The 115,343-nt window shown below is 39.4% G+C and carries 111 protein-coding genes, 1 tRNA gene and 1 pseudogene (1 of these 113 cut by a window edge); 74 read left to right on the top strand and 39 right to left on the bottom strand.

The genetic code is table 11. The annotated features are described in order from the left end of the window. Positions 1 to 708, top strand: partial view of a 4-hydroxythreonine-4-phosphate dehydrogenase PdxA gene (gene pdxA, locus B8983_RS04485; RefSeq protein ID WP_143736093.1) — the 3' portion only. 291 nt of this gene lie to the left of the window's left edge; only the last 708 of its 999 coding nucleotides appear in the window; its start codon lies beyond the left edge, outside the window; its stop codon occupies positions 706 to 708. Further along, positions 689 to 1,510 (top strand): 16S rRNA (adenine(1518)-N(6)/adenine(1519)-N(6))-dimethyltransferase RsmA, encoded by an 822-nt coding sequence (gene rsmA, locus B8983_RS04480; RefSeq protein WP_084282924.1) that lies wholly within the window; start codon positions 689 to 691, stop codon positions 1,508 to 1,510. Before pdxA ends, rsmA begins: the two co-directional genes overlap by 20 nt. Here the strand turns inward: rsmA and B8983_RS04475 are convergent. From B8983_RS04475 to B8983_RS04435, 9 genes are all read right to left on the bottom strand, one after another. Then, positions 1,507 to 2,241, bottom strand: coding sequence for a lysophospholipid acyltransferase family protein (locus B8983_RS04475; protein ID WP_084282923.1), 735 nt, complete (start codon positions 2,239 to 2,241; stop codon positions 1,507 to 1,509). The two genes, rsmA and B8983_RS04475, sit on opposite strands and share 4 nt — an antisense overlap. Beyond that, entirely contained in the window at positions 2,238 to 2,801 is a 564-nt protein-coding gene (gmhB, locus tag B8983_RS04470) for a D-glycero-beta-D-manno-heptose 1,7-bisphosphate 7-phosphatase (RefSeq protein ID WP_084282922.1), read from the bottom strand. Before gmhB ends, B8983_RS04475 begins: the two co-directional genes overlap by 4 nt. Next, on the bottom strand, positions 2,798 to 4,924 hold the full coding sequence (gene glyS, locus B8983_RS04465) for a glycine--tRNA ligase subunit beta (RefSeq protein ID WP_084282921.1): 2,127 nt from the start codon (positions 4,922 to 4,924) through the stop codon (positions 2,798 to 2,800). Before glyS ends, gmhB begins: the two co-directional genes overlap by 4 nt. Then, entirely contained in the window at positions 4,924 to 5,820 is an 897-nt protein-coding gene (gene glyQ, locus B8983_RS04460) for a glycine--tRNA ligase subunit alpha (protein WP_084282920.1), read from the bottom strand. Before glyQ ends, glyS begins: the two co-directional genes overlap by 1 nt. 91 nt (positions 5,821 to 5,911) lie before the next feature. After that, on the bottom strand, positions 5,912 to 7,432 hold the full coding sequence (gene lnt / locus B8983_RS04455; RefSeq protein ID WP_084282919.1) for an apolipoprotein N-acyltransferase: 1,521 nt from the start codon (positions 7,430 to 7,432) through the stop codon (positions 5,912 to 5,914). Further along, a complete protein-coding gene (locus B8983_RS04450) occupies positions 7,433 to 8,275 on the bottom strand; it encodes a CorC family transporter (RefSeq protein WP_084282918.1) in 843 nt (280 codons plus the stop codon). A 25-nt stretch (positions 8,276 to 8,300) separates the two neighbouring features. Beyond that, positions 8,301 to 8,771: an rRNA maturation RNase YbeY gene (ybeY, locus tag B8983_RS04445; RefSeq protein WP_084282917.1), complete on the bottom strand. Its 471-nt coding sequence runs from the start codon at positions 8,769 to 8,771 to the stop codon at positions 8,301 to 8,303. A gap of 7 nt (positions 8,772 to 8,778) precedes the next feature. After that, complete coding sequence (gene miaB, locus B8983_RS04440; RefSeq protein WP_084282916.1) at positions 8,779 to 10,125, bottom strand: tRNA (N6-isopentenyl adenosine(37)-C2)-methylthiotransferase MiaB; 1,347 nt, start codon at positions 10,123 to 10,125, stop codon at positions 8,779 to 8,781. 92 nt (positions 10,126 to 10,217) lie between these two features. After that, positions 10,218 to 11,480, bottom strand: coding sequence for a putative Na+/H+ antiporter (locus B8983_RS04435; RefSeq protein ID WP_084282915.1), 1,263 nt, complete (start codon positions 11,478 to 11,480; stop codon positions 10,218 to 10,220). Between the two features lie 125 nt (positions 11,481 to 11,605). Between B8983_RS04435 and B8983_RS04430 the strand changes: the two genes are divergently transcribed. Genes B8983_RS04430 through B8983_RS04420 form a run of 3 tightly spaced genes read left to right on the top strand, consistent with a single transcriptional unit; the run spans position 11,606 to position 14,211 of the window. After that, positions 11,606 to 13,063 (top strand): glycosyltransferase family 39 protein, encoded by a 1,458-nt coding sequence (locus B8983_RS04430; protein ID WP_143736092.1) that lies wholly within the window; start codon positions 11,606 to 11,608, stop codon positions 13,061 to 13,063. 45 nt (positions 13,064 to 13,108) lie between these two features. Further along, positions 13,109 to 13,729: a ParB-like protein gene (locus tag B8983_RS04425; RefSeq protein ID WP_084282913.1), complete on the top strand. Its 621-nt coding sequence runs from the start codon at positions 13,109 to 13,111 to the stop codon at positions 13,727 to 13,729. Then, positions 13,729 to 14,211 carry an MgtC/SapB family protein gene (locus tag B8983_RS04420; protein WP_084282912.1) on the top strand — a complete coding sequence of 161 codons (483 nt, stop codon included), beginning with the start codon at positions 13,729 to 13,731 and terminating at the stop codon, positions 14,209 to 14,211. Before B8983_RS04425 ends, B8983_RS04420 begins: the two co-directional genes overlap by 1 nt. A 1-nt stretch (position 14,212) precedes the next feature. Here the strand turns inward: B8983_RS04420 and B8983_RS04415 are convergent, their stop codons facing one another. Further along, the gene (locus B8983_RS04415) at positions 14,213 to 14,743 is read right to left on the bottom strand and encodes a superoxide dismutase family protein (protein ID WP_234986890.1); all 531 of its coding nucleotides are present in this window, start codon (positions 14,741 to 14,743) and stop codon (positions 14,213 to 14,215) included. Positions 14,744 to 14,824: 81 nt separating this feature from the next. Between B8983_RS04415 and B8983_RS04410 the strand changes: the two genes are divergently transcribed. After that, on the top strand, positions 14,825 to 16,159 hold the full coding sequence (locus B8983_RS04410; protein WP_084282911.1) for a TAXI family TRAP transporter solute-binding subunit: 1,335 nt from the start codon (positions 14,825 to 14,827) through the stop codon (positions 16,157 to 16,159). 3 nt (positions 16,160 to 16,162) lie between these two features. Here B8983_RS04410 and B8983_RS04405 read toward each other — a convergent pair whose 3' ends face one another. Then, positions 16,163 to 17,611, bottom strand: coding sequence for an MmgE/PrpD family protein (locus tag B8983_RS04405; protein ID WP_084282910.1), 1,449 nt, complete (start codon positions 17,609 to 17,611; stop codon positions 16,163 to 16,165). Between the two features lie 136 nt (positions 17,612 to 17,747). Here B8983_RS04405 and B8983_RS04400 point away from each other — a divergent pair, with 136 nt between their 5' ends. Further along, positions 17,748 to 18,788, top strand: a complete 1,041-nt coding sequence (locus tag B8983_RS04400; protein WP_084282909.1) for an alpha/beta fold hydrolase — start codon at positions 17,748 to 17,750, stop codon at positions 18,786 to 18,788. 14 nt (positions 18,789 to 18,802) lie between these two features. Here B8983_RS04400 and B8983_RS04395 read toward each other — a convergent pair whose 3' ends face one another. After that, positions 18,803 to 20,980: a TonB-dependent receptor family protein gene (locus B8983_RS04395; RefSeq protein ID WP_084282908.1), complete on the bottom strand. Its 2,178-nt coding sequence runs from the start codon at positions 20,978 to 20,980 to the stop codon at positions 18,803 to 18,805. A gap of 137 nt (positions 20,981 to 21,117) precedes the next feature. On the opposite strand from B8983_RS04395, the gene B8983_RS04390 reads away from it, so the two are divergent. Genes B8983_RS04390 through B8983_RS04360 form a run of 7 tightly spaced genes read left to right on the top strand, consistent with a single transcriptional unit; the run spans position 21,118 to position 28,123 of the window. Further along, the gene (locus tag B8983_RS04390) at positions 21,118 to 22,332 is read left to right on the top strand and encodes a PQQ-dependent sugar dehydrogenase (protein ID WP_234986888.1); all 1,215 of its coding nucleotides are present in this window, start codon (positions 21,118 to 21,120) and stop codon (positions 22,330 to 22,332) included. A 38-nt stretch (positions 22,333 to 22,370) separates the two neighbouring features. Next, entirely contained in the window at positions 22,371 to 22,946 is a 576-nt protein-coding gene (locus B8983_RS04385) for a c-type cytochrome (RefSeq protein ID WP_159460809.1), read from the top strand. 34 nt (positions 22,947 to 22,980) lie between these two features. After that, complete coding sequence (locus B8983_RS04380; RefSeq protein WP_159460808.1) at positions 22,981 to 23,964, top strand: Bug family tripartite tricarboxylate transporter substrate binding protein; 984 nt, start codon at positions 22,981 to 22,983, stop codon at positions 23,962 to 23,964. Further along, a complete protein-coding gene (locus B8983_RS04375; protein ID WP_159460807.1) occupies positions 23,964 to 25,211 on the top strand; it encodes a CaiB/BaiF CoA transferase family protein in 1,248 nt (415 codons plus the stop codon). The genes B8983_RS04380 and B8983_RS04375 overlap by 1 nt, the downstream gene beginning before the upstream one ends. Positions 25,212 to 25,232: 21 nt before the next feature. Beyond that, positions 25,233 to 26,006: an enoyl-CoA hydratase/isomerase family protein gene (locus B8983_RS04370; protein ID WP_084282905.1), complete on the top strand. Its 774-nt coding sequence runs from the start codon at positions 25,233 to 25,235 to the stop codon at positions 26,004 to 26,006. 12 nt (positions 26,007 to 26,018) lie between these two features. Beyond that, positions 26,019 to 27,098, top strand: a complete 1,080-nt coding sequence (locus B8983_RS04365) for a hydroxymethylglutaryl-CoA lyase-like TIM-barrel protein (protein WP_084282904.1) — start codon at positions 26,019 to 26,021, stop codon at positions 27,096 to 27,098. Positions 27,099 to 27,127: 29 nt separating this feature from the next. After that, a complete protein-coding gene (locus B8983_RS04360) occupies positions 27,128 to 28,123 on the top strand; it encodes a Bug family tripartite tricarboxylate transporter substrate binding protein (RefSeq protein ID WP_084282903.1) in 996 nt (331 codons plus the stop codon). Here the strand turns inward: B8983_RS04360 and B8983_RS04355 are convergent. Then, complete coding sequence (locus B8983_RS04355) at positions 28,120 to 29,148, bottom strand: ketopantoate reductase family protein (protein WP_084282902.1); 1,029 nt, start codon at positions 29,146 to 29,148, stop codon at positions 28,120 to 28,122. The two genes, B8983_RS04360 and B8983_RS04355, sit on opposite strands and share 4 nt — an antisense overlap. Before the next feature lie 98 nt (positions 29,149 to 29,246). On the opposite strand from B8983_RS04355, the gene B8983_RS04350 reads away from it, so the two are divergent. Both B8983_RS04350 and B8983_RS04345 read left to right on the top strand, forming a co-directional pair. Next, positions 29,247 to 30,239, top strand: coding sequence for a Bug family tripartite tricarboxylate transporter substrate binding protein (locus B8983_RS04350; protein ID WP_159460806.1), 993 nt, complete (start codon positions 29,247 to 29,249; stop codon positions 30,237 to 30,239). A 12-nt stretch (positions 30,240 to 30,251) separates the two neighbouring features. Next, positions 30,252 to 30,836 carry a cupin domain-containing protein gene (locus B8983_RS04345; protein WP_084282900.1) on the top strand — a complete coding sequence of 195 codons (585 nt, stop codon included), beginning with the start codon at positions 30,252 to 30,254 and terminating at the stop codon, positions 30,834 to 30,836. Positions 30,837 to 30,890: 54 nt separating this feature from the next. Here the strand turns inward: B8983_RS04345 and B8983_RS04340 are convergent, their stop codons facing one another. Further along, entirely contained in the window at positions 30,891 to 31,391 is a 501-nt protein-coding gene (locus B8983_RS04340; RefSeq protein ID WP_084282899.1) for a RidA family protein, read from the bottom strand. Positions 31,392 to 31,600: 209 nt separating this feature from the next. On the opposite strand from B8983_RS04340, the gene B8983_RS04335 reads away from it, so the two are divergent. From B8983_RS04335 to B8983_RS04300, 8 genes are all read left to right on the top strand, one after another. Further along, on the top strand, positions 31,601 to 32,092 hold the full coding sequence (locus tag B8983_RS04335) for an ankyrin repeat domain-containing protein (protein ID WP_159460805.1): 492 nt from the start codon (positions 31,601 to 31,603) through the stop codon (positions 32,090 to 32,092). A gap of 186 nt (positions 32,093 to 32,278) precedes the next feature. Then, the gene (gene pufB, locus B8983_RS04330; protein WP_084282897.1) at positions 32,279 to 32,431 is read left to right on the top strand and encodes a light-harvesting antenna LH1, beta subunit; all 153 of its coding nucleotides are present in this window, start codon (positions 32,279 to 32,281) and stop codon (positions 32,429 to 32,431) included. Positions 32,432 to 32,443: 12 nt separating this feature from the next. Beyond that, positions 32,444 to 32,647 (top strand): light-harvesting protein, encoded by a 204-nt coding sequence (locus B8983_RS04325; RefSeq protein ID WP_084282896.1) that lies wholly within the window; start codon positions 32,444 to 32,446, stop codon positions 32,645 to 32,647. Between the two features lie 101 nt (positions 32,648 to 32,748). Continuing rightward, on the top strand, positions 32,749 to 34,131 hold the full coding sequence (locus B8983_RS04320) for a PucC family protein (protein ID WP_084282895.1): 1,383 nt from the start codon (positions 32,749 to 32,751) through the stop codon (positions 34,129 to 34,131). 221 nt (positions 34,132 to 34,352) lie between these two features. Further along, a complete protein-coding gene (locus B8983_RS04315) occupies positions 34,353 to 34,541 on the top strand; it encodes a hypothetical protein (protein ID WP_084282894.1) in 189 nt (62 codons plus the stop codon). 563 nt (positions 34,542 to 35,104) lie between these two features. Then, the gene (locus B8983_RS04310) at positions 35,105 to 36,865 is read left to right on the top strand and encodes a sensor domain-containing diguanylate cyclase (RefSeq protein WP_084282893.1); all 1,761 of its coding nucleotides are present in this window, start codon (positions 35,105 to 35,107) and stop codon (positions 36,863 to 36,865) included. A gap of 240 nt (positions 36,866 to 37,105) precedes the next feature. Beyond that, a complete protein-coding gene (locus B8983_RS04305) occupies positions 37,106 to 38,104 on the top strand; it encodes a Bug family tripartite tricarboxylate transporter substrate binding protein (protein WP_084282892.1) in 999 nt (332 codons plus the stop codon). Between the two features lie 2 nt (positions 38,105 to 38,106). Then, positions 38,107 to 38,919: an alpha/beta fold hydrolase gene (locus B8983_RS04300; protein ID WP_084282891.1), complete on the top strand. Its 813-nt coding sequence runs from the start codon at positions 38,107 to 38,109 to the stop codon at positions 38,917 to 38,919. Between the two features lie 76 nt (positions 38,920 to 38,995). Here B8983_RS04300 and B8983_RS04295 read toward each other — a convergent pair. Next, a tRNA-Met gene (locus B8983_RS04295) sits at positions 38,996 to 39,072 on the bottom strand. A 192-nt stretch (positions 39,073 to 39,264) separates the two neighbouring features. Between B8983_RS04295 and B8983_RS04290 the strand changes: the two genes are divergently transcribed. Further along, positions 39,265 to 39,864, top strand: a complete 600-nt coding sequence (locus B8983_RS04290) for an MOSC domain-containing protein (protein WP_084282890.1) — start codon at positions 39,265 to 39,267, stop codon at positions 39,862 to 39,864. A 21-nt stretch (positions 39,865 to 39,885) separates the two neighbouring features. Here the strand turns inward: B8983_RS04290 and B8983_RS04285 are convergent, their stop codons facing one another. After that, complete coding sequence (locus B8983_RS04285) at positions 39,886 to 40,710, bottom strand: alpha/beta fold hydrolase (protein ID WP_084282889.1); 825 nt, start codon at positions 40,708 to 40,710, stop codon at positions 39,886 to 39,888. A gap of 3 nt (positions 40,711 to 40,713) precedes the next feature. Next, on the bottom strand, positions 40,714 to 41,712 hold the full coding sequence (locus B8983_RS04280; protein WP_084282888.1) for a Bug family tripartite tricarboxylate transporter substrate binding protein: 999 nt from the start codon (positions 41,710 to 41,712) through the stop codon (positions 40,714 to 40,716). A gap of 240 nt (positions 41,713 to 41,952) precedes the next feature. Here B8983_RS04280 and B8983_RS04275 point away from each other — a divergent pair, with 240 nt between their 5' ends. The 8 genes from B8983_RS04275 (at position 41,953) to B8983_RS04240 (ending at position 50,332) form a co-directional block, all read left to right on the top strand. After that, positions 41,953 to 42,369: an ExbD/TolR family protein gene (locus tag B8983_RS04275; RefSeq protein ID WP_084282887.1), complete on the top strand. Its 417-nt coding sequence runs from the start codon at positions 41,953 to 41,955 to the stop codon at positions 42,367 to 42,369. Beyond that, entirely contained in the window at positions 42,366 to 43,091 is a 726-nt protein-coding gene (locus B8983_RS04270) for a TonB family protein (protein ID WP_084282886.1), read from the top strand. The genes B8983_RS04275 and B8983_RS04270 overlap by 4 nt, the downstream gene beginning before the upstream one ends. Positions 43,092 to 43,139: 48 nt before the next feature. Next, positions 43,140 to 45,551 carry a TonB-dependent receptor gene (locus B8983_RS04265; RefSeq protein ID WP_084282885.1) on the top strand — a complete coding sequence of 804 codons (2,412 nt, stop codon included), beginning with the start codon at positions 43,140 to 43,142 and terminating at the stop codon, positions 45,549 to 45,551. 2 nt (positions 45,552 to 45,553) lie between these two features. Continuing rightward, positions 45,554 to 46,114, top strand: a complete 561-nt coding sequence (locus B8983_RS04260; protein ID WP_084282884.1) for a MotA/TolQ/ExbB proton channel family protein — start codon at positions 45,554 to 45,556, stop codon at positions 46,112 to 46,114. A gap of 90 nt (positions 46,115 to 46,204) precedes the next feature. Continuing rightward, complete coding sequence (locus tag B8983_RS04255; protein ID WP_084282883.1) at positions 46,205 to 47,605, top strand: alkaline phosphatase D family protein; 1,401 nt, start codon at positions 46,205 to 46,207, stop codon at positions 47,603 to 47,605. 54 nt (positions 47,606 to 47,659) lie between these two features. Next, on the top strand, positions 47,660 to 47,923 hold the full coding sequence (locus B8983_RS04250) for a TIGR03643 family protein (protein WP_084282882.1): 264 nt from the start codon (positions 47,660 to 47,662) through the stop codon (positions 47,921 to 47,923). 95 nt (positions 47,924 to 48,018) lie between these two features. Then, positions 48,019 to 49,116, top strand: a complete 1,098-nt coding sequence (locus B8983_RS04245; protein ID WP_084282881.1) for an alkene reductase — start codon at positions 48,019 to 48,021, stop codon at positions 49,114 to 49,116. 34 nt (positions 49,117 to 49,150) lie between these two features. Further along, on the top strand, positions 49,151 to 50,332 hold the full coding sequence (locus tag B8983_RS04240) for an amidase (RefSeq protein ID WP_084282880.1): 1,182 nt from the start codon (positions 49,151 to 49,153) through the stop codon (positions 50,330 to 50,332). Positions 50,333 to 50,338: 6 nt separating this feature from the next. Here the strand turns inward: B8983_RS04240 and B8983_RS04235 are convergent, their stop codons facing one another. Further along, complete coding sequence (locus B8983_RS04235; protein WP_084282879.1) at positions 50,339 to 51,169, bottom strand: alpha/beta hydrolase; 831 nt, start codon at positions 51,167 to 51,169, stop codon at positions 50,339 to 50,341. 172 nt (positions 51,170 to 51,341) lie between these two features. On the opposite strand from B8983_RS04235, the gene B8983_RS04230 reads away from it, so the two are divergent. The 4 genes from B8983_RS04230 to B8983_RS04215 are packed head-to-tail and all read left to right on the top strand — an operon-like array spanning position 51,342 to position 55,536. Then, a complete protein-coding gene (locus tag B8983_RS04230; protein ID WP_084282878.1) occupies positions 51,342 to 52,337 on the top strand; it encodes an ABC transporter substrate-binding protein in 996 nt (331 codons plus the stop codon). 14 nt (positions 52,338 to 52,351) lie between these two features. Beyond that, entirely contained in the window at positions 52,352 to 53,116 is a 765-nt protein-coding gene (locus B8983_RS04225; RefSeq protein WP_084282877.1) for an ABC transporter permease, read from the top strand. Continuing rightward, on the top strand, positions 53,116 to 53,898 hold the full coding sequence (locus B8983_RS04220) for an ABC transporter ATP-binding protein (protein WP_084282969.1): 783 nt from the start codon (positions 53,116 to 53,118) through the stop codon (positions 53,896 to 53,898). The genes B8983_RS04225 and B8983_RS04220 overlap by 1 nt, the downstream gene beginning before the upstream one ends. Positions 53,899 to 53,940: 42 nt before the next feature. Next, entirely contained in the window at positions 53,941 to 55,536 is a 1,596-nt protein-coding gene (locus B8983_RS04215; RefSeq protein ID WP_084282876.1) for a gamma-glutamyltransferase family protein, read from the top strand. A gap of 1 nt (position 55,537) precedes the next feature. Here the strand turns inward: B8983_RS04215 and B8983_RS04210 are convergent, their stop codons facing one another. Further along, the gene (locus B8983_RS04210; protein WP_084282875.1) at positions 55,538 to 56,521 is read right to left on the bottom strand and encodes a bile acid:sodium symporter family protein; all 984 of its coding nucleotides are present in this window, start codon (positions 56,519 to 56,521) and stop codon (positions 55,538 to 55,540) included. A 142-nt stretch (positions 56,522 to 56,663) separates the two neighbouring features. Here B8983_RS04210 and B8983_RS04205 point away from each other — a divergent pair, with 142 nt between their 5' ends. The 5 genes from B8983_RS04205 to B8983_RS04185 all read left to right on the top strand — a co-directional run bounded on the left by B8983_RS04205 (position 56,664) and on the right by B8983_RS04185 (position 61,699). Next, positions 56,664 to 57,584 carry a DMT family transporter gene (locus B8983_RS04205; protein WP_084282874.1) on the top strand — a complete coding sequence of 307 codons (921 nt, stop codon included), beginning with the start codon at positions 56,664 to 56,666 and terminating at the stop codon, positions 57,582 to 57,584. 89 nt (positions 57,585 to 57,673) lie between these two features. Next, positions 57,674 to 58,498, top strand: coding sequence for a c-type cytochrome (locus B8983_RS04200; RefSeq protein WP_143736090.1), 825 nt, complete (start codon positions 57,674 to 57,676; stop codon positions 58,496 to 58,498). Between the two features lie 47 nt (positions 58,499 to 58,545). Next, positions 58,546 to 60,057: an amidohydrolase family protein gene (locus B8983_RS04195; protein ID WP_084282872.1), complete on the top strand. Its 1,512-nt coding sequence runs from the start codon at positions 58,546 to 58,548 to the stop codon at positions 60,055 to 60,057. Between the two features lie 47 nt (positions 60,058 to 60,104). Further along, complete coding sequence (locus B8983_RS04190; protein WP_084282871.1) at positions 60,105 to 60,713, top strand: 3-keto-disaccharide hydrolase; 609 nt, start codon at positions 60,105 to 60,107, stop codon at positions 60,711 to 60,713. Continuing rightward, positions 60,713 to 61,699, top strand: a complete 987-nt coding sequence (locus B8983_RS04185; RefSeq protein ID WP_084282870.1) for an NADPH:quinone reductase — start codon at positions 60,713 to 60,715, stop codon at positions 61,697 to 61,699. The genes B8983_RS04190 and B8983_RS04185 overlap by 1 nt, the downstream gene beginning before the upstream one ends. Before the next feature lie 10 nt (positions 61,700 to 61,709). On the opposite strand, the gene B8983_RS04180 is transcribed toward B8983_RS04185, so the two are convergent. Further along, positions 61,710 to 63,644 (bottom strand): ABC-F family ATP-binding cassette domain-containing protein, encoded by a 1,935-nt coding sequence (locus B8983_RS04180; protein ID WP_084282869.1) that lies wholly within the window; start codon positions 63,642 to 63,644, stop codon positions 61,710 to 61,712. A gap of 160 nt (positions 63,645 to 63,804) precedes the next feature. Here B8983_RS04180 and B8983_RS04175 point away from each other — a divergent pair, with 160 nt between their 5' ends. The 3 genes from B8983_RS04175 to B8983_RS04165 all read left to right on the top strand — a co-directional run bounded on the left by B8983_RS04175 (position 63,805) and on the right by B8983_RS04165 (position 66,681). Further along, positions 63,805 to 64,041, top strand: a complete 237-nt coding sequence (locus B8983_RS04175; RefSeq protein WP_084282868.1) for a FeoA family protein — start codon at positions 63,805 to 63,807, stop codon at positions 64,039 to 64,041. A gap of 4 nt (positions 64,042 to 64,045) precedes the next feature. Next, on the top strand, positions 64,046 to 65,944 hold the full coding sequence (gene feoB, locus B8983_RS04170) for a ferrous iron transporter B (RefSeq protein ID WP_084282867.1): 1,899 nt from the start codon (positions 64,046 to 64,048) through the stop codon (positions 65,942 to 65,944). Positions 65,945 to 66,114: 170 nt separating this feature from the next. Further along, complete coding sequence (locus B8983_RS04165; RefSeq protein WP_084282866.1) at positions 66,115 to 66,681, top strand: SOUL family heme-binding protein; 567 nt, start codon at positions 66,115 to 66,117, stop codon at positions 66,679 to 66,681. A 511-nt stretch (positions 66,682 to 67,192) separates the two neighbouring features. Here the strand turns inward: B8983_RS04165 and B8983_RS04160 are convergent. Next, positions 67,193 to 68,878 (bottom strand): MFS transporter, encoded by a 1,686-nt coding sequence (locus B8983_RS04160; RefSeq protein ID WP_084282865.1) that lies wholly within the window; start codon positions 68,876 to 68,878, stop codon positions 67,193 to 67,195. A gap of 367 nt (positions 68,879 to 69,245) precedes the next feature. On the opposite strand from B8983_RS04160, the gene recA reads away from it, so the two are divergent. The 8 genes from recA to B8983_RS04120 all read left to right on the top strand — a co-directional run bounded on the left by recA (position 69,246) and on the right by B8983_RS04120 (position 75,814). Beyond that, entirely contained in the window at positions 69,246 to 70,370 is a 1,125-nt protein-coding gene (gene recA / locus B8983_RS04155) for a recombinase RecA (protein WP_084282968.1), read from the top strand. Between the two features lie 10 nt (positions 70,371 to 70,380). Next, on the top strand, positions 70,381 to 70,845 hold the full coding sequence (recX, locus tag B8983_RS04150) for a recombination regulator RecX (protein ID WP_084282864.1): 465 nt from the start codon (positions 70,381 to 70,383) through the stop codon (positions 70,843 to 70,845). A 26-nt stretch (positions 70,846 to 70,871) separates the two neighbouring features. Next, the gene (locus B8983_RS04145) at positions 70,872 to 71,453 is read left to right on the top strand and encodes a DUF2889 domain-containing protein (RefSeq protein WP_084282863.1); all 582 of its coding nucleotides are present in this window, start codon (positions 70,872 to 70,874) and stop codon (positions 71,451 to 71,453) included. 89 nt (positions 71,454 to 71,542) lie between these two features. Continuing rightward, positions 71,543 to 72,703 carry an ADP-forming succinate--CoA ligase subunit beta gene (sucC, locus tag B8983_RS04140; protein WP_084282862.1) on the top strand — a complete coding sequence of 387 codons (1,161 nt, stop codon included), beginning with the start codon at positions 71,543 to 71,545 and terminating at the stop codon, positions 72,701 to 72,703. Positions 72,704 to 72,722: 19 nt separating this feature from the next. After that, positions 72,723 to 73,616 (top strand): succinate--CoA ligase subunit alpha, encoded by an 894-nt coding sequence (sucD, locus tag B8983_RS04135; RefSeq protein ID WP_084282861.1) that lies wholly within the window; start codon positions 72,723 to 72,725, stop codon positions 73,614 to 73,616. A 119-nt stretch (positions 73,617 to 73,735) separates the two neighbouring features. Further along, positions 73,736 to 74,428 carry a TerC family protein gene (locus B8983_RS04130; protein WP_084282860.1) on the top strand — a complete coding sequence of 231 codons (693 nt, stop codon included), beginning with the start codon at positions 73,736 to 73,738 and terminating at the stop codon, positions 74,426 to 74,428. Positions 74,429 to 74,582: 154 nt separating this feature from the next. Next, entirely contained in the window at positions 74,583 to 75,086 is a 504-nt protein-coding gene (locus B8983_RS04125) for a pilin (RefSeq protein WP_304442175.1), read from the top strand. 164 nt (positions 75,087 to 75,250) lie between these two features. Further along, the gene (locus tag B8983_RS04120; RefSeq protein WP_084282859.1) at positions 75,251 to 75,814 is read left to right on the top strand and encodes a heme-binding protein; all 564 of its coding nucleotides are present in this window, start codon (positions 75,251 to 75,253) and stop codon (positions 75,812 to 75,814) included. Between the two features lie 12 nt (positions 75,815 to 75,826). Here the strand turns inward: B8983_RS04120 and B8983_RS04115 are convergent, their stop codons facing one another. The 3 genes from B8983_RS04115 to moaC form a co-directional block, all read right to left on the bottom strand. Beyond that, positions 75,827 to 76,456, bottom strand: a complete 630-nt coding sequence (locus tag B8983_RS04115) for a response regulator transcription factor (protein ID WP_084282858.1) — start codon at positions 76,454 to 76,456, stop codon at positions 75,827 to 75,829. Between the two features lie 28 nt (positions 76,457 to 76,484). After that, complete coding sequence (locus B8983_RS13990; protein ID WP_159460804.1) at positions 76,485 to 77,360, bottom strand: sensor histidine kinase; 876 nt, start codon at positions 77,358 to 77,360, stop codon at positions 76,485 to 76,487. Between the two features lie 713 nt (positions 77,361 to 78,073). Next, positions 78,074 to 78,544 (bottom strand): cyclic pyranopterin monophosphate synthase MoaC, encoded by a 471-nt coding sequence (gene moaC, locus B8983_RS04105; protein ID WP_084282856.1) that lies wholly within the window; start codon positions 78,542 to 78,544, stop codon positions 78,074 to 78,076. Positions 78,545 to 78,623: 79 nt separating this feature from the next. On the opposite strand from moaC, the gene B8983_RS04100 reads away from it, so the two are divergent. Beyond that, positions 78,624 to 80,207, top strand: a complete 1,584-nt coding sequence (locus tag B8983_RS04100; RefSeq protein ID WP_159460803.1) for a M48 family metallopeptidase — start codon at positions 78,624 to 78,626, stop codon at positions 80,205 to 80,207. Here B8983_RS04100 and B8983_RS04095 read toward each other — a convergent pair. Genes B8983_RS04095 through B8983_RS04075 form a run of 5 tightly spaced genes read right to left on the bottom strand, consistent with a single transcriptional unit; the run spans position 80,204 to position 83,442 of the window. Beyond that, positions 80,204 to 80,824: a DUF2946 family protein gene (locus tag B8983_RS04095; protein ID WP_084282854.1), complete on the bottom strand. Its 621-nt coding sequence runs from the start codon at positions 80,822 to 80,824 to the stop codon at positions 80,204 to 80,206. The genes B8983_RS04100 and B8983_RS04095 overlap by 4 nt on opposite strands. Positions 80,825 to 80,826: 2 nt before the next feature. Further along, positions 80,827 to 81,264 carry a YybH family protein gene (locus B8983_RS04090; RefSeq protein ID WP_084282853.1) on the bottom strand — a complete coding sequence of 146 codons (438 nt, stop codon included), beginning with the start codon at positions 81,262 to 81,264 and terminating at the stop codon, positions 80,827 to 80,829. A gap of 2 nt (positions 81,265 to 81,266) precedes the next feature. After that, positions 81,267 to 82,322, bottom strand: a complete 1,056-nt coding sequence (gene waaF, locus B8983_RS04085; RefSeq protein WP_200806865.1) for a lipopolysaccharide heptosyltransferase II — start codon at positions 82,320 to 82,322, stop codon at positions 81,267 to 81,269. A 1-nt stretch (position 82,323) separates the two neighbouring features. Beyond that, on the bottom strand, positions 82,324 to 82,512 hold the full coding sequence (locus tag B8983_RS04080) for a zinc-finger domain-containing protein (RefSeq protein ID WP_084282852.1): 189 nt from the start codon (positions 82,510 to 82,512) through the stop codon (positions 82,324 to 82,326). 9 nt (positions 82,513 to 82,521) lie between these two features. Continuing rightward, a complete protein-coding gene (locus B8983_RS04075; RefSeq protein WP_084282851.1) occupies positions 82,522 to 83,442 on the bottom strand; it encodes a branched-chain amino acid transaminase in 921 nt (306 codons plus the stop codon). Positions 83,443 to 83,607: 165 nt separating this feature from the next. Here B8983_RS04075 and B8983_RS04070 point away from each other — a divergent pair, with 165 nt between their 5' ends. The 7 genes from B8983_RS04070 to B8983_RS04040 all read left to right on the top strand — a co-directional run bounded on the left by B8983_RS04070 (position 83,608) and on the right by B8983_RS04040 (position 91,038). Next, positions 83,608 to 84,822, top strand: a complete 1,215-nt coding sequence (locus tag B8983_RS04070; protein WP_084282965.1) for a phosphoglycerate kinase — start codon at positions 83,608 to 83,610, stop codon at positions 84,820 to 84,822. Continuing rightward, complete coding sequence (gene pyk / locus B8983_RS04065; RefSeq protein WP_084282850.1) at positions 84,819 to 86,258, top strand: pyruvate kinase; 1,440 nt, start codon at positions 84,819 to 84,821, stop codon at positions 86,256 to 86,258. The genes B8983_RS04070 and pyk overlap by 4 nt, the downstream gene beginning before the upstream one ends. 16 nt (positions 86,259 to 86,274) lie before the next feature. Beyond that, positions 86,275 to 87,339, top strand: a complete 1,065-nt coding sequence (fba, locus tag B8983_RS04060; RefSeq protein ID WP_084282849.1) for a class II fructose-bisphosphate aldolase — start codon at positions 86,275 to 86,277, stop codon at positions 87,337 to 87,339. Continuing rightward, positions 87,336 to 88,232: a phosphoribosylaminoimidazolesuccinocarboxamide synthase gene (locus B8983_RS04055; protein WP_143736088.1), complete on the top strand. Its 897-nt coding sequence runs from the start codon at positions 87,336 to 87,338 to the stop codon at positions 88,230 to 88,232. Before fba ends, B8983_RS04055 begins: the two co-directional genes overlap by 4 nt. Positions 88,233 to 88,299: 67 nt before the next feature. Next, on the top strand, positions 88,300 to 88,809 hold the full coding sequence (gene purE / locus B8983_RS04050; protein ID WP_084282847.1) for a 5-(carboxyamino)imidazole ribonucleotide mutase: 510 nt from the start codon (positions 88,300 to 88,302) through the stop codon (positions 88,807 to 88,809). Between the two features lie 19 nt (positions 88,810 to 88,828). Then, positions 88,829 to 90,001, top strand: a complete 1,173-nt coding sequence (locus B8983_RS04045) for a 5-(carboxyamino)imidazole ribonucleotide synthase (protein WP_234986886.1) — start codon at positions 88,829 to 88,831, stop codon at positions 89,999 to 90,001. Then, positions 89,998 to 91,038 carry an L-threonylcarbamoyladenylate synthase gene (locus B8983_RS04040; protein ID WP_084282845.1) on the top strand — a complete coding sequence of 347 codons (1,041 nt, stop codon included), beginning with the start codon at positions 89,998 to 90,000 and terminating at the stop codon, positions 91,036 to 91,038. The genes B8983_RS04045 and B8983_RS04040 overlap by 4 nt, the downstream gene beginning before the upstream one ends. On the opposite strand, the gene dacB is transcribed toward B8983_RS04040, so the two are convergent. Next, a complete protein-coding gene (gene dacB / locus B8983_RS04035) occupies positions 91,016 to 92,656 on the bottom strand; it encodes a D-alanyl-D-alanine carboxypeptidase/D-alanyl-D-alanine endopeptidase (protein ID WP_084282844.1) in 1,641 nt (546 codons plus the stop codon). The two genes, B8983_RS04040 and dacB, sit on opposite strands and share 23 nt — an antisense overlap. 74 nt (positions 92,657 to 92,730) lie before the next feature. On the opposite strand from dacB, the gene B8983_RS04030 reads away from it, so the two are divergent. Beyond that, positions 92,731 to 93,018 carry an HU family DNA-binding protein gene (locus B8983_RS04030; protein WP_084282843.1) on the top strand — a complete coding sequence of 96 codons (288 nt, stop codon included), beginning with the start codon at positions 92,731 to 92,733 and terminating at the stop codon, positions 93,016 to 93,018. Between the two features lie 33 nt (positions 93,019 to 93,051). After that, positions 93,052 to 94,197 carry an alpha-hydroxy acid oxidase gene (locus B8983_RS04025; protein WP_084282842.1) on the top strand — a complete coding sequence of 382 codons (1,146 nt, stop codon included), beginning with the start codon at positions 93,052 to 93,054 and terminating at the stop codon, positions 94,195 to 94,197. Between the two features lie 45 nt (positions 94,198 to 94,242). Here the strand turns inward: B8983_RS04025 and B8983_RS04020 are convergent, their stop codons facing one another. The 4 genes from B8983_RS04020 to B8983_RS04005 form a co-directional block, all read right to left on the bottom strand. After that, on the bottom strand, positions 94,243 to 94,989 hold the full coding sequence (locus tag B8983_RS04020; protein WP_084282841.1) for an SDR family oxidoreductase: 747 nt from the start codon (positions 94,987 to 94,989) through the stop codon (positions 94,243 to 94,245). Positions 94,990 to 95,044: 55 nt separating this feature from the next. Further along, on the bottom strand, positions 95,045 to 96,580 hold the full coding sequence (locus B8983_RS04015; protein WP_159460802.1) for an ATP-binding protein: 1,536 nt from the start codon (positions 96,578 to 96,580) through the stop codon (positions 95,045 to 95,047). Positions 96,581 to 96,824: 244 nt separating this feature from the next. Continuing rightward, complete coding sequence (locus B8983_RS04010) at positions 96,825 to 97,445, bottom strand: response regulator (protein ID WP_084282839.1); 621 nt, start codon at positions 97,443 to 97,445, stop codon at positions 96,825 to 96,827. Beyond that, a complete protein-coding gene (locus B8983_RS04005) occupies positions 97,439 to 98,251 on the bottom strand; it encodes an EAL domain-containing protein (protein ID WP_084282838.1) in 813 nt (270 codons plus the stop codon). Before B8983_RS04005 ends, B8983_RS04010 begins: the two co-directional genes overlap by 7 nt. Before the next feature lie 383 nt (positions 98,252 to 98,634). Here B8983_RS04005 and groES point away from each other — a divergent pair, with 383 nt between their 5' ends. The 8 genes and pseudogenes from groES to B8983_RS14425 all read left to right on the top strand — a co-directional run. Beyond that, positions 98,635 to 98,925, top strand: coding sequence for a co-chaperone GroES (gene groES / locus B8983_RS04000; protein ID WP_084282837.1), 291 nt, complete (start codon positions 98,635 to 98,637; stop codon positions 98,923 to 98,925). A 26-nt stretch (positions 98,926 to 98,951) separates the two neighbouring features. After that, positions 98,952 to 100,601, top strand: a complete 1,650-nt coding sequence (groL, locus tag B8983_RS03995; protein WP_084282836.1) for a chaperonin GroEL — start codon at positions 98,952 to 98,954, stop codon at positions 100,599 to 100,601. 173 nt (positions 100,602 to 100,774) lie between these two features. Beyond that, positions 100,775 to 103,042, top strand: coding sequence for a TonB-dependent receptor (locus tag B8983_RS03990; protein WP_084282835.1), 2,268 nt, complete (start codon positions 100,775 to 100,777; stop codon positions 103,040 to 103,042). A gap of 119 nt (positions 103,043 to 103,161) precedes the next feature. After that, positions 103,162 to 103,800 (top strand): MotA/TolQ/ExbB proton channel family protein, encoded by a 639-nt coding sequence (locus B8983_RS03985; RefSeq protein WP_084282834.1) that lies wholly within the window; start codon positions 103,162 to 103,164, stop codon positions 103,798 to 103,800. Beyond that, on the top strand, positions 103,797 to 104,192 hold the full coding sequence (locus B8983_RS03980) for an ExbD/TolR family protein (protein ID WP_084282833.1): 396 nt from the start codon (positions 103,797 to 103,799) through the stop codon (positions 104,190 to 104,192). The genes B8983_RS03985 and B8983_RS03980 overlap by 4 nt, the downstream gene beginning before the upstream one ends. Before the next feature lie 14 nt (positions 104,193 to 104,206). Then, a complete protein-coding gene (locus B8983_RS03975; protein WP_084282832.1) occupies positions 104,207 to 104,863 on the top strand; it encodes a TonB family protein in 657 nt (218 codons plus the stop codon). Positions 104,864 to 104,881: 18 nt separating this feature from the next. Then, entirely contained in the window at positions 104,882 to 106,255 is a 1,374-nt protein-coding gene (locus tag B8983_RS03970) for a metallophosphoesterase family protein (RefSeq protein ID WP_159460801.1), read from the top strand. 136 nt (positions 106,256 to 106,391) lie between these two features. Then, positions 106,392 to 106,460: pseudogene (locus tag B8983_RS14425) on the top strand (hypothetical protein); the annotation flags it as partial. A gap of 329 nt (positions 106,461 to 106,789) precedes the next feature. Here the strand turns inward: B8983_RS14425 and B8983_RS03960 are convergent. From B8983_RS03960 to B8983_RS03950, 3 genes are read right to left on the bottom strand one after another with little or no spacing between them, the layout of a single operon-like run. Continuing rightward, the gene (locus tag B8983_RS03960; RefSeq protein WP_084282830.1) at positions 106,790 to 108,232 is read right to left on the bottom strand and encodes an NAD(P)(+) transhydrogenase (Re/Si-specific) subunit beta; all 1,443 of its coding nucleotides are present in this window, start codon (positions 108,230 to 108,232) and stop codon (positions 106,790 to 106,792) included. After that, on the bottom strand, positions 108,229 to 108,543 hold the full coding sequence (locus B8983_RS03955; protein WP_084282829.1) for an NAD(P) transhydrogenase subunit alpha part 2: 315 nt from the start codon (positions 108,541 to 108,543) through the stop codon (positions 108,229 to 108,231). The genes B8983_RS03960 and B8983_RS03955 overlap by 4 nt, the downstream gene beginning before the upstream one ends. Positions 108,544 to 108,554: 11 nt before the next feature. After that, positions 108,555 to 109,688 carry a Re/Si-specific NAD(P)(+) transhydrogenase subunit alpha gene (locus B8983_RS03950; protein WP_084282828.1) on the bottom strand — a complete coding sequence of 378 codons (1,134 nt, stop codon included), beginning with the start codon at positions 109,686 to 109,688 and terminating at the stop codon, positions 108,555 to 108,557. 104 nt (positions 109,689 to 109,792) lie between these two features. On the opposite strand from B8983_RS03950, the gene mnmA reads away from it, so the two are divergent. Further along, on the top strand, positions 109,793 to 110,929 hold the full coding sequence (gene mnmA, locus B8983_RS03945) for a tRNA 2-thiouridine(34) synthase MnmA (RefSeq protein ID WP_255372797.1): 1,137 nt from the start codon (positions 109,793 to 109,795) through the stop codon (positions 110,927 to 110,929). Between the two features lie 26 nt (positions 110,930 to 110,955). Here the strand turns inward: mnmA and B8983_RS03940 are convergent, their stop codons facing one another. Then, positions 110,956 to 111,570 carry a glutathione S-transferase family protein gene (locus B8983_RS03940; protein WP_084282827.1) on the bottom strand — a complete coding sequence of 205 codons (615 nt, stop codon included), beginning with the start codon at positions 111,568 to 111,570 and terminating at the stop codon, positions 110,956 to 110,958. 75 nt (positions 111,571 to 111,645) lie between these two features. Between B8983_RS03940 and purB the strand changes: the two genes are divergently transcribed. Next, positions 111,646 to 113,031, top strand: a complete 1,386-nt coding sequence (gene purB, locus B8983_RS03935; RefSeq protein ID WP_084282826.1) for an adenylosuccinate lyase — start codon at positions 111,646 to 111,648, stop codon at positions 113,029 to 113,031. A gap of 5 nt (positions 113,032 to 113,036) precedes the next feature. Then, positions 113,037 to 114,434 carry a 3-deoxy-D-manno-octulosonic acid transferase gene (locus B8983_RS03930; RefSeq protein WP_084282825.1) on the top strand — a complete coding sequence of 466 codons (1,398 nt, stop codon included), beginning with the start codon at positions 113,037 to 113,039 and terminating at the stop codon, positions 114,432 to 114,434. On the opposite strand, the gene B8983_RS03925 is transcribed toward B8983_RS03930, so the two are convergent. After that, the gene (locus tag B8983_RS03925; RefSeq protein WP_084282824.1) at positions 114,427 to 115,320 is read right to left on the bottom strand and encodes an alpha/beta fold hydrolase; all 894 of its coding nucleotides are present in this window, start codon (positions 115,318 to 115,320) and stop codon (positions 114,427 to 114,429) included. The two genes, B8983_RS03930 and B8983_RS03925, sit on opposite strands and share 8 nt — an antisense overlap. Positions 115,321 to 115,343: the final 23 nt, after the last annotated feature.

The following is a 115,343-nucleotide window of genomic DNA, read 5'->3' as shown; positions in this document are numbered from 1 at the left end:
GCTTGTATTGCTGGTGACTTTAATGCAATGGTTACTGCACCATTACAAAAAAGTATCATTAATGATTTTGGGATTGAATTTACAGGACATACGGAATATCTTGCAGAAAAAACGCATACTAAGCGCGTGGTAATGATGTTATGCGGTAAAAATTCTATAGCACCTAACCAAGCAGAAAATTTTCGAGTAGCCTTGGTAACCACCCACTTGCCTTTGCGTGAAGTCCCAGATGCTATGACCTTTGAGGCCGTTGTCGAGACAATACAAATTGTTCATCAAACGCTAAAAGATCAATTTGGGATCCCTCAGCCGACATTGAAAGTAACTGGTCTCAATCCCCATGCTGGAGAAGGCGGTCATTTGGGGATGGAAGAAATTGATATTATTCAACCTGCTATCGAGCACGCAAAGAGTTTGGCAATGGATGTTTCTGGACCTTATCCAGCAGATACATTGTTTGATCTTTCTCAACTCCCCAAGCTTGATGCTTTTATCGCCATGTATCATGACCAAGGACTGGCACCATTTAAATTAGCTTGCTTTGGTCAGGGCGTTAATGTAACACTCGGACTGCCCATTATCAGAACTTCAGTTGATCATGGAACAGCTTTACTGATCGCTGGTAAAAGACAGGCAGAAATTGGTAGTATGATTTCCGCTATTGAACTAGCCTTTGAACTGGCAAAAAATGGTACATCAAACACGTAAACGATTCGGTCAACACTTTCTAACTGACGAGGGCATTATTCGCTCGATAGTTGCTCGTATTGCACCAAAGTCTCATGATCACATTATTGAAATAGGTCCTGGCACAGGAGCAATGACATATCCTTTGTTGGACAACCTTAGTCGGCTTGAGGTTGTAGAAATTGATCGAGATTTAATTGCTTTTTGGGAAGCTAAGAAGATTAGTAAATTAACGATTCATGCTATTGATGCCTTACAGTTTAATTTTTATGAATGGGCTAAAAACGCTAAATCAAATGCCCTTGCACAAGGCAATCAAGGTGGCATCAAGGTGGTTGGTAACTTGCCATATAACATTTCTTCCCCTTTACTATTTCATTTAATTAGCGCACTTGAATTTGTCGATGAACAAGTATTTATGTTGCAAAAAGAAGTCGTGGAACGAATGGTCGCAGCTCCAGGCGATTCGGAATATAGCCGACTTTCAGTCATGTTACAAACGGTTTACCATTTAGAAAATTGTTTTGAGGTGCCGCCTGAGTCATTTGAACCACCGCCTAGGGTAGATTCAGCAATTGTTGCAATGTGGCCAAAAAAGAATGTGAAGATAGACGTGGAGACCTTTCACGTATTGGAAAAATTAGTCGCTTTAGCATTTTCGCAACGCAGAAAAATGTTAGCAAATAATCTTGGTAATTTAAAACATCTCTTAGAGTTAGATGCTGATACCTTAAAGTCTCGTGCGCAAAATATTCCTGTTGAAACCTATCTTGAGTGGGCAACCAAATTAGCTAAATTACCTAAAGAAGAGCGCTTTCCTTAGGCATATGAGGCTGGATCAATTGCGCGCATTTCTGCTTCAATCCAAGTCTCAACTTCACGCAAAACTAATGAAGGATTCTTGTTTTCGGTAGTCATTAGCGGCCCAATCGAAAGGGTCACACGTCCTGGGTACTTGAAGAAGCTATTCTTCGGCCAAACATGACCTGCATTATGGGCAATCGGAATAACATTGGCTTGGGTACTTACAGCGAGTCTAGCCCCACCCTTCTGATAAGGGATATGTTTACCCACGGGAACGCGCGTACCTTCGGGATAAATAATAATCCAGCAACCCTCTGACAAACGTACTTTTCCTTGTTCTGCAACAGCAATCGCAGCCTTATCGCGCTGACTACGATCGATATGAATCATGCGTAACATCGCCATTGCCCAGCCAAAAAAAGGAATCTTTAGCAATTCTTTTTTGAACACGTAGCATAACTGTTTAGGAAATAAAGAAATGTAAGCAATGGTTTCCCACGCAGATTGATGCTTTGAAAGCAAAATCACGGGCTTTTCTTGATTGGCAATCACATTTTGCATGCCACGGATTTCATAAGTAATATTACAAATTACCTTTAATAACCAAAGAATGCCTGCAGACCAGCCACGAACATAGTTGTAACGATTCGTAAGTGATAGAAAAGGGAATACTATAAAACAAGATGTTGAATAAAAAATCGTGAAGATCACGAGGGCTAGAAAAAATATTCCTGATCTTAGTCTTATCATTGTTTAGCCAACAAAAAATGTGCAACAAAGGCTGATAAATCCTCGTGAATGGCTGTGTAAGGCGGTAAACCACCTTTTTCTCTAGTTAACTTCCCTTTACCGGTAAGTACTAAATGAGGTTCAGCACCTAACTGAACTGCGCCAGTAAGATCACGTAGTGAATCTCCAACTACCGGGATACCGTTCAAGTCATTTTGTAAACTAAACCGCTGAATAATATCTTGATACATGCCAATTTTCGGCTTACGACAACTGCAGTTATCCTCATTGACATGGGGACAGAAAAAAATCGCCGAGACCTCACCACCGTGACGAGCTAATTGACGAAACATTTTTTCATGCATTGCATTGAGGGTGTCGACATCATATAGTCGGCGACTAATTCCAGACTGATTGGTACAAATGACCACTTTATAATCAGCTTGGTTTAATTTGGCAATTGCCTCTAAACTACCTGGAATGGCTTCCCATTCGTCGACTGATTTAATGTAATCATCGCTATCAAGATTGATGACGCCATCCCGATCCAATATGATGAGGTTGTTGTTTAAAGTCTTCATTTTGCCAACTGACTTAAATCAGCAATCCGGCTCATTTGCTGATGTAATTGATTTAAGAGTGCCAAACGATTACCTCTAAGCTGCAAATCAGGATCGTTGACCATGACATCTGCAAAAAAACCAGTAACGGCAGTACTTAATTGCGCTAGGAGCTGTAAGGATTTTGTGAAGTCAGCATCCGCCATTGCCTGATCAATTTGCGGAGTAACCGCGTTCATTTGGTCCAATAATTCTTTCTCTGCAGATGCGACGAGTAAAGAAACATCTACCTTATTTGGCAGTGGTAGATCATTTTTCTTCAAAATATTACTAATACGCTTATTGGCATTGGCTAAATCGCCAGACATTTCCATTTGTGAAAAAGCCCTAACAGCACTTAATTTTTCAGGCAGCTTGGTCAAATCACCAGCACAATTCGCCAAGACGGATTCAACCTCTTCAGATGAATAGGTTGTGCCATTATTTTCTTTTAGATAGGATCTGAGGCGGTCCATCACAAAGTTAGTAATCGTACCTAAATCAGCGTTTTTTTGAACTTCTTCAAAGTGGAAGGCTGATTTAACGATGTCTAATAAAGTGATTAGATTGAGCGGTAGATTTTTTTCTACCAACAATCTGCAAACACCTAATGCATGACGTCTTAGTGCGAAAGGATCTTTTTCCCCCGTTGGCGATAAGCCGATTCCCCAAATGCCGACAATCGTCTCTAGTTTGTCTGACAAGGCTAAAACAGTTCCAACCATCGTGCTTGGTAATCCGTCGCCTGCAAAACGCGGCAGATAGTGTTCGGAGCAGGCCAACGCTACTTCGTGATGTTCTTGATCATGGTTTGCATAATAAGTCCCCATGATGCCTTGTAACTCAGGGAACTCACCAACCATATCAGTAAGCAGATCGGTTTTGATAATCAACGCTGCACGACTAGATAGAGCGACTAATTCGTCTTGACTAGAACTAATGTGACTCGCAATCGCTTTTGCAATTACTTCAATCCGTTGAATTCGCTCTAATTGGTTACCTAACTTATTGTGATATACCACTTTAGCTAATTCAGGCACTCGATCAAATAGTGCTCGTTTACGATCTTGTGTGTAAAAAAAGCGAGCATCTGAAAGTCTAGGACGCACGACTCTTTCATTCCCTGAAATAATTTTTTCCGGGGTAGAAGTAACAATGTTCGAGACAATTAAAAATTGATTAACTAATTTGCCATTGGCATCCGTCAGAGCAAAGTACTTCTGATTTGTTTGCATTGTTAAGATCAGGCACTCTTGAGGAACCTCTAAAAACTCTTCCTCAAAAGAACAAGCATAGACGGCTGGCCACTCTACTAAAGAATTTACTTCTTCTAATAAACTTTGCGGCATTAATACATTAAAACCATTCGCAGTACTGATTAAATCTTGCGTGATTTTTTCTAAACGCCCCGTAAAACTAGGTAATACCTTACCTTGGTTAATTAAAGTAGTTTCATATTCATTCGCACTAGGAATTGTAATGGCACCACTCGATAAAAAACGATGACCCAAGGTGGTGTTTCTTGCTTTGAGACCAAAGATTGTTAGCGGAATAATTTCAGAGCCGAATAAGGCAATCAAACCATGTACAGGTCTTACGAATTGGACTGCCACCTCTTCCGGCGTACCAGGATTTAATTGGTAGTGCATTGTCTTGGCGATTGGTAATTGGGCAATTGAAGCGCTGAGAGCTTCTTGAGCACCCTCTACTAAAGTAATACCAGGCTTTGTTAAGGATATATAAAATGCCTCGTTTTTCCCTTCACCCATTTGCTCTAATTCGTCTAGCTTCGGCTCTGAAATACCGAGTGAGGCTAATTTTTTTAGCAGTGGCGGAGTTGGGTTCCCATTTGCATCTATCGCAATTGAAACAGGTAGTAGTTTCTCTTTGACTTGCTTGTCATTCGATTTTTCGTAGACTTGATCAATCAAAATAGCTAGTCTTCTGGGGGAAGCAAAGGATTGAAAGCTAGCTAGTGGTGGTAAAAGATCTTGCCGACCTAGTTGATCAAAAATCTTTTGTGAAAAACTTTCGCCTAATTTTTTTAAAGACTTTGGAGGTAGTTCTTCCGTTAATAACTCGATGAGGAAAGGAGCTGTAGTCATTATTTTTCACTCCTTTTTTGGAGGCTATTCTTCAGCATTGGGAAACCTAATTTTTCACGAGAATCAAAATATGCCTGTGCAATTTGTTTGGATAAGTTACGAATCCTACCTATATATGCTGCCCGTTCCGTCACAGAGATAGCACCTCGCGCATCCAATAGGTTAAAAGTATGGGCGGCTTTTAAGACCATCTCATAAGCTGGCAAAGCCAAAGGAATCGCCATTAAACGCTTTGCTTCAGATTCGTAGTTGGTGAACTGTTCAAAAAGCCAATTTGTGTTGGAATACTCAAAATTGTAAGTAGACTGTTCCACTTCATTTTGATGATATACATCACCATAGCTTACTTCGGGTGTCCATTGCAGTTGGTAGACATTTTCGCAAGACTGCAAGTACATGGCTAATCGTTCAATACCGTAAGTAATTTCACCCAACACAGGTTTGCAATCTAACCCACCAACTTGTTGAAAATAGGTAAATTGGGTAATTTCCATCCCATTGAGCCAAACTTCCCAGCCAAGTCCCCAGGCACCTAAGGTGGGGTTTTCCCAGTCATCTTCAACAAAACGAATATCATTTTGTTGTAAATCAAGCCCTAAAGCTTCCAAAGAACCTAAGTACAGTTCTAAGATGTTTTCTGGGGCAGGTTTTAATACCACTTGATATTGATAATAGTGTTGCAATCGATTTGGGTTCTCGCCATAACGACCGTCTTTTGGTCTTCTAGATGGCTGAACGTAGGCGGCCTTCCAAGGTTCGGGACCAATAGCACGCAAAAATGTAGCAGTGTGGGAAGTGCCAGCGCCGACTTCTAAGTCGACAGGCTGCAATAATGTGCAACCTTGGTTGCTCCAATATTGTTGGAGAGTGAGAATAATTTCTTGAAATGTCAGCATAATGTGTTTATTTTAACAAGAGTTTGTCAGTAAATCCTCGTCGTTCAGGAGAAGGATGGCTCGTCCGTCAAGAAACGCCTTGCTTTTTGCTTCACAGAACTTTTGTCTGAGTACTCATGGTACTCAACAGTTTCTTTTTTCGCCAACCAATCACGAGAGTCATAATGGATAAAAGTAAAATGGGCATATCACCGAATTGAACATAGGGTGTGATGCCATTTCTAGCTTGAACAGAACCGGTTAATACGCCCTCATTAAAAACGGGTAGTTGTGCAACAACTCGACCTTGATCATTAATAATTGCAGTGACCCCAGTGTTCGTTGACCTGATGGTGGGTAAGCCGGTCTCTAGGGAGCGAAGTTGTGCCAACCTTAAGTGTTGCCAAGGCGCGGAGGTATTCCCAAACCAGGCAAGGTTGGTTAAGTTAATGAGTAAATTAGGAGGGTTTGCAGGAAACTTACGGATTCTCTGAGCTATTTCTGCACCAAATACGTCCTCATAACAAATCATCACCACCGCAGAAATATCTGGTTCATCAGATCTTTTGATAGTCAAATGCGCTTGTTCATTTGAACCCATCGTGAATTGAGATAGTGGAGCTTTAATTGCACGTACAAACCATTCGAAACCAGGAGGAATATATTCGCCAAAAGGGACTAAGTGGGATTTGTCATAACTGTAGGACTCCCCATTTGGACCATAAGCTTTAGCTCGATTAGAGTACTGATCCCCTTTGGCCCCAATGACTCCGGTCAAAACATATCCCTTCGTTTCATTGAGATAGTTTTGTAAACGATCTTCCCAATCTTTTGGAATTTGATTTTCGGCTAAAGTGATGGCTGTTTCGGGACCGACTGTTAGATCAGCTGCTTTATTTAAATAACCATTGAAATAATAATTGTTTTGCCGGTTGATTGCGGCTGGATCGTACTGCATCGTTTGAGGAAAGTTACCTTGCAATAATCGTACTTCTAACATTTTCCCAACCGGCTTTGTAAACTCGATGCCCTCGAAGAATGAGCAAATGGCTATAGCGAAGCCTAAAGAAAATAAAGGGAGAAAAATTCGACCTGGAGCACTACCAATTTTATAAGCACCCCAAATCGTTGCAAAGGTAGCACCTAATACGCCAAAGATGGGGATTAAGCCTTGAAAGGGCCCGTTGATTTGAGCATCACCAAAGCCAATCCAAGGAAACCCAGTTAGGATATTTCCTCGTAACCATTCGGCGATGGTCCAAGCACTGGCCCAGGCAATCGCACTATTGGATTGGTTATAAAATCTTGCCCCAAGAGCTACCGCAAGTGTTGGAAATAGTGCTAAAAATGCAGATAACAGCAAGACTCCGCCTGCCGCCATGAGGGAGGGCATACCGCCTATATCGTGCATGCTGACATACAACCACCAAATACCTTGGCAGAAATATCCGAGGCCAAAGAGCCAACCTAAATAAACTTGCGTTTTAAGACCATGGAAATGATGATGATGTATTTGTCGCCAAAATAAAGCGAGTAATAACATTTGCCACCAGGCTGCATGGCTAAAGTTACCGACAGCGGCCGTTGATACACCGATGAGAAAGGAAAAAAGATAGGCTCTGTAAGATAGCATTTACAGACTGGGGGAAGGCTTTTTATGGATGACTAAGATGTGAATCTGACGTGGATCCGCACGTTGGATTTCACAGACCAACTCGCCGATTTCAATGATGTCGCCACGTTTGGGAACCCTGCCCACTTGTTGAATTACTAAACCAGCAATCGTATCAATATCCTCATCGATAAAGTCAGTGCCAAGTACTTCATTGATTTGTTCAAGACTTGTCATACCCCGAATACGGAACTTCCCATCGGATGTGGAAACGATGTTATCTGCTTCATCATCAATATCGTGTTCATCTTCAATATCACCAACGATTTGTTCTAACACATCCTCAATCGTTACAATTCCAGCGACCCCACCATATTCATCTACGACGATAGCTAAATGATTACGATTACTTCTAAAATCTTTGAGTAAAACACCGAGGGGTTTTGAGTCTGGGATAAAGACAGCAGGCCTTAGCCAATCTCGTAAATTAAAATCTTTATCCACGGCCTGACGCAAAAGGTCTTTCGCAAGTAGGATGCCGATGACATTATCTCGATTGCCTTCAAAGACTGGAAAACGAGAGTGGGCAGCTTCAATGACTGAGGGCACAATCACATCAATAGGATCTTGGATATCTACCCAGTCAATTTGTGCCCGTGGCAGCAAAATATCTTTAACAGTAAGTTCACTGACTTGGAAAACACCTTCAATCATCGAAAGGGCATCAGAGTCGATTAAACCTTCTGATTTGGCAAGTCGTAAAGTTTCCAGCAACTCTTTACGCTTTTCAGCCTGAGTTTCAGGTTTGGAATACAAAAGGTTCGCTAGGCGATTAAAAAAACTTTTAGGGTCTGAGTCGGTCATCTATATAGGGTAACTGATATAAGTGTCAGATATAAGGATTTTCTAATTTTAATCTGTGCAAAATGGCAATTTCAAGCGCTTCCATTGCCTCTGCTTCAATAGGATCCTCATGATCAAAGCCTTGAGCATGTAAAACACCATGAACCAATAAATGAATAAAGTGATGCAGGACTTCTTTGCCCTGAGCCTTTGCTTCCTTTTCGATGACTGGCATACAAAATACAAAATCTGCCAAGATAGTATCTTTTGTCAGATCACTATCCTCATCATTTAACGAGAAAGTTAAGATATTGGTAGCATGGTCACCATCACGATAGGCTTGATTGAGCGCAAGACCTTCTTTCGCATTCACTAAGCGTAGCGTAAATTCAAAGGGTAATTTACATGCTGCCTTGATCCATTTTTTTAATTGAGCATTGGCAAGGAGTGGTTCCCACTTGTTTTGTATCGCAGTGGATGCAAATTGGGTATTAACGAGATATTTTTGGCTGGGCATGGAGATTTTAAGAAAGCTTTAGCACCAACTCACCTTTAAGTGAGTGAGCTAAGGCATCAGTAAATAAGACGGTAGTCATCTTACCAATTAACCTTTGCGCATTGGTATCTGCCGGTAAATCGATATTTACAACGCGATTGTTTTCCGTACGACCTTGTAATTTTTGACCATCTCTCGCCATGCCTTCAATCATGACACGCTCCGTTGCACCAATCATCGATTTGCTAATGGCAAGAATATGTTCATCAATGAGGCTCGTTAACTCTTGAAGGCGCCTTACTTTTACTTCGCGTGGAATATCATCCTTCAAATTAGCAGCGGGAGTACCTGGCCTTGCACTGAAAATAAAACAGTAGCTATTATCAAACTTAATATCTTCAACCAACTTCATGAGTTGTAAAAAATCTTCATCGGTTTCACCTGGGAAGCCCACGATAAAGTCACTTGAAATTGGAATATTCGGCTTTACTTGGCGAATTTTCCGGATGATGCTTTTATATTCAAGACTAGTATAGCCACGCTTCATCGCCATTAAAATTTTGTCAGAGCCATGCTGTACAGGTAAGTGCAAATGGTTCACTAGTTTAGGTAAGGTGGCATGTGCTTGAATTAGACGTGAAGTAAATTCTTTTGGATGACTTGTGGTGTAACGAATTCTTTCAATCCCAGGAATTTCAGAAATATACTCTAGTAACATCGCAAAATCAGCTAACTCGGCTTGATCATTGACCTTGCCTAAGTAGGCATTCACATTTTGACCAAGTAAAGTGATTTCACAAACACCTTGTTGAGCCAATCCTGAAACTTCGACTAATACATCTTCGAACGGCCTTGAAACTTCCTCGCCCCTGGTAAAAGGAACAACGCAATAAGTACAATACTTTGAGCAACCTTCCATGATGGATACAAACGCAGCTCCACCATCTTTGCGAGCGGGTGGTAAGTGATCGAATTTTTCAATTTCAGGAAAGCTAATATCAACCTGCGAACGTCCAGATCGTTGACGCTCATTAATTAAAGCAGGAAGTCGGTGAAGTGTTTGTGGCCCAAAAACCAAATCAACATAGGGTGCGCGGTTCACAATTTGTTTACCCTCTTGGCTCGCCACACAACCGCCCACACCAATAATTAAGTTAGGTTTTTGGCTTTTTAAGTCTCTTAGCCTACCCAAATCGGAGAAAACTTTATCTTGGGCTTTTTCACGGATAGAACAAGTATTGAGCAATACCATATCCGCTTCATCAAGGTTGTCAGTTGGTGTGTAGCCACTTTGTGACTCTAATACATCTGCCATTTTTTCCGAGTCATACTCGTTCATTTGGCAACCAAAGGTTTTAATAAATACTTTTTTCATATCGTAGGGCCGTTCTCAGTAGTTCAAACTGGGGGCAAACGTATATTCTAACAGGCTACATTGATTTGAACAAATAGTGGAAGAAATTGCACTTAGATGAATCTAAAGGCAATAACAGCCACTAAAGTAGGAATAATAGCTGCTACAAATAGATACGTGGGGTTTACTACCTTCCCTGTAAAGTATTCGCGTAAGATGGACAAACCAGCTGGGTTAGGCGCATTCGCAATCACCGTAAGACCCCCACCTGTTACTGCACCAGCTACTAGCGCGACCCTAAATTCCTGAGTAGTACCTTCCACCAAGGACCCCAGATAAGTTAATGCCGCATTATCAGTGAGGCCAGTGAGGGCAGCGGTGCCATAGAAAGCTACCGTCGGCGTCATGCTTTCTAAAACAGGTTGTAACCACCATTTTTGTAAACTGCCTAAAACAACTAGTCCAGCCAAAAAGAACGCAACCAATAATGCTTCACGCAGAATCAAGGGGTTTTGATATTTTGAATAGGCGGTAGTAAAACCAAGAAAAAACAAAAATAGCCATAAAAAAACAGCCGGATAGTGCGCGAAAATAACGACGCCAGCTAAAAATAATAAGTGTACAAAGATAACTGCTAAGGGCATGCTTTCTGCGGGAGCTTCTTTAAATTCTTTAGGAATTTGTTTACGAAAGATAATAGTAATTATTAAGGAGTTCACAAAAACGGCTAAGGCGGCTCTGTCACCAAAATGCGTGAACATAAAAGGGGTCGACCATTCCCAAGCAGAAGCAACCATTAGTACGGGCGGGGCGGCAAAGTTCGTGAGCGTGCCACCAATCGAAATATTGACAAAAAGTACCCCAATAATTGCGTATTGAAATTTAACGGGCAATCCCACTTTATAAAATCTATCACGTAATAACAGAGCTGCCAAAGTCATCGCTGCAGGCTCAGTAATCAATGAGCCCATTAACGGTACGATCGATAAACTTAGAAAGAAAATAACGGTATTTAAAGGAATGGGGGTAAATTGCGCAACTAATTTGGCAGCCCCATTGATTCCAGTGTTGGCAAAAGTAAGAATCGGTTTACTGGCGGCCACAACCATCACAGCAAAAACAAATAGGGCCTCTGTGTAATTTTGACCTTCAACAAAATGAACTGCATCTTTTGAGCTTTGCAAAAGTGATAAAGCTAAAACCAAAACCAGTGCCCAAAAACCAAAAACAACTTCAACTTCACCTAATAGATGAAATAGCCCAGCATGTTGAGGGTGACTTTTTGAGAGCTTTATAAAGAAAGAAGTCGAAAAGGTATGGATGATGGCAATGCCAAAGATTGCACTTGCAATAATTTCAATGTGACTTGGATTCATTTTGTCTCAAAAAAGGATAAAAATATGTGTTTTCAACGGTTAAACTATCAACATACTGTTAATTTGATTGTAGCGAAATAATTTCAATTAACCATAAAGCATTCTTTATTTCATTAAGGTTACTTGTGTCACCGTTAATAAAACGTTTTACTTGGGGACTCATCCTATTTCAACTCATTTTTTGGACCCTCGTACCATGGGTCTCGCATCACGCCCCTCCTTTAGATGCTACAGAAATGTATGGTTGGAGTCTGAGTTGGGAGTGGGGGTTTTATAAACACCCACCAATGCCAACTTGGATTGTGGCTGTTGTTCAAGCAATTGTTGGGAAAAATATGCTTTCACTTTTCCTCTGTGGAAGTATTTCCATTGCTGCTACTTATTATGCCGTTGCATGGTTAGCAAACCAATTTTTAGGAGAAAAAGAAGCGATTGTTGCTTTATTTCTTTATGCTCTTACCATTTACTGCCATTTATGGTCTACCGACTTTAATCACAATCAAATCCAAATGCCATTTTGGGCGTTGAGCCTAGTTTTTTTGTATGCGACTTTAGAAAAAAAATCTTTCAGCGTGGCTTTTTTAATGGGTGTAGTGATGGGGCTTAATGCTTTATCAAAATATACGGCAGCCTTTATTGTGCCCTGTGCCCTATTACTGATTGTGTTTTCAAAAGCATGGCGACAACAATTTAATTGGCAACTTCTCGTCTTTGCATCCATTGGATTTCTACTTGTTTTTGGACCGCATTTATGGTGGTTAACACAGCATGACTTCATGCCTTTTCATTATGTCTCCGAACGTTTTAATGAACTAGATCAATCTAGCAGTAACTTGGCTTCACTAGCTGACTATCTTGGAAATGCTTTTCTTGCGCACTTATTTTTATGGATTGCAGCAATTTACTGTTGCGTCAAATGGAGAATTTCGGATCTTCATATGTCCCAAATCAATCCGAGTGCAGCCAAGATTTTAAAGGATCAACAATTCCTCATCTTTTTAGGCTTGGGCCCATTTTTATTATCTTGCATCGTAGGATTTTGGGTGCCACTTTACTATCGTTGGGTAACCCCTATGTTGCCAATGGTGACGATTGTGATCGTTTATTTTTTAAGGGGTCGACTAGTTCATTTGTTTCAAAAGAAATTTCTGATTATTTTTATTTTGATTCAATTCATTTTGGGTGCTGTCTATATCGGTAAATCAACGATCAATAAAAACTCCAATAGAGGCAATTATCCTGCCCCTGAAATTGCGCAAAAGGTTCTTGAAAGTTGGCAAATTTTGTATCCTCACGCCCCTCTCAGAATTGTTGCGGGGGGGGAGTGGGAAGCAGGTTTTGTGAGTTTATTTAACCCTGGAAAAATTTATGTGTTCACCCAAGCTGATTACCAGTTAGCTCCTTGGGTACTCCCTAGTCAGGTAAGAAACTGTGGCATGGCGATGATTACACCGAGCCCTAAAGAACTTAATCAATTTCCGAAAGCTCAGTTGCAACCCCCTATTGTGATACCGAAAAACAACCTTTATTCTGAAGTTCGTATACCATGGGCTGTGCTTGCACCCGAAGGGCAATGCGATTAAAAAAACTCATTCATGAGCTGTTATTGAAGTCTTTGAAAGGTCACTATGCATCCTGTTCATCACCATCTCGTCAAAGTTTCATTAGAGGAAATTTTGCCAACTCAAGCTACAGTGGGTTATCAGGAAGTTCATTTAAAAAGAAAAGAGTGGGCTAGCCTAAACCCTAAAAAGAGAGCAGACTTAATTGACTCACATTGGTTCCCTAGTGTCATTGGACCAGGTAATAAATATTACATTGTTGATCACCATCATTTAGGTTTAGCGCTTCATCAAGAGGGACAAAAGAGTGTCATGTTGACGGTTCTAAAAGATTTGTCCTGGTTGGACATACAAACCTTTTGGAAAGTGATGGAATTTTCGCAATGGGTTCACCCCTATGATGGAGAAGGAAATCGATTGGAGTATCAAGCATTACCTAAAATGGTTGCCGATTTGAAAGATGATCCGTATCGCAGTTTGGCAGGCTTAGCAAGAAACCAAGGAGCTTATGCGAAGCAAAATACGCCATTTGCCGAGTTTATGTGGGCAGATTATTTTCGTTTACATATTAAACTCAAAACAATTGAGAGCTCGATGGAAAAGGCGATTCAAACTGCTTTGGATTTAGCAAAAAAAACAGAAGCATCTTATTTGCCCGGTTGGGCTGGTGTTAAAGAGGAAAAATAATGTTTGAAATTACACTCCCTATTCATGAGGTTGTTCTCAGGCTCCTCTTGGCGATTGTTAGCGGAACCATCTTAGGCCTGAATCGTTGGATACATCATAAATCTGCCGGAGTGAGAACGCATAGTTTGGTGGCATTGGGTTCGGCTCTGGCAATTTTGGTCATCCAAGAAATAGTTGGCAGTGATGCGCAAGCCCAAAGTCGTGTCTTGCAAGGCATACTTTCAGGGATTGGGTTTTTAGGTGCTGGAGTGATTATCCATCGGGGTACCAATGCCTCTGTAAAAGGCCTGACGACGGCAGCAAGTATTTGGGTATGTGCGGTGATGGGGGTTTCTTTCGGCGCTGGTCAAATCACTTTAGGAATGATTGGACTATCAGGAATTTTATTCATTTTGCTACTTGGTGGTCCATTAGAAAAGCTAACGAATCGAGTGATGCAAACCAATCAAAGTTCTGAAAATTCAAATCTTGAAGAAGATTGAACTAACGGATGATGCCACAACCAATACGTTCACCGGAGTTGCCAGCAGGTTGAGTTACATAATCATCCTTATTACGATGGACTACAACTGATTTACCTAGAATATTTTGTTCGCCGACTAAACTGACATGATTCAAGCTTGCTTGATAATAGGAATTGCCATTCGCATCCACTTTTAAATTGGGCATATCGCCAGCATGTGATGAAAAACTATCATGTTTGCCATGCTTTAAACTATTTGGATTGTAATGACCACCCGCACTTGCGGCATCCAAAGCGCTGCAATCCCCAAATTCGTGAATGTGAATCCCTTGCTCAGAATTGGGCGTTAGACCAGAAAAGGTACCGGTCACAAGGACATTATTGCCAGACTGAGTAAAAGAGATCGAGCCTTGAATGTTAGAGCCTGATTTCGCCTGAAGAACACTAACAGCCCTTGGAGTTTCGCTAAGTAGTTGGCAACTCGCAAGTAAAACCACACAACTGAGGAGCAAAGTGGATGATAAACAGCTAGTTGGGTTCTTTTTTGACAATCCGTATCCTAAAAATAATTACATTTAATTCTGTTAGTCTATTACATTATTACAATTAATATCAATAAACTACGTATAAAAATGGATATTTATAACCTACCTAAAAAAGCTATCTACATAGCAACCGTTGTATTTTTTGTTTTGGTTGGCGTGTTTTTTTTAGCAATGTGGTATCTAGTGCCCTCTATTCCCCGTACTGTAGTGATTGCAACAGGTGCAAAGACCGGTTTGTACTACCGTTTTGGTGAGGACTTTAAAAGAGAACTCGAAAAAAATGGTGTCAAAGTTGAATTAAAAGTAACTGCTGGTTCGGTTGAAAATTTGAAATTAATTTCGGACAAAGACTCTGATGTTGATTTAGCATTGGTTCAATCGGGCGTAGCGAATGAGAAAAACAATCCTGATTTGGTCTCGATTGCAGGCGTTTTTTATGAACCCTATTGGATCTGGTACAGAGGCGATGCGTTTAAAGAAGTTTCTGGGAATTTAAATAATCTCCAACAGTTAAAAGGCAAACGCGTAGCTATTGGCGCAAAGGGTAGTGGGACCAATACGCTGTCAAAAGAGCTGTTAAAAATTCATGGCATTGACGCATCTCAAATAGAACTTTTTGAGATCTCTCCGGATGAAGCACTAAAGAAAATACAGTCTAAGGAAATCGATGCAACGTGTTTTGCTGTGGGTGTAGATGCACCAATTCTTGAAAAATTCTATCGATTACCTGGTGTTTCTATTATGGATTTTGATCAAGCAGACTCTTATGTAAGGCAATTACCCTATTTAAGTAAAGTGTATATTCCTCATGGGAATGTGAGTTTGGAGTTTAACCAACCACCGAAAAATATCCACGTGATTGCTTCAACAGCTGCTTTGGTCGCACGGAATGATGTGAGTCCAGGATTTGTAAATCTGATCATGGAAGTGTTATACGATTTATTAAAAAATTACACACGCATTCAGGAAGTCTCAGAATTCCCTTCAAGCACTCGCCTAGATTTACCTTTACAGTCTGATGCCGAAAATTATATGAAAGAAGGCCCTTCTTTCCTTTACCGTAACTTGCCTTACTGGCTAGCGGTATGGGTCGTTAGGCTGTTAAAAATAGCCCTGCCCGTGCTAGCAATTGGTATTCCTGTGGCAACATATCTACCAAGCTTATTTTCTTTCAAGCTCAATTTGAAATTAGGAAAAATCTACCTTGCTCTTCGCAAACTAGAAGGTAAAGTTCTTGCATTAGAGCAATCCGAAAGATCTCTCCAGGATATTAGAAGCATTTCTGCAGAACTTCACGAACTAGATCATCAGGTTTCAAGCATTAAGATACCTACCTTACACTCCGATAAATATTTTGAGATTAAAAGTTACATCGACGTTCTCCGAATTCGTTTAAACGAAATGGCACAATCGAAAACCTAATTCTCAGCTATTTTTTTGTAGTAAATAACTTAATTTATTTAAATTAGTTTGCTGCTCCAAGGAGTTAACAAAGGCTAATAATTCTTTGGATTGGTCATTGCCAATGACTGGGCCAATGAGATCCAATGCTTTATCAAAGACTTCTACTTTTGTCATTGGATTTCTCGGAGTTCCCCTAACTGCATCAACTCTCTCAGAAAAACGACGACCATCTTTCAGAATAACTTCTACAATTGCGACGCGAATCGGCATAAATTGATTTAAGTTTTCATCACTAATCAGATTAACTTTTGCACGTTGTGCCAGCACTTTGGCATCCTTCATCCGGTCGATATCATGAGCAGCTTTAAAAGAAGCTGTTTTATCCATTAGCATAATTGCCATCATGTGTTGTAAACAAATGTCTGGCATCTCACGGTTGTTGACGACTTTGGCTGCAGAAGGAGCAAGGCGCACATCAAGTTTTTCAACATCATCAGCGTTGAATTTATTTTTTTGTAGGAGAATACTTAATGCATCTAAAGGGCCTTGAATCGGTGAACCGACCGACCATTTTTTGATATCCGTGAGAGCAATTTCAAATTGCACCCCTAGTTTGTCTACAAGGATATTTGGTTTTGCATTTGGTGCATAGGCAAGAAAATAATTATCTGCCCCACTAAAAATATCATCAATTCCATTCCAACCCGTATCGACTAATAGTGCTGAAGCCACACCATTTCGAGCTGGCATTCCAGCAAACACAAATGCCTTCTCAATATGATCAGTATCCCTTCCCCAAGCAGCTATGCCTGATGATTGTTGGGCGGTGTAATCAAATACCCAGCGAATCTTTTGCGGGTTGAATTTGGCCACACAAGACGCAGCCGCAGCACTTCCAAACATTCCAGCAATACTATGGGAACTCTTATGGCTGGTATAACTGAATTCAGGCCCTCCTAGGGACATTAATAAGCGGGTGCCAACATCGTAACCTAAGGTAACTGCTTTAATAAAGTGATCACCAGTAATGCCAAAAATTTCGGAACTAGCCATGGTTGCTGGCACGATAGAGCAACCAGGGTGCGACCTAGATCGACCGTGAGAATCATCAGTTTCATCGGCATGTCCCATCATGCCATTTGCTAGCGCGGCTTCCAGAGGGCCGGCCTTTAATTGGGTACCAATCACGGTACACTTCCCAGTAGATCCATGGCGTTTGACATAATTAATCCCAGAAACTCCTGGCGCTAATTCAGAGCCGGAGAGAATCGCTGAAAAGGTATCTAATATATGAAACTTGGCTTGTTCAAGAATATCTTCAGGCAATTTTTTACTGTATGCTTGACTCATGTAATTGCTTAAAAATTCCATTTCTGGACTAATCGTCTCTTTGGCAAATAAATGCGTCATTGGTAGGGCTGATCCAGCAATGATATAAGATGATTGTGTTAAAAACTGACGACGCTTCATGGGTTTTCTCCGTAAATATTTTTTAAGTAATGGGTCGTATTTTATACGTGATAAGTGTTTATTATTGTTTTATTAGTATGTTCAAATCTTACATCAGTGTGACTAATTATGATGGATCCTTTTTTTGCGAGATAAAATGAGACTTATTCAAATCTTCCTTTTCAATGCATTGATATTATTGATGAGTCAACTACAAGCGCAAGAGTTTTATGCTCAGAAATCGTCGACTTGGTCGATAAAAAATTTCCAATTTCATAACGGACAAGTACTTCCTGAATTGAAGTTGTCCTACATTACATTAGGAAATCCAAGTAATCCTGCGGTGTTGGTTTTACATGGAACGGCAGGCACTGCGAAGGGTATGTTAAACCCAAGTTTTGGTGGCGAACTGTTTGGACCAGGTCAAGTATTAGATGCCTCTAAGTATTTTATTATTTTGACGGATGCAATTGGTGCTGGTAATTCAAGTAAACCATCTGATGGTTTAAGAGCAAAGTTTCCGAGTTATAACTATGACGATATGGTGAAGGCTCAGCATGCTGTCGTGACAGAAGGTTTAGGTATTCAGCACCTAAAATTAGTCATGGGCAATTCGATGGGGGGGATGCAAACTTGGCTATGGGGTACGAAATATCCTGAGATGATGGATTTATTAATGCCAATGGCATCTAGCCCGGCTGCTATGTCTGGACGTAATTGGATGATGAGGAAATTCATTGTGGACTCGATTCGTCAAGATCCTTCATGGCTTGAGGGAAATTACAAAGTGCAACCCTTTAGTGCGAAATTTGCGACAACTTATTTTAGTTTAGCTACTAGCGGGGGGCATTTGGGCTTGCAACGAATTGCACCTACTAGTGCAAAAGGTAATGAATTCATTGCTAATCGATTAAAAGATCCTAATATACAAGATGCGAACGATCTTTTATATCAATGGCAATCTTCTGAGGACTTTAATCCAGAGCCAGATTTAGACAAAATTAAAGCAAAAATGTTAATCATCAATTCTGCAGATGATGAACGTAATCCACCAGAACTAGGCAAAGTACAATCCATTCTTACCAAGCTCAAATCCGCCACTTATTATTTAATTCCTGCCAGTGAACAGACCAGTGGTCATAGTACTACTGGGCAGGCTAAGTGGTGGAAAGCGCAGTTATCGAAGTTTTTAGAATGATGCAATGACTTCTTTTACTTCGGACGATACGTTAAATTTAGCCCAACTAACCATACCATTCCAGGGCTAGTTTCATAGTAATTTTTGTTGGCTTCATTGACAATCAAGGAGCCAACATAAGGGGTATTTCCTAAATTATCAATCCGTAAAAACTGCCTAAAAGTCCATTCGTCCCAAAGGTTTTGGTGTGAAAGGCGCACATTAAATAGGTTATAGCTTGCGGCTGATTCACTATTTTGGTCATTTGCAAAGATCGAGCTGCTATAACGATATTCAAGCCCAGTTTCCCATTCTTTGTTTGGACTACGCCAAGAAATTTCCGCATATACTCTTTGTGGAGCGATACCGGGAAGTGAATTACCTGCATTGATTGTGGTGAATTGGGGATTGGTACAAGTACTACTACTTTGACAGGTTAAGAAACTATTTTGATAGCTTGCATTCAGTAAACTACCTGCCAAAATCGTTCTAATACCATGTTCCCATTGATGGAGTAATTCTAATTCAAACCCTTGTCGTAGCGTATCTCCGACGTTTTGATAGATGGCTCTACCCCCAGTATTATTTTGTACGCCAATTTCATTGCTTGTGTTGGCTTGGAAAATAGCTAACTTCAGATAAGTATCATTTGCTCGTAATTTAATTCCAGCCTCTATTTGTTGGCTGGCACTAGCCATTAAACCTGTATTAAAGCCATTATTCGCGCCATAAGAATAAGCACTTTGCAACAGAGTAGGTGTTTCAAAGCCACGACCGAAAGAAACATATGTATTTAACGTTGGAGTGATTTGATACAAGACACCTGCGATAGGATTCGTACTGGAAAACTGGTTCCCCCCACTTTGATTGCCATTACTTGCATAATTATCTTGTGAACCCATTGCAACATAACTGTGACGCATCCCCGCATAAATTTTCCAATACTCATTTGGATTCAGTTCTGCCTGTACATACTGGTCAAAATTTTGAGCATAGTTATTTTCATCTCTTTTCAGAGTGCCTAATACGCCACAGCTTGCGGTCGTGCCGCATACTGGCGAGCCGGATGAGCTTATAAAGTTATTAAATCCTAAGCGCCGTTCATCTAAACGGTCATAGTTAAAGCCAACAGAAAATTTCAGGGACATATCAGCAATTTCTTGCACATTGCTAAATCGCGTATCAAAGCCAAAATAATTCCAATCTAAATTAATCGCACCACCAGAAGTTGTGTTTATATTGGCACCGGTTTGACTACTAATGGGGGTGGAAAGAAATTGCTCTAGACTACGTTGGCCTACATAACTAGTTACTTGTAATTGGTTTTGTTGATCAATTCGATCTGTCCAATTAAAACCTGTTTGGGTTTGTGAAAGGCTTTTCCGCGTATTGTATAAAAGTGCATTAGCATTAGCAGCTTGGGGTGTAGTCGCCGCTTGGGCAGCACTGAGACCTTGTGGGTCATAGGACAAGGGCATATTTAAATAATTAATTACCCAAGTTAATTTTTGATCGTCATTAATTTTGATATCTGTTTTTAAATTGAATAGATCGCGGGTAGCTGCGCTATGATCACGATAGCCATCTGTTGAAAATCGGCTTTGTTGTAAGAAACTTCCCCATTGATTGGTGCCATATGAAATTTGGTTGTCACTTTTCCAATAACCATAACTACCCATTTCAAGGGTAGGACTGAAAAATACACCAGGTTTGGCGCTTTGAGATTCAAGCAGTAGGACTCCCCCAGAGGCATTGCCATATAACGCAGAAAAAGGTCCTCTCAGAACTTCGATAGATTCTGCTGAACTTAAATTTAAGTTGCTTACTTGGGCTGAACCATCTGGCCGAGATGCTGGAATGCCATCAGCAATAATGCGTACGCCATTTACTCCGCTTGGCGAACGGGCACCGAAACCGCGGATAGAAATTTGTTGATCTTGAGCATAGTTTTGGCGATTATTTGCGATGACTCCAGGCACTGACTGTAAAGATTCAGCCAAATTATTATTTGGATTTGACTTTTCAAATAGAGAGGCCTGAGAAATTTTGGAAACAGAGGCAGGAATTTCAAAACTATCTCGACTATCTCTCGTGGCACTGACTACCATTTCATCCAAATGAAGATCATCAGTTTGAGCATTTAAAGAAGAAAAATTGAAAATTAAAAAGGTGTAGGTAGTTACCCTTAAGTTTAAATATTTTTTTATACTCATGTTGTGTCTCAATTTAATATTTTAGATAAATTATTTATTCTCAAGTTTAAACGGAAATATTCATTACAGGTATCTGGAAAATGATGTATAAATTGATGCAGATGTTTTTATTAATTAATTAAATAAATGGAGATAAGATGATTCGTAAGTTAATTCCACTGATTGCTTTAATTGCTGTTCATGGAGCGAATGCTCAAAATACGGATACGCCACCTCCACCATCTTGGAAGCAGGGTATGAGTAGTGAACAAACTACTTCACCATTGCATCCATTTGCCCCCAATTTAACCGGCGTAGAAGCAAAAGAACTCCCTATTTCTAGCTTAAAGGTACCTGCTGGATTCAAAGTAGAGGTTTGGATTGATGGCGTTACTAATGCCCGTTCTTTATTATTAAGCCCACAAGGCACTGTTTACGTTAGTAACCGGATTGGTAAAAACGTTTACGCAATTGTAGAAAAAGACGGTAAGCGTGTGATGAAGACAGTGGCTAAAGGTCTTGATACACCGAACGGTATTGCCATGATTGATGGTACCCTTTATATCGCTGAACGCGGTCGGATTGTGAAGTTAGAAAATATCGAGAGCCGTTTAGATAATCCACCAGAGCCAGTTCAAGTAGTTGATGGTTTAGATCCTACAAATGGTCCAGGGCACTTTTGGAAGTACATGGTTGCCGGACCGGATAAGAAGCTGTATTTCAATATCGGTTCACCACAAAATATTACCTTACCTAATTACATCCAAGCGGCCATCTTGAGATTTGATCCTAAAACGGGTGTGATGGAACGAATTGCTACCGGTGTAAGAAACTCTGTTGGTATGGATTTCCACCCAGTAACTAAGAAGTTATGGTTTACAGAGCATGCCAGAGATTGGGTCAGTGACGACTTGCCACATGACGAGTTAAATGTCTTGAACAAAGTAGGTGAAGATTTTGGTTACCCATTCTGCCATCAAGGCGACTTGCCAGATCCAATTTATGGAAAATATGCTTCTTGTTCACAGTTCACCAAGCCAGCCCTCAAAATGGGTGCGCACGTTGCTCCTTTAGGAATGCGTTTTTATACTGGCAAAATGTTCCCTGCAGAGTATAAAAACAATATCTTTATCGCTCGTCATGGCTCATGGAATAGAACTACGAAGCAGGGTTATGATGTGATGCGTGTGGTGTTAGATGGTAATGGCAAAGTAGTGAAATATGAGCCATTTTTAACTGGCTTTATGACCAATGAAAAAGCCGATCCACCAATGTGGGGCAGACCAGTTGATGTGCAAGTAATTGCTGACGGTTCGATGTTAGTAAGTGATGATCACAACGGTATCATCTATCGCATTAGCTACTCTAAATAGTATTCAATATGTCTTTATTGAAAGTAAAAAGAAATGCAATGAACTTCGGGTTCATTGCATTTTTAATGAGTGTTATGGTCAGCGCAAGCGGAGCGGATATTTCAGCTGGGAAATTAAAGGCAGAAGGACTCTGTAACGCTTGTCATGGGCCAAACGGAAATTCCCAAAATGCCGATATTCCATCATTAGCTGGGATGCCTGCTTTATCAATTGCCAATACCCTTTTTTATTATCGTGAGGGTAATCGTAAGAATCCTATTATGACGCCAATTGCCTCAACTCTTTCCAATGCTGAAATGAAAGATCTGGCAGCTTATTACGCATCACAAGCACGAGAAGTCACCTATAAATCAAAGCCTGAAAATATTGAATTAGGTGCAAAACTTGCCCAACAATACAACTGTACGCAATGTCACGGTCCAAATCTTTTAGGTGTTCAACATATTCCTCGCATTGCTGGTCAAAACCATGATTATTTATTGACTCAATTAAAGGGGTTCAAGGCAATGACGAGAGCTGATATGGATGGCAATATGTCTTCCGCAGTTTCTGCTATCAAACTTGAAGACTTGGTTCTAATTAGCGATTATGTTGCTGGATTGAAGTTCCAGTAATACTCTTGGTATAAATCAGTTAATGGAAATATTAATGAAACTACGATCTTATCGTTGTTTGCAAATAGTACTACTACATGTTTTGATTTTAGCCCCGGTGTTCAATAGCTATTCACAAAGTGTTTCGTATCCATCCAAACCAATTCGGATTTTTGTAGGATCTGTCCCAGGAGCGTCGAGTGATACTTATGCTCGTATCGTGGGGGATGCTTTAAGTAAAAATCTACACCAAAGTGTACAAATTGAAAATCGTTCTGGCGCTAGTGGAATTATTGCTACTACTGCAATGCTCGGATTACCCGCTGATGGTTATCAAATTCAGTTGATTTATACCCCTCATACTTTAAGTCCTTATTTGTTTAAGAAATTAAGTTATGACTCCATTAAAGATGTAGTGGGTATCGGCAGAATTGTTACTGCGCCGTTAGTACTTGCGGTGAGTGCTAAATCAAATTTGAAAACGTACCAAGATCTAATTGATTTAGGTAAATCGAGGTCATTAAATTATGGCTCTGCAGGGATTGGTAGTGGTGGTCATTTATCGGGAGAAATGCTTAAAATATACACAGGAATAGATGTCGTCCATGCACCTTACCGGGGTGCCTCCCCAGCGTCCACTGCAGTGGCTGCGGGGGATGTTGATTTCGCATTTATTGCACAAATTACGGCGAGAGAGCTAATGCTGGCCAATAAAATTAGAGTATTAGCTGTCACAAGTAAAGTAAGGTCACCTCTATTGCCGAACATACCAACGATGCAAGAAGTTGGTTTGAAAGATTTTGAATTTAATAATTGGTTTGGTTTAATTGCTTCAGCAAAAACACCCAATGAAATCATCAATAAATTATCCAATAGCCTTAGAGAGGTTCTTCGAGATCCAGAATTAAGAAAGAAATTAACTTCGGATGGTTCTGAAATTGTGGTGGATACCCCAGAGCAATTTACAAAATTTCTATCTGATGACTCGAAGCGATGGGGCCCATTGATTCAACAAATTGGTTTAAAAGGGGAAGATTAGTGGAGCAGTTTGGGCAGCAAAACAATAGTTCAATTACTGAAATGGGGCCCTTAGCCGGAATTACGGTTGTTGATTTGTCCTCTGTAGTTGTCGGTCCCACTTGTACTCTGACACTTGCAGATCATGGTGCCGAGGTGATCAAAGTAGAAGCTCCTGAGGGAGATTTGATGCGAACCTTAGGAGGGGGCGCTCGAAACCCTGGTATGACTGGTAAATTCATGAACTTTAACCGTAATAAACGTTCAATTTGCGTGAATTTAAAAACGGAAGAAGGACTTTTTCTCTTAAAAAAAGTGCTGGCTAAAGCAGATGTTTTAGTCACGAATATGCGTCTAGGGGCATTGCAAAAATTAGGGCTTGATTACGCCTCCTTGAAGGCAATGAATCCCCAATTAATTTATTGTCAAATCCTCGCCTTTGGACGTGGAGGAACTTACTTTAATCGCCCCGCATACGATACAGTGATTCAATCCAGTGCGGGCGTGAGTGCTACGTTTGAAAAGTCGAGTGGTGAGCCAAGGTTTGTCCCACTGGTAATGGGTGATCATATTACTGGTTTAGTGAGTGCTCAAACGATTGGTTTTGCCTTATTTCGTAGAACCAGAACAAAGGTGGGAGAACTGATTGAGATACCGATGTTTGAAACGATGGCAGCATTTGTCTTACGAGAACACATGGGGAATATGACCTTTGAACCTGGTATCGGCCCAATTGGTGATGCGCGTGTTTTAGATAAAAACAATCGACCTGTAAAAACAGCGGATGGATATATTTCTATTTCCCCTAACACCAACGCTCAGGCCTTTGCATTTTTTGACGCGATTGGCAGGCCAGAATTAAAAGTAGATCCCAGGTTTGATAATGTGACGAATAGAACAAAAAATAGTGTGGAGTACTATGAGATTCGGTCTAGTTCTTTAGGTTCAAAAACCTCAGCGGAATGGATTGAAATTTTTGAACGAATCGATATCCCTTGTATGCGTTATAACTCCTTAGAGGATTTACTGGAGGATCCACATATTCAATCCGTCAATTTTTTGCAACAAACAGTTCACCCTAGCGAGGGATTAATTCGAGAAATTGGCCTAACGAATAAGTTCTCTGGCGGTAATCGACAAGGTTTTACACCTGCTCCTAGATTAGGTGAAAATACGATTGAAATACTCCAAGAATTTGGCGCCTCGGAGCAGGAAATTGAACAAGCTCTTGCAACCAGCGCTATCGTTCAGCATCGTCAATCAACCTAAATAAAACAATAGAGAAATTTTATGGATGAGCTTTTAATTAGTAATTTCGGTCATGTCCGAGTATTAACCTTAAATCGACCCGAAAGAAAAAATGCTTTATCTGATACCTTAAAACAAGCCATTATTGAGGCGATGCTTGATGCGGAAGAAGAAAACGCAGTAAGGGTGATTGTACTCACGGGTTCGGGAGATGTATTTTGTTCTGGAGCTGATTTAAAAAATATGCGTAGTAATGATGATCAAGGAATTCGCTTTAGGACGCCGATGAATCGACCAGAACGTAACGTATATGAAGTCGTTTTAGAATCAAAAAAACCTGTGATTGCAGCTCTCAATGGGAGTGCTGTGGCTGGAGGCTTTGAATTGTCCTTAGCTTGTGATTTAAGAGTCTCCCACGCAGCGGCTAAATTTGGCTTGCCTGAGACCAAAATAGGAATGGGAGCAAACTTTGGATCTGTGTTACTGCCAAGATTAATTAGCCCAACCTTGGCCTTAGAAATGCTCATGACTGGCGAGTATATCTCGGCGGATCAGGCCTTGCAAAGAGGGCTTTTAAATCGGTTAACTACACAAGATCAAGTTCTGGAAGAAAGTTTGAAATTAGCCCAACAGATTGCAAAAAATGCTCCTATTTCTGTTAGGAGAGTAAAAGCCGTTGCTCTGAAGGGGCTCGATTTGCCAATCCCAGCTGCGTTACGCCAAGATCCTGGTATGAATCCATATTTAAGCGAGGATCGTAAAGAGGGGATTAAGGCTAGGTTAGAAAAACGTGATCCTGTTTGGCAAAATAAATAAAGGAAAAAATCCATGTCGAATTACCCAAAAGTATTAATTACGGATGAAACTTTACGTGATGGTTTACAGATCGAAAGAGCTGGAGTGACTGTTACAGAAAAATTAGAATTATTGAATCGAATGGTGGATTCAGGGATTAAACGGATGGTTGTTGGGGCGTTTGTAAATCCCAAGTGGAGCCCACAAATGGGGGATACTTATGAACTCGTCAAACAAATTGAACCTAGACCCGATGTGAAATTTTTTTCTTTAGCGCTAAATGATCGGGGTCGGCAAGAGCGTAAAGCCTTTACACCACCATTATCAGAAGAAGAGTTACCGGCCACACATATCCATCTATGCGGGGTGTTTATTCAGCGTAACACCAATAAAACTTTAGAGGATCAAGAGCGCAGTTGGAGATTGCCAATTGATCGAGCAGTAGCCCTTGGCTTGAAAGAGAGTGCGATTGGACTTTCCTCCGGCTTTGGCTCTAATTGGACAGGAAAGGTTAGTCATGAAGCAAGAATGACTGCCTTACAAATGCAGTATGACGCTTGGCAACAGGCTGGGGTAACGGTTAGACGCGTGGATATGGCCGATCCAATGGCATGGAATACGCCGACAGAGGTCGCAAAAGATATTCGAGAGATTCACAAAAGATTTCCAACTATCGACCTATTTCATTTGCATTTCCATAATGCAAGAGGCCTTGCTTTGCTTTCTTTGTATGAAGCGTTAAAGTTATTAAAGCCAACAGATACTTTGATTGCTGATACGGCAATTGGTGGAATAGGCGGTTGTCCTTATTGTGGTAATGGTCAGGCAACTGGGATGGTTGCGACCGAGGATTTAGTCCACCTTTTGCAAACGCTAGAAATTCAGACAGATATTGATTTAGATAAATTGATTGAGACCTCGCATCGATTGTCTGAAGTATTGGGAAGACCCCTTCATTCACAGGTGAGTTTTAACGGACCCTTGCCAACGAAAGATACTTTATATTCGGAAGATGTTCCCGTCGTATTTACATTTAAAGAGGCTCAACATTTTCGTTTAGGTGAGTCAGTGTATGAAGGTAATGCAAGACCATGGATTAAAGAAGTTAAATAACCTAAAGTGTTTTAAAACTAAGGATCGAAATGAGACAAATTTTGCAGCGAAGCTCGGTGTATGCGATCCTTTGGGTTGCGTACACTATTTTTTCTCTGCCGAGTTATGCTCAGAGTGATCCTGTTGCCTCGTATCCTAATAGGCCAATTCATATCGTAGTATCTTTCCCACCAGGTGGCTCACCAGACTTCACTGCTAGAGTCATTGGACAACAACTAGGAAAAATATTAAATCAAAGTGTGGTTGTTGAAAATAAGTCGGGTGCTGGTGGTAATGTTGGCACTCAATATGTTGCATCGAGCAAGCCAGACGGTTATACATTGCTGGTCAATTCATCGGCGTTTACAGTGAATCCCAGTTTATACGCTGGTAAGGCGGGTTACGATCCTATCAAAGATTTTATTGCGGTAAGTATCGTGTCTAAGCAAGCAAATGTTGTTTCGGTAAATGAGTCAGTGCCGGTGAATACGCTTGCTGAGTTGAGGCTATTATCCGGAAAAGATAAGCTTTCTTTTTCCACACCAGGAAATGGCACTACGCCTCATCTTACCTGTGAGAATTTATTCCATAGTGTTTGGAAAGCCGACATTACCCATATTCCATACAAAGGAGCTGGCCCTGCCTCTTTGGCTGTTGCGAGTGGCGAAACACCGATTGGGTGTACAGCTGGATTTGGCGTGGCTCAATTTGCCAAACAAGGTAAAGTGAAAATCTTGGCAATATCGAGTGATACGAGAAGCCCTAATTTACCCGATGTGCCTACGTTCATAGAGCTAGGATATCCACAAATTAATGATTACACCTTGAGTGGTTTTTTCTTACCGAGTAAAACTCCAATTGCCATCGCAGAAAAATTAAATAAAGCCATTAATGAAGCTTTAGCTAGCCCGGAAGTACGTGAAAAATTTGAGAAAGCTGGCTTGGTACCCGTTGGTGGTAGTTTATCTTCGACTCAAACTGCAATTGTTTCAGAATTAAAACATTGGAGTCAAATCGTCAAATCAACGGGTGCAAAAGTCGACTAGGTGATCTCTGCTAGTTTGCACGCGAGTGCAATATTCGCCTCATTCGCTGCGATTCTTTTTGCTTCAATTTGCGCCATGATTTGACAAATTGCTTGATTCGCAAGGACTGGAATATTTAGTGTTTGGCCTTGTTCAACGATAAGTCCATTGATAAATTTTGTCTCTGTGATGCGACCTTTTAATACATCTTGGGTCGTAGCATTTTGGGATTTTTTGCCAATATGACCCACTAAGGTTTCTACAAGTTTGTGAGAAATTTCTGCTGGCTGACCCTGCATATCCTGCGCATTTAACCCAAATATTTTTTCAATTTCATACCCCATTGCTCGTCCAACTGAGATTGCTTCTTCCCCAATCCTGAGGACTAACTGACGCATATTGGAATCTGCAAGAGCATCATAAGAGGTTGCTTTGATCATTGCAAAGGGAGCCAAAATCATTGCATTGGTTACGAGTTTTGTCCATTTAGCATTTTCAATTTGATCTGAAAAATCAACCGTCGCCGTATGGCTCAGCAATTTCTGAACCATTTTGAGTCGATCTGTAATTTTGCCATCAAACTCTCCAATAGCAATCCAAGTTTTACTAGGTGGGGTCTTTCTTTTAATGATACCTGGCTCAAAACTCTCAGCAGATAACTCAATGACACTCCCAATTAAGCGCTCTTTACCGATGATGGAAGCAATGGTAGGATTCATCATGCCATTCATGAGAGGTACTATTACGCCATGATCTTTGAGATAAGGCTTAATAAATTCAGTCATCCATCTAGCATCTTGTGCTTTGACAGCTAAAAAAACAACATCGTATTTAGGGTTGAGTGTTGCAAAGTCAGATAGGTGTAACGCTTGGTTAGTTGGCGTATGAAACTCGCTATCTGGTAAGCGAATATGAAATCCTTCTTTTTGCACTTTGCTAATCAATTGAGGCCATGGATCCGCAATTGAAATGGGAATACCTGCCATTAAGAAGTCTGCTGCGACACTACCACCAATTGCCCCACTGCCCAGTATCAGTATTTCCAAAATCGTCTCCTTATTAAATATTGATGCATTGATGATACCTAAATGACCGAGGGTGGAAAGAATTTGCTATAGTTGAAGAAAAAATAATGGAGACTTGCATGCACTGCAACCAATTAGATCAATTCGCTCGTTCGAAGGTATTAGCATTCGTTTTTCTTTGTCTTAGTTTGTATGCCGGTAAAGTATTTTCTCAACCAACCCCACCAACCAACATAAAGATCATTATTCCGTTTGCACCAGGCGGACCTACTGATGTACTTGGAAGGTTAGCCGCTGAAAATTTACAACATAATTTAAAAGCTACTGTGATTACAGAAAATCGCCCTGGTGCGAATGGTTTAGTGGGCGTTAATTTAATGAAGCAAGGTCCAGTGGACGGATCTAATTTATTATTTGTCAGTTCTGGCATGATTACCTTTAGTCCTTTGATGGATAAGTCGACAAATTTCGATCCACAAAAAGACTTAGTGCCAATCATTTGTTTGGCTCAAACAGATATTGGATTAATTGTCGCTACTGGAGTAAATGCCAATAATCTAAAAGAATTTCTGACATTAGCTAAAAATGCTACCCCTCCATTAAGTTTAGGATCTGCTGGGGTAGGAAATATCTTACACGCATATATTGAAATATTAAAAGATTCATCAAAAATTGATTTCTTACACGTGCCATATAAAGGAGCATCACCTTCCTTCGCTGACGTGTTAGGTGGACAAATATCCGGTATGTTCATTAGTGTTTCTCTTGCGGAACAGTCGATACGAGCTAAAAAAGTTCGATTAATTGGCGTTGTCGGCAAGAGAAGTTTACTTTTTCCAGACATTCCCACGATCACTGAACAAGGTCAACAAGGCTTAGATGTCTTGCCTTGGTTTGCCATTATGGGCCCGAAAGGAATGTCTCCCGACATGGTTCAATTAATTGCTGCAGCAATTATGCAATCTAGTGATCAAAATGATTTTAGAAAAAAAATCCTAGCGGCAGGTTCAACCCCGCTACTTTTAACTGGTTCCGCATTTTCTGACTTAATTAAAAATGAAACGAATGCGTGGTCAAAACTAATATTTGATAAAAAAATCAATTTTCAATAGGGAGAATGCAGTATGTCAGGATTTGTCAGAAGAGTTGTTACTGGACACGATGAAAATGGTAAGGGCGTAGTTATTTCCGATGGACCCGCACCCTACGTACATTCAATCCCTATTCGACCTGGATATTTCTCTACCGATATTTTTAGAACATTTGAAACGCCGGCACTTGTTAAAACACATCAAGAGGAAACCACGTTAGGACCAAGGCGGCAATTGCCCACTAAGGGAGGGTCGGTTTTAAGAATTAATCATTTTCCACCTGAACCGAATGGGAATGAACATATGGATGTTCAAACCTCGAAAGCATTATTTGAATCTCTGGGAAATGCCGCAGGTAGTTCCTTTGAGAAAAATGGACGCCATCCATTAATGCATCGAACAGAGACGATCGATTATGCGATTATTCTGTCAGGTGAAATCACCATGTTGCTGGATGATTCGGAGGTGTTGTTAAAAGCTGGTGATATTTTGGTTCAATGTGGCACTGATCATGCTTGGACGAATCGTTCCAATGCACCATGTGTGGTCGCCTTCATATTAATTGATGGACAATATGACGAAACACTGCAAAATATTGTACAGAATCAAGAAAAGTAACCTATCGGCAAAGGTAGGCTACTTTCACTCAGTGAAGAGCTTATTCGTCGTAACCTATTTTTTAATTGAGCAGCGATTTTCAGCTGAACACTCGTCACCGATCACGCCTACTGCTTGAATCTCAATCTCGATACCAGGACGTGCGAAGTTTGTAACAGTAATTAAAGCACTACCTGGATAATTACCATTTTTAAAAACATCCTTTCGCATTTCCACAAATCTGTCCCCGTAGCGTGATTCTTTAATGAAAACGGTCATTTGCACAATGTTACCGACGGAGCCCCCCGCATCTTTCATGACAGCGTCAATTTGGGAAAAAACTTGTTTAACTTGAGCTTCAAAGTTGTTAGAGATATCTTTTCCTTCATTATCTTTTGTGGCAGTTTGACCTGCTACCCAAACAATCTTCCCACCTTTAGAAATTACTCCAGGAGAAAATGCTCTAGATAATTGAAACGGTGTTTTATCCATGTACTCAGCTGCAGTCACAAAAGCTAAGGGGGATATTAAAAAACTAAAAAGACTAATTTTTAAAAATACTTGAGTAAATTTCATGATCCTATCTCCTTGATTATTGATTTATTTCATCTTACACCATTATTTAATACGAATTTAGGTAGGTATTTTCAATGGATGAGTGGCACTTTTTAGGATTAGAGTTAGAAAAATTCTCTTAGGGATTCAACGCATTGTGACTCTGCGTTAGCTATGTTAACTTGCCACAAAGCATGCCTGCTTGGCACTTTCAACATGGAGATAGTACTTTGACAAATAACGTGAATAAAAAAAGAAAATTTAACTTTGGTTTTTATCTTAGTACTTTACTGGGATTCTTAATTATTTTTTTAGCAATCCAATCAGAAACTTTACTCTTTGAGTTAAAACTTTGGATCTATTTACTTGGATTGATTCTGATCGTTGCTAATCCTTTTTACCAATATTTATTATGGATGGGGCAAAAAAAAGAAGAGCGACTAGAGTTTTCGGATAAATTGCCCCCTTTAATGCAATCAGCTTGGACGGGAGATCTTGAAAAACTACAGGCTAGCTTGCAATCTAAAGTTCACATTGATAGTAGAGATGATCATGGCGCAACTGCTTTAATGTATGCAAGTGCCGCAAATCAGGCAAAAATGGTGGAGCAATTATTAAAAAATGGCGCAAACAAAAATCTTAAGACCCATAAAGGTAACAACGCTATGTTTTTTGCTATTCAAGAAAAGAATAATGAAATCATCTATTTATTAAGTAATTAAGGAGTTTTTCAGTCTTAATTTAACGCAAATCAACGCTAATAACTTTTTGTAAAATAATGTTGACAAATCAATCTGTATAAATAAAAATACAGGTAGGAATGGTTAGTCCTATTTAAAAAAGACTTGCCATGAATAACCTACGTGCAGGTTGAGCACGAAAGTGATCTTTCAAAAGGAGACTTTACTATGTCAGATCCAAATAAAGTTTGGCCTACAGGCCTCACAGAGGCAGAGTCAGAGGAGATTCACAGACAATTAATTCAAGGTACACAGTTCTTTGGAATGATTGCTGCTTTAGCTCACCTTCTCGCCTATATTTATTCACCTTGGCTTAAATAAAAGGGGTTCAAAATGATTTACGGAAAAATGTGGTGTGTTGTAAAACCAACCCTTGGAATTCCATTAATTCTTACTGCTGTGGCATTTGGTTCATTTAATGTCCATTTAGCATTATTGAATAATACAACTTGGGTTAAGGGCTTTTTAAATGGAAATGCAGCAAAGGTTGTTTCAATGAACACTGAAGCACCCCCGGCGGCTCCAAAAGCTCAGTAATACATAATAATAATTATTATTCGATCAACTAATAAAGTTTGCATCGATGACGCGCTACGCAATATTTATAATTCAAAACGATGTAGGATCCTCTTGCATAAATGGGTAATATCAGTAAATCGTTAATACGATCATGGGCTTCTTTAGGCCCTAAGTTTTTACCATTTGCGGATGCTGCTACACCAGAAGTTCCCCTGCCTAGACTATTAAGACTTTCATTATTTCAAGTGTCAGTCGGTATGGCACTAGTCCTCTTAATCGGTACCTTAAACAGAGTTCTCATCGTTGAACTTAAAGTACCCGCATCGATTGTTTCAATCATGATTTCAATTCCACTGATTTTTGCCCCATTTAGGGCCGTCATTGGCTTTAGATCGGACACCCATCGTTCCGCACTTGGCTGGAAAAGAGTTCCTTATATATGGATGGGGACATTAGTTCAGTTTGGTGGATTTGCAATGATGCCATTTGCTCTACTAGTTCTCTCAGGTGCCGGCCATGCGAATGAGGCGCCGGTATGGATTGGGTGGTTTGGAGCAGGCATATCCTTTTTATTAGTAGGTGCTGGTTTACACACCACTCAAACTGTTGGCTTAGCGCTTGCCAATGATTTAGTACCAAAAGAATCACAACCAAATGCAGTAGGGCTGATGTATGTGATGTTGCTTTTAAGCATGATTGGTTGTGCCCTTCTATTTGGAGAGTTGTTGAGGGAATTTACACCTGGCAGATTAATTCAAGTAATACAAGGGGCAGCATTAGCAACCATGGTGCTAAATATCACAGCCCTGTGGAAGCAGGAAACTCGTCGACCAAGTCGGTTTGAAACTGAACCCCAAAAAACAATGAGCTTTCAAGAGGCGTGGCATCTATTTACCCAAAATACTGATTCAGTTCGAAGATTAATCGCCGTTGGAATAGGCACAATGGCCTTTTCGATGGAAGATATTTTGCTTGAACCCTACGGGGGGGAAGTATTAGGTTTGACGGTTGGACAGACAACAACACTTACAGCTACGCTTGCCGGTGGTGGATTACTTGGTTTTGGTTTGGCTTCTTATGTATTGAATAGAGGCTTTGACCCATTTAAAATGGCTAGTTTAGGTGCTGCAGTAGGTATACCAGCTTTCTTATTAGTTATTTTCTCAGGAAACTTACAAATGGCAGAGTTGTTTGCTAGTGGCGTTTTCTTAATCGGGTTTGGTGGTGGATTATTTGGTCATGGCACACTTACTGCAACCATGCAAAATGCGCCAGCTGAACAGTGTGGCTTAGCATTGGGGGCGTGGGGAGCGGTGCAAGCTTCGGCAGCAGGTTTGGCAATTGCTTTAGGGGGCATTATTAGAGATGTCGTTGCAGCAAAAACATCCGTATTGAATGGTTATGTCAGTGTGTATGCAATAGAGGTAGTGCTTTTGCTGGCAACAATTTGGGCAATGTACCCATTAATTATGCAAAGAAGAAAATTACAGGTTATTGGATAATTTGTGTTTGGAGTGAAAAAAAAGGTATTATTTTAAAAATCGAGAGTTATATTTATTAGGAGAGTTCAATTGAAAACCTACCACTTAGTCTTAATGCTTTTGGGATTAGTATTCTTTTTCAGCTTAGCCAATTACTTTAATCGGGATAAAACCCCAAAAAAGTAATTAACCCCAAAAAAGTAATTTAAAATTTTTCAGTGAATTAAAAAATTGAGGTGTTTATGAATCGCAATTTAGAAAATATGACTCGCTATGTCGGTTATGGTTTAATCGGCATTATCATGATGGTAGTATTCCGTTTGGTCATGCCAAAAGCAAATGGATCGATTGGAATTTGGTTAGCTGCAATTGTTTTTGCAGGAATCATCGCTTATCTTTTTGAATTAAATTACCGATCAAAAAGAAAATAATTTTTTAGTTTTAATCCGAAATAGGTGAGTAGTTTCGGGAACTATCATTTGATCAACTCAAATGCAATTACATGGACGCATTTGAGTAATGTGCATATGAAAAAACTTCAATAATTAATATTAAAGATCAGAAGCATACAAATTAAAAGAGCCTTAATAAATTATTAAGGCTCTTTTAATATTAATAAAATTTCTTAGGTAGATTTTCTTCTGGCATTATTGGGCGCGTTTGATACAACATCAAAAGCATACCAATCGTAAAAATGATGGGATTTTTAAAAGATACATATGAAATTATTCCACCAACAATAAAGGCTAAGGCCGCAAAGTTCCAAAACATTCTCATTAAAGCAATCCTCTCAAATAAATTGAAATTCTATTTTATCATTTAAAAGACGAAGTAATTTTTTTAAAATTGAGATGATAAAATAAATTAAAAAAAGAATTAAAGCACATAAGACAATAAACTTATTTTGGTTAAAGACCCATTTGTGTGAAGTTTGTATTACTAAAGATAATCATAAAAAATAAATACATTTTCAATCAGAGTTCACCCAAATTTTATGCCATTGAAGCTAGGATCAAAATTCACTATTTTTATAGCCGCAGTATTTTTGCTATTAACTGCCGTTGCATGGTTTTTGACAAACAAGATTATCACTGATGTAAACAGGCAGTGGTCAAATCAATTATCAGAGCGTCAAGTTCAATTTGATATTCATCGAACATTGATGCCTTTAATCAAGGAAATAACCTTAGCCCGCCAACTTGCTACTGAGCCTGCAATTATCGATATGGCGATGCAAGAAGAAAATAGTAATTCAACAAATAGGGCAATTGAAACACTCAATAAATATCGAGGTCTGTTTCGTGATAAGAATTATTTTTATGCTAATGCAAAAAATGGTAATTATTACTATAACGACTCCCAAAATTCCTATGCTGGAAAGGAGTTACGGTACCAACTTTCACCTAATCTAAAACAAGACGAATGGTTTTACGCAACTTTGAAAGACAGTGCACCTTATCAAATTAATCTGAATTATGATGCCCACTTAGATACTACTAAGGCCTGGATTAATGTCATGGTGAAACATGCGGATAAGAATATTGGCATTGTTGGGACAGGTATTGACCTTACAGCTTTTTTAAATGATACCGTAGATATTGGACAGACTGGTATCCATAATATTTTTATTGATCGAGATATGGCGGTTCAATTATTTCGAAATCCAGATTTAATTGACTATGCAGGTATCACCAAAGAGAAGAATGAGCGTCGTCGTGTTGATGCAATTCTAAAAGATCCAAAAGACCTAGCTGCGCTCCAAAAGGTAATGTTACGCTTAGCAAAAACGCCAAAGAAGATTGAAACTATTTCAGTAAATTATGAAGGCAAACCACACATACTAGGCATCGAATATTTGCCAGAAATTGGCTGGTTTGATCTCACCCTAATGGAGTCGAAGGGGATACTAATTGCCGATCAGTTCCTAATGGTTCCTATCCTCATCACGGTGATATTTTTTCTTACACTCATCTCACTCTGGTTATTTCTTAATCGTATTATTCTTAAACCTATCGAAGTACTTCATCAATCGGCCTTGAAAGTTGAGAGGGGAGACTTTTCAGTTGCAGATAATATTCCGGTTGCTAGTAAAGATGAAATAGGTCAAGTTGCTTTTGCCTTTAAAAAAATGACACTATCTCTTAGGGAGCATACTTCTAACTTAGAAAAGAAGATCTTTGAGAGAACTAAAGAGCTTGAATCTTTAAGTATGCAACTCCAACTATTAAATAAAGATTTAAATAAACTGTCACGTACAGATTATTTAACGCAAGTAAGAAATCGACTTGATTTGGACCATTGTCTTGATGTTGAACAAAATCAATCGATCCGAACTGGACAAGTATGCTCCCTGATCCTGATGGATATTGATCACTTTAAAGAGGTTAATGATCTTTATGGCCATCATGCTGGCGATTTAATACTTAAAAATGTAGCTTCAAGTATTCGTGAAAGACTGTCATCCGCAGATATTTTTGGCCGATGGGGTGGCGAGGAGTTTTTACTACTCTTACCGAATACGCCGTTAGCATTAGCACAAGAAAAAGCCGAAAGCATTCGACGATTTATTGCTTCCTTAAATAATACGCTGAATATGAAAACGATTACAGTCACAATGAGTTTAGGTGTTAGTATTTTCATTCCAGGCATCTCAACTTCCATTGAAAAATCCTTAAAAGAAGCTGACCGAGCACTCTACCTAGCAAAAAATAAAGGTCGGAATACTGTAGTTGTGAATAGTGAGGCCAATGGTTAGATGGATAGTATTCCTGATTTTGAATCCAAAATGGGTTCTTCAATTAATGGGAATGCGTATTTAGTGAATGATGCTCTAACTGGAAAATTGATTCTTTGAGAAGATAGGTAGAAAAAAATACCGAGAATCCACTTCGGTGAAGCATCAAAGATGAGACTTTACGTGTTTCTAAATAGGTCGTTGATCAATTTAGCTAGGTAGTCAAATGAATAGTAGAACCAGTCGTATAAAGAGAGCTTAATGATTTCAATCAATAAAATATATAAATTTTTAAATACACTCGGTGTTGTAGGAAGTGCAGTTGCTGTAGTTAGCTTTTCATCAGGGCTTCTAGCAACGGAAAAATACCCACAAAAACCGGTGCGGATTGTGGTTGGCTTTTCCGCTGGTGGGCCAGTTGACAATATTTCTAGGATTATTTCCAAGCGGTTAAGTGAGAAATTGGGGCAACCATTTGTGGTAGATAATAAGCCCGGTGCAAGCAGTATGATTGCTGCACAATTTGTTGCCAATTCCGAACCAGATGGCCATACCTTATTAATGGTCGCATCTACTCATGCAATCAATCCTAGCCTTTATAAAAATATTGCTTTTGATACGTCAAAAGACTTTACTGCAATTGGATTCGTTGCTGAGAATGCATTTGTATTAGTAGTGCCGAAAGATTTAAAAGTGAATACGCTAGCTGATTTAATTGGGTTGGCAAAAAATCAATCTAGCCCACTGAATTATGCTTCCGCAGGCGTCGGTGGGTTACCGCATTTGGCGGGGGAGTTGTTTAAATTAGAAGCTGGCATAGATACAAATCATATTCCATACAAAGGGGCTTCACCTGCCTCGGTAGATTTGTTGGCGGGACATGTATCTTTTATGATCAATAACATGCAATCAGCATTGCCTTATATTAAAGATGGGAGATTAAAAGCACTTGCAAGCACATCTTCCGAACGTATATCCGCCTTACCAGCGGTTCCTACTTTTAAGGAGTTGGGCTTTAAGAGCTTGCAATTTACTGGTTGGTATGGATTATTAGGCCCGGCGGGCATGTCCCCTGATCTCGTCAAGCAATTGAATGTGCAGATTTCACAAATTTTGCGAGAGAAAGAAGTCGTCGCACAAATTAGGGCAGATGGTGCCGAGGTTAAAGTGGGTTCCCCAAAAGAATTTTCGGAACGTATCCATAGTGACATGATGAAATGGTCAGAAGTCATTAAGCGCGCAGATATTAAAGGACAATAAGCATGGACAGTAAATTTTTAGAGGTAAGCGCAGGCGTCAATTTATTCTGCCAGGTTCAAGATTTCACAGATCCTTGGAAACAAAGTCAGACCATCATCATGGTACATGGCTTTGCTGAAAGTTCAGCCTCTTGGTATGCCTGGATCCCTTATTTGGCGAGGAAGTATCGTGTGGTTTTATTCGATATGAGAGGGTATGGCAAATCTACTCCGATGCCAAGTGACTTCTCTTGGACGATGGACTGTTTGTTGGATGATATATCTGCTGTGGCTCAAAGTTATTCTTTAGATCAGTTTCACCTGATTGGGGCAAAAAGTGGTGGATCCTTAGTATTGCAATATGCAGCCAAGAATCCAGAAAAAGTAATTTCGGTGGTTTCGGTTACCCCTCCCGTTGTAGGCGCAAAGGCTGTCCCAGATTGGCTTGCCCAAATAAAAGCAGAAGGGGTTAAGCCTTGGGCAAGATCAACCATGCCGGGACGACTTGGTACTAATGCGAGCACCCAAGAGATTGATTGGTGGGTAAATCATGTTCAAGGACTTACGCCAGAGTCAACCTTGTTAGGGTATTTAAATTGGGTGCCAAAGTTAGATTTACGAGAAGAAGTTTTAAAAGTATTGTGTCCAACCTTTATTATGACAACCTCAGGTAGTGGGTTGAGAACAGTTCAAAGTGTTGAAGAGTGGCAAACAAAGATGCGCCATTCAAGCTTGCTCGTAGTTGAGGGCGATGCTTGGCACGCGGCTGCAGCTTATCCGGATATTTGTGCAAGTGCTGCCAATGAGTTCTTAACTAAAATTTCATCTTTGAATTAAAAAATCTTTTATATTCAAGACTGAAATCTACAGAAAAAGAAAAAAGGTTAGCAAAATTTTGCTAACCTTTTATGTTTGGTGGCGAATCAGGGACTCGAACCCCGGACCTGCGGATTATGATTCCGTCGCTCTAACCAACTGAGCTAATTCGCCGAACTTCATATTATACAACTAAATTACCCTAAAAATCTAGTTCTTCCTCAGATTTGTTGGTAAAACTTTTCGGAAAGACTTTTAAGCCACTTATATAATTCAATCGAACTAGTTCCGCCAAGTATTTCTTATTCCTCTGCAAATCGAGTAACCTTATTACTTGGAATATTAATATATTAAAGGTTAAAAAAGATGCAACTTATTGCCATATCTGCTGGAAAAATTAAGAATCTGCTTTCAGGAGAAGGCGAATCAGATAAAGTGATTCTATCTGCAATAGGTAAGTCTCCAATCAGCACGTTTGAATCACCTTCTCCAGTAAGAGTACGGTATTTAGGAATTGAATCGGATGAGCAAGCTGATTTAAGAGTACATGGCGGAGAAGATAAAGCAATCTACGCATATCCTCAAGAAAATTATGAATTTTGGAGCGTGCAACGTAAGCAAATCTCTACTAGTTTGCCTTCTCTCACTTTTGGTGCTATGGGAGAAAATCTAACCACCTTTGGATTTAGTGAGGAAGATGTTTTTGTTGGCGATCAGTGGAGTGTTGGTGAAGTTTTACTGGAAGTTGCAGAATTTAGAGAGCCATGCTTTAAATTTAATATCAATATGGGCTGGTCTGGTGCTGCAAAAGCGATGATTACTAGCGGGCGTTCAGGATGGTATTTAAGAGTACTAAAGCCAGGGTTGATTGCTGCCGGAAATCAAATTACTGTTATACCAGGGGTTCGAAAACTAACAATCAAACAACAAGCTGAAAGGTATTACAGTAATCCTAAAAAATCCTAAGATATTTTTAAGACGGTGATATTAATTCAAATTGGCAAGAAACTCTCGCACTATCTCAACGCATGGTTCAACATGCGTTAAATGAATCATATGAAAGTCTGAATCAATCGTCGCAACTTTGAGTTGAGGAATTTTTTCTTCTAAAAGTTGTATCTGTGCAGGGTCGGTAATTGGACCATTACTGGGCATAATCGCAATCGTTGGACAATGAATATCCTTCAAGAACTCTGTGGCATTGGCAGAATTTACTAGATCAGAATAATGGATAAGTACCTCTGGCGCACTCTTAGAAAACTCTTTTACGTACCATTTAAGAAGTTGGGGATTAGTCTCTGGAGGGAATCTAGCGATTACGCTAGTTTGATAGACCCACTCTTCAATTCCCATCTTGTGCATGGCTTCTAACCTCGAGCTAAACCCTAGTGAGTATTTGCTTTTCATCGATTGGTTAATAAACACGGGAGTAGCAACTAAAGCAAGACCTTTAATCAAGTCAGGATGACTGGCAGCTAAAATAATACCTAAAATTCCACCCATCGATTCACCACAGAAATAAATAGGACCACATTTTATTTCTTCAATCACCTTCACTAAATCGCTGATGCAATCTTTGATGTGAATATCTGCACTAGGATTTTCGATGGGACTTGATTTTCCAAGGCCCCTCATATCAACTCGAACAATTCGATAGTCTCTCGCTAATAACGGAACCCATTTATACCAAAATGCGCCACTTCGACCATTGCCATGTTGTAAAAAAAGAGTGGGACGATCATCCCAAGGATTTGTGAAGTCATCAATTTGATAATGAATTTGAATACTGGGAGCAACAGATAGTAAGGGCATGAATTAATCTAACTCGAGTTTAATTTTTTTGGAAAGTTGCATCCAACGCGCCTTATCAGCGTTAAAAAATTCTTTAAATTCGCTGGGAGTACTAGCAATAGGAATAGCACCGTCTTGGTTTAAACGCGCCAAGATATCTGGATTTTGTATGACCTTTTTGATTGATTCAGAAAGTTTATTCACAATAACTTTCGGAGTTTTCTCGGGTAAAAAAACACCATACCATCCAACTACCTCCATGTTTGGATAACCTAACTCAATTAAAGTTGGTACCTCTGGGAGAGCGGTAGATCTTTGTGCAGTTGTTACTGCTAAAACGTTTAATTTTTTACTCTTAATTAAGCTTGAGCTAGCAAGTAAATTATTTAACATGATGTCTACATTACCACCTAATAAATCATTATTTGCCGGAGCTGCTCCCTTGTAAGGGACGTGGATAGTATTTAAACCTAAACGATCATTAATGAGCTCCATTCCCAAATGAGGGCCACTACCATTACCCGATGAAGCATAACTTAATTTGCCGGGGTGCAATTTAGCAAACTCATAAAACTGTTTAAAAGTTTTTAGTTCGGATTGAGATCCAGTAGTGAGAAGGTATGGATATTTGGCAACCAGACTCACTGGAGCAAAATCTTTGTCCACATCAAAAGGCAATTTTTTACTGAAAGCTGGTGATATAGCAAACGATGCAATAGTTAACAGCACTGTATTGCCATCCGGTGGAGCTAAGGCAACAAACTGAGCACCAATAATACCGTTCGCACCAGGCTTATTTTCAACATAGACAGTTTGATTTAATAATTTTCCTAATTCAATACTAATGGTTCGGGCTAATGCATCTGTCCCTCCACCAGCTGGAAACGGCACGATGATCTTAATCGTTTGATTTGGCCAGGTCTGGGCTATCGCCAAACAAGGGCAAGCGATAAACAACATCGTAGATAAAGTCAGAACACTACTTTTGAATTGATGTAATGCTTTATAAAATTTAAGTGTCATTTAAAAATGATTTCTTTTTGTTAGTTAAGGTTCAATTTTAGTTTATTTAATTTTTAAATTAATTTAAACATAAAGCCTATTAAAAACAATTAAGAATTTCTCGCGATAATATGCATTTTAAATTTCATTCGTATATAAAAAAAATGAAGTATTTGTGAAAATAAAAAGTTTCATATAAGTGCAATCTTTCAGAAATATTTCTGAAACTACCCAGTAATATTTGGCAATTAAATTACTGATATGAAAAGATTTGCCGAAACGACCAAAAGAAAATCCCGAATTGAAATCATCCCTATGATTGATGTGATGATGTTTCTATTAGTTTTTTTTGTATTAATAAGTCTAAATGTCATTCCGGCTTTAGGTCTTAAGACAAAACTTCCAACCTCTAGTTCTGCTACTCAAGAGAATCCTCCGAAAAGAATCATCGTCACTTTACTGCGTGATGGAACTATTCAAGCTGATGGGCAGTTATTGGGTAACTTAGAGGAGCTAACAAAATTGATTAATTTAAAAAAACAAGAGTACTCGAATAATTACACCGTTGTCATTCAAGGGGATGAGGCCGCGTCGATGCAAAGCCTGATTGATGTGATGGATGTTCTGAAGAAAAACAACGTTGAATCAATGACCATCTCTGCAAAAAGAAAAGCATGAATATGAATCAAATATTTTCAGCCCAGTTGTTTACCTCTTTATGGTTTTATGAAAAAAGAGAACCTATCTCATTTTCAGCTGCACTAGCTATTTTTTTAGCTATGGCTGTTTTGTGGTTGATGCCAAAATCCTACACGGAGCCAGTGATAGCTGCAACTGAAATGATGGCTATCTTAGAAAATATGCCAGTTCCACAAATTGAAAAGTCAGTTGAGAAAAAAATTCAAGATAAAAAAATAGAAAATAAAGTTGAAAAAATACAAACGAATTTACTCGAAAAGGTTACTGATGCCCCAGTAGTAAATGATTTACTTGCTGAAAAGGCATCTCCGTCTCCAGCTAAACAATCTAAAAGCGAAAATCAGTTAGCGAGTACACCTCCAACACCCGCAAACAGTGTTATGCAACAAGCTATCAGTATTGCAGCTAGATACGAATCAATTTTAAGAGCATATTTAGAAAAAATTAAACGCTACCCATCCTCACGTGAGGCTAGACTAGCTAGGCCTGAGGGGGTGGTTAGAGTTTGGCTAGAACTTTCAAGAACTGGTGAACTCATAGCCGTCGGAATTTTAGAATCTTCTGGTTTTAATTTACTCGATAGCGAAACGATAAAGACGATAAAAAGTGGGACGTTTCCTGCTTTTCCTGAAGGAGCATTTTTAGGTGAGGCAACTCATAAATTCATCGCAAATTTAAATTACACCATTTCGTCTAACTAAGCCAATTCTCATTAACTCATTTTACTTTTAATCTTTTAAGGATCAACCATGAAAAAGCCACAAAGTGCAGTATTTAAACTTTCCGCGATATCGTCCGCAATCTTGTTAATGGCAGTAATGAATCAAAATGCTTTTGCTCAAAATACTAGTGATGTCGGTACTATCAATATTGCTGGACAAGGCGAAATTGGTGGTGGTTACATGATTCAAGACGACGGTTTTAAAAATCGTAGTACTGTAACAAAAGAAGCGATTGATACAGTAAGATCTACCACTAATCCATATCAAGTGCTTAGCATTCTCCCCAGCGTAAATACTTATTCACAAGATGCAACTGGTTTGTTTGGTGGCAATCTTCGTGTTAGAGGATTTAACTCAGATCAAATGGGTTTTACTATTAACGGCGCACCTGTAAATGATTCAGGAAACTTTGCTGTATACCCACAGGAGTACACTGACTCTGAAAATCTATGTGAAGTATTTATTACTCAAGGTTCTGTTGATAATGACGCACCTCACGTTGGTGCTTCAGGCGGTAACATTGGGATGAATTCATGCGGACCAAAGGATGTCTTGGGTGGTAAATTTACACAATCTATTGGTCAATTAGGCTTTACTAAAACATTCGTTCGCCTAGATTCTGGTAAGTTAGGTGTTGACAGTCCATTAAAATTCTTCATCTCAGCTTCTCATTCACAAGCTGATAAATTCAAAGGACCAGGCAGTGCATACCGTGATCACGTTGATGCAGGTTTAGATTGGAATTTAACTAGAGATACAAAGTTATCAGCAAACGTACTTTATAACTATGCTGTTAATAACAATATTGCTACTTTGACAAAAACACAATATGCAGCAAATCCAAATATGGATAACAGCACAAATGTTCCACAACATTTAAGCGGTGGAGTAAGTGAATCTACAAACTTTGGGACTTCTGCGGTTGGTACAAGTAACTTTAACACTTACTATGGTTATTCATTAAACCCATTCAGAAACACTTTGGTTACATCAAAGCTTTCAACAAGAGTGGATGATAAATTAACGTTGAGTGCTGAACCATATTACTGGTTTGGCTATGGCACTGGAGGCGTAGAACAAAAAACATTATCTACTGTTGGATCATTCACAGGCTCTAGTATCGGGGGCGGTATTGTTAACCCATACGGTGGTGGTACGCAAACAGTTGGTATTTACTCTGGTTCTGTAACAAAAACTCAGCGTCCTGGAATTACATTAAAAGCTGACTGGGATCTTGAGAATCACAAAGTGTTAGCTGGTATTTGGTATGAAAAAGCTAATCACCGTCAAACTGGCCCAGCAACAACTGTTGATAACAATGGCAACATTTCTGATTTATGGTTAATGAATGGTTTGGTGAATTATCAAAATGGTGCTACGTATGAAGCGAGAAACTATGTAACTATTTCAACAGGAACGTCTTATTTCTTGCAAGATACATTTAAAGTAAATAAAGAACTTGATGTGTTTGCTGGTGTTCGTTACGCTACGATTAATCGTGATTTCACAAACTACGCTTCTAGCCAGACTGGTGGCGGTATGGATTACAGTATTAATGCAAAATATGAAAAGTTGTTGCCAAGCATTGGCGCACGCTACAAATTGGATGATTCCAATCAGTTGTACGGTAACATCACACAAAATATGCGTGCACCGTCGAACTTTGTTTTGTCAGGTTTAGTAGCGGGCACAGTGACATACACAAATGGCGTAGCAACCAGCGCATTAGCTTTAAATCCAGTAACTGTAAAAGAAGAAACTTCTACGAACTATGAAGCTGGGTATCGTCATTTCGGTAGGGATGTGAATGTTTCTGTGGCAGCTTTCTACGTTGATTTCAAAGATCGTATTGCACAGTCTTACAATCCAGATACCAATACATATGCAGATTACAACGTTGGTAATTCAACGGTTACTGGTCTTGAGTTACAAGCAGGTACAAAACCAATCAATGGCTTCAGTTTATTTTCATCAGCCACATTCACGAACAGCGTTCTTAAATCCGACTTCAATACATTAAACGGTTCTACTCAAACTACTCTACCTACAAATGGTATGCAGTTCCCTGATACACCGCAATACATGTTTGCATTGTCTGGCCAGTATTCAAAAGGACCTGTAATGGCCCAGTTGATTGGTAAATATACTGGAATGCGTTATACAACGTTAATGAATGATGAGTCATTAGACGCTTATTTCACATTAGATCTAAATGCAGGATATCGTTTTGAAAACACAGCATTCTTGAAGAATCCAACTGTACGTTTGAACTGGTCAAATATCCTAAATACTGGTTACTTATTAGCTAACTCTGGAAGTGGATCTAGCATCTCTGCAACATCCAACTCTGCGTATTCTAGTTACAAAGGGTATGGTGTTCCATCATATTATGTTGGGGCCCCAAGTTTTGTCAGCGTTTCATTTAGTACAGAGTTTTAAACATGGAATTACTGCATCAGATCTCTTTTGGCATGATGATTTTGGCTGGAATTATCGCTTTGGTAGTTAGTATTGAACGTGTTATTTTTTCTTCGGTAAATTTAGTGCGTTCAAAACAAGTCTTGGTTTCAGTAAATTCGGGGGAGTCACATCAGATTGAAGACCATTTAAAAAATGATGCTGTCTCCCATATGGTTGCTGAAATAATCAAGATTAAAGCGCAAAACCTTAACCCGAATGTTTATCAAGACCGAATTGAGGCTGCATATTTAGAAGCCAAAGACGTATTGTGTAGTCGTCTTTGGATTTTAGATACAGTAGTTACGGCAGCACCATTAATGGGGCTTCTTGGCACCATTTTTGGAATTGTTGATACTTTTTTGGCTCTCTCAAAATCTGGTATGTCAGACCCATCCTCAGTCAGCTCAGGTATCGGTACGGCATTATATGCAACAGCTTTAGGAATTTCTATTGCCTTACTTTGCTTGTTAATTTTTAATTTTTTAAACGATCGTAATGAACGTATCATTGAAAACTTAAAAATGTTTATTCTGCGTGCTTAAGTAATGAATACGTTTTGACTACTAGGAGTGCAATACTTCTAGTAGTCAATTTTTTTAAAGCACACTCAATCTCTAATTGAAGATCAGCAAATGAAAAATCTAATTAGTAGACGCTTTCTTTTTCAACAGATATTCTTCGGATTGGTTTACCTTGTTTCCATCAATGTAACAGCACAAGTCGTTAAGAAGGATGTACCTTTAGAAATTAATGGCCCCCTTGTTGGAAGTGTTACGCTGAAATCAGCCAAAATTTGGCTACAAATTCCGGTCATTCGTTCAAGAGATGAGTTCCAAACTTTTTTAGAATATGAATCAACAAACAATACTGGCAAGTTTACAAATCAATTAAAAAATACAAAAAGAGTAATCTTAGACGCGGATAAAAATCATTTTATTTGGGAACTGACAGACTTAGAACCACAGACCAAATATCAATATCGGGTTGTGGCTAAAAAAGGTTCACAAGTATTTCGTTCAAAAGCATATACATTTCAAACTGAGACACTTTGGCAGTGGAGAAAAGATCCTCCTAATATTAAAGTATTAGCTAGCTCTTGCGCTTATACCAATGATAGTCCTGAGGATCGTCCCGGTAAACCCTATGGACAAGGTAACACCATCTTTAGTTCAATGGCGAATCTAAAGCCAGATGTAACCCTTTGGTTGGGCGACAATATTTATTTAAGAGAGACAGATTTTGATAATCCAAAAGCGATGGCTAGTCGCTATGACAAGTGGCGATCAATACCTGATCTTCAATCCTTAATGCAATCAGGAAGTCATTTAGCAACCTGGGATGACCATGATTATGGACAAAATGATAGTAATTCTTCGAATCCTTTTAAGCAAGTTTCATTAGATTTATTTAAAAGATATTGGCCTAACCCAAGCTTTGGTTTACCTGAACTCCCTGGCGTATTTACTCAATATAAAAGTAGTGACGTTGAGTTTTTTATGTTGGATGATCGTTGGTATCGAGATAATGAAAAACTCCAAGATAACTCAAAACAGATGCTTGGACCTGAGCAGCTCCGATGGTTAAAAAATGCTTTATTGTCCTCAACTGCAACATGGAAATTAATCATCACGGGCAGTCAAGTACTAAATTTGAATAATAAATACGAGGGTTGGCATCACTTTCAAAAGGAAAGTAATGAATTTATGCAGTGGTTAGAAAGTCAACAGATTCCTGGGGTAATGTTATTGTCTGGTGATCGTCACTTTTCGGTACTTCTTAAAAAAGAACGTACAAATACTTATCCACTTTACGAGCTAACCTGCTCACCGAGTACTGCCGGCCCTTATTTATCAGCTAGCCAAGAAACTCAAAATAATCCATCTGTGGTTAAAGATAGTCTTGTAACGGCAAACAACTTTTGTGATTTGGAGTTTTCAGGAAAACGCGGTGAGCGTCAAATGTTCATTCAGATTAAAGATCAATCCGGTAAAAGTCTATTTACAACTACTATTAGCGAGAAACAACTAAGATAAGCTTACCTACCTTAGCAATTCACCCTCCTATCAATTTTCGAATAAAATAGGGATATGAGAGAACAAATTACCTTAACTGAGTCTGAGTTATCAAGGGTTATCGAGATGGCATGGGAAGATCGAACTCCTTTTGATGCTATTCAGATGAGTTTTGGGTTATCAGAATCCGATGTAATTGACCTTATGCGCAAAGAAATGAAGAAGACATCTTTCAAGATGTGGCGTAAAAGAGTAACTGGCCGAGGAACTAAACACTCAGCTCTTAGAGATCCATCTATAACGCGCGCATATTGTCCTACGCAATATAAAAACAAATAATCTTGTTTATTTCTTAATGAACTGTTCGATTACGAAGCAGGATCAATAGTTCACATTCACACACATTTATAACAATCACTTTTAAAAGGTTTTCAATGAAATTATTAACTTCTGAAACACTAGGAAAAATTCAAATCAGTAATCGCGTAGTGATGGCACCGCTCACGAGAATGAGATCAGATGAAAATGGCGTTTTAAGCCCCTTAGCAACCGAATACTATCAACAAAGAGCAAGTGCCGGTTTAATCATCACTGAGGCGACTCAAATTGCACCGATTGGAAAAGGCTATCCTGGAACTCCTGGTATTCATTCAGCAGAACAAGTTACAGCTTGGAAAAAGGTAACAGAAGCAGTTCATGAGCATAAAGGTAAAATTGTTTTACAACTTTGGCATGTTGGACGTATTTCACATACATCGCACCATCCAGAAGATGGGTTGCCGGTTGCTCCCTCAGCCATTCGCCCGAGTGGTCAAGTGTATACGGCACAGTGGCAATTAGAAGACTATGAAACACCACGTGCGATCGAAACATCTGAAATCAGCGCGTTAATCGAGTCATTTAAACACGCTGCAACCTTGGCAAAAGAGGCGGGCTTTGATGGTGTTGAGGTCCATGCAGCGAATGGCTATTTGTTAGACCAATTTTTACAAGATGGTTCTAATCAACGTACAGATGAATATGGTGGCAGTATTGAAAATCGCTGTAGATTGCTCATGGAAGTCTTAAATGCGGTTACGCAAGTATGGGACTCAGAGCTTGTTGGCGTCAGAATTTCTCCTTATGGCACATTTAATGATATGAGTGATAGTGACCCAGTCGCGTTGTTCACTTATCTAATTGGTCAATTGAATGCTTTAAACTTAGCCTACCTGCATCTCATTGAACCCCGTTCAAGTTCAGCTGGTGGTAACGATGATGTTCTAGAAGATGCACCAAGTACATCCACTTTGTTCAAAAAATTGTTTAAAGGAAAAGTGATGATGGCTGGTGGCTATAATCGTGAATCAGCTGAAGAAGCGGTGATGACAGGAAGTGCTGATGCGGTGGCATTTGGTAGGATTTATATTTCAAACCCCGATTTGGTGAAAAGATTTGAGTTGAATGCGCCTCTAAATAAATATAATCGTGGAACATTCTACGGTGGTGCTGAAGTAGGCTATACAGACTATCCGTTTTTGGCAACAGAGTAATTGAAATCGTTAATTTTTAGAAAAAAGGTTACCCATGAAAGCAATTCCTAAGGACATTTATTCAGCATTTATTTTGCAGGGCGAGCCTCTCCTTGCTGGTAATACTTCTGGGAAGCTTCATGACTTAAGCTTTGGCCTTAAAGATGTGTTGGATGTGGCAGGATTCCCAACGACTTTTGGGAGTCCTGATTGGACGAGTACCCATCCAATTGCGAGTGAAACTGCTCCTATCGTTACGCAATTATTGAATGAGGGTGCAAACCTAGTTGGCAAAACCCATACAGATGAGTTGACCTACAGTATTTTGGGCATGAATGCCCATTTTGGTACTCCAGTAAATCCACTGAGTCCAAATCGAGTTCCAGGCGGATCATCCAGCGGTTCTTCTGTTGCAGTTGCAGGAAAGTTAGTCGATTTTGCGATTGGAACGGATACTGGTGGTTCGGTACGAATCCCAGCCAGTTTTTGTGGAATTTATGGTATCAGACCAACACACGGAAAAATTTCCTTAGCCCATGCAAGACCCCTTGCAAAAAGCTTTGACACATTAGGTTGGTTTGCCCGAGATACCCAAACTCTTTTAGACGTCGGCAAAGTCTTACTGCAAGGTGAAGCGGCCCCCACAACAAATCCAAAAATCCTAGTGCCAAAACAAGCTTTAGCAGTTTTGTCAGATGAACTCCGAGAGCTATTCGTGGCGAAGACTACAGCAATTTTCAAAGACTTTGACTTAGAAGAAGTGGATTTGGAATGGATGCAATTACGCCATTTTGCTGAAACATTCCGCATCATTCAAGCGAGAGAAATTTGGCTTGAGTACGGCGAGTGGGCTAGCCAACATTTGGAAAATTTTGGACCAGGCATCAAACAACGATTTTTGATTGCTAAAGAGATTTCAGAAGAAGCTGCTAGTAGCGCAAGAATTGAGCGTCAATCTATTCAAAACAAATTAAATCAAATTTTAACTCCTAACACGATGTTCTTGGTTCCGACCGCCAGTAATCTCGCTCCGTTACTAAATAGTTCACAAGAAGAACTGGAACAATTCCGCAAAGATACCTTTCAATTAGTTTCTATTGCAGGTCTTGGTGGGTTGCCACAAGTGAATATTCCAGCGTTCAATGTCAATGAATGTGGCTTTGGTATGTCTCTGATTGGACCTCAGCATGCTGATTTACAGATGTTAGAATTTATCCAAAAAAACCTCAATTTTTAACGGATACTAAGCACTAGAAATACTGTTGATTCTTTCGATGAGTTGTTCAAGGATAGCGCCATTGGGTTGAGTAAGCTCATCAAGAATCGTATAGTGATTCTTAAAGGGTATATTAGTAAATATACCTGGGGCATTTAACGTTTTTCTATAATCAAAGTAGTTCTGAGATTGGCCTTGCATTTCTGGTAATTCATCACTACCAACATAGACATCTAAAATTTTTTCTGGGTGTTGAGGAAGTAACATTGGAGAATTTCTGCGAGATGCCTCCTCATCTAATTTTAGTTGATCATTGACGTAGCAAAATCTCATTGGATCGAGGTCATAAATCCCACTAATCGCGGTAACACCCAAAATATTTTCATCATTCATCTGCATACTTGCAAGGTGGGCACCAGCAGACCAACCGATTAACCAAACCTTTGGTTGAATAAAACCATCGTTTTTAAGCAAGTTAATCGTTGAACGGATTCCGTCTTGAATATCCTTCACAATTTGATCCATCGTCACTGAGGGTGCAAGCCGATAGCCAAGCATCGCCACATTAATCTTTTTCTCTAACAACGCGGGGACAATAAAAGCAAAGTCATCTTTTGATCGCATTTGCCAAAAGCCACCATGAATAAAAGCAACGGTTGGGGCATTCTTATTGGCTAGATAAAAATCAAAGGCAGGAAAATCATCCCCTGCATATGGGATGTCAGCTTTATATGCAAGCGTATTTTTTACATCATTACTTGATAGTTGCCAAGCTTGAATGATTTCAGCGCTGTTAGGGACAGCCTTTGAATTATTGTAAGCAGCGTCTAATTGCGATTTTGTAAGATTTTTCCACATGATGTGATTCTATGAATTAGGTTGATGAGAGAAAGCCTTCTTGCACTAAAAAATATCACACCTTTCAACTTGGTGCACCAAAATGAGTCACGCTGGTGCAACTAAAAAATTACTAAAACTTAGATACCTAAAATTGGTAAATCAAATTTAACCTATCTCTTCGAGGATTTATATGGAAATCAATTCAACGTTAAAACGAAAAACATTATCCCTTATCGGTAAGTCTAGTCTTGTTACAGCAATAGCAGGAATTGCACCGCAGGTATTATCTCAAGAGAAAAAGTTAACGATTGGATATTGGCCAATTGCCGCAGGACTACCATTTTTCGTTGCCATGGAGAAAGGTTTCTTTAAACAAGCTGGGCTGAACGTAGAGGCTGTGAAATTTGCCAGTCCTAATCAAGTCGTAGATGCCATGGTTGCCGGTAGGATTGATGGTTGTGCAAACGGTGTTGCTATTACTGCATTAGCACTTGCAGATGCTCAGATGCCTGGTTCGATTAAGTATACGTGCATGAATTTTGCTAATGAAAAATATATCTTGGACCAATTTATTGTCCCGATTAATTCTCCAGTTACTCTAATTAATGAGTTAGGTGGCAAAAAAGTGGCTTGTGGACCTGGCATCAATAACGTTACTTTAACGAAGGCCATCTTACAAGGAAATGGGATTACTAACGCACAGGTTATTGAATTACCGATTACTCAAATTCTCCCTGCATTAGCTAGTGGTCAAATCGATGCCGCCTATGTGTTAGAGCCATCAGCAGTGATTGGTAAGCAGCAAAAAATATCAAAATCAATTGGCGCAGGCGTGGTGTCTAAATATGTTCTCGGGGATAACTTGCCTTGGTTTGGTGGTGCAGCGGCGCTTCTATCCAAAACCTTCAAAGAGAAGGCAGACATGGTGCCTAAATTTTTAAAGGGATATGCCAGTGGTGTTGAATATGTGCGTAAAAATGGTTTAGAGGCGAATCAATATTTAAAAGGTTATACAGCGATTGATGGTGATTTGGCGAAAGAAGTACCAATCAGTGGATACGTGACTTATGACGAGGTCAGAGCCAATGATGTGAAAGCTCTGCAACGATTATTTGATGTCTTCGCAGATAGAAAGGTTTTTGAAAAACCCATTTCTGCATTGAACCTTCTCTATAAACCAACTTAAGAATCTCTAAGACAATGCCATTTCGATTTAAAAATAAATTTTTGCCGTTCATCGGTCCCGTTCTACTCTATCTTTTGTGGAACTTGGCTTTAACTGCGAAGTGGATACAGCCCAATTTGTTACCCCCTCCTGATGTAACTCTTGCCTACATGATGAAGTCGTTTGCAACAGGGGTAATTTTTCAAGATTTATGGACGACCATATTACGAACTGTGTATGCCTTTCTAATCGCAGCGGGTATCGGGGTTCCCTTGGGTGTTCTGCTGGGTAGTTCTGTGCAAACCTATCGAAGTGTTGAGTTTTTGATTGATTTTTTTAGGTCAACTCCCTCCTCAGCATTAATTCCGTTATTCATGTTAATTTTTGGCATCTCAGATATTAACAAGATAGCAATTGCTGCTTTTGCTGCCTTCCTTGTCATTCTATTTAATTGCGCATATGGAGTGATGAATGCGAAGAAGACTAGATTAATGGCGGCTAAGACGATGGGCATCAGAAAATTTTATATTTTTAAAGACATTTTAATTATGGAAAGTCTTCCACAAACCTTTGTCGGCCTGAGAACAGGAATCTCTATTGCCCTCGTTATTGTAATTGTCGCTGAGATGTTTATAGGTTCTGAGAATGGTTTGGGTCATCGTATCATTGATGCCCAACAAGTTTTTAATATTAAGGAAATGTACAGTTCCATCTTAGTCACAGGCGCTTTGGGATACTCTTTAAATATTATTTTTATGTTGATCGAAAAGAAACTCATTCATTGGAGTGGTAAATCATGATGACGCAACAAGCTCCGAGAAATCATGTCTCTATCAAGGGGCTATATAAAAGCTTTGCTAAAGCGCCTTTGTATGAAGATTTCAATTTAAATATTCTTCGAGGCAAGATCGTATCCATCTTTGGTCCGAATGGTTGTGGTAAATCCACCCTCATTAATATGATTTCTGGGATTACTGAAATTGATTCCGGTGAAATTTTATTTGATGGGAAGACCTTAAAACAAACTACCATTGGTTATGTCTTTCAAAACTATCGAGATGCATTATTTCCCTGGATGACTTCTTGGGACAACATTGCTTATCCTTTACGAAGGGCAAATTTATCAGAAGATAAAGTCAAGAAGCGAGTTGGCGAATTATTCGAACTCTTTGATATTCGGTTTAATCTCAAACTGTACCCCTACGAACTTTCTGGCGGACAGCAACAAACTGTTTCTATCATGCGTGCTTTAGCCCCTGAGCCAGAGGTATTGTTTTTGGATGAGCCATTTTCTGCACTAGATTTTGAAATGACCTTGTTCATCCGCGAAAAATTACAAGAGGTGAATTTAGCCTCAGGTATCACGATGATGATTGTTTCTCATGACTTGGAAGATGCGGTGTTTTTAGCAGATCAAATTTTGTTACTAACTAGGCGTCCCACGAGAATAGCTGCATTACTCGACTTTGACTTGGAAAAGCCAAGATTAGCAGAAGCGATCAGTGATCCAAAGTTTATTGCTATGAAATCGCAAGCTCTTGAAATATTCCAGCGAGAAATGAAAGCTGGTAGCGGATTGTAATATCCTATTAAATTCAGTGAAAATTAAATAATTGGAGTTGTTTTGATTAATACCTTATGCGCCAATAATGGCATGGCCACTGCGCCTCATCATTTAGCAAGCCAGTCTGCTCTGAAAGTCTTACGTGATGGAGGGAATGCAATTGAAGCGATGGTTGCTGCTGCTGCAACTATTGCAGTTGTTTATCCGCACATGAATAGTATTGGTGGAGATGGGTTTTGGTTAATCCTAAAACCAAATGGCGAACAAATTGCCATCGATGCTTCTGGAGCTGCTGCAGGAGGAGCGAATATTGAGTCTTATCTGAATCGCGGACTGACAAAAATACCATTCCGTGGAGCCATTGCAGCAAATACAGTTGCTGGTACGATTTCAGGTTGGCACAAGGCTTTGGAAGTATCAACCTCGATGGGTGGTAGTAAGCGTCTTGATCAACTGTTGCAGGATGCGATCAATTATGCCCAGGATGGTTTCCCTGTGACTGAGGGTCAAAGTGACCTTACCAAAAATAAACTATCTGAGTTAAAAGATATTCCTGGCTTTGCCGAAACATTTCTAGTTGGAGGTGAACCACCGAAACCAACTAGTATGATGACAAATCGCCGCTTGGGACAGACTTTAAAAAAACTTGCTAGTCAGGGACTCGATAGTTTTTATCGAGGCGAATTAGCACAAGAGATTGCAAAGGACTTGTCAAAAGTCGGCTCACCGGTAAGCTTAGAAGATCTGAATAATCACTTTGCCAAAATCAACCAACCATTGCATTTGCAACATAGCCTGGGTGATTTATATAACGTACCACCCCCTAGTCAAGGATTAGTCTCATTAATTATTCTAGGATTATTAGATCGAACGAATTTAAAAAATGTGCAAGTTGATTCAGCGGACCATGTTCACCTCGTTGTTGAAGCCACAAAGTTGGCTTTTAAAATAAGAGATTCAGCCATTACAGATCCGCAATACATGAGTCAAAATGCTCAAGAGTGGTTAGGGAAAGACTGTTTGGATGAGTTAGCGCAATCCATCCAAATTGAAAAAGCGATGGCTTGGGGGGAAGGTAAAGGACCTGGCGATACGATTTGGATGGGAACTACGGATAAAGACGGTTTAGCTGTTTCGTTTATTCAAAGTATTTATCACGAATATGGCAGTGGGATTGTCCTTGAGTCTACTGGGATCAACTGGCAAAATCGTGGCGCTTCCTTTAGTTTGGATAAAAATCATATCAATGCACTTTTACCGAATAAGAAACCCTTTCACACCTTAAATCCTGCGGGCGCAAGATTGAAAGATGGTCGAGTCATGGTTTACGGCAATATGGGCGGTGATGGTCAACCGCAAAGTCAGGCCGCTGTATTTACTCGATATGCCGTTTTTAACCAATCACTTCAGACAGCGGTGACAGCACCTAGATGGTTGTTAGGCAGAACCTGGGGGCAGAGTTCAGATACCTTAAAACTGGAAAGTCGTTTTCCAGATACTGTCTTCGAAGCATTGAAAGCACGTGGACATGATGTAGAGAAAATGGGCGTATTTGACTCTGCGTTAGGCCATGCTGGTGCCATTGTACGACTGCCTAGTGGCGTTTTGTTAGGAGCTACTGATCCGCGTGCAGATGGTGTTGTAGCCGCGTTCTAAATTACCTTGCCCGATATTTATTTGCCAAGTAGGAACAGACAATTAACTGTACCTGATGGTAGAAAATAATGGGCAACATAATCAATCCAAGGCCTGGGTGGGCACCAAAAATTAATTTAGCCATCGGGATACCTGAGGCTAAGGTTTTTTTCGAACCACAAAATACGGCTGCGATTTCATCCTCAGTATTAAAAGCCATCGCTTTAGCTGCATATTTAGATAAGTACAAAACGATGATTAATAAAATCAGTGCCCCTACAAAGGCTTCCACTAAAACATACACACTGTTATTTCTCCAGAGCCCAGACTCTACTGAATCACTGAAGGCATTAAAAATCAGCATTAAGATGACGAAGCGATCTAAATTTGAAGTGTAAGCCTTATATTTAGTGTATTGCTTAATTAAAAGTGGTCTTAATAATTGCCCTAAGACGAGGGGTAATAAAAGTAACTTTGCAATTCCTAAAATAGCATCTGGTAGAGATAAGCTGCCACTGTCTTCGCCTGATAAGAGATGAACAATAATTGGGGTTAAAACGATACCAATTAGACCAGACAAGGTTGCATTAAAAATAGCGGCTGAAATATTACCCTTTGCAATTCCGGTGAGAGCCACTGAAGAGGAAACGGTAGAAGGTAGGGCGCATAAATAAACAAAACCTAACAAGAGATCATTAGGTAGCCAGCCTTTGACAAAGAAATTAGCAATAAAGTAAATGATGGGGAATACTAAAAAGGTAAAAGATTGAACCACTAAATGAATCCGCCAATTGAGCATGCCACTTTTAAGATTGTCTAAAGAAAGTCCCATACCGTGCAAGAAGAACACAAGACCAATACCGATTCCAGCAACTTGATCAATATGTAAGCTGCCGCCAGACTTGCCTACTAAGGGGAATAGTGTTGCGAGTCCAATGGCTAAAAACATACAACTCAGGAACCACTCTTTTTTTACAAATTTAGAAACGGTAGAAATAATGGACATAGGCTCTCAGGGGGCAAAGGTTTACTTGATAGTGCTTATTATAGCTTTACTGGATGGTCAAAAAAGGACCGAAGATGCCCTCATATAGAGCGTTAGCGTATGATTAAGCAGAATTTATAAAATTCCTTTGAAAGTGAACTTTGTGCAATTAAGTAAAAAACAATATTACATTTCTATTGCGATGGCTAGTTTGGGAGCTGTTTTATTTTCGGGCAAAGCGATTTTAATTAAATTAGCCTATCGTTACGGCACCACATCAGAGGTTTTTTTGGCCTTGCGCATGGCCATGGCCTTTCCGATATTTTGGCTCGTTTATTTTTTTTCGAAAGAGAGAATAGGTCAATCTAAATTATCAATCAAAGAAATATTTCAAGTGGCGGGCTTAGGCTTTTGCGGATATTTCTTTTCAAGTTACGTTGATTTCTTGGGGTTGCACTATATCTCGGTAGGTTTAGAGAGAATTATTTTGTATCTAACTCCCGCAATCGTCGTTATATTCTCCTACTTCATCTTAAAAAAGAAGATTACAAAGTTTCAATGGATATCGATGATAGTTGGTTATTTAGGCGTCACGATGGCATTTTTTCATGATGCAATGACGAATGGCCAAGCTGCATGGATTGGCATGGGTTTAGTATTTTTAAGCGCTTGTCTGTACTCGGGATATTTAATCTTTGCTGGTGAAATTGTTAAAAAAGTTGGTAGTATCCGTTTAGTTACCTTTGCGAGTAGCTTTTCAGCACTCTTTAGTGTGATACAAATGATCTTTCATCAACCGCAGACCATGCTTGAACAAGTGCCAAACGTTTACTGGTTAAGTCTGATTAATGCGGCAGTCTGTACCGTAATACCAATGATGTTCATCATGCTTTCAGTGCGAAGAATTGGTTCCGCTCTCACATCACAAGCTGGCATTTTAGGACCTTTATCGACCATTTTCATGGGGTGGTATTTTCTAGGCGAAGAGATTACCTTTTTTCAAATCTGCGGCTTATTTTTAGTCGTTATCGCTATGTGGTTACTCATGAGTAGCCAAAACCAAAAACTCACCGACTCAGACTAAGTGATTGTCCTAATAACTATTTAGCTAAAAAGTTTTATAGTGGATAGGATTCAAACAAGATTGTTTGAAAGCGATTTGAGGATGAACGATTGTCGACTCTAGCTATGAGAATTACAAATATTTTGGGGTTCATTGGATTATGTGTAAGTACACTAGTTCAAGCCAATCCATTGGCAAATTCTGAGTTAAAAGATGCTCTTGTGATAGAAAAATTAGCCACATCTTACCAATCGAATTGTAGTCATTGCCATTCTGGTAACGCCCCTAGTGCACCTCAAATCAAAGATTCTAAAGATTGGGCTAAAAGACTTAGTGCTGGATTCAATCATCTTTATGACTCGGCGATCAATGGCATTCCAAATACTGCGATGCTTGCCAAGGGTGGACATGCTGAACTATCCAATGAAGAAATAAAAAATTTAGTGCACTATTTGCTCTTAATGGCAAAGATTGATTCGAAAGTCATTCAAGCAGCTCTCAGGTATGATGAGCTAAAAATTAAAGACGTAGAATTTATTTCACTTGATCAGGCAAGATTAGGTTATTTACAAAAAAAACATGTGGCAAAAGTTGAACCTTATTTTGTCCAGTTTGATCAATTCAATATCTCGCAGAACGGACGAATGAGTGAAACAGAATTTCTGAAAATGAGGACTGATTTACAAAGATTCCAAAGAGCTACGAAGTCCGCTGATGATGAACTACAGAATAATATTTTGAATCGTTTATCTCAAGTAAAAGGAATGCCTCCGGCAGGTATTCGAGTGGCAGTACAAAGTGGTAACGTTACCATTCATGGCGTTGTAGGAGATAGTGAAATTTTGAAACGTGCATTTAGTGCAATACGTTGGATACCTGGAATTCAGCAATTAGATAACCGCCTGATGACTGCAGAAATGATGGCATTCGATTAGGTTTGAGTAGTGTTTAAGCCTTAATAAATTAATAATGGAGATACGCGATGAGTTTAATGAGTCCTGAAGAGATAGCTTCCCTAGCGCCTGCTGAATCTTCTATTTTTCCTGCACCTATTCCAGTGCAATGTGTTTCGAGTGATGAGTTTATGCCACAAGCGCAAACACCGAAACAAAAAGAATATGAGAATCGTGTGAAGGCGTATGGCAAAAATCTTGCTGAAAAACATGGCATGGCACGCAGAGCCTTTTTTAAATCGGCATCTGGGATGGCGACAGCTTTTTTAGCCATGAATGATACTTATGGACCTATTTTCTCTGTGTCTGAAGCAGAGGCTGCCACCCCCGAAATGGCAAATGAGAGGGCGAGTAGTCTTAAGGGCCAATTCATTATGGATATGCATACGCATTTCTTACGGGACGACACAAAAATTCAATCCTTTCTGCAACAAAGAATGGCTGTTGGTAAAGCAGGTTGGAATCCGGCCTTAGTTGATAAACCCCAAACCATTGAAGACTTAAAGTTTGCAAATTATCTGAAGGAAATGTATTTAGATAGCGATACTAAAGTTTGCTGTATCAGTGGTGCACCCTCAGAGATTGTGGGTGATTGGTTTTTGACGAATGACATGAAAGTAAATGCCAGAGCAACGATTAATTCGATTGCTGGCTCTAAAAGAGCATTTGCTCATGCAATTTTCACACCAGGCTACGATGGTTGGTTGGATGAAATAGATCGCGCAATTGAGGTTCTAAAGCCTGACTCTTTTAAAGGCTATACGATTGGTGATAACACGCATAAAGACTTATCAAAACATCCTTGGCGGCTGGATGATGAAAAACTTGTGTATCCAGCATATGAAAAATTTGTCAAAGCAGGTTTAAAAAATGTTTGTATTCATAAGGGCTTGTTTCCACCATCAGTAGAGAAGAGATTCCCCCACCTATTGAATCACGTGAATGTTAGTGATGTTGGGAAGGCCGCCAAAGATTGGCCTCAACTGAATTTCATTATTTATCATGGCGGTTATCGTTATGCCGGTGGCGGAAAAGCCGAGGATGCATGGGAACAATTTGAAAAAACGGGTAGGATTGACTGGATTACAGATTTAGCAGAGGTCCCTGCAAAATATGGCGTAAAAAATGTCTTTGCAGATGTGGGTCAGTTATTTGCTCAAACAACGATTGTTGATCCACGATTATCTGCTGTCATGATGGGGCAATTAATTAGGGGGCTTGGGCAAACCAATGTCGTCTGGGGGACAGATGCGATTTGGACAGGTTCACCGCAATGGCAAATTGAAGCCTTCCGTCGTTTAGAAATTCCTGAAGAGATTCGGAAAAGATATGGTTATAAACCACTCGGTGAAGCGAATGGCCCTGTAAAAAATGCAATTTTTGGTGAGAATAATGCGAGAATTTACAACTATTCAACTGTGCAACGAGCCGAGTTAGCAGGAGACAAGATACTACTAGCAAAAAACATTTATGAAAAAGATGGGCCAAATAGAACGAACATGTCTTATGGTTATGTAAATTTAAATAAGGCAAGTGCTTAAAATTAGGTAATATATAAAAAAAGATTCAACCCAACAAGGAGACTTTCATGTATCGAATATTCAGCAGAGTAGTTGCACTTCTCGCAACCAGCTTATTTCTCATCTCATGTACGCATTTCAACGCAAATGATGTAAATGTTCAGAAGATTTATGAAGATGGAAAAAATTTAAATGACTGGAATTTAGTCGGAAATGCAAATTGGCGACTACAAAAAGGTTCTATTCAGGCAGACTTTTTATCTAGTAAGTTACCCAGCTACTTAGTGACAAAAACTAAATCTAAAGACTTCCATATTTATACGGAGTTCTGGGCTGATAGTCAAACGAATAGCGGGGTGTTTATTCGCTGCCAAAATCCAGAGAAAATTGATGCTGTGAGTTGCTATGAAGTAAATATTTGGGATGCAAGACCTGATCCATCTTACGGTACTGCGGCCATTGTGGATGTTGCCAAAGTAACTCAGCCATATCCTAAAGCGGGTGGACAGTGGAATACCATGGAAATTACTGCGAATGGTAGCAACTTAATTGTGAAATTCAATGGGGTTGAAACAGTGAATACCCAGAATGATAAATTAAAAGATGGATTTATTGCCTTGCAGTATGGCAGTGGCATTATTAAGTTTAGAAAATTTTACATGAAGCAATTGAATTGATGATGATGAGAGCCGCCACGTACCACCAGTTTGGTAAAGCTGAAGATGTTTTAAGAATTGAGCATTTAGCGATACCTAAAGCTGGGCCCAATCAAGTAGTCGTTAAGATGTTTGCTTGTGGGATGAACCCCTCGGACACAAAACTTCGATCAGGAACCTCTCGCCAATTAACGGATAGTTGGCAAATACCTAGTAGCGATGGTGCCGGAATAGTGCATGAACTTGGTTCGGGTGTGCCGAGTTTTCATGTTGGGCAGAGAGTATGGGTATTCAATGCAGCGTTTTTGAGGCCGAATGGTACTGCTGCTGAGTACTGCCTAGTAGAAGATTGGATGGTGGTACCCCTGCCAGACACTTTGAGTTTTCAGGAAGGTGCTTGTCTTGGAATTCCTGTGATGACGGCTCATCGTTGTTTGTTTTCGGATGGAGAGTTACAGGGTAAGACGGTTTTGGTGGCAGGTGGTGCTGGTGTCGTAGCTCATTATGCGATTCAACTCGCTAAATGGGGCGGAGCGACTGTCATCACCACGGTGAGCTCAGATGAAAAAGCCCACCATGCGACTCTAGCTGGGGCGGACTATGTGATTAACTATAAAAAAGAAAATGTTGCATACAGGGTTGATGAAATAACCGGCCACCAAGGGGTTGATCGCATTGTGGAAGTAGACTTTGGGGCTAATTTGCACTTGAATGCACAAATTTTAAAACCTGGTGGTGTTAGTGTCATGTACGCCTATGTGGCGGCCCCAAACATGCCTCTACCAATACCAGCGTTGATGTCCAAAAATATTACGCTCAAATTTACTCTGATTTATACAATCACACCTGAACAAAGACGGCAGATTCTTTCAGATATCAAGGTTTGGATTGCCGCTAAAAAACCCATATTCGCAATTGCTCATGAGTATCCATTAGAAGAAGTGGTTCAGTCACATTTAGCGATTGAAGGTGGCCAGAAAATCGGCCATATCATACTAAATATATGATGTTAGGGATCTAAACCTCCAATAATTCGCTGAGGGATAGCCAGTTTTCTTCTAATCTGGCTAAATCTTCTTCTAAAACACCAATTTTTTGACTGGTTTGGGTAATCTCATCAAGATTCGTTAACTTTTCAAGCTCTTGGACGAGACGATCACGCTCTAGGGTAGATTTTTCAATCTGTTGATTGGTTTTTTCTAATTCCTTTTGCAGTTTTTTCTGTTCGGGAGTGATAAAAGCTTTCTTCACCACAGGTGCTGGTTCGACTACTTTGGGAGCTGGAGCTTGAGTATCTTTTTTAGCTAGTTCTCTTTGACGTTTTGCCTCGTCAAGAAGATAGCGTTGATAATCTTCCAAGTCGCCATCAAACGGTGCGATACCTCCTTTTGAAACCATCCAAAACTCATCGCATACTGCTCGCAATAAGGCACGGTCATGACTGACTAACATCACAGACCCTTCAAATTCGTTGAGAGCCATCGAGAGCGCCTCTCGTGTGGCTAGGTCAAGGTGATTCGTCGGTTCATCCAGGAGTAGTAAGTTAGGACGTTGCCACACAATCATACAAAGCACTAAGCGCGCCTTCTCGCCCCCACTCATCGTACCTACAGTTTGGAAGATCATATCCCCGCTGAAGTTAAACATCCCTAAATAGGCGCGTAAATCTTGTTCCCTAGTTGGTTGTCCACTTAAGTTGCCTTCAGCAGTTGTTTTCTTTACGAGCGCAATCATATGCTCTAAAGGGTTGTCATTGGGATTCAATACATCGAGCTCTTGTTGAGCAAAGTAACCAATGTTTAAGCCTTTACCTTCGATAATTTCTCCAGCGATGGGCTTAAGTGTTCTGGCTATAGTCTTGACGACGGTCGACTTACCTTGACCATTAGCACCTAATACACCAATACGTTGACCTGCAAGTACAGACTTACTTACATTTTTAATGATAGTGGTTGGTTTTGAGCTCGGATCATCTGGTAACGCAGGATAACCAAAGGATGCTTCCTGAATGGATAACATCGGGTTTGGTAAATTGGCAGGTTCTTTAAATTCAAAAGTAAAATCAGCTTCTGCTAAAAGCGGCGCAATTTTCTCCATGCGATCTAAGGCCTTCACTCTACTTTGAGCTTGTTTGGCTTTACTAGCTTTAGCTTTAAATCGGGCAATAAATTTTTGTAAATGGGCAATTTTTTCTTGTTGCTTAGCGAAGGCGCTTTGTTGAAGAGCCATTTGCTCAGAACGTTGTTCTTCAAATGAACTATAGTTGCCACCATATCGATTTAATTTTGCGTGTTCGATATGAACGGTAACATTTGTTATCGAGTCTAAAAATTCACGATCATGACTAATTACAATCATTGTGCCAGTGTATTTTTTTAACCAAGCTTCAAGCCATACTAAGGCATCTAAATCTAAGTGGTTGGTTGGTTCGTCTAGCAGTAGGAGTTCTGAGGGGCACATTAACGCTCTGGCTAATTGGAGGCGCATCCGCCACCCTCCTGAAAAACTATTTACTGGATTTTGTAGTTCGCTTAATTTAAAACCTAAACCCAAGATCAACGATTGTGCTCTTGCAGGGGCATCATGCGCTCCGCAGTCGTAATAGTGCATATAGGCATTGGCCATTCTGTCGCCATCGCCACTTGCCTCCGCTGCGTCTACTTCTATTTGTGCAGCGACTAAATCCGTATCGCCTTCAATCACGAAATCTGTGGCGCTCTGATCCGTTTCTGGCATATTTTGAGCTACCTGCGCCATTCTCCATTGCGTTGGGATGCTAAATTCGCCACCATCCTCATGTAGTGAGGTATTCAAAAGTGCAAATAAAGAGGATTTACCAGCCCCATTTCGTCCCACAAGTCCTACTTTTTCCGCTGGATTGATGGTGAGGTTTGCTTGGTCAAGAATAACCTTCACACCACGCCTGAGGACGACATTTTTCAATTGAATCATATTTGGAGGGTATTTAGAGACATTTATTAGTAGTCGCTATTATGCCTTGTTGATAAGGGTTGTCAGTGAGTTTTAACCGATTCGTTCTATTGTAAAGCAGTAAATGATAACGATTCTCGTTTGTAATATAATAAAGTTCAATCTTAAAAAAAATTTTATTATGACTTTAGATCAAGCGACAAACGGACAGATCTTACGAGTGATGCGAATTCATTCCTTGCCGCAATCGATTGATTTGATCCAACAATTAGAAGACATTGGGTTTATTCCTGGAGAACAGGTGAGTGTCTTAAGACGAAATATTCTTGGTGGAGACCCGATGATGATTCGAGTTGGAACTTCAACATTTGCACTCAGAAAAAACGAAGCAGCCTTTGTAGAGGTCGAACCACTTTAAATCTATGTCTGAAGTTAAAATCAACTTTTATCCTAAAGAGCCACTTATTGCTTTGGTGGGTAATCCCAATAGCGGTAAAACATCCTTATTTAATCTTTTAACTGGTGGCAAGCAAAAAGTAGCAAATTATGCAGGCGTCACAGTTGAGAGAAAGGAGGGAAAGTTTTTCCTTGATTCGCAAAAGTTTATCCGTATTCTCGATTTACCAGGCGTTTACAGTCTTTATCCGCGTTCTTTAGATGAGCGGATTACCTGCAATGTGTTACTAGGAAAAGCTGAAGGAGAGAAGAAGCCTGATCTCGTCCTATGTATTTTGGACGCCACAAATTTAAGAAGAAATTTACGGCTAGTTCTGGCCGTGAAGAGAATGGGCTTGCCTTGTATTGTTGTTTTAAACATGATCGATCTAGCCAAGAAGCGAGGTATTGAAATCGATGTGGCGCGATTATCAGCAGAGTTGGAGTTGCCAGTTGTAACTTCCATTGGGGTTAAATCAAAAGGTGATGAAAACTTACGTCAAATGTTTTCAAGCATGGACTTTAGTAAACAAGGCCTAAAAAGTTTGCAACTTCTAGAAGAAGAGTCTCAACTATCCAGGGTTGAAGCTGATAATCTAATAGTTCAAGGCATATTAAAGCGCTTAGATTTAGATAAAATTATTTTAGATCCTCTGAGCGATCGTCTCGACAGGTATTTGCTACATCCAATCTTAGGACCTATCCTACTAATGGTAATTTTATTCCTGGTTTTTCAGGCGGTTTTTACATGGGCGAGTCTACCCATGGATCTGATTAAAGAAGCAACGGAATGGCTAGGAAATACCATAGGTGAATTGCTACCAGATGGTTGGGTAAGAAGTTTAATTGTTCATGGGGTTATCGCGGGTGCCGGCGGCGTCATTGTTTTTTTACCGCAAATCTTAATATTATTTTTCTTCATTTTGATTTTGGAGGAGAGTGGATATTTACCCAGGGCAGCATATTTATTAGATCGTCTTATGGGTTCTGTAGGTTTATCCGGCAGATCTTTTATTCCTCTTTTATCGAGTTTTGCATGCGCAATTCCTGGAATCATGGCAACTCGGACAATTTCAAATACCAGAGATCGAATTGTTACTATTTTAATTGCACCACTCATGACCTGTTCTGCAAGACTACCGGTCTACTCATTATTAATTGCGGCCTTTATTCCGAATAAAGACCTATGGATGGGGATTGGTTTACAAGGTTTTGTTTTGTTTATCTTGTATCTCAGCGGGATTATAGGTGCTTTGATCATTGCATGGATCCTAAAAAGATTCACCAGCAACAAAACACAAATGCATCCTCTATTAATGGAGTTGCCTGAGTATCATCTACCAGGGATAAAAAATATTCTGATTGGCCTTTGGCAAAGAGCCATCATATTTTTAAACCGAGTTGGGGGTACTTTAATGGTTCTTACCATCGGACTTTGGTTTTTAGCTAGTTATCCAGCAGCACCATTGGGAGCTACAAAACCATCGATTGAATACAGCTTTGCTGGAATGTTGGGTAAGTTGCTTGCTAAGGTATTTGAACCCATTGGCTTTAATTGGGAAATCAGTATCGCTTTAATACCAGGTATGGCAGCTAGAGAAGTGATTGTAAGTGCTCTGAGTACTGTTTACGCCGTTGCGGGTAACCCAGAAAACGCCTCTGAGGCATTGATGCCAATCATTTCTCACCAATGGAGTTTAGCAACCGCTTTATCCTTGCTTGCGTGGTTTGTGTTTGCTCCACAATGCCTTTCAACGATTGCAGCGGTAAAAAGGGAGACAGGAAACTATAAAGTCCCATTCATTATGTTGTCGTACTTGTTTGCATTAGCTTATTTTGCATCTTTTGTTACCTATAGGCTTGCACTAATTTGGGGCTTGGGATAATATAAAAATAGAAATTATTTGAACTAATTCAAGTAATTATCATAAACTACGAAGGCAATTGAAGATCATACTGATTGATTACACAATATAAAATTTACATGCAAATCAAAATTATTCTTCACCTCATTGTATTTTCAACCCTTATTACCATTAATAATATAAGAGACGTCATGGCAATAGAAGAACCAAAATTTGAAGTCGTTAGAAATTTTGATGCTTTTGAATTAAGAAAATATCCACCATTACTGATTGCTGAAGTCACAGTCTCAGGTGACAGAGGCGAAGCATCATCTGCGGGATTTCGGAAAATAGCTGATTTTATTTTTGGAAATAATACTGGCGTAGGTAAGCAGTCAAAAATAGATATGACTGTCCCTGTAGTCGTTGAGCCAATAAAAATTGAGATGACAGCTCCAGTTACAATCCAAGCATCGAGCAATGAGAAAAGTTGGAAAGTGCAATTTGTTATGCCTAGCCAATTTACATTAGAGTCTTTACCAAAGCCGAATAACGAGGAAGTGAAGATTGTGGTGGTGCCAGAAAAATATTACGCGGTTATAAAATTTTCAGGATTTACCGGTGATGAGTCAGTGGCCGAAAACACCACCTATTTAAAGGCGTGGATGGCTAGAGAACGCTTAACTGCTATAGGACTTCCACGACTTGCTAGATATAACCCTCCATGGACATTACCATTTTGGCGTAGAAATGAAATTCAAATTGAAGTAACTCCCTAGCCCTATTCTTGTATTATGGATTGGTAACTAGGTTCTTTGCAGTACTTAGCCGCAAATTTTGTCTCCTCTGTGTTGGACAAAATTTATGGCAGAAGCATTTCTACATCGTTATGGCAAAAAGCGAAGTCATAGGTCAATGACAACAGCGTAACTGCTCAAGAAAGTCGTGTTCAACGCTATTCCACCCATTATGTCTCTCTTATCGGATACAGGGATGCCATCATCTTGTATGTCACTATCGTGTGTCAATAAAATATATAGCCCAGCATGTACTCCCACTCCTACAAAAGGCTGTTCTTTAAGAAGGCGCAGAAAGTCGACTTAACTCTATTGCCTAGAACAATTAAGGAACTTTAGGCAACTATTACTTGGTTGAAGCTAAGTTTAAGTTTAATTAAGCTATTGGAGCTTCCAAATATCCAATGCATTATTGTTATCAGTGGTATTGTTGGACAGTTGGGCAAAAAAAAACCGACTCAAAAAAGAGTCGGTTTGATCAAAAAATTACTACTTAGTCATTAGCGTAGATATCAACATCTTTTGTTTCGCCTAAGAACAACGACCCAATTACTAGAGTTACAGCTGCTACAACGATTGGATACCATAAACCATGGTAAATATTACCGTTTTGTGCGACTAAAGCAAAAGAAATAGTTGGTAGTAAGCCACCAAACCAACCGTTACCAATGTGATAAGGGAGAGACATTGATGTGTAACGAATTCTGGTAGGGAACATTTCGACTAAATAAGCCGCAATTGGACCGTAAACCATCGTTACATAGATCACGAGGATTGTTAACAATAAAAGAACCATTGGCTTGTTGATTTCAGCAGGGTCAGCCTTTGTAGGGTAACCAGCAGCATTCAACGCATCACGGATGTCTTTCTTAAAGGCAGTGTCCTTGGCTTTCGCCTCATCTTTACTTAAACCTTTAGATGAGTAGGATTCAATTTCAGTTTCACCGATCTTAACTTTAGCAACAGTTCCAGCCGCACCAGCTACAGAGGAGTAACTTGCAGAGTTACTTGCCATAACTTGCTTGGCAATGTCACAAGAACTTGTAAACTTAGCTGTACCGGTAGGGTTAAATTGGAAAGTACACTCAGCTGGATCTACAGTGATTGTAGCTGGAGCATTTGCCATAGCGCTTTCTAATTTTGGATTAGCATAGTGCGTTAAGTTATTAAAGATTGAAACTGGTGTATTTGGTAGGTAAGTAATGATGGCTAATAAAAGGCCTAACATGATCACTAGTTTACGACCAATCTTATCGGACAAAGTTCCGAATAATAGGAAAAATGGTGTGCCTACAAATAATGCTACAGCAATCAAAATATTCGCCGTATAAGCATCTACTTTAAGAACTTGTGTCATGAAGAAGAGGGCATAAAACTGACCTGTATACCAAACCACAGCCTGACCAGCCACCAAACCAAAAAGTGCCAAAATTACGATTTTAAGGTTCTTCCATTGTCCAAAAGATTCACCTAGAGGGGATTTGGAAAGTTTGCCTTCGTTTTTCATTTTTTGGAATGCCGGAGATTCTGACATTTGTAAACGAATGTAAAGTGAAACACCCAATAATAATACTGAAATTACAAATGGAACTCTCCATCCCCAAACTTCGAAGTTAGGGCCTGTAACTTCACGTGTAATCAAAATCACAATTAATGACAGGAATAAACCGGCAGTTGCAGTAGTTTGAATCCATGAGGTATACGCCCCACGTTTACTAGCAGGAGCATGTTCAGCAACATAAGTTGCAGCACCACCGTACTCACCGCCTAAGGCTAATCCTTGTAGTAAACGCAAGATAATTAGAATAACAGGAGCGGCAACACCAATGGAAGCATAATTTGGGAGAATTCCGACTAAGAATGTGGAAGCACCCATGATCACAATCGTTACGAGGAAGGTGTATTTACGACCAATCAAATCGCCTAAACGACCAAATACTAAGGCGCCAAAAGGACGAACAATAAATCCTGCAGCAAAAGCCAATAGAGCAAAAATGAAAGCAGAACCTTCATCTAAACCCGAGAAAAACTGTTTTGCGATAATGGCAGCTAATGATCCATATAAATAAAAGTCATACCATTCAAATACGGTGCCTAAAGAGGACGCAATAATAACTTTGCGTTCTTCAGCAGTCATTGGCGCAGCTTTACCTGAACCAACTGAAGTTGATGCTGTCATGTTTAACTCCTACTGTTAAATTAAAATAATAGAACTACTAGATCATTATGCCGATTTAAACCATAAAATAGATATCAATCTAGGGTAACTCCTTACATTGACTCGAAAAATTTTTAAATATGAGAGTATTCAATTGATTAACGAAAAAGTTCCCAAAAGAGTATTCATTCGACGGTAGGATAAATCTTACAAAATATCAGCTAAAAGTCAGACAACCATGCTGTATATTCAATGTGAATGAGGAAATAATGAACTTAATTTAAAAAGATGCTTGAATTTTTAACTGTTTTTATATACAGTATGAGAAAGTAAGCAAAATAAGCAAATAACACTGAATGGAAAAGAACATCGTATGATTGGAAAAAAAATGGAAGATAAAAAGTCAAAAAGCAGTGCGACTACAAATTCATCCGCTACTTCAGCAAACCAAGAATTTAACGGGCTTTCTGGTGAAAAGCAAAAGGCTTTAAGTGCAGCCTTAGCGCAGATTGAAAAGCAATTTGGCAAAGGCTCAATCATGAGACTGGGTGATGCCGAAATTGCTCAAGACATTCAAGTTGTTTCGACAGGCTCACTTGGACTTGATATAGCTTTAGGAGTTGGCGGATTAGCAAGGGGGCGAGTAATTGAAATTTACGGTCCAGAGTCCTCAGGAAAAACAACACTTACACTTCATGCAGTGGCCGAAATGCAAAAACTTGGTGGTACCTGTGCATTTATTGATGCTGAGCATGCTTTGGATGTCCAATACGCAGCAAAACTTGGGGTCGATGTTAACAACCTACTCATATCACAACCAGACACAGGCGAACAAGCCCTTGAAATTGCGGATGCATTAGTAAGGTCGGGTTCAATTGATCTGATTGTTATCGACTCTGTGGCAGCCCTTGTTCCAAAAGCAGAAATCGAGGGGGAAATGGGAGATTCATTACCTGGCTTGCAAGCTAGATTAATGTCTCAAGCACTTCGTAAGCTCACAGGAACCATTAAACGAACTAATTCGATGATTATTTTTATTAATCAAATTCGTATGAAAATTGGCGTAATGTTCGGCTCGCCCGAAACGACAACGGGCGGTAATGCCCTTAAGTTTTATGCTTCCATGAGATTAGATATTAGACGAATTGGTAGTATTAAAAAGGGTGACGAGAACATTGGTAATGAGACAAGAGTAAAAGTTGTAAAAAATAAAGTATCACCGCCATTCAGAGAAGCAATATTTGACATCATGTATGGCACAGGAATTTCTAGAGAAGGTGAAATTATTGATATGGGCGTTGAAGCTGATATCGTGGACAAATCAGGATCTTGGTATAGCTATAAGGGTGAGAAAATTGGGCAGGGTAAAGATAATGCGCGAGATTTCTTAAAAGCAAACCCAGCATTAAGTAAAGAAATTGAAGGTTTAATAAGAGATAAGCTCAGCACGAAGTCATCAAAATCAGTCATTGCAGGAGTTGAGGAAGATGAAGTTGAGCCACCAACAGCTTAAAGATTAACTAGTGTTATCAGATGAAAATGCTCGTCCTAAGATAAGTCTTATCGGACGAGCAATCAAATATTTGTCAAATCGGGAATATAGCCAATTTGAATTAAGAAAAAAACTACTTCCTTATGCAAGTTCGGAAGAGGAGTTAGATGCAGTAATTGCAAAACTATTAGATAAAGGGTATTTGTCTAATGAGCGTTTTACCCAAAGTTTTATATCAAGTAAATCATCCAAATTTGGCATCCGTAAGCTCACTCACGTTTTACAACAGCACCAACTAGCGCCCGAAATGTTAAAGGTCGAACTAGGAAAATTGAAGGAATCAGAGTTTCAGCGTTGTTACGAAGTATGGGAAAAGAAATTTGGCATGCTGACAAATGAACCAAATGAATTAGCAAAACAAATCAGATTTTTAGCGAGTCGAGGCTTTCCTCAAGAGGTCATAATGGGGATTGTAAGAGGAAAACATCCGAACTAGCCCGTTGAAAATGTTAGACTAATGGCATGTCAGAAAATCAAATAGAGAAAAACCCTAATCGTCAGCTAATTCATCATCGTGAATTTGATATAAAAGTATTTAAAAGAGATGATGGATTATGGGATGTTGAAGCACAACTTATTGATACTAAGGGAAAAGATTTTGACTTGGTAGTTGTTCACTTAAAAAAAGGTGAGCCGGTTCATTTCATGAAAATTCTCTTAACCATCAATACGAAGATGGAAGTCCTGTTTGCAGAGGCCGAAATGTTGGCTAAACCATATCCTGGGTATTGCGAACAAATCGTTCCAGATTATTCGAAATTAGTGGGATTAAATCTTTCCGAGGGATTTAGAAATGGAGTTAAGGAAAGAATGGGCGGTATTCAAGGTTGTACGCATATTAATGAATTAAGCAACGTATTACCAACCGCAGTCTACCAAGCATTCGTAAACGAAGTATTTCCTGTAACGGTACCTTATGACCCAAATAAAGTGCCAAAACAAAAACTTCCGTTCCAGTTTAATGGTTGCCACAGCTGGAATGTAAACGGTGAAGTAGTAAAAAAATATCATCCAACATGGTATGGATTTAAGGAAGATGCTTAAGACTTAAATTCTCAAAACACTCATTTGACGTAATTAGTTCATTCAAAACATTTATCATTATTAAACTTGTTCAATAAAAGGAAGACTTCATGAAAATCCACGAATACCAAGGCAAAGAAATCCTTCGCCAATTTAACGTTCCAGTGCCAAATGGCATTCCAGTATTTAGTGTTGACGAAGCGGTTGCAGCCGCTGAAAAATTAGGCGGACCAGTTTGGGTTGTTAAAGCTCAAATTCATGCAGGTGGTCGAGGTAAAGGTGGTGGCGTGAAGGTAGCTAAAAGCCTAGAAGACGTTAGAAAATATTCGACTGATATTTTAGGGATGATGTTGAAAACCCATCAAACAGGCCCTGAAGGACAGTTGGTTAGAAGGCTTCTGATTGAAGATGGTGCAGATATTAAAAAAGAGTATTACGTAGGTATTTTGACAGATCGTGAAACTCAAAAAGTTGTTGTAATGGCCTCCAGTGAAGGCGGTATGGATATTGAAGAAGTCGCTGCTCATACACCTGAAAAAATTATTAAAGAATTTATTAATCCATTAGAAGGTATGACCGAAGCCCAAGCTAGTAACCTCGTAAAAGGTATTGGCGTACCAGAGGCATCACAAGCACAAGCTAAAGAAGTTTTAGTGAATTTATTTAAAACTTACATGCAAACAGATGCATCATTAGTCGAAATCAATCCTTTAATTCTTGAAGGCAATGGGAATATTAAAGCTTTAGATGCAAAGTTTAACTTTGATCCAAATGCATTGTTTAGACATCCAGAAATCGTCGCTTATCGTGATGAAGCAGAAGAAGACCCAGCGGAAATTGAAGCTTCGAAATTTGACTTAGCGTACATTTCATTAGATGGAAACATTGGCTGTTTGGTGAATGGTGCTGGTTTAGCGATGGCCACAATGGACACGATTAAACTGTTTGGTGGCGAGCCAGCAAACTTTTTGGACGTAGGTGGTGGTGCTACAGCTGAAAAAGTGACTGAAGCTTTCAAGATTATGCTGAAGAATGAAAAAGTCAAAGCAATTTTGGTGAATATTTTTGGTGGCATTATGCGTTGCGACGTGATTGCCACTGGAATTATTACAGCTTGTAAAGCCGTGAACCTCTCAGTACCTTTAGTTGTTCGTATGAAAGGAACTAATGAAGATATTGGCAAGAAAATGTTAGCTGAATCTGGTTTGCCAATTATTAGTGCAGACACAATGGCTGAAGCTGCTACAAAAGTTGTTGCTTCTGTTAAATAAGAATATCTAAGGAATACATATGTCAATCTTGATAAATAAAAATACGCGCGTAATTACACAGGGTATCACTGGTAAAACTGGTCAGTTTCATACAGAAAAATGCCAAGAATATGCAAACGGAAAAGAGTGTTTTGTCGCTGGAGTTAATCCTAAAAAAGCAGGCGAATCCATCTTTCAAATTCCTATTTTCGGAACAGTAAAAGAAGCAGCTCAACAAACAGGCGCAACAGTTTCAGTTATTTACGTACCGCCAGCAGGTGCTGCAGCAGCAATTTGGGAAGCAGTTGAAGCTGATCTAGATTTAGCGATTTGTATCACTGAGGGTATTCCAGTCCGTGATATGTTAGAAGTTAGAAATCGTATGAAGGAAAAAGAAGCTAGGGGTGGCAAGAAAACTTTGTTACTTGGACCAAACTGCCCAGGTCTAATTACACCTGAAGAAATCAAAATCGGTATTATGCCTGGTCATATTCACCGTAAAGGCCGTATTGGCGTGGTAAGCCGTTCTGGTACGCTAACTTATGAAGCAGTAGCCCAATTAACTGAAATTGGTTTAGGTCAATCATCAGCAGTTGGTATCGGTGGCGATCCAATTAATGGTTTGAAGCATATTGACGTAATGAAAGCCTTTAATGATGATCCAGATACAGATGCTGTGATTATGATTGGTGAAATTGGTGGACCGGATGAAGCTGATGCAGCGCGTTGGTGTAAAGAAAATATGAAGAAACCAATCGTTGGATTTATTGCCGGTGTAACCGCTCCTGCTGGAAAAAGAATGGGTCACGCAGGTGCTCTAATTTCTGGTGGTGCTGATACAGCTGATGCAAAATTAGCAGTAATGGAAGAGTGTGGCTTTAAAGTAACAAGAAACCCTTCTGAAATGGCACGTATCCTTAAATCATTAATATAATAACTTTCTGAATCAGCGAAAATGGGAGGAAACTCCCTTTTTTGTTGTCTGATTTTTACTAATCAGTTGAATTTAAGCTATGATGTTCAAAATATTCAAATAACTAGGGGAAAAAGAAGATGGATTTTACTGCTCAAAGCACGTGGATTGCGCTAGGCATGATTATGTTTACTAACATTATTTTGTCTGGAGATAATGCTGTTGTAATTGCAATGGCATCAAGAAATTTACCTAAGGAACATCAAAAGAGAGCAATTTTTTGGGGTAGCGCTGCAGCAATTATTTTGCGGGTCATACTTACTTTGACAGCTGTGCAATTGTTAACTTTACCGTATTTAAAAATTATTGGTGCGGTTTTACTTGTATATATTGGCGTTCAGTTATTAGCTGAAGGCGATGATGAGGATGATGGCATTGAAGGTTCTTCTAACCTCCTAAAAGCCGTTAAAACAATTCTAATTGCTGATTTGGTAATGAGTTTAGATAACGTGATTGCCGTAGTTGGAGTTGCCAATAAAGCTCCAGAGGAAGCGCGTATTCCATTAATCTTAATTGGCCTAGCTTTAAGTATTCCATTGATTATTTTTGGCAGCACAATTCTTTTAAAAATTATGGATAGATTCCCATTTATCGTAGTTTTAGGTGCTGGCTTACTCGGGTTGTTAGCAGGCGAGATGGTACTAACAGATCCTTCATTAGTTAAATTCTTTGAGACTGCGCCAAGCGAGTTACATTGGGTATTACCTATACTAGGTATTGCATCTGTTCTAGCGATTGGTTATACGCTAAAGAGGAAGCATCAAAAAGATTAAAGTTCATATGTAACGCAATAAAATAAAGGGGAAATTTATTTCCCCTTTTTTCTTTGTAAGATTCATCTTACTCATTAAAAGACAAATCTGACATTCACCACCCCCTAAAGGACCAAAATAATTTGGCAAACTTTTCTCTTTAGTTAAAGGAGAAATGATGATGAAGAAAATAGTAATTACGAATTTAAAACAGGAAAGTGGATTTACATTAATAGAGCTTATGGTGGTAGTAGCAATTATTGCAATATTAGCGTCAATTGCAGTGCCTCAATACCAAGAATACATTGCTAGAGGAAGAGTTGCTGAAGGCTTGAGCCTAGCCTCTTCAGCCAAAATGATTGTATCCGAGGCATACGCAGCAAATGGTCCTAGTTCGATGGTCGAGGCAACAAAAAATAGCTTTAAATTTAAACCCACAACTGGCGTTAACGATATAACAATCGAGGATACAGGAGCAATTTTGATCGAGTTTTCAGATGCCGTTGCTCCCGCCGAACACAACTTATTGATCCTTTACCCCTCAAATAATCCCAAACTAGATTCAAGCGCTATTGATTTGGCTAACAAGAAGCTGGCAGAAGCTTGGGCTGGAGGATGGTCATGTAAAGGAAATGGTGCAACAATTTCTAAAAAATTGTTACCTGCGGAATGTCGGTAAATTTAGTTTGGATTAAATAATGAACGAAAAAATTCGTTCATTCTAATTCAATGCATTTAACCCAAGGTATAAAAACCAATTATCTAAGCTACCAAATGGCATTGAATTCACAATCCCTTTAATGGGGGATTGTTGGATGATGCGATAGTTGATTTAATACAGTCATGGAAAATCATAATAATAAAATTCACCATCATTTTATGAAAGATACAAGTTATAAATTGATGGTGAATTTTGACGAATTTGAACTAAGAAAATATACTCCTGCAACTGTTTTAGAAATAGTGGCAATAGGGAGCAGAACAAACGCACTTATAAAAGCCAAAAGGAAACTGTTAGCGTTAATTGAACAAAATAAAAAAATATTGATCAATGAGTCTGCCAGTAATCGTAGCATCCCAGAAATATTGATTGAACCTTTAGCCAAGAGAAACGAATGGAAATTTATATTCTTTCTAGAAAATAATGACTTACCACTAAGCGTTTTTCAGAAAAGAATAACAATGAGTAATCAGCCAGAAAAACATTACGGCACAGTTAGAGTCATAGGGCTAATGAGTAATGAAAAGATAGTACAAAAAATCTTGTTATTAAAATCATGGTTAGCGAAAGAAAAATTGCTTATTGTTGGAAAGCCAAAGATCGCAATGTATAAATCCTACTGGAACATTGCTTTTTTGAAAAGAGTAGAAATATATATTGAAGTAGAGCCTTCAGTTAAAAACTGATTATCAATAAATTCACAAAGTAGCAAATTTCATCAATTCAGATAAAGATTTCAATTCAAGTTTGCGCATCACTTCTTGTTTATATTGTTTGGTCGTTTCTATCGAAATACCTAAAGTTTGCGAAAGCTCTGCATTGCTATAACCCTTTTTTAAAAGCTCATAGACTTGAAATTCACGAGGAGATAATTTTCTTAGAGTGGAATCTAAATTTTTGCGAAATGAAATTTCTCGGACATAAGCCTTATCAACTGCAATTCCTTTGTCAATCGCAGTAAATAAATCTTCGCTATTAAAAGGTTTTATTAAAAAATCAATAGCGCCCTGTTTCATTCCTTGGATAATTTGATATTCCGTACTTTCTCCACTGATAAAAATAAATGGAATTATTCTACCAATTTCTACAAGTGCGGATTGTAAGTTGACACCAGAAATTCCTGGCATTCTCATGTCTGAGACGATAACAGCGGGCGCAAAATTGAAAGGAGAGTTTAAAAAATCAATAGCATTACTAAAAGCATGGACAACATAACCACCTAAGGTGAGTAAAGAATGTAAATCAACCCGTAAAAAGTCATCATCCTCTAATAAAACAACGTGAGAAGAATTACTTAATTGCAATCGTGGCTGATTTTCTAAACTCATAAAACTAAAATGATTAAATAAGCTTTCATTATGACAACTTGTAATAGCTTGTGTTATCCCCTGATTGGGGGGGGGTGTAAATTGGCAACTTTATCATTAACTTTGCACCAACTCCTGGAGAGTTCAGTAACTCGATATTGCCAAAATTTTTCTCCAAAATAAATTTTGAAAGCCACAATCCAAACCCCATGCCCTCTTTTTTGGTGGTTCGAAGTAGTTCAAAAATTTTATCTTCTTGATCAATCGAGAATCCGTGTCCATTATCTAGAATCGATAAAATAATAGATTCGTCCTCGATGAGAGTACTGATGGTAATCTCGCCATTATTGGGGTTATTTTTTTGTATCGCTTGCATGGAGTTATTCAATAGATTTAGTAGAACTTGCTGTAACTCATGCGGATTTGCCATAATCGAAGGCATTTCCTTCTCTAATTGGAGACTTAATTTAATATTATTTTTGTTAATCGTTGAACTAACTAGATCGATACTTAGTCGAATTACATCATTAATATTTAATTCTAAGAGTTCTTTTTTAACAGAAAATAAACTTTTTAAAGCCTTCAAAGTTTGTCCAGCCCTTTGTGTGTCACGCAGAATATAAGTGACTGAATTTTGTACGTCTCCCGACAGTAAGTGCCTAGAAGTAAGTTGCATACTCAAAATTTCGGTATTTGCTTGAATACTAGCAAGTGGATGACTTAATTCATGAGCAATTGAAGCAGATAAGGCACCAGATACTATAAATTTATTTGAGTTTTGCACAGCCTCAGTTAACGAGGTTTGTTGAATTAATAAATTCTTAATCAGTGCATTTTCATCTGAGGTTCGCCTTGAAAGTTCATTCACTTGTTCAAATAAAAAGGCATTAATAAATACAAAAATAATTAAGTCAAATGTAATCAATGTCCCTTTAAACATATAGAACGGAGTTGTTGCAAGAGAAAGATTGAGTAAGATGGAATCATGTTTATAGGTTGATATTAGTAAATAGATCAACACGAAGAATAGGGTAATCGTTTTCAGAAAGACAACCAGGCAAGATAAATTAATGAACGAATTTTTATGGGATTTCTGTAATATATATAGCTCATGAAATTCCCAGTAGCAACCAATAAAATGAAAACATGCTGCTAAGATCAAAATATAATTTATATCAACACTTAAAAACGAAAGAAAGAAGAAAAAAAACTGTAAGCAAATGATGATCAGAATGAATCTTTTAGTTTCGAGCTGAGTAAATTTTTGACGAACATTTTTAAAAAAGATTGCAAGACTTGCTCTAGAACCGAAGTAAAGTATGGCATTAAAAATAAACAATTTACTAGAAAACGGTAAATCAACATTTTCTGTGCTATCAAAAATAAAAGAAGTAATTCGAACAAAAATTAAAGTAAAGTTAAAAACTAATGAAAGAAGCAGAAAGTTGCTAATATCTTTGATATAAATATTTTTTTTGCGAGTATGTAATGTACTCACCAATAGAGTAATTAAAAATAAGCATATAGCGAGATTAAAAGGTAGGATTGCAACAAGCATAAAAATCCATTAAAAATCATTTAGAGATCTTGAGGCGCAGAAAATATGAATGTTCTTTGCCTAAAAATAGTTGTGCAAACTTAAACAGCCTTCCAATCCCCTGACTTCCCACCACTTTTTTCCAGTAGTTTGATATCTCCCATCATCATGCCTCGGTCAACGGCCTTACACATATCATAGATGGTTAGCAATGCAACCTGAACCGCTGTCAGAGCTTCCATTTCTACGCCTGTTGGGCCAATGGTTTGGGCTTTTGATACACAACGTACAGAATATTCATCAAGTAAAATCTCAAAATCAACGGTAACATTTGTTAAATTGATTGGATGGCACAAAGGTATCAGAGAACTAGTCTGTTTAGCTCCCATGATCCCAGCGATTCGAGCGATACCGAGAACATCACCTTTTTTATGATTTCCTGCAATAATCAAGTCTAAAGTGTTTGGTAACATCGTGATTTTCCCAGTAGCAATTGCGATGCGAGCCGTTGATGTTTTGGCCCCGACGTCTACCATGTGGGCGTCACCAGTTTGGTTAAAGTGAGTAAGCATTATTGATTAGGATCTTTGTTTAAAAATTGAGATGATGAAAAACTGTGTAATTTACTTCGTATTAAAAAGTTTGTTATTCATGCAACTACTTTACCCCATAGTTGCGTATAGCCAAAATCAAGTAACGATTCAAAGTCCAAATAATACTGCAGATTCAAAAATAATTGAACCAGCTTTAGGAGGAACTCTGCCAATTCAATTACCAGATTTGGGTGATAATTCTTCCTCAAATTTATCAGAAGTAGATGAAAAGCGAATTGGTGAAAAAATAATTAGAGCAATTAAAAAGGATCCAGATTACTCGAATAACTGGCTAATTTATGATTACTTAAATCAATTAGGGCAAAACCTTGTGGCAAGTGCAAGGAGTCAAAAAATCTCTGGAGCAGATGCCTCCGGCCCCTTTGCACCGGAATTTGAGTTTTTTGCCGTCAAGGATAAAACGATTAATGCATTTGCACTGCCAGGAGGATATATTGGTGTTCATACTGGTTTGTTAACTTTGTCTGAGAATGAGTCGGAGTTGGCATCCGTTTTAGGCCATGAAATCGGTCACGTTACTCAAAAACATATTGCCAGAGGGGTTGGCTTTGGCAAGGAAAGTTCCACTTTAATTCTTGCAGCCATGCTGCTTGCAGCTTTAGCTGTAAAAAACAACCCTAATGCTGCGCAGGGATTAGCAGTTGGTGGCCAAGCTTTAGCGATTCAGAATCAATTAGCCTATACAAGAGACGCAGAAAGGGAGGCGGACCGCATCGGTTTTCTGATTTTACAAGCCAGTGGATTAGATGTTAGTGGTATGCCAGGATTCTTCCAAAAGATGCAGAAGGCAAATAGTATCTCGGATAGTGGGGTGCCAGCCTATGTTAGAACGCACCCCCAGTCTTTTGAGCGCGCAGCGGATATGCAAAACCGAATTCGCAATCAGGCCTCTGGAAAACCAAACAGTTCCTTAGAGTTCTATCTGGTGCAAACCTTGGCAAAAATTGAGCAACAGGGTGGACCATCTGAATTAGTCGAAACAAAACAGTATTTTCAAGAGCAAATAAATTCAAATGTACTCATTAAAAATATGCAAGGCTATTTTGGCCTCACTATCCTAGCCTTAGCAGAAAAAAAGAATCAAGAAGCAATGACCCTATTGAAAAAAAGTCGAGATGTCGCCAATAAAATCGAACTTACTAATCCTCAATTGAAAAAATCAAGTTACTTCTTTGATGTCACAGGTTTGCAAATTAATCTGCAAATGGGAAATTTCAATCAAGTTTCAAACAACGCCTTGTCATTACTCAAATTGCGACCAAACTCAAAATCGCTCAATGTGATTTACCTTGAGTCTCTGCTTGCCTCCGGTAATATGAAAGGAGCATTAACTTGGTTGGATGGAAAAACTAAAGTCGATAAAACAGATTCGTTATGGTGGAATTATTTAGCAAGAACGTACGAACAGGAAAATAAAGCAGCACTGTATCATGCTGCGGTGGCTGAAAAATACGTTGCTGAAGGGGCCTTACCTGCTGCAATTATGCAATTGAAAATTGCCAGCGAATTGAATGGTAATAGCTTTTATCAAGCTTCTGAATTTGAAGCTAGAAAAAGGCAGATTGAACAGTTGTACCGCGAGGAAATGATTGAAAATGGTCGATTAGAGAGACGACCTTAAGATGCAGTTGGTATTGTCTTGAATTGAAATTCATTCATCACATCTCCAGACATCATTGGCTCTATGGGGATCTCTAAGTGGTTCCATTGAAATACACCTTTAATCCCACAGCTAGATACATCCATTTTGCTTAACTCTGAAAAAATATCTAAGTCATGATCGTGCAAAAGTGCAACCGTTCGAAGCTGAACCTCTGTAAAAGACATTTCAGGATAGTTGGTACATCGCGTTATCGAAACAACACACTCTAGTAATACATTACCCTTTTCATCCAAGAAACATCTGCTTGGTGTAATTTCCTGATCAAGATGATTTTGTAAAATCCATTGACTCTCTTGATGCGGCAATATTCTTACAACGTATGGACAGTAAGCCAAATTCAAATATACGCGTTGAGGACCATTTTGGTAAAAATATTGCTGATGATCATCTATACAAATATGTTTCTTGATCGAATCACATAAGCCAGAGTGCTTAATCACTTCGCCTTGTAAATTATTCTGTTGGGAGTATTCATTGCGTATGCGAAAGACACCCCGCCGATCTAAGAATAGCCACCCATAACAAAATGGCACATTAGGCCATTTAGCGATAGCGGAAATAGTTGAATCATCCACTCTTAATGAAAGCCGTGATCACCGGTCAAGGTGGGGGATGTGATTAATTGACGATCGACCATACTGGTATGCATGTGAGCAATACGCCAACCTATAGCACCTTGTACAAGGATGATCGTCATGTGTATAAAAAATTTAGGTTCTACATTCCCATCATTAAAACTGACGGCCTCTGTACTATCTACAAAAGTAGTACCTAGGTAAGAGTGACTGTTAGATGTAATCGTATCCAAGATGAGTGAACGCCCCATTAATCCCTTAAAACCCTCGCGTAATTCCTTGTGACCCGTAAGACGTACACCATCGGGCAAAATACAAGTAATGGTATCCTCGTCAAACCACAACGATAGGGCGCTCTCTAAATCACCTTTTCGTAACGCCAAATACCAATTCTCTATGACTTCATCTACATCATGAAACAAACGAGCTGGGCGAAACATGTTTATCCTTTAGTGGTTAATGCAAGATTAAACTCATTAAATACAGATTCAGGCGAAATATTAACTAGACAGTTTGAATGGCCTAAAGGACATTTTCTTTGGTGACAAGGACTGCAGTCAAGCCCTAAATACATAATAGAAGCTTTTTTTGAAAGTGGTGGCGTGTGTGAGGGATCGCTAGAACCAAATACTGCAACTTGCGGTATTTTTAAGGCTGCACCAATATGCATCATCCCAGAATCATTAGAGATTAAACCTTTAGACATACTTAATACGCCCATAGCTTCAATTAGCGGAATTTTTCCGCAAAGATTTTGTATGCGTGCCAAATATTGAGGTTCAACACCATATAGGATTTGGTCGGCGACGCTCGTATCTTTTTTGCTACCTAAAATCAGAATGCCAAACTCTTTATATTGATGGAGTAATAAGTTCGCCAGATGACTAAAGTGATTTGTTGGCCATTGTTTGGCTGGACCAAACTCAGCACCGGGAGCGATGATGAAAAAGTTTTTACTATTTGGTAGGTAATTATTTAAAACGCTCGAACATGCTTGAATTACCTCAGACTTCATCGTCAGTCTCGGATAAAAATCTTCAGAATTAAATCGCGATATCTCAAAGGAATTATTAAAAGCTAAAGAGAGGTAATGTCCCACCATCGATGGGCGCTCAGACTTATTGGGGTTGGGTAGTGCGTGAGTCAGAAAAAAACTGCGAGACTCACCAATGTACGCAATTTTTTGGGGAATGCCTGCCAGTAGGGGAATGATTAAGGACTTCCAACTATTGGGGAGAATATAACAAGCCTTATACCCAGTTTTTCTTAGACCTCGACTAACTTGCCAACGAAGTGGTAATTGGAGTTGTCCGTGGATAAAGTTAGCACTAATTACCTTTTGAACTTCATCACATGCTTCATAAATGGGCGCTACCCAGGGCGTTGCTAAAACATCGATTTGACAATCAGAGGTTTTGATTTGTTTTAACAACGGCAAAGACATCACAGCATCGCCAATCCAATTAGGTGCGATGATCAAAACGCGTGGTTTTGACAATTTAATGACCTACTTTAACGCCAGCTTTTAAGCGATAAGAAGTGCCACAATAAGGGCACTTCGCTTCTCCAGTATGGGCAATATCCAAGAACACTTTGGGATGTAAATTCCAAGTTGGTGTTTGGTTGGTAGGGCAATGCAACGGTAAGTCAGATGCACCAACTTCAATAGGGTTCATGTTTTTTGCCATATCGATCAATTAGACCATTGTTAACCAAGAGCTATATTGGCTATTTTTACCTTTTACGATATCAAAAAATATCGATTGAATTTTCTCTGTAATTGGACCTCGTCCACCATTACCGATAATACGATCATCTAATTCTCGAATCGGCGTCACTTCAGCTGCCGTACCTGTAAAGAAGGCTTCATCTGCACAGTACATTTCATCACGAGTAATACGTTTTTCTTTCACTGTAATACCAAGATCGGTAGCAATTTGAATAATTGCATCTCGAGTGATACCAGCAAGACAACTGGCTAAGTCAGGAGTGAATAAAATACCATCCCGAATGATAAATACGTTTTCTCCAGAGCCTTCTGAGACATAGCCATCAGTATCGAGTAGCAGAGCTTCATCGTAGCCATGAGCAGTCACTTCTTGATTCGCTAAAATGGAATTAATGTAGTAACCTGAAGCCTTTGCGCGCACGAGAGAAACATTCACATGGTGCCGACTAAAAGAAGAAGTCTTCACCCGAATACCTTTATTTAGGCCGTCTTCGCCTAAATAAGCACCCCATTTCCAAGCGGAAATGGACATGTTGATGGTGTTACCTTTCGGGGAAATACCAAGCTTTTCTGAACCAATCCAAGCAAGTGGTCTTAAATAGCAAGAAGTTAATTGATTTGCCCGAATCACTTCTAATTGGGCAGCAATAATCTCCTCTTGGGAGTAAGGCAACTGCATTTGGAAAATTTTGGCTGAATTAAATAGTCTTTTTGTATGCTCGTCTAAACGGAACACGGCTGGTCCAGAGTCGGTTTCATAGCATCTGACACCTTCAAATACGGCCATTCCGTAATGTAGGCTATGCGTCAAAACGTGAATATTCGCCTCACGCCAAGGAACCAGTTTGCCATCAAACCAAATAAATCCATCACGATCAGACATTGACATAATATTTACCTTGAAATTGTTATTTATTTAACTATTGTAAAACAGTGCTTAAATGATGGCTAAATTTCATGTAAAGAATAAATCTGGTATGAGTTACATCGAAAAGTTGTAAGATGACAACTAGATTAAAGTTATATGATTCCGAACAATTCCCAACCAAAAACTATGCCAAATTCAACTTTTCTTAAGTTCAATCGATTATCCGATTTAGTCTCCAAACATCAAATTAAGGGTAAAAGGGTGTTTATTCGAGCTGATTTAAATGTCCCACAGGACTTAACTGGCAGAATTACTGAGGATACCCGAATTAAAGCATCCATCCCTGCAATTCAGGCCTGCTTAAATGAGGGCGCTGCCGTCATGGTTACTTCCCATCTTGGCCGCCCTACCGAGGGTGCATTAAAGCCTGAAGACTCCCTAGGACCTGTGGCTGACCGACTTGCTGAATTATTGGGTAGAAAAGTTGCCTTGATCACTGATTGGGTAGACGGTAATTTTGAAGTAAATTCTGGTGAAGTGGTTCTGTTAGAAAACTGTCGTGGCAATATTGGCGAGAAAAAAGACGATGAAGCTTTGGCTCAAAAAATGGCATTACTTTGTGATGTCTATGTGAATGATGCTTTTGGGACCGCCCATCGTGCCGAGGCAACGACACATGGGATGGCCAAATTTGCTCCCTTGAGTTGTGCTGGCCCCTTAATGGAGGCTGAAATAGATGCTTTGGCTAAAGCGCTAAATGAGCCAAAAAGACCATTAGTAGCGATTGTTGCGGGCTCAAAAGTGTCTTCCAAGTTAACTATCTTAAAATCTTTAGCTGCTAAGGTTGATCAATTAATCGTCGGCGGTGGGATTGCAAATACATTCATGCTAGCAGCTGGGGTAAATATTGGTAAATCCTTAGCCGAAGCGGATTTAGTGGATGAGGCAAAAGCGATCATGCAGATGATGCAAGAGCGAGGAGCCAGTGTCCCAATTCCGCAAGACGTTGTGGTCGCAAACGAATTATCTCCCCTAGCACGTGCAAATATAGTCGCTGCTTCGGATGTTGCTAGTGATGACATGATTTTAGATATCGGACCAAAGTTTGCTGCAGAGCTTTCTTCAATTATTGCTCACGCCGGGACGATTGTTTGGAATGGGCCAGTAGGTGTTTTTGAAATAGATCAATTCGGCGGTGGTACTAAAATGTTGGCTGCAGCAGTTGCGCATAGTCCGGGTTTTTCTATAGCTGGTGGGGGTGATACCTTGGCCGCTATTGCCAAATATGGAATTGAGAAACAAGTTGACTACATTTCAACTGGTGGAGGTGCTTTTCTAGAATTCCTAGAGGGTAAGACCTTGCCAGCTATTAAAATACTCCAAGAAAGGGTTTCCGTTTGAGATTAAATCGAGCTACCAAAATTGTCGCTACCTTAGGGCCCGCCTCAAGCGATAGAGAGGTCCTGAAGCAAATGCTTTTGGCTGGTGTGGATGTTGTTCGTTTAAATTTTTCACATGGTGTTGCAGAGGATCATCGCCAACGTGCAAATTTAATTCGTTCACTTTCTAAAGAAATTGATCGTGAAATTGCCATTATGGCGGATTTACAAGGCCCTAAAATTCGGGTTGGTAAATTTTTAAATGGAAAAATTCAACTTGAGCAAGGTCATGAATTTATCTTAGATGCTGACTGCAAGATGGGTGATGAGCAGCGCGTTGGACTTGATTATAAAGATCTACCAAAAGACGTGCATCCCGGCGATTTGCTACTCTTAAATGATGGTTTGATTGTTTTAAAAGTTCAAAAAGTGGTCGGTGTTTGTATCCATACTTTAGTGGAAATGGGTGGCGAACTTTCTAATAACAAAGGTATTAATCGAGCCGGTGGTGGTTTGACTGCACCTGCCCTTACTGAAAAAGATAAACAAGACTTAGTGACGGCCATTGAGATGGACGTAGACTACATTGCGATTAGTTTCCCTAAAAATGCTGCTGACATGCAGTACGCAAGGTCACTTGCAAATGAAGCCGCTAAGCCACTGAATAAAGAAATACGACTCATTGCGAAGATAGAACGAGCCGAGGCAATTATGCCGGGTGTTTTAGAAGGCATTATTGATGCCTCTGATGGAATTATGGTGGCGCGTGGTGACTTAGCTGTGGAAGTTGGTAATGCAGCCGTACCTGCGTTACAAAAAAGAATGATTTTATTAGCAAATAAACAAGATAAATTTGTCATTACTGCTACGCAAATGATGGAATCGATGATTAATAGTCCAATTCCGACCAGAGCTGAAGTAAGTGATGTGGCAAACGCTGTTTTAGATGGCACTGATGCAGTGATGTTGTCCGCAGAAACTGCCGCAGGGCAATATCCTATTAAAACAGTTGAACAAATGGCCGCTATTTGTTTAGAAGCTGAAAAGTCACAACAAGTAAGTTTAGATGCAGACTTTTTAGATCAAACCTTTACTAGAATTGATCAATCAATTGCTTTGGGCGCACTTTTTACTTCGTTTCATTTGAAAGTGAAAGCCATTGCCGCATTAACTGAGTCGGGTTCAACTGTGTTGTGGATGAGCAGACATAAGATTGATATTCCGATTTTTGCCTTGACTCAACAGGTAAAAACACAAAGAGCACTGTCGATGTATCGCAATGTCATTCCACTGCGCTTAGAAATTAGTAGCAATCGTGATGTGGCTCTTCATCAAGTAGAGCATCTGTTATGTTCAAAGGGTGTTGTGCAGTCTGGGGATATGGTTACCTTAACTATTGGTGAACCGATGGGACAACCTGGTGGAACAAATACACTTAAAATTATCAAAGTGAAATAATTTATTTGGAGAATGTATGCCTTTAGTATCAATGAGACAACTTTTAGATCACGCGGCCGAATTTGGTTACGGGTTACCAGCCTTTAACGTTAATAACTTAGAGCAAGTTCAAGCCATTATGTCCGCGGCTGATGAAATCGGTGCGCCAGTAATCATGCAAGCATCAGCAGGTGCTAGAAAATATGCCGGAGAATCATTCTTACGTCATTTGATAGAGGCGGCTGTCGAAGCTTATCCTCATATACCGTTGGTCATGCATCAAGATCATGGTCAAAGTCCAGCGGTTTGTATGGCAGCAATTAAAAGTGGTTTTACTAGTGTCATGATGGATGGTTCCTTAATGGCTGATGGTAAGACAGTTGCTCCTTATGAATATAACTTGGAAGTTTCTAAGGAAGTGGTGAAATTCTCTCACTCCATTGGCGTTACGGTGGAAGCAGAGTTAGGTGTATTAGGTTCCCTAGAGACGATGATGGGTGATAAAGAGGATGGTCATGGTGCTGAAGGTACGATGACTCGTGAACAGTTGTTGACGGACGTTGAGCAAGCAGCTGATTTCGTCCAGCAAACTCAATGCGATGCACTAGCAATTGCCATTGGTACAAGCCATGGCGCTTACAAATTTAGTAAAAAGCCGACAGGAGACACGTTAGCAATTGCCCGTATCCGTGAAATACATGCAAGAATTCCTAATACCCATTTGGTAATGCACGGCTCTTCAAGTGTGCCACAGGAGTTATTAGCTGAAATTCGCGAATTTGGTGGTGACATGAAAGAGACTTATGGTGTGCCGGTTGAGGAAATTCAAGAAGGTATCCGTAACGGAGTTCGTAAAGTTAATATAGATACAGATATTCGTTTGGCGATGACTGGGGCTGTTCGTCGTTATTTATTTGAAAATCCAGGTAAATTTGATCCACGAGATTATTTAAAGCCAGCTAGAGAAGCCGCAAAACAAATTTGCCTTGCTAGGTATATCGCCTTTGGGTGTGAAGGCCAAGCAGCAAAAATTAAACCAATGTCTCTCGATAAAATGGTTCAAAGATACAATTCGGGTGAACTCAAGCAGGTTGTGCGTTGATGAAAGCACTATTAGAAACCTCCATTGAATCGTTACCACTTATTTCCAAAGGCAAAGTTCGCGATATTTATGCCATTGGTGAAGATCGATTGTTGATGGTCACTACCGATCGACTATCTGCTTTTGATGTGGTGATGCAGGATCCAATTCCAAGTAAGGGTGTCGTTCTAAACCAAATGGCAAATTTTTGGTTTGAGAAACTTGCTTGGATTATTCCAAATCATTTAACGGGCATTGATCCAGTGTCAGTGGTGATGCCGAATGAAGTTGATCAAGTCGTTGGAAGAGCTATCGTTACGAAAAGATTGAAGCCAATCATGGTCGAAGCAGTTGTTCGCGGATATCTGTCGGGTAGTGGTTGGAAAGATTATCAAGCAACAGGTTCAGTATGTGGCGTTGCCCTACCGAGTGGACTACAAAATTCCCAACAGTTACCAGAGCCAATTTTTACACCTGCAGCCAAAGCAGATGTGGGAGATCACGACGAGAATATTACATATGATCAAGTTGTCCAAAAAATCGGCCCTGAATTAGCTGAAAAAATAAAAGAAGTGAGTATTCGCTTATATGTTGAGGCTTCTAAATATGCCGCAACTAAAGGAATTATCATCGCTGATACAAAATTTGAATTTGGCTTGGATGAAGCGGGCCAGTTAGTTTTGATGGATGAGATTCTAACTGCAGACTCTTCAAGATTTTGGCCTGCAAGTTCTTATGTTGTGGGTGAGAATCCCCCGTCTTACGACAAACAGTTTGTAAGGGATTGGCTTGAACAGGTGCAGATTAACGGTATACCTTGGGATAAAAAGGCTCCGGCACCAAAATTGCCACAAGAAGTAATTGATAAAACAGCTCAAAAATATCAAGAGGCTTTGGATGTGTTGACGCACTAATCGCTCATGAGCACAGAGTTAAGTTAAAATGGTACGCTTCTTATAAAGCATACAGAAATTGAGTCCTATGACAGATACGACCACAAAAGAAACTACGCCGATTATTGTTGGGGTAGTCATGGGTTCAAATTCCGATTGGGAAGTCATGTCAGAGGCCTCTAAAATTCTGCAAGAGTTTAATATTGGACATGAGTGTAAAGTTTTGTCTGCGCATAGAATGCCAGACGAAATGTTTACCTACGCTGAGGAGGCTAGAGCGAGAGGCCTTGTTGCCATTATTGCTGGGGCAGGCGGCGCCGCTCACTTGCCTGGAATGCTAGCAGCGAAAACCATTGTGCCTGTTTATGGAGTTCCCGTACCAAGCAAATATTTAAGGGGTGTCGACTCCTTACATTCAATCGTACAGATGCCCAAGGGTATTCCAGTTGCAACTTTTGCGATTGGTGAGGCAGGAGCAGCTAATGCCGCTTTGCATGTTGTCGCCATGTTAGCTGTAAACCACCCTGAACTTGCTAATCAACTCGTTGCTTTCAGAGCAACCCAGTCTGAAAAAGCTCGCTCAATGCAACTCAATTAAGTTCGAATTGAGTGGCGAAATGAAACCGATTTTTCCTTCCCATTGGCTTGGTATTTTAGGCGGTGGCCAATTAGGCCGTTACTTTACCCAAGCAGCCCAAGATTTAGGCTATTCTGTCTGCGTTCTGGATCCAGACGAAGATAGCCCAGCTGGAAAAGTGGCTCAGAAATTTATTCAAGCAGATTATTTAGATGAAGCGGCACTTAAAGAGTTCGCAAGTATTTGCGTTGCAGCCAGTACTGAGTTTGAGAATGTTCCAGCGAAGGTATTAGATTGGTTATCAGAACAAAATGTTTATGTGGCGCCAATGAGCAAGCCAGTTTCGATCGCTCAAAATCGAACGGCTGAAAAACAGTTTTTAAGTAATTGTTCAAAATTAACTGATATTCAGACAGCTCCCTATTGCATCATTACATCTTTGGACGAGTGTAAACACATCCCTGAAATAATGTTTCCTGCAATTCTAAAGACGACTAGACTTGGATATGATGGCAAGGGTCAACGGTCGATTAAAGAATTAAACGATTTAGAAAAAGCTTGGATTGATTTAGGTCAAGTGGAATGCATTTTAGAAAAAAAGCTGGATTTAGCATTTGAAGTTTCAGCAATTGTCGCTAGAGCTCAAGATAACCAAGTCGCAATTTTCCCAGTAGCCCAAAATGAACATAGAAATGGAATTCTTCATTTGAGCGTTGTTCCAGCTCCACTATTAAGCGAAACTCAAGAACTTAAAATATTAGAAGCAACGAAAAAAATTATCTGCGAATTAGATTATGTTGGCGTCCTTTGTGTGGAGTATTTTGTTTTGCGTGATGGGCAAATTATCGTCAATGAGATTGCTCCTAGACCACATAACTCTGGTCACCATACCCTAGATTCATGTTACACAAGCCAATTTGAGCAGCAAGTTAGAGCCTTGGCAAGATTGCCATTAGGACAAACCACCTTAACCCAATCTGTAGTTATGTTGAATTTATTAGGTGATATTTGGTTTGATGCAGATCAAAAACTAGTAGATCCCCCGTGGGATCAAGTCTTGGCAATCCCAAGTGCAAAATTACATTTATATGGGAAGACTGAGCCTAAATTAGGTAGAAAAATGGGTCATATTAATTTTCTAGCCGACAATATTCAATCAGCAATGGCAGATGCTAAATCTGCAATGGAAATTTTAGGTATTCCATTAGAATGAAAATTGAAATAATCAGTACCTCATCGACTGATATTCGTAGAAGCGTAGATCACCTGAAGCAGGATGGATTAATTGGGTTTCCGACTGAAACAGTTTATGGACTTGGCGCACGAGCAGACCATGCTCAAGCCGTTTCAAAAATATTTCAGTTAAAGGGCCGACCATCAAACCATCCTCTCATCATCCATATCCCACCGGCTCAAAACAATGACGAGCTTTCATGGCTAACACAATTGACACCGTGGGCCAGAGATGTACCACCTCAAGCGTTACAGTTAGCCCTAGCTTTTTGGCCAGGCCCATTAACAATGATCTTAAATAAAGCCAAAGGCGTTATCGATGAGGTCACGGGTGGTAATCAGACCGTGGGCCTGAGATGCCCTGATCAACCAACTGCAATAGACATACTCAAGCAGTTAGGGACAGGTATCGCCGCACCTTCGGCAAATCGATTTGGAAAAATTTCCCCAACGAATGCCCAACATGTACTGGATGAATTTACTCCTGTAAATCATTTGTTTTCAAGTGCCTTTGATGTCCTGATTGTGGATTCTGGTTCCTGTGAAATTGGTATTGAGTCAACTATTATTGATCTTAGTAATATTGAACAATCTGGAATTAGAATACTTCGCCCAGGTATGATCACGACTCAAGATATTCAAGATCGAACTGGCTTAGTGATTGGGCAAGCAATAGACAACCCGATAGCTCATTCTGGCAGTCATCTTGCTCATTACGCACCAATGACCCCATTAGAGATTGAAGAGATTCCCTTAAATCAAATGCTTTTTTCACCAAATGAAAAGAGTATTTGGCTTAGCATGATGGATGAAGACATGGTGACTGACGCCGTAATTGAAGTACATCAGTTACCATCAAATTCCCGAGATTTAGCGAAAGCAATTTATGGCTTGCTTAGAAAAATTGATCAGATGAACTACGATAAGATTTATGTTCGAGCTTTACCAAAAGATAGTATTTGGGATGCTATTCGAGATCGTCTGCAACGAGCTGCTACTGGCTCTGGAAATTCTTAGACGCCGAATTTATTCTTAGTGGACCATCTTCAGCGAGCCAAATAATCAAAGCATCATTGATAGAACTAAGACCGTCACTCGCTTTGGGATGGTTAACCATACTTGATATGGCATAAACCTGCCCTGTTTTACTAACTACATAACCAGCTATAGATCGCACTTGCTGTAGTGAGCCCGTTTTAATATAAGCACCACTTTGATAAAGTTTTTCCGGCAAGGGTAAAGACCTGTGCGACTTATTTTCATGCCAAGCATGTGAAATTAAATTTTTAAATTGATTTACAAGGCGATGACGCATCGTGCCATCAATACCAGCAATTGGTAAAGAAGCTACAAAAATATCGTTATGTTTTGACGAAGCAGCATATTTTAATAAGTCCGTCATATGTCGTGGGGAGATTCTCTCTATTTCAGATAAGCCTGAACCATTTTCAAGAACAAGTTCTGACATATTGAGTTGATTCTGATCTAGCCATTTTTGAGTTTGTGCAATCGCATCAGAGGTTGAAACTGTAAGCTTTGTTTTTTCTAGGGCAGGCGTTAAAAATATTTGCCTAGCCATTACATTATTTGAATATTTATTAGTGTCTATCACTGCATCCACTAAAGTGGTACCAGCGTATTCTAAGATAAGGGGCGTATCATTCGGCACCTTCCCACTTTGAAACTCTGGATTTTTTAGCCACTTTCCACCGACTGATTCCCAAGCAGCGATAAATCCCATTTTGAAAAATTGATCATTCGGAATCGAAACAACATTAAATAGGGTGTTGCTACATTTGCTAGGTAATTTACCGTCAAAATTTGCAATCCATTGACTGTCATCTTGCCGAGTAAAACTTAAGTTAATATATTTTTTCCAATCGATACATTCTCCCGAATAGGTTTGGAGATTGTTGGCTACTTTAAAATTAGCTAACATTGGAGTGAAGGAAATATCTACTTTTTTTCTATTTGAGGTTAAGTTAAAAGAAATCGTTTGGAATGAGTATAAAAGTGGATTTGGAGAAACGTTATATGATTTTGTATCTTCGCCATCCTTTGGAGCAGAATCTTTAACTGATGAATTGTAAGTTGTCATATCCATGGTTACATCGGCATGAATTTTATTGACACCTAAATTCTTCAATTGTTCCATGAGTTGTACTAAACTTTCTGGCACTAATTTGGGGTCTCCGTATCCTTTTACATAGAGATGCCCTTCCAAAAGTCCCTTATCAATTTTCCCCTTTAAGTAGAGTCGTGTTTTGTAACGATACTCTGGACCTAATTGATCTAAAGCACTAATCGTGGTTAAAAGTTTAATAGTTGATGCGGGATTCATCGGTAGGTTTGCATTCCAACTGATAGTATTAAACGAATTATTACTATCACTTGGGTTCAGTAAGACAACGGAATAAGCAAATGACTCTTTTGCCAGTCCTTTATTCGTAATAATTGTTTGAATCTTAGAAGGTAAATACTCCTCCTCTGCACAAGCAGTTGAAGTATAAATTGATAGGAAAAAAATTATTCCAATGGTAAATTGATAAAAGGGCATTGAAAGATTAAATTTTGAAAATAAGGACATTTGGAAACAAATTTGCAATTCAATACATATAAACTTAAATTTAAACATAGATTAGAAATAGTGTTGAGTTGTAAAAATAAGTTCTTCTATTGAAGAAGCATAAACAGAAAATGAGATTGCTGATGAATAAACTTGATTTATCCCAACAAATTGCAATTGGTGCAGACATTTCTCTAGAAAAAGGCGAAGTAGTTTTGAATGTCATTCTTAAGAACATTGAAAATGCTTTACTGAAGGGCGAGAGTGTTCAAATTACCGGGTTTGGGACATTTGCTTTAGTGCATAGAGCTGCTAGGCAAGGTCGTAATCCAAAGACTGGAGAAGCTATTCAAATTGAACCTTCTCATGCCGTCAAATTTTCTAGTGGCAAGGGTTTTAAGGAACTCCTAAATAGTGACGACAGTAATTGATTACAATAAATCAATATTTGAAGGAAATTTAACTTGAGCGCAATCACCAATATTGAAGATTTAAGAGTTCTCCATGAGAAACGTGCCCCACGCATGTTTTATGATTATGTCGATTCCGGTTCTTGGACTCAGAGCACTTACAGGGCAAATGAATCAGATTTTCAATCGATTAAATTTAGACAACGCGTTGCCGTGAATATGGCAAACCGTTCTATTAAGTCCACCATGTTAGGGCGAGAAGTCGCTATGCCCGTTGCATTAGCGCCAGTTGGTATGACTGGCATGCAATATGCTGATGGCGAGATTCAAGCAGCTAATGCCGCAAAAAAATTTGGTGTCCCTTATTGCTTATCAACGATGAGTATTTGTTCAATTGAAGAGGTTTACAAGAGAACTCAAGCTCCATTTTGGTTTCAGTTATATGTGATGAAGGATAAGAGATTTGTCTCTGCATTGATTGAAAGAGCCCGGGCCGCAAACTGTTCCGCTTTAGTGGTTACTTTGGATTTACAAATTTTAGGTCAGCGTCATAAAGATATTAAAAATGGTTTATCCGCGCCACCTAAACCAACCATTAAAAATTTACTGAATTTAATGACGAAACCTGCCTGGTGCCTAGGTATGTTAGGGACTAAAAATCGCGAATTTGGAAATATAGTCGGACACGTTCAGGGCGTTGATAATATGTCCTCCCTGAGTGCTTGGACAGCGGGGCAGTTCGATCCTTCATTGGATTGGTCTGAGGTTGAGGCAATCAAAAAACAATGGGGTGGGAAAATCATTCTCAAAGGTATTATGGATGCCGAAGATGCCGTTCTCGCAAAGAATGTCGGCGCAGATGCAATCATTGTTTCCAACCATGGTGGACGTCAATTAGACGGAGCTCCTTCCTCAATTGCAGCCCTTCCGTCGATTGTGCAAGCTGTGGGTAATGGGGTTGAAGTATGGTTGGATAGCGGGATTCGCTCTGGGCAAGATGTTCTTAAGGCCATTGCTTTGGGCGCAAAGGGCACCTTGATTGGCCGTTCTTATATTTATGGCTTGGGTGCCATGGGTGAGGCTGGCGTCACTAAATCTTTAGAGATTATCGCTAACGAATTAGACCTCACCATGGCTTTTTGCGGACTAAGGGATGTTCAACAAGTCGATTCAAACATCCTTTTAAAAGGCAGCTATTAACAAAATTCTCAGAAAGAATCCCCGTCCTTTAGGGCGGGGAGGATGTTAACGACCTCCTGAAACATCAATGAGGGCACCGTGAATATAACTGGACTGGTCTGAACACAACCAAAGAACTGTTTGGGCAACTTCAGTTGGTTCGCCAATTCTTCCCATTGGAACACCTGCACCCCATTTTTCAATGACTTCGCGACCACCGTGTAAGTCATGAATACTAGTACCGATTAGACCAGGACGAACGGCATTAACGCGGATGCCAGCATTGCCAACTTCTTTTGCTAGCCCCATTAAAAATCCATCTACAGCTGCTTTTGAAGCCGCATAGTGAATTTCTTGAGCGATACCACCTGTTCTTGCTGCCACCGAAGACATAAGAACGATTCTGCCGCCTTTACCGCCAAGGGTAGTAGACATTCTTTTGACAGCTTCTCTCGTGGAAATCATTAGTCCAATGACATTGATATCAAATAATTCTCTTAATTGCGCAAAGGTTGTTTCAGTGACGGGGTTTTGCCCACCAATAATTCCTGCATTGGCAACAAATGCCTCAAGGCTTCCGTATTGATCAGCATCTTTGAATAAGCGGACGATTTCATCTTCCTTTGAACAGTCCGCCTGGATCGCAACAGCCTGTCCACCAGCACTTTTAATTTGATCAACTACTCCCTGAGCTTCTTTAGCACCTCTTGTGTAGTTGATTATTACAAAGTAACCTTGATTTGCTGCGCCTTTTGCAATTTCAGCGCCAATACCTCTGCTGCCGCCTGTGATAAGCATTACTTTCTGACTCATGTTGTCTCCTTTTGGTTATTTCAATATTTAAACATGTTTTTTCAAAGACTAATTTTTAATGTATTTTTTCTTGATTAGCAACAACTCCATTGTTTAAGTGCAGCGTATTTAAGAAATTATTAATGTCTTCATTATTGTTTTGTAAGGCACCAATTAATGCAATTTTCGCATTTTCAAAAGTGCAAAAGCTGGAATCGTCGATTTGCTTGCATGCTTTAATTACATCTACTGCCTGAATAATTTTGGCTCCGCCAATAATTTTATGAACTAGTTGTCTAATTAATTGAGGGTTACTATCTGCACTTAATTGCGATAGTTCAATAATAATTTGGTTTTGACACTTCATCAACGACTCTAAAATATCAATTTGATTATTGATATCGGAACCAGTAAATTCAAAGAGTGATTTAAGGTTCCATGATTTCGGAGCGCTTAACCCTAGAGAGTGTGAAATGATCTCCTTAAGATGCGTTAGTTCAACAGGCTTTATGACGAATTGAGAGACGCAAGGCATTGATGTGCTGAGTGACTGTATTTGGCCAGTGAGGACAATCACGGGAATGTTTTTATAGTGAACGTTAATAAAAGTAGCCAATTCAGATCCCAGCATCTGCGGCATAGATTCATCTGTTAAAACCAAGTCAATCGCAAATTCAGATAAAACTCTTAATGCCTCCTCCCCATTTGCTGCCTGGCGAACTTTATAGCCTAATTGAATGAGTTGTTTTGCTAATACCTCTCTGCAAACTTCGTAATCATCAACGATTAAGATCGTACTGGTTTTAACAGGGGCATGTTCATTTTTTGTCAAAACTAGGTGTTCATTATTTAATGGTTGTACTTGGGCAGATGATCTTTTACAAGAAATTTTAAAAGAAGCACTGGTTCCAAGATCCTCCTCACTCACTAAGGTGAGATGACTCCCCATCATTTGTAATAAGTTATTGGTAATACTTAAGCCCAACCCAGAGCCTGAAATTGCTGATCCTAACTGTGCATTTGCCTGTTCGTAAGGTTCCATAATTCTTGCTAAGTCTTGATGGTTCATTCCACATCCAGTATCAGCAATATGAAATTCAATTAGCTGTTCTGCATGGGTGTCACATAAAACTTGGCACGTAACGCTAATAGAGCCCTCTTTTGTGAATTTCACAGCATTACCAATCAGGTTTTGTAAAACTTGCCTAATTCGCACACGATCAATGAGTAAGCTAGGTGCAATGGTTGGATCAACAATTAAATGTAATTGAGTTTTATGATCGTTTGCCAATGCGGAATAAGACTGCATTGTATTTTCAAGAAGGTCAATCAAACTCGTTGGTAAATAGGACGGTTGATATTTTCCGGATTCAAGTTTTGTTAAGTCTAAAACTTGATTAAGAATTTCTAATAATGATTTAGCCGTGTGATGAGCGCTAATTAATAATTTTTTATTTTCTCCACGCATAGAGCCATCATTCAGTAAAAACTCGTGTATTCCAAGAATTGCTTGAATTGGGTTTCTAATCTCATGACTAATGGTTGCCAAAAAATTTGTTTTTGCTTCGTTTGCTTGTATTGCAGTAATTTTAGATTTAACTAGCTTGTTCATGTTGTCGATTATGTGAAGGTAAGATTTACGAGAGTGCCAAGCAATTTGGCATACATAGATTAAAAAGGTGCATAGGCAAAATATAAATCCTAATAACCAAGAGGCTGTTCTTGAATTTTGTAATGGTAAATATCCTGCTTCCGGCATGCAGATAAAATAAATGCCTAGTAAAAATATTAAAAATAAAATTATTAATTTATGTACTAAGGTAAATTGAAAATATTGATTCATATTGTTTTTCTCCTTAATCACAAACTTTGTTTTCTCGACAAAAGCAAATAAGATCGGCCATGTTGTCGATTCCAAGTTTTTCAAAAACACGCATCTTATAAGTGGACACAGTTTTGTGACTAATGTTAAGAGTGTCAGAAATTTCATGATTTCCTAAGCCTTTTCCTAAGTGCTTCAATACTTGAAACTCTCGTTGTGAAAGAGATTTAAGCGCTTGATTTTTTTCGGTATGAAGAAAATCCATTGAGGTAATTGAATAAAAACAAAAGCCCGAAGCGACTGAAGTGCATGCAGATATAAAAACCTTACTACTTACTGATTTATTGACGTAACCATGAGCGCCAATTGCTCGAACGCGATTTCCATAGGTTTTTTCATCAAGGCTAGTAAAAATTAATATTTTTATATTTGGATGCTTCGCTCGAAGTCGTCGAATGACATCAAATCCATCCATGTCAGGCATGTCTAAGTCCAAAATTATGAAGTCTGGATTTAGGAGATTACAAAGCATCAAACAACTTGTTCCACTATTTGCAGTTTCTATCACCTCAAACGTAATAAGACTACTCATGATACTTTTCAATGCCATAATCATCGTGGGATGATCATCGACTAGCATTGTTTTTACTAGCATAGTTTTCTCTCTCCGTTGGTTGGTACATTCGGTTTTTTATTGACAGATAAATGGGCAAATTGGCTATCATTAATTTTCAATATTTGGTGCTTTGTAACCGATGGCATTAATAAAGACCCATAACAATAGTTAAGTCTAAAATTTCTTGCGAATGTTAAATCATGCACCAATGAGATACCCCCGCTGTAAGTATGGATTTTTTGATTTGCTATTAGGGTGGTTAATTGATTGAAGATTTCTTTCGTATGAGTGGTCATAGCTACTGCTCTCAGTAAGCCAATCGATAAATGAACACCCTTAAAATGTTTTTCCTTAAGCCATTCAAATTCGAGTTCACTTCCATTAAATCCCCAAAATTCAAAAATAATTCCTAACCTTTGTAGTTTTAATAATGCAGAGGTAAGATTTTTATTCGTTGTCTCTTGTAAACCCATTACTGGAATTTTTATTAATCCAATCGGTAAACTTGAAGAAGATATTTGTGCAATCAGTTGCTCTATTAGAAGATCATTGCCTAAATGATTTTGATGGATGGGTAACAGAGTATTGATAGCTCTTCCATGGCAGTGCCAATAGGCAATATTTTGGAGTGCTTCTTGCACGTGTTGAATGACTTTATCTACCCTTGTATCCACTAAAGATTGATGTAATACCCCAGAAAACTCTTGGGTCATCGTATCGAAGATTGGTAATAGATTCACGATCTGAGAATCCAAAAATTTCTCCTGTGGCTTGGATTGAAATAAAACGTTCTCTTTTTTGATAATGTTTTTAAATACTGAATAAATTCCTTTTTTTGACCGCATTTTTCGATTCCTTAAGCTATGAATAAGAAATTTCAGTCTAAATTTCTTCAGGAGGCATTCATAGAGGTGATGGCTGATAATGTTGTAGGAATATTCCTACAACGTGGCAATTTTTTTGAATGAATTGCTTGGTTAATTAATTTGCTGATGAGCCAACAGAATGTGAGGAAAATTTACAATCAATTGAAAACATTGAGTTTATTATTTACTCCTATTGAAAACTTAACCTGACTTGCAAAAGATAGCAACAAACACTATACTTGTTAGCAATCACCTAGAGAGAGTGCTAACAAGTGCCTCCTGGTGTTAATTTCGTTAAAGATTTGAATTTCTCGAAGGCTTTAACTATTGTTTTTTAATTTGATTTAATTTTAGGAGAACGCATGAATTTACGTCCATTGCATGATCGCGTGATCATCAAACGTTTAGATACAGAAACAAAAACTGCTTCAGGAATTGTTATCCCTGATAACGCAACTGAAAAACCAGATCAAGGTGAAATCCTTGCTGTTGGTCCTGGTAAGCGTGATGATAGCGGTAAGACTATTGCTTTAGATGTGAAAGTTGGCGACCGTGTATTGTTCGGCAAATATGCAGGTCAGACAGTTAAAGTTGAAGGTGATGAATTACTCGTGATGCGTGAAGAAGACATCATGGCAGTTGTTCAAAAGTAATTAAAAATAATTGAGAGGAAATATACATGGCAGCTAAAGACGTAGTATTTGGAGATTCAGCACGTGCACGCATGGTAGAGGGTGTAAACATTCTTGCCAATGCTGTGAAAGTTACACTAGGACCAAAAGGTCGCAATGTTGTTTTAGAGCGTTCATTCGGTGGCCCGATTGTTACTAAAGACGGTGTATCAGTAGCAAAAGAAATCGAACTCAAAGATAAGCTTCAAAACATGGGTGCGCAGATGGTTAAGGAAGTTGCTTCTAAGACAGCTGATGATGCTGGAGATGGAACAACTACAGCAACTGTACTCGCTCAATCTATCGTTCGTGAAGGTATGAAGTTTGTTGTAGCTGGTCATAACCCAATGGATTTAAAGCGCGGTATTGACAAGGCAGTTGCAGCAGCTCTCATTGAAATTTCAAAGCTCAGCAAGCCTTGTACTACTACAAAAGAAATCGCTCAAGTAGGTTCGATTTCTGCAAATAGTGATACAAGCATTGGTCAAAGAATTGCTGAAGCGATGGAAAAAGTTGGTAAAGAAGGTGTCATTACTGTTGAAGATGGCAAATCTTTAGAAGATGAGTTAGATGTTGTTGAAGGTATGCAGTTTGACCGTGGTTATTTATCACCATACTTCATTAACAATCCTGAAAAACAAGTTGTGATTATGGAAAGCCCATATATCCTATTGTTTGACAAGAAAATCAGTAATATCCGTGATTTGCTCCCAGTACTCGAGCAGGTAGCTAAATCAGGCCGTCCTTTACTCATCATTGCAGAAGATGTTGAAGGCGAAGCATTAGCAACTTTAGTTGTAAATAACATTCGTGGCATCCTCAAGACTTGTGCTGTCAAAGCTCCTGGTTTTGGTGATCGTCGTAAAGCTATGTTAGAAGACATTGCTATCTTAACTAAGGGTCAAGTTATTGCTGAAGAAGTTGGTTTAACTTTAGAAAAAGTAACTTTAGATGATTTAGGACAAGCTAAGCGTGTTGAAATCGGCAAAGAAAATACAACGATTATTGACGGTGCTGGTGATGAGAAGCAAATTGAAGCACGTGTAAAACAAATTCGCGCACAAATTGAAGAAGCTACAAGCGACTACGATCGTGAAAAATTACAAGAGCGTGTTGCAAAACTAGCTGGTGGTGTTGCAGTGATTCGTGTTGGTGCTGCTACTGAAGTAGAAATGAAAGAGAAGAAAGCACGTGTTGATGATGCATTACACGCTACTCGTGCAGCTGTTGAAGAAGGTATTGTGCCCGGTGGTGGAGTTGCATTGGTACGTGCTAAACAGTCTATCTTGGATTTAAAAGGCGACAATGCTGATCAAAATGCTGGTATTGGTATCGTGTTACGTGCAATGGAAGAGCCACTTCGCGTAATCGTTTCAAACGCAGGTGACGAAGCTAGTGTTGTAATTAATAATGTAGCTGCTGGAAAAGGTAACTATGGTTACAATGCAGCGACAGGTGAGTACGGTGATTTAGTTGAACAGGGTGTTATCGATCCAGCTAAAGTTACTAAAACAGCACTTGTTAATGCAGCTTCAGTTGCTGGTTTGTTGTTAACAACAGATTGCGCAATTGCAGAAACAGCAAAAGATGATGCACCTTCAATGCCAGGTGGTATGGGCGATATGGGTGGCATGGGTGGTATGGGCGGTATGATGTAATTTACCAATTTACTGGTAAATGTAAGTAATAAGGCACCTTAGCGGTGCCTTATTTTTTTGCAAAGAACTAGTTAATAAAATTGAAATAAATGTTTAATAGAAATGAAACAAAAAAGTAACTTTTGAGTAACAAAGCAAAATTATCATCCCTCTATTACTTAAAAAGGATAGATATGAGAAAGCAAGTTACCAAATTTAAGCTACATCCAATATTTGCTGGTATGGCAATGTTAGGTTTAGTATTGCCACAAAGTTCATTCGCTCAACAAGTTACTGACGTAGGCATTGTGAATGCTACAGGCGGTGTGGGTGAGTCAACAAACCCTAAGAACTTTGATTCAGTAAAGTTATCACCAGTTAGAACTTCATTAGAAGTAGCTAGACCAGTAGCAGAGTTAAGCCAAGAGTACTTGGATAACTTCGTAGCACCGATGTCAAACTTTGCCAACATGGCTAACGGCATGTTACCAGGCGCATATGGAATTTCCTCTAACGGCCCTGGCAACAATGATGACAAAATTTGGTTCCGTGGATTTAAAGATGGTAGTTTTACAATGACATGGGATGGAATCCCATTTAGTGATACAAATGATCCAACACACCACTCACAAGCATTCTTCCCAGCTCCATTCATTGGTGGTATTACATCTGATAGAAGCCCTGGAACGGCAGCTTCCATTGGTCCTGCAAACTTTGGTGGTACTGTAGGTTTACTTTCACGTCCTGTCGATAATGAGCATAGAGTCAGCGCATTTTATAACTATGGTAGTTTTAATACCAACGAATACGGTATGGAAGTGGCATCTGGTTATTTAGAAAGTAATCCAAATACAAAATTTTTGTTCAATATTCACCATATGGACTCAGATGGTGCGCAGACATACAATCGTCAGTATAGAGATGGCGCAAGTTTTAAATTAGAAACAGCGTTAACCCCTGATACAACGATGACAATTTTTGCGTCATGGGTTCATTATTTGTCAAACTCTGGTGGCACAATTCAGCCATCAACATATGCCGTATATACAATTCCTGGTGCAGCTGCAGCAGTACCTGGTAACTACAAAGGTGATCTGAGTTATTACAATAGTAATAACCCTGCACGTGCTGACTATTTAGGTTACAACAAATATGATGTCACAACATCATTCAACTATTTGGGCTTTAAATCAGATTTGGGTGGTGGCTGGAAGCTTGATAACAAGACATATTTTAATTATTATGCAAATCAACAGAACTACGCTAATATTTCGGCTCCTGATCAAACTTCAGCATCACTGTTAGCCTCATCAAAGCCAGGTGTTGATAAACTAAACTCCTATCATACGATGGGTAATATTTTACGTTTATCAAAAGACTTTGAACTTGGTACATTAAGAACAGGTATTCAAACCGAAAGATCAGATACGCCTAGACATCAGGTATATGTTAACTACCTTACGGGTAATCAAGCCTCGGGAGGTGTAATTTTTAATGAAGATTTCCAAACAACGATTATTCAACCTTATGCAGAATTTGCTTGGAAAGCAACCCCAGCGTTAACTATCACGCCAGGTGTGAAATACAACACATTCACTCATAGCTTGACTCAATTTCCAGATAACAGTGCGTCCGGTAAAGGTGTAGGCAATCTGAATGGCGCTGCTAATGTGATGAATTCAAGAACATTTACGGATGTATTACCGTTCATAGATGCTCGTTACATGATTCAAAAAAATTGGTCTGTATATGCACAGTATTCAACTGGCGACGTCATTCCTCCAACCAGTACTTATGATGTGACTGGCTCATTAGTTGGTACATTACCAGACCCAATGAAAACGAAAACTTATCAAGTTGGTACAGTTTTCCAAACTCCTAAGTATTCATTTGATTTTGATATTTTCCAAACTAATGCAGATACATCGTTTAATTCACAAACAGTTAACGGTATTACTAATTATTACCAGGGTCCAGCGACAACTTATCGGGGTGCTGAGGCTTCAGGAAACATCATGTTAGACCGTAACTTTAATTTGTACTTGAACGCAGCCTACTATAACGCTACTTATGACACGACTGGATTATCAGTTGCGAGCGTGCCACAAGATATGGAAACCGTAGGTTTATTTTATAGACAAAACAACTGGTCATTAGGTGGTACAGTCAAACGTATCGGAGCTCAGTGGCAGGACAATACAAATGCTTCACAAATCAATCAGGCCTATCAGTTAGACTCGATGATTTTGACGAACTTATCTGCAAACTACACATTCTCAGATATTCCTTCTTACATGAAGAGTGTGAAAGTAAGATTTGGTATCGATAATATTTTCGATACTAGAAACATTGCAGGGGTTAAATTTGGATCAGCCACATCCACATTAGGTGCTAGTGCAACTGACACAGTCCTTTATACATCAGGAAGATCTATGTATATGGGTGTGAGCGGCAACTTCTAAGAAGTCTTTCATCAAAAGAGCTCCTCCAACAGACACACCCAAGAAAAGTTCTTGGGTGTGTCTTCGTTTTAAGTTCTAAATCATCCAAGTAACTTTTAATCAGTTTAAGAAATAAAAATATGACTTTACAATACCTAATCACCATTGCAAACAGCTCTGGTGGAATACTTTACTTCATGATGATTCTGCTTTTTGTAGCAATCGTCATTATTGTTGAACGCCTCAAACACTTAGCAGATATGCGTCGTGTGGGTTACGAATTAATTAATCTTTGCCAATCAAAAGGTGCAATTCAACTAGAGTCTTTACAAGCGCTACAAAAAAACCATGAAGATTATCCAATCATTCAATTACTTAAAACTGTCATTGGTAAGGATATAAAAGATTTGAATAGAGAAGCCTTGGATGGAAATTTAGAAGAGGCAATCATGTTAGAAGTGCCTCATCTTGATAAAGGTGTTTGGATTTTAGATACGATTATTACCCTTGCCCCATTACTCGGATTATTCGGAACAATTGTTGGTATGTTTAATGCGATGGCTTTCATAACCGATATCCAAAATTCTGCAGTACAAATTTCAGGCGGTATCTCGGAAGCGTTAATCTCAACCGCTTTCGGACTTGTGATTGCGATGGTAGGCCTCAGCTTTTTCAATAATATTAATTACAAAATTCGATTTCTAGTACATCAAATGGAAACATTTAAAGTCATGGTCCTTAATCGTTCGGAAGAATTTAAAAATATTAATCCATTATGAGATATTTAGAACCACAAAAACCAAGGATTGAGATCATTCCGATGATTGATATCATGCTTTTTTTACTCGTCTTTTTTATCATGATGGCTTTAAAAATGATACCAACTAGCGGACACGTGACAAAGCTACCAACAAGCTCGACGACAACGGTAATTCAAAACTCCAAGATGACAGTTGAAGTTTTGGAAAACAATAATTTAATCGTTGATAGTAAACCCATGTCAGCTAGCGAGTTAACTAATTTGTTAAAGCAAAAAGACACATCCAATTTAATGATTACGGTAGTGGGAGCAGATAGTGTTTCCTTACAAACCTTGATGCATGTAATTGATGCAATTAAATCCAGCGGTGCTACTCAGATTGCTTTAGCCGCTCACAATAAATCAAATTAAAAAGTAGGTTTTTTATGGAGTTAAGTAGGAACACTACTCCTTACTATTCGTTAAATACTATTGGTCAAGCATTATTGATTGAGGCATTATTGTTAGGGTTAGCGTTCATAACCTTTACAGGGATATTCAATGAAAATACGCCTCCACAAGATGTTAGTATTAACTTAGTAATGAATGAGGAGACAAAGGTGGTAAAACCGCCAGAACCTCCTAAGCCCAAAGTGGTACCCATAGTCAAACCCAATGTTCCTAAGGTGATTCAGTCACAAGATGTGCCTGTAACAAATCAACCTGCAGATAATTTAGTTAAAGAAACAGTATCATCAAATATTTCTTCTAGAAATGAATCGCCTGCTCCTACTGAAGCCAGTGTAAATAAGCCAGATCCAATGGCAATATACAGAGGTCAGGTGAATGCAGCGATTCAATCTGCAACATCTTGTTCCTCAGCAGCGAAGGATATGAATTTAAAAGGGAAGACAAGGGTTCAATTTAATTTATTAGATAGCACCCCTTCCGCTACTAGCGTAGTAAATTCTAGTGGGATACCGATGCTTGATAACTCAGCATTAAATGCAGTAAAAAATGCAAAATATCCAAAGCCACCGGCAGAGTTTGTTGGTCAAACCAAACAAATGAGCGTACTTGTTAATTTAAACTGTAGTGATTAATTGAATATGAAAAATATAATGAAAAAACTTATTTTATTTGGAGTTTTACTAGGGAGTTTCTTTTCATTAAATTTCGTATACTCTGCCCCAATAACTGAGTATCTTCAACCCTATTTGGTAGTGGGAGACAATCAATTTATTCTAAGGGCTATTTCTAATTCGTCAACCTGTCCCTCCGTCCAATGGGATTCTCAACCACCTGAAATAATGAAAGTCCGGGTAAATGAAGGTAAGATTCCAGCTCGGAATAAATCAGAATTAATCGATGCAGATTTTCCTATACTTACTTGTGAGTTGGTTTGGCCGAAAGGTGTAAAAGAGGGAAAAATTAATCAACAAGTTTTTAAATTACCGCCTAGCGAGATTAAAAAAATTGTTGTTGTTGGCGATACTGGTTGTCGATTAAAGGCTGCTGAGAAATTTTATCAAGATTGCAATGATCAGGTGAAATGGCCACTAGCAAAAGTAATGGCACAAGCAGCGATGAAAAATCCTGATTTAGTCATTCATGTGGGTGATCTTCATTATCGTGAAAGCCCTTGCCCTGAGTCTTTAGGGGGTTGTAAAGACTCACCTTGGGGGTATGGATATGATGCTTGGAAAGCTGACTTTTTTGATCCTGCAAAGCCACTTTTAGAAAAAGCTGCTTGGGTTTATGTAAGAGGAAATCACGAAGTTTGTTCAAGAGCAGGTCAGGGTTGGCACCGTTTTATTGATACAAATAGTTGGGATGAGAAAAGAAGTTGTAACAACCCAGCAAATGATGGGCATGGTGATTACTCTGAACCTTTTTCTGTATCGCTAGGTAAAGCAGCACAATTTATTGTTTTCGATTCTTCAAAAAATGGCGCAAAACAGATTACCGAAAAAGACGAAAGTTTCTTAATTTACCTCAATCAGTTTAAGAAAATTGAGCAGTTAGCAGTAAATAAGAGGTTTAATATTTTTGGTAGCCATCACCCTTTAAATATTCTTTTACCAGCTAAAAAGAAAGACAGTGAGTCTGAGTATCAACTATACCCCACGGGCTTTACTAATTTACTTGCAAGCCTAAATGGAGAGGAGTTATTGAAGTCTCCGATTAACTTAACGATACACGGTCATAACCATATTTTTGAAGCAATTACCTATGAAATGAATCGTCCTGCTGAAATTGTTTCAGGCAATAGTGGATCTTCTTTAGAAGAGTTAAATATTCCTGAGATTGCATTATCTGAGGTTCAGAAAAAATTGTTAAAGATTAAAGAGTTTGCTAGTTATCAAAATTTTGGATTTGGCACCTTAGAGCGTCAAGATGATAATGGGGAGCAGTGGCTATTTACTGAGTTCGATATCAACGGTAAATCACTCCTTAAATGTAATGTTTCTGGCAGAACTGTAATTTGCAAGTGATTCCTTTGAAGCAGCATGTGTGGCTGTGATGGTGTCCTAATTTTTTCAGTAATCGCTAAAACCTCGCCGTTAACGGTGAGGGTGAAGTCACATACGGCAAAGCCGTTCAATAGGTCAAATGGTTTAAACATACAAAAGCGCGTATGCTGGCGTGGTGTTTGCAGAAGTGAATGAAGCCTATACAACCCAGACTTGTTTGTGTTGAGGCAATATTTCGTCCAATAGTCCGAAAGGTATAGCAGGTTTGCGAATCAGAGAAAACATTTGTTCAGTTTGTGATTCGGTGAATGACCGTGACCTCAATGCGGCCAGAAACATTCTTGCGCTCGGACATGAGTGTTTCGCAGAAGGTCTCTCCTTCCTTTAGTGCGGGGAGGATGTCAAAAGGCTTAATCGGCTTCAATGTGATTTCGTTGAAAATCCTCAAACGCTTGTCTTATGAACTTTAAATGAATGGAGCCTTGACATTACGTATAAAAAATAAACCTCTCCGAAGAGAGGTTTAAGATGCTTCTTATTCAATAACTAAAGATTTTATTCAACAGCTTTGACCATATCTTCAATAACTTTCTTTGCATCACCAAAGACCATCATTGTTTTATCCATATAGAAAAGCTCGTTATCTAAACCAGCATAACCAGAAGCCATAGATCGCTTATTTACAATCACAGTTTTCGCTTTGTAAGCTTCTAAAATTGGCATACCAAAAATTGGACTACCAGGAGTACGTGCTGCTGGATTAACCACGTCATTCGCGCCTAAGATGAGTACCACATCCGCTTGGGCAAACTCACCATTGATGTCTTCCATCTCAAACACTTGATCATAAGGAACTTCAGCTTCCGCTAAAAGAACGTTCATATGACCAGGCATACGACCAGCAACTGGATGAATAGCGTACTTTACTGAAACACCTTTGTGAATTAACTTTTCAGTCAATTCTTTTAAAGAGTGTTGAGCACGGGCAACTGCTAAACCATAACCAGGGACAATAATGACTGTTTCTGCATTACCCATTAAGAACGCTGCATCATCAGCAGAACCACTCTTGACCGGACGTTGTGCTTGAGAGCCAGCCGCTGCTGCAGAACCTGCATCACCACCAAAGCCACCAAGAATTACGTTGAAGAAAGAACGGTTCATGGCCTTACACATGATGTAGGACAAGATGGCTCCTGAAGAACCTACCAAAGAACCTGCAACAATCAACATAGAGTTGTTTAATGAAAAACCAATGCCAGCTGCAGCCCAGCCAGAGTATGAATTTAACATGGAAACAACCACTGGCATATCAGCACCACCAATAGGGATGATGATTAGTACGCCAAGGATGAAAGCAATGGCTAGCATGAGGAGGAATGGAGTCCAAGCTGGTTCATTACCACCCGCAAAGGCAAATACAACTCCACAACCAACCATTAGCAAAGCTAAAACTAAGTTTAATAGGTGCTGACCTTTAAAGGAAACCGGGGTACCTTGAAATAATCTAAATTTATATTTACCAGATAACTTACCGAAGGCGATGACAGAACCTGAAAAAGTAATCGCACCAACAAAAGTTCCGATAAATAGTTCGAAGCGGTTACCAATTGGCAAAGGTACAGCAATACCAAAAGCAGCAGGCTCGGATACAGCCGCAACAGCGATACATACTGCAGCAAGACCAATCATACTGTGCATAAAGGCAACTAATTCTGGCATTTTAGTCATTTCAACTTTTTTTGCCATATAAGCACCGATACCACCACCCACTACTAAGCCACCTAATACATAGGCAATACCATCCATAAACGATACGTTTGCAAGAATGGCCATCTTACTAATGAGACCAACAGTAGTTAGAGCAGCGATTGCCATACCAACCATACCAAAAAGATTACCTCTAATGGAACTAGTCGGGTGAGAGAGACCCTTTAGTGCCTGAATGAAACAAACAGAGGCAACTAAATACAATAAAGTAATTAAATCCATACTCATGCTGATTCTCCCTTACTTACTTTCTTTTCTTTTTTCTTGAACATTTCAAGCATTCGTTTGGTAACTAAAAATCCACCAAAGATGTTGACTGCAGCTAGAACAACTGCCAATGTTCCCATTACCTTACCAACAGTGCCTGTAGTTAAAGCTGCCGCAAGCATTGCACCAACCACAATAATGGCTGAAATGGCGTTTGTTACAGCCATTAAAGGCGTATGAAGGGCCGGAGTAACTGTCCAAACAACGTGGTAACCCACATAAATGGCTAGGACAAAAATAATAAGGTTATAAACACTATGACTGATTTCCATGATTTTCCCAATTAAGCGTTAGTACGAACGACTTGACCGTTATTGCACATGAGACATGCAGTAACAATATCGTCATCGGTTGGAATACTTAATCCAGCTTCTTTCGTTGTAATTAACTTCAAGAAGTCGAATACGTTGCGCGCATACAAAGCAGATGCATCTGCTGCAACTAAAGATGGCAAGTTACTTAAACCAACAATCGTTACACCATGCTTCACTACTATTTGATCCGCTTCAGTTAGTGGGCAGTTGCCAGAACCATTCTCACCCTTGCCAGCAGCCAAGTCGATGACAACAGAGCCAGGTTTCATTTGAGCAACCGTTTCAGCAGACAAAAGCATCGGGGCTTTACGTCCCGGAATTAAGGCCGTAGTAATCACAATATCTGCTTGCTTTGCACGTTCAGCAACTAACACAGATTGTCTTTGCATCCAAGAAGCAGGCATCGGTCTTGCATATCCGCCAACACCCTTAGCAATTTCTTTCTCTTCTTCTGTTTCAAAAGGAACATCAACAAACTTTGCTCCCAAGGACTCGATTTGCTCTTTAGCAGCAGGTCGTACGTCAGATGCTTCGATAACAGCACCCAAACGCTTAGCAGTAGCAATTGCTTGCAAACCAGCAACCCCAGCTCCTAAAATCAAGACACGAGCTGCTTTAACAGTTCCTGCCGCTGTCATTAACATTGGCATAAAGCGTTGATAGGTATTAGCCGCCATCATTACCGCTTTATAACCAGCAATATTTGCTTGTGAAGATAAAACGTCCATACTTTGGGCGCGTGTAGTTCTAGGCGCAGCTTCTAGTGCAAAGCCAGTAATGCCGTGCGCTGCCATAGCAGCAATCATTGTATTGTCGAATGGATCCAACATACCAATGAGGACTGAACCAGAGGTCATTAGAGCTAATTCGTTATCAAAAGGAGCTCTTACTTTAAGAACCATTTCCGCAGCATAAACTTCTTCTTTTGTAGAAATTTTTGCACCAACAGCTTCATAAGCCGAATCCAATACACTGGCAGAAACACCAGCTCCAGCTTCGACTAACAAAGTATGACCTGAACTAACTAATTTTTTAACCGTTTCGGGAGTCGCTGCAACTCTAAACTCTCCGACTCTAGTTTCAAGTGGAACACCAATCCGCATGCAATTCCCCTAAATTTATTGATGAATTAAATTTAAATCCAATGTTTACAACGTGTAAACATGAAAAAAATACGCTCGTAAACCTTTAATAATACAATAATTAGGTGAAAAACGATTATTTACTTAGAAATTCTGAAAACAACTATCAAGTTGTTGAGCCCCCTTCAAAAGTTGTCATTGGCATGTCTGGAGGGGTTGACTCATCGGTTGCCGCTTGGCTATTAAAACAGCAAGGCTATGATGTTATTGGACTTTTCATGAAAAATTGGGAAGATGATGACGATTCTGAGTACTGTTCAACGCGTCAAGATTGGATTGATGTGGTCAGTGTCGCTGATTTAATAGGTATCGATGTTGAGGCAGTTAATTTTGCTACAGAGTACAAAGATAGAGTGTTTTCTGATTTTTTAAGAGAATATTCAGCTGGTAGAACACCCAACCCAGATGTTTTATGTAATGCTGAAATTAAATTTAAAGCTTTTTTAGATCACGCGATGCGACTTGGGGCAGATGCAATTGCCACAGGACACTATGCTAGGGTCAGGAAGAACGGCGAACAGGTAGAACTCTTAAAAGCAACTGATCTTACCAAGGATCAAAGTTATTTTTTACATCGACTGAATCAACAACAATTAAGTCGGGTCATGTTTCCACTGGGTAGTCTGAATAAAACAGTCGTTCGCGAAATTGCAGAAAAAATTGGCTTACCGAATGCTAAGAAAAAAGATTCGACCGGAATTTGTTTTATCGGTGAGCGACCATTTCGAGAATTTTTAAGTAAATATTTACCTAGTCAACCTGGTCCAATGAAAACGCCAGACGGCAAAACGATTGGTGAGCATATAGGCTTAGCGTTCTATACCTTAGGACAACGCAAGGGAATTGGGCTTGGTGGTAGTCAGGATGGTTCTGGAGACCCATGGTTTGTTGCTAGAAAAGATTTAGCTAGCAACACCTTGGTGGTTGTTCAAGGACATCAGCATCCATTGCTGTACTCAAAGTCATTAAAAGCACAGGATATGAATTGGGTGAGCGGGAAAGCACCGAATAGTTCAGTGATTTATGGTGCTAAAACAAGGTATCGCCAAGAAGATGCCCCATGCCGATTGAATTTAAACCCTGAAACCACTGGAGAACAATTCAGTCTAGATTTTAATGAGAACCAATGGGCTGTAACGCCCGGTCAATCAGCGGTTGTGTATCTCAATGAAGTCTGTTTAGGTGGCGGCATCATTGTTTAGACGCCACCTAAATGAGTTGGATACGCTTAATTTGGAAACGCTGTTTCAATAAATGAGGATCTTTGCGAGATCTTCTTATAAAACTCGTTCAAATTAGGGTAGGTAGTTGCCCAATCAATTTCAGGAAATCGAAAACTTGTATACGCAAGGGTCACACCTACAGCAATATCAGCCAAAGAAAAATGGTTATCAAAACACCAAGTGTTTTGACCTAAGCCGACGGACATTTGTAATAAACCAGCATGTGCTTTGCCCATTTGGCGCTCTACCCAAGCGTCACAAACTTGACCATTTCTTGGTCCCCAAGTCTTTTCTAAACGGGTAAGTATTAGAGCGTCCAATACACCATCAGCAAGTGCTTCCCAGGTTTTAACAGTAGCCTTTTCACGACCTGTGTTTGGGATTAGTTTGCCAACCGGGCTAATTGCATCAGCATATTCAACGATTACTCTAGAGTCATACATAGAGCTACCATCGTCTAATTGGAGCGTTGGAACTTTACCAAGCGGATTAATTTTGTTCAAAATGGTGTCAGGAGTCCAAACTCCGTCAATGACTAACTCTAAATCAATCTTTTTTTCTAAAAATGTAACCCGTACTTTTCGTACATACGGACTGGTAAGCGAGCCAACTAATTTCATGTGAATCCTTGAGAAAATATCCTTACATTAAGGATAAAGAATAGAATATAACAAATTAATTCTAAATTTTATCAAATGCCCTCAAATTTCAATACTAATCTCACAGCCCTTTCTCCAATTGATGGTAGATATGCAACAAAAACAAACGATTTAAGACCATGGCTCTCTGAGTCCGCTTTTATGCATATGCGCGTAAAAGTAGAGGTTCACTGGTTAATTGCGTTAACGAAGGCTGGTTTACCTGATATGCCAAGTTTTTCAGAGTCTGCTGAAAAATTTTTACTTGATTTAGTAGATCGTTTTTCAGTAGAAGATGCTAGTCGAATCAAAGAGATAGAAGCGGTTACAAATCATGATGTTAAGGCAGTCGAATATTGGTTAAAAGAACAAGTGAAGGGTCAGGTTGAGTTAGAAAATGCTAGTGAATTTATTCATTTCGCTTGCACCTCAGAGGATATTAACAACACCTCACATGGCTTGATGCTAACTGGCGCAGTTCATGAAGTGATGTTACCCAAATTAAAAATTGTTTTAAACACCTTGAAATCTCTAGCCGTTGCAAATGCCAACTTACCGATGCTTTCACGTACTCACGGACAGCCTGCTTCGCCAACCACCTTGGGGAAAGAGATGGCGAATATTGCAGCACGTTTGGAAAAAGCTATCCGTAAAATCGAAGTCATTAAAATGTCTGGAAAAATGAACGGCGCCGTTGGTAACTATAACGCTCACCTCAGCGCTTATCCAGATTTTGACTGGGAAGCTTTTAGTAAAAACGTGGTAGAAAATAGATTACATTTAGAGTTCAATCCATACACAATCCAAATTGAACCTCATGATGCAATGGCTGAATTATTTGATGCATTTGCGCGTGCAAACACCATATTGCTAGATATGAATCGTGATATTTGGGGTTATATCGCTTGGGGTTATTTTAAGCAAAAGACCAAGGAAGGGGAAATTGGTTCTTCCACGATGCCTCATAAAGTGAATCCAATTGACTTTGAAAATTCTGAAGGTAACCTTGGTATTGCAAATGCATTACTCAAACATTTATCTGAAAAACTCCCTGTCTCCAGATGGCAAAGAGATTTAACTGACTCTACGGTGTTGCGCAATTTAGGTACTGCCTTTGGCCATAGTTTATTGGCCTACGATAGTGCGCTGAGAGGTTTACTTAAGTTAGAGGTCAATCCAGCTAAATTAGAGCAAGATCTCAACGATTGCTGGGAAGTCTTAGCTGAACCCATCCAAACTGTCATGAGAAGATACGCCGTTCCAAATCCCTATGAGCAATTAAAAGAGCTAACTCGAGGCAAAGCAATTACTAAAGAGGGGATGCAAACCTTTATTAGCCAATTAGCCATCCCAGCAGAAGCAAAAGAGTTACTACTGGCGATGACTCCTGGGAACTACATTGGTAAGGCTGCTGAACTCGCATTACGGATTGAGTCGCTGTAAGGTCGATGATGGTCAATACCCTGCATCAACAACCGGTTCGGGGGAGTAAAAAAAGAGTTTTTTGGATTGTTTTTGTCATTTATCAGTTCTTATGGCATTTGATAGTTCCTTTTGTAATTTTCAGGTTGTGGTTACGTGGCAGGTTAGAACCTGGATATCGCCAACACATCCTGGAACGTTTTGGTTTTTACTCACCATTCTCAGATTTTAAATCTGACATTTGGGTTCATGCCGTATCGATGGGAGAAACGCGTGCAGCTGTGCCATTAATTGACCAGTTGCTAGCAAGCGGAAAAAAAGTTTTGTTGAGTCACATGACGGCAAGTGGTAGAAGTACCTCTGAACAGATTTTTGCGAATGCCATTGCTCATGGACGCCTACGTCAAGTCTATATTCCTTATGATTTTTGCTGGCCTGTGATGCGATTTCTAAGGCATTTTCAGCCTCCAAAGGGCTTACTCATTGAAACAGAGTTATGGCCAGGCTTGCTGGTTTATGCTCAGAAGTGTGGTGTGCCGATGTATCTGATTAATGGCCGCTTATCGGAAAAAAGCTTTAAAAAATTTATTAAATGGGGTTCTGTTAGCCAAAGCATGTGCCAAATGCTCAGTGGGGTAGCTGCTCAAACGGAAAGTGACGCAAAAAATTTCACAGCACTCGGGATCGAAAATATTTTGATCACTGGTAATTTGAAATTTGACGTCAATTTATCCAATGAACTCATTTTAAAAGGCGAGACTTGGAAAAAAATGAGATGGCCTGATCGCCAGGTTATTATGGCGGCAAGCACGAGGGAAGGTGAGGAGAAAATCATTATTCAAGCAATCAAAGCCTTGAATTTTTCACCTAAGCCACTGCTTTTGTTGGTGCCTAGACATTTAAAGCGACTTCCTGAAATTGAAGATTACATTCAACAACAAAATCTAAGAATCATGAAACGTTCAGAATTTACTGAACAAAATACTGAGCAAAATACTGAGCAAAATACTGAGCAGGAATCACTTATTACAAATATTGATATTTTAATCGGCGATACCTTTGGTGAAATGGCCGCTTACTATGCATCGTGCGATCTTGTGGTGATGGGTGGGACCTTACAAGGTACTGGTGGCCAAAATCTTATTGAACCTTGTGCGCTAGGTAAACCGGTGATTTTAGGACCATCTACTTTTAATTTTAGTTTAGTGAGTCAGAATGCAATTGAATGTGGTGCGGCTGTTGCTCTTAAGAACTCATCAGATCAATCTAACCAAAATCAACTGACGATGACCCTCGTGAAAGAGCTGGAAGATTTACTGTCGCAACCTAAGAAAATGCAAGAGATGGGTGAGCGGGGTTTTGCCTTTACCCACCATCATCAAGGTGCAACTAGAAAAACGCTCAAATTTTTAGAGGCTAATTAAAAAAAGCACTGATTTCCGTTGCTAGTATTTCAGGAATTTCTTCAGGAATGTAATGGCCTGAAGGTACTGTCTTACCAGTGACCTCCTGAAATAGAACTTGCCAGTCAGAGACTGGCGTAAAACACTGGTGAACAATTCCTTTTTCACCCCACAAAACTCTTAATGGGATAGTTAGTTGCTGACCTGAATCTCTAAATTCTTGGTCATGTACGAGATCAATCGTACTCGCTGCACGGTAATCTTCACACATGGCATGTAGCCCTGCGGGGTCTTTCATAAAATGAACATACTCGGCAAAGGCTTCTGGCTCGAATGTGTTGGTGGAACCAGCCTTCGCCCCCATCATTCTAGGGAGTAGAAATTCCACATTATTACCAATAAGGGTTTCTGGTATCGGATAGGGTTGTATTAAAAAAAACCAGTGCCAATAGCCAGTTGCAAACTTTTGTGTCGTATTTGCATACATGGCATAAGTTGGCGAGATATCGAGTACCATTAATTTGTGAACGAGATCTGGGTGATCAGTAACGAGACGATGTGCAACTCTGCCGCCACGGTCATGACCGACCAAGCCAAACTTAGAAAAGCCTAAATGATGCATCAAGGCTACCATATCCTTTGCCATTTCACGTTTCGAATAGTTGGCATGATCGATGAAACCGGCGGGCTTTGAAGATAGACCATAACCTCTCAGGTCAGGGCGTATTAAGGTAAAACGATTTTTCAACAGAGGAATGATCTTATTCCAAATGGTTTTTGTTTGCGGGAAGCCGTGTAAGAGTAAAAGTGGGGGACCAGAGCCTTCAATTCGGTAGGCGATTTTAATGGCGCCATGGGTTCCTTGATACTCAAAAAATTGGTCTAATGCATTAGAATATGAGGACATGATGACTCCCTGTTTTTGTCATT

Source organism: Polynucleobacter kasalickyi (genome assembly GCF_900176405.1).
GTDB classification, from domain to species: domain Bacteria; phylum Pseudomonadota; class Gammaproteobacteria; order Burkholderiales; family Burkholderiaceae; genus Polynucleobacter; species Polynucleobacter kasalickyi.
The sequence above is the reverse complement of the archived record's forward strand: the minus strand, read 5'-3'. Positions and strand labels throughout refer to the sequence as shown.

What these genes read in the sequence shown, in the direction of transcription:
- miaB (WP_084282916.1), bottom strand. Translation starts at nt 10,125, where the DNA reads ATGAAAAAAGTATTTATTAAAACCTTTGGTTGCCAAATGAACGAGTAT.
- B8983_RS04020 (WP_084282841.1), bottom strand. Translation starts at nt 94,989, where the DNA reads ATGAGTCAGAAAGTAATGCTTATCACAGGCGGCAGCAGAGGTATTGGC.
- B8983_RS04075 (WP_084282851.1), bottom strand. Translation starts at nt 83,442, where the DNA reads ATGTCAATGTCTGATCGTGATGGATTTATTTGGTTTGATGGCAAACTG.
- sucC (WP_084282862.1), top strand. Translation starts at nt 71,543, where the DNA reads ATGAAAATCCACGAATACCAAGGCAAAGAAATCCTTCGCCAATTTAAC.
- B8983_RS04255 (WP_084282883.1), top strand. Translation starts at nt 46,205, where the DNA reads ATGAAAAATCTAATTAGTAGACGCTTTCTTTTTCAACAGATATTCTTC.
- B8983_RS04410 (WP_084282911.1), top strand. Translation starts at nt 14,825, where the DNA reads ATGGATATTTATAACCTACCTAAAAAAGCTATCTACATAGCAACCGTT.
- B8983_RS04305 (WP_084282892.1), top strand. Translation starts at nt 37,106, where the DNA reads ATGATTTCAATCAATAAAATATATAAATTTTTAAATACACTCGGTGTT.
- groES (WP_084282837.1), top strand. Translation starts at nt 98,635, where the DNA reads ATGAATTTACGTCCATTGCATGATCGCGTGATCATCAAACGTTTAGAT.
- dacB (WP_084282844.1), bottom strand. Translation starts at nt 92,656, where the DNA reads ATGTTTAAATTTAAGTTTATATGTATTGAATTGCAAATTTGTTTCCAA.
- B8983_RS04090 (WP_084282853.1), bottom strand. Translation starts at nt 81,264, where the DNA reads ATGTTTCGCCCAGCTCGTTTGTTTCATGATGTAGATGAAGTCATAGAG.
- glyQ (WP_084282920.1), bottom strand. Translation starts at nt 5,820, where the DNA reads ATGCTGACATTTCAAGAAATTATTCTCACTCTCCAACAATATTGGAGC.
- B8983_RS03985 (WP_084282834.1), top strand. Translation starts at nt 103,162, where the DNA reads ATGACTTTACAATACCTAATCACCATTGCAAACAGCTCTGGTGGAATA.
- B8983_RS04045 (WP_234986886.1), top strand. Translation starts at nt 88,829, where the DNA reads ATGAAACCGATTTTTCCTTCCCATTGGCTTGGTATTTTAGGCGGTGGC.
- B8983_RS04015 (WP_159460802.1), bottom strand. Translation starts at nt 96,580, where the DNA reads ATGAACAAGCTAGTTAAATCTAAAATTACTGCAATACAAGCAAACGAA.
- B8983_RS04210 (WP_084282875.1), bottom strand. Translation starts at nt 56,521, where the DNA reads ATGTCCATTATTTCTACCGTTTCTAAATTTGTAAAAAAAGAGTGGTTC.
- B8983_RS04225 (WP_084282877.1), top strand. Translation starts at nt 52,352, where the DNA reads ATGCCATTTCGATTTAAAAATAAATTTTTGCCGTTCATCGGTCCCGTT.
- B8983_RS04390 (WP_234986888.1), top strand. Translation starts at nt 21,118, where the DNA reads ATGATTCGTAAGTTAATTCCACTGATTGCTTTAATTGCTGTTCATGGA.
- B8983_RS04450 (WP_084282918.1), bottom strand. Translation starts at nt 8,275, where the DNA reads ATGACCGACTCAGACCCTAAAAGTTTTTTTAATCGCCTAGCGAACCTT.
- B8983_RS04230 (WP_084282878.1), top strand. Translation starts at nt 51,342, where the DNA reads ATGGAAATCAATTCAACGTTAAAACGAAAAACATTATCCCTTATCGGT.
- groL (WP_084282836.1), top strand. Translation starts at nt 98,952, where the DNA reads ATGGCAGCTAAAGACGTAGTATTTGGAGATTCAGCACGTGCACGCATG.
- B8983_RS04275 (WP_084282887.1), top strand. Translation starts at nt 41,953, where the DNA reads ATGAAAAGATTTGCCGAAACGACCAAAAGAAAATCCCGAATTGAAATC.
- B8983_RS04435 (WP_084282915.1), bottom strand. Translation starts at nt 11,480, where the DNA reads ATGAATCCAAGTCACATTGAAATTATTGCAAGTGCAATCTTTGGCATT.
- pufB (WP_084282897.1), top strand. Translation starts at nt 32,279, where the DNA reads ATGTCAGATCCAAATAAAGTTTGGCCTACAGGCCTCACAGAGGCAGAG.
- B8983_RS04300 (WP_084282891.1), top strand. Translation starts at nt 38,107, where the DNA reads ATGGACAGTAAATTTTTAGAGGTAAGCGCAGGCGTCAATTTATTCTGC.
- B8983_RS04310 (WP_084282893.1), top strand. Translation starts at nt 35,105, where the DNA reads ATGCCATTGAAGCTAGGATCAAAATTCACTATTTTTATAGCCGCAGTA.
- B8983_RS04240 (WP_084282880.1), top strand. Translation starts at nt 49,151, where the DNA reads ATGAAAGCAATTCCTAAGGACATTTATTCAGCATTTATTTTGCAGGGC.
- B8983_RS04190 (WP_084282871.1), top strand. Translation starts at nt 60,105, where the DNA reads ATGTATCGAATATTCAGCAGAGTAGTTGCACTTCTCGCAACCAGCTTA.
- B8983_RS04185 (WP_084282870.1), top strand. Translation starts at nt 60,713, where the DNA reads ATGATGATGAGAGCCGCCACGTACCACCAGTTTGGTAAAGCTGAAGAT.
- B8983_RS04420 (WP_084282912.1), top strand. Translation starts at nt 13,729, where the DNA reads ATGTTTGAAATTACACTCCCTATTCATGAGGTTGTTCTCAGGCTCCTC.
- B8983_RS04320 (WP_084282895.1), top strand. Translation starts at nt 32,749, where the DNA reads ATGGGTAATATCAGTAAATCGTTAATACGATCATGGGCTTCTTTAGGC.
- B8983_RS04120 (WP_084282859.1), top strand. Translation starts at nt 75,251, where the DNA reads ATGGAAAATCATAATAATAAAATTCACCATCATTTTATGAAAGATACA.
- B8983_RS03970 (WP_159460801.1), top strand. Translation starts at nt 104,882, where the DNA reads ATGAAAAAACTTATTTTATTTGGAGTTTTACTAGGGAGTTTCTTTTCA.
- B8983_RS03955 (WP_084282829.1), bottom strand. Translation starts at nt 108,543, where the DNA reads ATGGAAATCAGTCATAGTGTTTATAACCTTATTATTTTTGTCCTAGCC.
- B8983_RS04005 (WP_084282838.1), bottom strand. Translation starts at nt 98,251, where the DNA reads ATGCGGTCAAAAAAAGGAATTTATTCAGTATTTAAAAACATTATCAAA.
- lnt (WP_084282919.1), bottom strand. Translation starts at nt 7,432, where the DNA reads ATGCTATCTTACAGAGCCTATCTTTTTTCCTTTCTCATCGGTGTATCA.
- B8983_RS04040 (WP_084282845.1), top strand. Translation starts at nt 89,998, where the DNA reads ATGAAAATTGAAATAATCAGTACCTCATCGACTGATATTCGTAGAAGC.
- B8983_RS04220 (WP_084282969.1), top strand. Translation starts at nt 53,116, where the DNA reads ATGACGCAACAAGCTCCGAGAAATCATGTCTCTATCAAGGGGCTATAT.
- B8983_RS04340 (WP_084282899.1), bottom strand. Translation starts at nt 31,391, where the DNA reads ATGAAATTTACTCAAGTATTTTTAAAAATTAGTCTTTTTAGTTTTTTA.
- B8983_RS04010 (WP_084282839.1), bottom strand. Translation starts at nt 97,445, where the DNA reads ATGCTAGTAAAAACAATGCTAGTCGATGATCATCCCACGATGATTATG.
- feoB (WP_084282867.1), top strand. Translation starts at nt 64,046, where the DNA reads ATGTCTGAAGTTAAAATCAACTTTTATCCTAAAGAGCCACTTATTGCT.
- B8983_RS04325 (WP_084282896.1), top strand. Translation starts at nt 32,444, where the DNA reads ATGATTTACGGAAAAATGTGGTGTGTTGTAAAACCAACCCTTGGAATT.
- B8983_RS04195 (WP_084282872.1), top strand. Translation starts at nt 58,546, where the DNA reads ATGAGTTTAATGAGTCCTGAAGAGATAGCTTCCCTAGCGCCTGCTGAA.
- B8983_RS03960 (WP_084282830.1), bottom strand. Translation starts at nt 108,232, where the DNA reads ATGAGTATGGATTTAATTACTTTATTGTATTTAGTTGCCTCTGTTTGT.
- B8983_RS04360 (WP_084282903.1), top strand. Translation starts at nt 27,128, where the DNA reads ATGAGACAAATTTTGCAGCGAAGCTCGGTGTATGCGATCCTTTGGGTT.
- B8983_RS04380 (WP_159460808.1), top strand. Translation starts at nt 22,981, where the DNA reads ATGAAACTACGATCTTATCGTTGTTTGCAAATAGTACTACTACATGTT.
- recA (WP_084282968.1), top strand. Translation starts at nt 69,246, where the DNA reads ATGGAAGATAAAAAGTCAAAAAGCAGTGCGACTACAAATTCATCCGCT.
- B8983_RS04290 (WP_084282890.1), top strand. Translation starts at nt 39,265, where the DNA reads ATGCAACTTATTGCCATATCTGCTGGAAAAATTAAGAATCTGCTTTCA.
- purB (WP_084282826.1), top strand. Translation starts at nt 111,646, where the DNA reads ATGCCCTCAAATTTCAATACTAATCTCACAGCCCTTTCTCCAATTGAT.
- sucD (WP_084282861.1), top strand. Translation starts at nt 72,723, where the DNA reads ATGTCAATCTTGATAAATAAAAATACGCGCGTAATTACACAGGGTATC.
- B8983_RS04260 (WP_084282884.1), top strand. Translation starts at nt 45,554, where the DNA reads ATGGAATTACTGCATCAGATCTCTTTTGGCATGATGATTTTGGCTGGA.
- B8983_RS04080 (WP_084282852.1), bottom strand. Translation starts at nt 82,512, where the DNA reads ATGGCAAAAAACATGAACCCTATTGAAGTTGGTGCATCTGACTTACCG.
- gmhB (WP_084282922.1), bottom strand. Translation starts at nt 2,801, where the DNA reads ATGAAGACTTTAAACAACAACCTCATCATATTGGATCGGGATGGCGTC.
- B8983_RS04130 (WP_084282860.1), top strand. Translation starts at nt 73,736, where the DNA reads ATGGATTTTACTGCTCAAAGCACGTGGATTGCGCTAGGCATGATTATG.
- B8983_RS03940 (WP_084282827.1), bottom strand. Translation starts at nt 111,570, where the DNA reads ATGAAATTAGTTGGCTCGCTTACCAGTCCGTATGTACGAAAAGTACGG.
- B8983_RS04115 (WP_084282858.1), bottom strand. Translation starts at nt 76,456, where the DNA reads ATGAGTTTAGAAAATCAGCCACGATTGCAATTAAGTAATTCTTCTCAC.
- B8983_RS04280 (WP_084282888.1), bottom strand. Translation starts at nt 41,712, where the DNA reads ATGACACTTAAATTTTATAAAGCATTACATCAATTCAAAAGTAGTGTT.
- B8983_RS03990 (WP_084282835.1), top strand. Translation starts at nt 100,775, where the DNA reads ATGAGAAAGCAAGTTACCAAATTTAAGCTACATCCAATATTTGCTGGT.
- B8983_RS04345 (WP_084282900.1), top strand. Translation starts at nt 30,252, where the DNA reads ATGTCAGGATTTGTCAGAAGAGTTGTTACTGGACACGATGAAAATGGT.
- B8983_RS04350 (WP_159460806.1), top strand. Translation starts at nt 29,247, where the DNA reads ATGCACTGCAACCAATTAGATCAATTCGCTCGTTCGAAGGTATTAGCA.
- B8983_RS03950 (WP_084282828.1), bottom strand. Translation starts at nt 109,688, where the DNA reads ATGCGGATTGGTGTTCCACTTGAAACTAGAGTCGGAGAGTTTAGAGTT.
- B8983_RS04175 (WP_084282868.1), top strand. Translation starts at nt 63,805, where the DNA reads ATGACTTTAGATCAAGCGACAAACGGACAGATCTTACGAGTGATGCGA.
- B8983_RS04180 (WP_084282869.1), bottom strand. Translation starts at nt 63,644, where the DNA reads ATGATTCAATTGAAAAATGTCGTCCTCAGGCGTGGTGTGAAGGTTATT.
- B8983_RS04270 (WP_084282886.1), top strand. Translation starts at nt 42,366, where the DNA reads ATGAATATGAATCAAATATTTTCAGCCCAGTTGTTTACCTCTTTATGG.
- rsmA (WP_084282924.1), top strand. Translation starts at nt 689, where the DNA reads ATGGTACATCAAACACGTAAACGATTCGGTCAACACTTTCTAACTGAC.
- glyS (WP_084282921.1), bottom strand. Translation starts at nt 4,924, where the DNA reads ATGACTACAGCTCCTTTCCTCATCGAGTTATTAACGGAAGAACTACCT.
- B8983_RS03980 (WP_084282833.1), top strand. Translation starts at nt 103,797, where the DNA reads ATGAGATATTTAGAACCACAAAAACCAAGGATTGAGATCATTCCGATG.
- B8983_RS04145 (WP_084282863.1), top strand. Translation starts at nt 70,872, where the DNA reads ATGTCAGAAAATCAAATAGAGAAAAACCCTAATCGTCAGCTAATTCAT.
- B8983_RS03975 (WP_084282832.1), top strand. Translation starts at nt 104,207, where the DNA reads ATGGAGTTAAGTAGGAACACTACTCCTTACTATTCGTTAAATACTATT.
- B8983_RS04030 (WP_084282843.1), top strand. Translation starts at nt 92,731, where the DNA reads ATGAATAAACTTGATTTATCCCAACAAATTGCAATTGGTGCAGACATT.
- B8983_RS04165 (WP_084282866.1), top strand. Translation starts at nt 66,115, where the DNA reads ATGGCAATAGAAGAACCAAAATTTGAAGTCGTTAGAAATTTTGATGCT.
- B8983_RS04250 (WP_084282882.1), top strand. Translation starts at nt 47,660, where the DNA reads ATGAGAGAACAAATTACCTTAACTGAGTCTGAGTTATCAAGGGTTATC.
- B8983_RS04370 (WP_084282905.1), top strand. Translation starts at nt 25,233, where the DNA reads ATGGATGAGCTTTTAATTAGTAATTTCGGTCATGTCCGAGTATTAACC.
- B8983_RS04385 (WP_159460809.1), top strand. Translation starts at nt 22,371, where the DNA reads ATGAACTTCGGGTTCATTGCATTTTTAATGAGTGTTATGGTCAGCGCA.
- B8983_RS04400 (WP_084282909.1), top strand. Translation starts at nt 17,748, where the DNA reads ATGAGACTTATTCAAATCTTCCTTTTCAATGCATTGATATTATTGATG.
- fba (WP_084282849.1), top strand. Translation starts at nt 86,275, where the DNA reads ATGCCTTTAGTATCAATGAGACAACTTTTAGATCACGCGGCCGAATTT.
- B8983_RS04285 (WP_084282889.1), bottom strand. Translation starts at nt 40,710, where the DNA reads ATGCCCTTACTATCTGTTGCTCCCAGTATTCAAATTCATTATCAAATT.
- B8983_RS04395 (WP_084282908.1), bottom strand. Translation starts at nt 20,980, where the DNA reads ATGAGTATAAAAAAATATTTAAACTTAAGGGTAACTACCTACACCTTT.
- B8983_RS04100 (WP_159460803.1), top strand. Translation starts at nt 78,624, where the DNA reads ATGCAACTACTTTACCCCATAGTTGCGTATAGCCAAAATCAAGTAACG.
- B8983_RS04315 (WP_084282894.1), top strand. Translation starts at nt 34,353, where the DNA reads ATGAATCGCAATTTAGAAAATATGACTCGCTATGTCGGTTATGGTTTA.
- B8983_RS04160 (WP_084282865.1), bottom strand. Translation starts at nt 68,878, where the DNA reads ATGACAGCATCAACTTCAGTTGGTTCAGGTAAAGCTGCGCCAATGACT.
- B8983_RS04125 (WP_304442175.1), top strand. Translation starts at nt 74,583, where the DNA reads ATGATGATGAAGAAAATAGTAATTACGAATTTAAAACAGGAAAGTGGA.
- B8983_RS03925 (WP_084282824.1), bottom strand. Translation starts at nt 115,320, where the DNA reads ATGTCCTCATATTCTAATGCATTAGACCAATTTTTTGAGTATCAAGGA.
- B8983_RS04070 (WP_084282965.1), top strand. Translation starts at nt 83,608, where the DNA reads ATGCCAAATTCAACTTTTCTTAAGTTCAATCGATTATCCGATTTAGTC.
- B8983_RS04475 (WP_084282923.1), bottom strand. Translation starts at nt 2,241, where the DNA reads ATGATAAGACTAAGATCAGGAATATTTTTTCTAGCCCTCGTGATCTTC.
- B8983_RS04265 (WP_084282885.1), top strand. Translation starts at nt 43,140, where the DNA reads ATGAAAAAGCCACAAAGTGCAGTATTTAAACTTTCCGCGATATCGTCC.
- ybeY (WP_084282917.1), bottom strand. Translation starts at nt 8,771, where the DNA reads ATGCCCAGCCAAAAATATCTCGTTAATACCCAATTTGCATCCACTGCG.
- B8983_RS04365 (WP_084282904.1), top strand. Translation starts at nt 26,019, where the DNA reads ATGTCGAATTACCCAAAAGTATTAATTACGGATGAAACTTTACGTGAT.
- B8983_RS04425 (WP_084282913.1), top strand. Translation starts at nt 13,109, where the DNA reads ATGCATCCTGTTCATCACCATCTCGTCAAAGTTTCATTAGAGGAAATT.
- B8983_RS04405 (WP_084282910.1), bottom strand. Translation starts at nt 17,611, where the DNA reads ATGAAGCGTCGTCAGTTTTTAACACAATCATCTTATATCATTGCTGGA.
- B8983_RS04235 (WP_084282879.1), bottom strand. Translation starts at nt 51,169, where the DNA reads ATGTGGAAAAATCTTACAAAATCGCAATTAGACGCTGCTTACAATAAT.
- B8983_RS04245 (WP_084282881.1), top strand. Translation starts at nt 48,019, where the DNA reads ATGAAATTATTAACTTCTGAAACACTAGGAAAAATTCAAATCAGTAAT.
- B8983_RS03930 (WP_084282825.1), top strand. Translation starts at nt 113,037, where the DNA reads ATGATGGTCAATACCCTGCATCAACAACCGGTTCGGGGGAGTAAAAAA.
- moaC (WP_084282856.1), bottom strand. Translation starts at nt 78,544, where the DNA reads ATGCTTACTCACTTTAACCAAACTGGTGACGCCCACATGGTAGACGTC.
- purE (WP_084282847.1), top strand. Translation starts at nt 88,300, where the DNA reads ATGACAGATACGACCACAAAAGAAACTACGCCGATTATTGTTGGGGTA.